At 35.2% G+C, this 115,343-nt stretch carries 65 protein-coding genes (1 of these 65 only partly in view); 13 read left to right on the top strand and 52 right to left on the bottom strand.

Annotation, left to right across the window (positions count from 1 at the left end):
* Window positions 1-147: 147 nt before the first annotated feature.
* Window positions 148-981, top strand: coding sequence for a universal stress protein (locus ACFO3N_RS16395; RefSeq protein ID WP_095930397.1), 834 nt, complete (start codon window positions 148-150; stop codon window positions 979-981).
* Between the two features lie 62 nt (window positions 982-1,043).
* Window positions 1,044-2,816 (top strand): MutS-related protein, encoded by a 1,773-nt coding sequence (locus ACFO3N_RS16390; RefSeq protein ID WP_379799452.1) that lies wholly within the window; start codon window positions 1,044-1,046, stop codon window positions 2,814-2,816.
* An 81-nt stretch (window positions 2,817-2,897) separates the two neighbouring features.
* Here ACFO3N_RS16390 and ACFO3N_RS16385 read toward each other — a convergent pair whose 3' ends face one another.
* Window positions 2,898-4,502 carry a Na+/H+ antiporter gene (locus ACFO3N_RS16385; protein ID WP_379799450.1) on the bottom strand — a complete coding sequence of 535 codons (1,605 nt, stop codon included), beginning with the start codon at window positions 4,500-4,502 and terminating at the stop codon, window positions 2,898-2,900.
* A 174-nt stretch (window positions 4,503-4,676) separates the two neighbouring features.
* Here ACFO3N_RS16385 and ribB point away from each other — a divergent pair, with 174 nt between their 5' ends.
* On the top strand, window positions 4,677-5,339 hold the full coding sequence (gene ribB / locus ACFO3N_RS16380) for a 3,4-dihydroxy-2-butanone-4-phosphate synthase (protein ID WP_379799448.1): 663 nt from the start codon (window positions 4,677-4,679) through the stop codon (window positions 5,337-5,339).
* Window positions 5,340-5,912, top strand: a complete 573-nt coding sequence (locus tag ACFO3N_RS16375; RefSeq protein ID WP_379799446.1) for a Crp/Fnr family transcriptional regulator — start codon at window positions 5,340-5,342, stop codon at window positions 5,910-5,912.
* 181 nt (window positions 5,913-6,093) lie between these two features.
* On the opposite strand, the gene ACFO3N_RS16370 is transcribed toward ACFO3N_RS16375, so the two are convergent.
* Both ACFO3N_RS16370 and ACFO3N_RS16365 read right to left on the bottom strand, forming a co-directional pair.
* Window positions 6,094-7,791, bottom strand: coding sequence for a ribonucleoside-diphosphate reductase subunit alpha (locus ACFO3N_RS16370; RefSeq protein ID WP_379799444.1), 1,698 nt, complete (start codon window positions 7,789-7,791; stop codon window positions 6,094-6,096).
* Between the two features lie 18 nt (window positions 7,792-7,809).
* A complete protein-coding gene (locus ACFO3N_RS16365) occupies window positions 7,810-8,784 on the bottom strand; it encodes a ribonucleotide-diphosphate reductase subunit beta (protein WP_379799442.1) in 975 nt (324 codons plus the stop codon).
* Window positions 8,785-9,575: 791 nt separating this feature from the next.
* Between ACFO3N_RS16365 and ACFO3N_RS16360 the strand changes: the two genes are divergently transcribed.
* The 6 genes from ACFO3N_RS16360 to ACFO3N_RS16335 all read left to right on the top strand — a co-directional run bounded on the left by ACFO3N_RS16360 (window position 9,576) and on the right by ACFO3N_RS16335 (window position 19,564).
* Window positions 9,576-11,066, top strand: a complete 1,491-nt coding sequence (locus ACFO3N_RS16360) for an ankyrin repeat domain-containing protein (protein ID WP_379799440.1) — start codon at window positions 9,576-9,578, stop codon at window positions 11,064-11,066.
* Between the two features lie 112 nt (window positions 11,067-11,178).
* On the top strand, window positions 11,179-11,661 hold the full coding sequence (locus ACFO3N_RS16355; RefSeq protein ID WP_379799438.1) for a DUF2271 domain-containing protein: 483 nt from the start codon (window positions 11,179-11,181) through the stop codon (window positions 11,659-11,661).
* Between the two features lie 131 nt (window positions 11,662-11,792).
* A complete protein-coding gene (locus ACFO3N_RS16350; protein ID WP_379799436.1) occupies window positions 11,793-13,976 on the top strand; it encodes a PepSY domain-containing protein in 2,184 nt (727 codons plus the stop codon).
* A 303-nt stretch (window positions 13,977-14,279) separates the two neighbouring features.
* The gene (locus ACFO3N_RS16345) at window positions 14,280-15,272 is read left to right on the top strand and encodes an FAD:protein FMN transferase (protein ID WP_379799434.1); all 993 of its coding nucleotides are present in this window, start codon (window positions 14,280-14,282) and stop codon (window positions 15,270-15,272) included.
* Window positions 15,273-15,798: 526 nt separating this feature from the next.
* Window positions 15,799-18,195: a TonB-dependent receptor gene (locus tag ACFO3N_RS16340; RefSeq protein ID WP_379799432.1), complete on the top strand. Its 2,397-nt coding sequence runs from the start codon at window positions 15,799-15,801 to the stop codon at window positions 18,193-18,195.
* Between the two features lie 37 nt (window positions 18,196-18,232).
* Complete coding sequence (locus ACFO3N_RS16335) at window positions 18,233-19,564, top strand: hypothetical protein (RefSeq protein ID WP_379799430.1); 1,332 nt, start codon at window positions 18,233-18,235, stop codon at window positions 19,562-19,564.
* Between the two features lie 296 nt (window positions 19,565-19,860).
* Here ACFO3N_RS16335 and ACFO3N_RS16330 read toward each other — a convergent pair whose 3' ends face one another.
* Window positions 19,861-20,736, bottom strand: coding sequence for an NmrA family NAD(P)-binding protein (locus ACFO3N_RS16330; protein WP_379799428.1), 876 nt, complete (start codon window positions 20,734-20,736; stop codon window positions 19,861-19,863).
* 81 nt (window positions 20,737-20,817) lie between these two features.
* On the opposite strand from ACFO3N_RS16330, the gene ACFO3N_RS16325 reads away from it, so the two are divergent.
* Entirely contained in the window at window positions 20,818-21,183 is a 366-nt protein-coding gene (locus ACFO3N_RS16325; RefSeq protein ID WP_095930384.1) for a winged helix-turn-helix transcriptional regulator, read from the top strand.
* Window positions 21,184-21,435: 252 nt separating this feature from the next.
* Here ACFO3N_RS16325 and ACFO3N_RS16320 read toward each other — a convergent pair whose 3' ends face one another.
* From ACFO3N_RS16320 to ACFO3N_RS16250, 15 genes are all read right to left on the bottom strand, one after another.
* Window positions 21,436-22,386, bottom strand: a complete 951-nt coding sequence (locus ACFO3N_RS16320) for a M20/M25/M40 family metallo-hydrolase (RefSeq protein WP_379799426.1) — start codon at window positions 22,384-22,386, stop codon at window positions 21,436-21,438.
* A 287-nt stretch (window positions 22,387-22,673) separates the two neighbouring features.
* Window positions 22,674-23,720, bottom strand: a complete 1,047-nt coding sequence (locus tag ACFO3N_RS16315) for a sialidase family protein (protein WP_379799424.1) — start codon at window positions 23,718-23,720, stop codon at window positions 22,674-22,676.
* A 143-nt stretch (window positions 23,721-23,863) separates the two neighbouring features.
* Window positions 23,864-25,450: a SusD/RagB family nutrient-binding outer membrane lipoprotein gene (locus tag ACFO3N_RS16310; protein ID WP_379799422.1), complete on the bottom strand. Its 1,587-nt coding sequence runs from the start codon at window positions 25,448-25,450 to the stop codon at window positions 23,864-23,866.
* Between the two features lie 16 nt (window positions 25,451-25,466).
* The gene (locus tag ACFO3N_RS16305; protein ID WP_379799419.1) at window positions 25,467-28,553 is read right to left on the bottom strand and encodes a SusC/RagA family TonB-linked outer membrane protein; all 3,087 of its coding nucleotides are present in this window, start codon (window positions 28,551-28,553) and stop codon (window positions 25,467-25,469) included.
* 262 nt (window positions 28,554-28,815) lie between these two features.
* Entirely contained in the window at window positions 28,816-31,476 is a 2,661-nt protein-coding gene (locus ACFO3N_RS16300; RefSeq protein ID WP_379799416.1) for a glycoside hydrolase family 3 protein, read from the bottom strand.
* Window positions 31,477-31,488: 12 nt separating this feature from the next.
* Window positions 31,489-33,732, bottom strand: a complete 2,244-nt coding sequence (locus tag ACFO3N_RS16295; protein WP_379799413.1) for a GH92 family glycosyl hydrolase — start codon at window positions 33,730-33,732, stop codon at window positions 31,489-31,491.
* Window positions 33,733-33,743: 11 nt separating this feature from the next.
* A complete protein-coding gene (locus tag ACFO3N_RS16290) occupies window positions 33,744-35,228 on the bottom strand; it encodes an alpha-L-fucosidase (RefSeq protein ID WP_379799410.1) in 1,485 nt (494 codons plus the stop codon).
* A 55-nt stretch (window positions 35,229-35,283) separates the two neighbouring features.
* Window positions 35,284-37,137 (bottom strand): glycoside hydrolase family 35 protein, encoded by a 1,854-nt coding sequence (locus ACFO3N_RS16285; RefSeq protein ID WP_379799408.1) that lies wholly within the window; start codon window positions 37,135-37,137, stop codon window positions 35,284-35,286.
* Window positions 37,138-37,266: 129 nt separating this feature from the next.
* Window positions 37,267-39,579 carry a beta-N-acetylhexosaminidase gene (locus ACFO3N_RS16280; RefSeq protein ID WP_379799406.1) on the bottom strand — a complete coding sequence of 771 codons (2,313 nt, stop codon included), beginning with the start codon at window positions 39,577-39,579 and terminating at the stop codon, window positions 37,267-37,269.
* Between the two features lie 372 nt (window positions 39,580-39,951).
* Entirely contained in the window at window positions 39,952-40,977 is a 1,026-nt protein-coding gene (locus ACFO3N_RS16275; RefSeq protein WP_379799404.1) for an isoaspartyl peptidase/L-asparaginase family protein, read from the bottom strand.
* A 91-nt stretch (window positions 40,978-41,068) separates the two neighbouring features.
* Window positions 41,069-42,187 carry a putative glycoside hydrolase gene (locus tag ACFO3N_RS16270; RefSeq protein WP_379799401.1) on the bottom strand — a complete coding sequence of 373 codons (1,119 nt, stop codon included), beginning with the start codon at window positions 42,185-42,187 and terminating at the stop codon, window positions 41,069-41,071.
* Window positions 42,162-43,235 carry a carbohydrate-binding family 9-like protein gene (locus tag ACFO3N_RS16265; protein WP_379799399.1) on the bottom strand — a complete coding sequence of 358 codons (1,074 nt, stop codon included), beginning with the start codon at window positions 43,233-43,235 and terminating at the stop codon, window positions 42,162-42,164. The genes ACFO3N_RS16270 and ACFO3N_RS16265 overlap by 26 nt, the downstream gene beginning before the upstream one ends.
* Before the next feature lie 7 nt (window positions 43,236-43,242).
* The gene (locus ACFO3N_RS16260) at window positions 43,243-44,208 is read right to left on the bottom strand and encodes a glycoside hydrolase family 130 protein (RefSeq protein WP_379799397.1); all 966 of its coding nucleotides are present in this window, start codon (window positions 44,206-44,208) and stop codon (window positions 43,243-43,245) included.
* 501 nt (window positions 44,209-44,709) lie between these two features.
* On the bottom strand, window positions 44,710-46,587 hold the full coding sequence (locus tag ACFO3N_RS16255) for a sodium:solute symporter family protein (RefSeq protein WP_379799395.1): 1,878 nt from the start codon (window positions 46,585-46,587) through the stop codon (window positions 44,710-44,712).
* Window positions 46,588-46,609: 22 nt separating this feature from the next.
* On the bottom strand, window positions 46,610-48,847 hold the full coding sequence (locus tag ACFO3N_RS16250; protein WP_379799393.1) for a GH92 family glycosyl hydrolase: 2,238 nt from the start codon (window positions 48,845-48,847) through the stop codon (window positions 46,610-46,612).
* Between the two features lie 130 nt (window positions 48,848-48,977).
* Here ACFO3N_RS16250 and ACFO3N_RS16245 point away from each other — a divergent pair, with 130 nt between their 5' ends.
* The gene (locus ACFO3N_RS16245; RefSeq protein ID WP_379799391.1) at window positions 48,978-50,036 is read left to right on the top strand and encodes a sensor histidine kinase; all 1,059 of its coding nucleotides are present in this window, start codon (window positions 48,978-48,980) and stop codon (window positions 50,034-50,036) included.
* Between the two features lie 71 nt (window positions 50,037-50,107).
* On the top strand, window positions 50,108-50,821 hold the full coding sequence (locus tag ACFO3N_RS16240) for a LytR/AlgR family response regulator transcription factor (protein ID WP_379799389.1): 714 nt from the start codon (window positions 50,108-50,110) through the stop codon (window positions 50,819-50,821).
* 301 nt (window positions 50,822-51,122) lie between these two features.
* Here ACFO3N_RS16240 and nagB read toward each other — a convergent pair whose 3' ends face one another.
* From nagB to ACFO3N_RS16075, 33 genes are all read right to left on the bottom strand, one after another.
* Window positions 51,123-53,036 carry a glucosamine-6-phosphate deaminase gene (gene nagB / locus ACFO3N_RS16235; RefSeq protein ID WP_379799387.1) on the bottom strand — a complete coding sequence of 638 codons (1,914 nt, stop codon included), beginning with the start codon at window positions 53,034-53,036 and terminating at the stop codon, window positions 51,123-51,125.
* Window positions 53,037-53,412: 376 nt separating this feature from the next.
* The gene (locus ACFO3N_RS16230) at window positions 53,413-55,506 is read right to left on the bottom strand and encodes an alpha-L-fucosidase (protein WP_379799385.1); all 2,094 of its coding nucleotides are present in this window, start codon (window positions 55,504-55,506) and stop codon (window positions 53,413-53,415) included.
* Window positions 55,507-55,644: 138 nt separating this feature from the next.
* Window positions 55,645-56,292, bottom strand: a complete 648-nt coding sequence (locus ACFO3N_RS16225) for a Pr6Pr family membrane protein (RefSeq protein WP_379799383.1) — start codon at window positions 56,290-56,292, stop codon at window positions 55,645-55,647.
* A 48-nt stretch (window positions 56,293-56,340) separates the two neighbouring features.
* On the bottom strand, window positions 56,341-56,898 hold the full coding sequence (locus ACFO3N_RS16220; protein WP_379799381.1) for a YdeI/OmpD-associated family protein: 558 nt from the start codon (window positions 56,896-56,898) through the stop codon (window positions 56,341-56,343).
* 74 nt (window positions 56,899-56,972) lie between these two features.
* A complete protein-coding gene (locus ACFO3N_RS16215) occupies window positions 56,973-58,184 on the bottom strand; it encodes a DUF4272 domain-containing protein (RefSeq protein WP_379799379.1) in 1,212 nt (403 codons plus the stop codon).
* Between the two features lie 315 nt (window positions 58,185-58,499).
* A complete protein-coding gene (locus ACFO3N_RS16210; protein WP_379799377.1) occupies window positions 58,500-60,920 on the bottom strand; it encodes a glycoside hydrolase family 2 TIM barrel-domain containing protein in 2,421 nt (806 codons plus the stop codon).
* A 246-nt stretch (window positions 60,921-61,166) separates the two neighbouring features.
* The gene (locus ACFO3N_RS16205; RefSeq protein WP_379799375.1) at window positions 61,167-64,694 is read right to left on the bottom strand and encodes a malectin domain-containing carbohydrate-binding protein; all 3,528 of its coding nucleotides are present in this window, start codon (window positions 64,692-64,694) and stop codon (window positions 61,167-61,169) included.
* A 382-nt stretch (window positions 64,695-65,076) separates the two neighbouring features.
* Window positions 65,077-67,806, bottom strand: a complete 2,730-nt coding sequence (locus ACFO3N_RS16200; RefSeq protein WP_379799373.1) for an alpha-d-galacturonidase — start codon at window positions 67,804-67,806, stop codon at window positions 65,077-65,079.
* Between the two features lie 151 nt (window positions 67,807-67,957).
* Entirely contained in the window at window positions 67,958-68,839 is an 882-nt protein-coding gene (locus tag ACFO3N_RS16195; protein WP_379799371.1) for a sugar phosphate isomerase/epimerase family protein, read from the bottom strand.
* 160 nt (window positions 68,840-68,999) lie between these two features.
* Window positions 69,000-70,145, bottom strand: coding sequence for a sialidase family protein (locus tag ACFO3N_RS16190; protein WP_379799369.1), 1,146 nt, complete (start codon window positions 70,143-70,145; stop codon window positions 69,000-69,002).
* 143 nt (window positions 70,146-70,288) lie between these two features.
* Window positions 70,289-73,039, bottom strand: coding sequence for a glycoside hydrolase family 78 protein (locus tag ACFO3N_RS16185; RefSeq protein WP_379799367.1), 2,751 nt, complete (start codon window positions 73,037-73,039; stop codon window positions 70,289-70,291).
* Between the two features lie 186 nt (window positions 73,040-73,225).
* Window positions 73,226-74,314 carry a HEAT repeat domain-containing protein gene (locus ACFO3N_RS16180; RefSeq protein ID WP_379799365.1) on the bottom strand — a complete coding sequence of 363 codons (1,089 nt, stop codon included), beginning with the start codon at window positions 74,312-74,314 and terminating at the stop codon, window positions 73,226-73,228.
* 69 nt (window positions 74,315-74,383) lie between these two features.
* Entirely contained in the window at window positions 74,384-75,952 is a 1,569-nt protein-coding gene (locus ACFO3N_RS16175; RefSeq protein ID WP_379799363.1) for an MGH1-like glycoside hydrolase domain-containing protein, read from the bottom strand.
* A gap of 154 nt (window positions 75,953-76,106) precedes the next feature.
* Window positions 76,107-78,569 carry a glycoside hydrolase family 95 protein gene (locus ACFO3N_RS16170; RefSeq protein WP_379799361.1) on the bottom strand — a complete coding sequence of 821 codons (2,463 nt, stop codon included), beginning with the start codon at window positions 78,567-78,569 and terminating at the stop codon, window positions 76,107-76,109.
* A 187-nt stretch (window positions 78,570-78,756) separates the two neighbouring features.
* Complete coding sequence (locus ACFO3N_RS16165; protein WP_379799359.1) at window positions 78,757-80,175, bottom strand: acetylxylan esterase; 1,419 nt, start codon at window positions 80,173-80,175, stop codon at window positions 78,757-78,759.
* Between the two features lie 147 nt (window positions 80,176-80,322).
* A complete protein-coding gene (locus ACFO3N_RS16160; RefSeq protein ID WP_379799357.1) occupies window positions 80,323-83,127 on the bottom strand; it encodes a glycoside hydrolase family 78 protein in 2,805 nt (934 codons plus the stop codon).
* A gap of 172 nt (window positions 83,128-83,299) precedes the next feature.
* Entirely contained in the window at window positions 83,300-85,162 is a 1,863-nt protein-coding gene (locus tag ACFO3N_RS16155) for a six-hairpin glycosidase (protein WP_379799355.1), read from the bottom strand.
* Window positions 85,163-85,375: 213 nt separating this feature from the next.
* Window positions 85,376-86,293 (bottom strand): glycoside hydrolase family 43 protein, encoded by a 918-nt coding sequence (locus ACFO3N_RS16150; protein ID WP_379799353.1) that lies wholly within the window; start codon window positions 86,291-86,293, stop codon window positions 85,376-85,378.
* Window positions 86,294-86,354: 61 nt separating this feature from the next.
* Complete coding sequence (locus tag ACFO3N_RS16145) at window positions 86,355-87,923, bottom strand: glycoside hydrolase family 28 protein (protein WP_379799351.1); 1,569 nt, start codon at window positions 87,921-87,923, stop codon at window positions 86,355-86,357.
* Between the two features lie 228 nt (window positions 87,924-88,151).
* Entirely contained in the window at window positions 88,152-89,555 is a 1,404-nt protein-coding gene (locus ACFO3N_RS16140; RefSeq protein WP_379799349.1) for a glycoside hydrolase family 140 protein, read from the bottom strand.
* Window positions 89,556-89,824: 269 nt separating this feature from the next.
* Complete coding sequence (locus ACFO3N_RS16135) at window positions 89,825-92,980, bottom strand: DUF6298 domain-containing protein (protein ID WP_379799347.1); 3,156 nt, start codon at window positions 92,978-92,980, stop codon at window positions 89,825-89,827.
* Window positions 92,981-93,160: 180 nt separating this feature from the next.
* Window positions 93,161-94,867 carry a polysaccharide lyase gene (locus tag ACFO3N_RS16130; protein ID WP_379799345.1) on the bottom strand — a complete coding sequence of 569 codons (1,707 nt, stop codon included), beginning with the start codon at window positions 94,865-94,867 and terminating at the stop codon, window positions 93,161-93,163.
* A gap of 55 nt (window positions 94,868-94,922) precedes the next feature.
* Window positions 94,923-95,612 carry a DUF3826 domain-containing protein gene (locus ACFO3N_RS16125; protein WP_379799343.1) on the bottom strand — a complete coding sequence of 230 codons (690 nt, stop codon included), beginning with the start codon at window positions 95,610-95,612 and terminating at the stop codon, window positions 94,923-94,925.
* A 285-nt stretch (window positions 95,613-95,897) separates the two neighbouring features.
* Window positions 95,898-97,610, bottom strand: coding sequence for a polysaccharide lyase (locus ACFO3N_RS16120; protein ID WP_379799341.1), 1,713 nt, complete (start codon window positions 97,608-97,610; stop codon window positions 95,898-95,900).
* A gap of 101 nt (window positions 97,611-97,711) precedes the next feature.
* The gene (locus ACFO3N_RS16115) at window positions 97,712-99,688 is read right to left on the bottom strand and encodes a RagB/SusD family nutrient uptake outer membrane protein (RefSeq protein WP_379799338.1); all 1,977 of its coding nucleotides are present in this window, start codon (window positions 99,686-99,688) and stop codon (window positions 97,712-97,714) included.
* An 18-nt stretch (window positions 99,689-99,706) separates the two neighbouring features.
* Window positions 99,707-103,099, bottom strand: coding sequence for a SusC/RagA family TonB-linked outer membrane protein (locus ACFO3N_RS16110; protein ID WP_379799335.1), 3,393 nt, complete (start codon window positions 103,097-103,099; stop codon window positions 99,707-99,709).
* A 667-nt stretch (window positions 103,100-103,766) separates the two neighbouring features.
* On the bottom strand, window positions 103,767-104,549 hold the full coding sequence (locus ACFO3N_RS16105) for a rhamnogalacturonan acetylesterase (protein WP_379799333.1): 783 nt from the start codon (window positions 104,547-104,549) through the stop codon (window positions 103,767-103,769).
* Between the two features lie 4 nt (window positions 104,550-104,553).
* On the bottom strand, window positions 104,554-105,540 hold the full coding sequence (locus ACFO3N_RS16100) for a pectinesterase family protein (protein WP_379799331.1): 987 nt from the start codon (window positions 105,538-105,540) through the stop codon (window positions 104,554-104,556).
* 221 nt (window positions 105,541-105,761) lie between these two features.
* Complete coding sequence (locus ACFO3N_RS16095; protein ID WP_379799329.1) at window positions 105,762-107,780, bottom strand: aceric acid hydrolase; 2,019 nt, start codon at window positions 107,778-107,780, stop codon at window positions 105,762-105,764.
* Window positions 107,781-108,013: 233 nt separating this feature from the next.
* Complete coding sequence (locus ACFO3N_RS16090; protein ID WP_379799327.1) at window positions 108,014-110,473, bottom strand: pectate lyase family protein; 2,460 nt, start codon at window positions 110,471-110,473, stop codon at window positions 108,014-108,016.
* A 15-nt stretch (window positions 110,474-110,488) separates the two neighbouring features.
* Entirely contained in the window at window positions 110,489-112,819 is a 2,331-nt protein-coding gene (locus tag ACFO3N_RS16085; RefSeq protein ID WP_379799325.1) for a DUF5703 domain-containing protein, read from the bottom strand.
* Window positions 112,820-113,087: 268 nt separating this feature from the next.
* Window positions 113,088-114,512: a sialate O-acetylesterase gene (locus tag ACFO3N_RS16080; protein ID WP_379799323.1), complete on the bottom strand. Its 1,425-nt coding sequence runs from the start codon at window positions 114,510-114,512 to the stop codon at window positions 113,088-113,090.
* Between the two features lie 278 nt (window positions 114,513-114,790).
* Window positions 114,791-115,343, bottom strand: partial view of a glycosyl hydrolase gene (locus ACFO3N_RS16075; RefSeq protein WP_379799321.1) — the end only. It continues 2,834 nt past the right edge of the window; the window shows 553 of its 3,387 coding nt (coding positions 2,835-3,387); its start codon lies off the right edge, out of view — the gene reads right to left on this strand; the stop codon is at window positions 114,791-114,793.

The following is a 115,343-nucleotide window of genomic DNA, read 5'->3' as shown; positions in this document are numbered from 1 at the left end:
TCGGTACAATCTTGTCCTCAATCCAACAAGAAATCTTCGCAATAATTCATATTAATAAATCATTAAGTGTTAAAATACTGATAAATGTCAGGTTAATTTCTATGCAGAATGAGTAAATTTGAGAGACAAACCTTAATCTTAAATACTATGAAAAAGATACTATTTCCAACCGATTTCTCTGACGCTGCTACCAATGCATTTGTTCATGCTTTAGAATTTGCTAAAGTTGTAAACGCCGAATTAATCTTACTTCATACATTCGAGATACCTGTTTACGACAGCCAATTCTTTCCAGAGAATTATGCTTCTATATACAGTTCAATCGAGCTAGCAAAATTTGAAATGTTTAAGGATGAAATTCCAAAACTACGAACTATTGCTGCAGAACGTAATCTAGAAGATATTGTAATCAAACACCGTTTAATGGATGGTGATCTAATTTACAATCTTAAAAATGCGGTCGAAGAAGACCAAGTTGATTTTGTGATTATGGGAACCAACAGTGCTTCTGACTGGACTAAATTTTTCACGGGTTCCAATACCGAATCTGTGATTTCTGGGGTCGAAGTTCCTGTTTTGTGTGTTCCTATCGATGCCAAATACAAAAAGGTAAAAACGATTGGTTTTACGACACGATATAGAGAAAAAGACAAAAAAGAACTTAAAAAAATCCTGAAAATCGCTAAAAAAACTGGCGCTAAAGTAAAGAGTCTATACGTTAAAACTTCTAATTCCGATGTTACAGAGGAAACCAGAAAAGAATGGGAAAGAGATTTTGCTGAAGAAAATGTGGAATTTTTAGTTTTACCAAGTGATGATGTCAAAGAAACCATTCTTGATTTTATTCTTTACAAAGACATTGATGTTCTAACGACAATAACACATAAACGCTCTTTCTTTGAAAGTATATTTGACTCCAGTTTTTCAAAAAAAATAGCCAAAGAAGTAACTATTCCGATTTTGGTAATGCACGAAGATTAATTTCAATCCTTGATGATTTTGTAACTTAAAAGCTATATTTGTATTTCAACCAAAATAATAGAATGAAAGCATATCCAGACAACGTTGCAAAATACTCAGAACTCTATAATAAAACCAACAAAAAATACAACAGCATAAGCCTTTTGAGGTTATTAAGTATTTTTCTTTTTTTGTTTTTTATGTTTTATTACATCAAAACAAACGAAATGCTTTATGTTATTCTAGCTGTTTTATCTTTTGCTGGTTTTATTTTTTTAATGAAAATACATTCTCGAGTATCTTTTCAAAGATTGCTTGCAGAAACACTTTTAAAGATTAATCAGAATGAAATTTCTTTTTTGAAAAGAGAAAAAACTTCTTTCGAAAATGGAGTTGAATTTATCGATTACCATCATCCGTATGCTTACGATTTGGATATTTTTGGAGAACATTCGTTATTCCAAAATCTAAACAGAACCGCTTCTTTTATCGGAAAAAAAACACTTGCTGAACTCTTACTTCATACACTTCCTGAAAATGAAATTTTAGAAAATCAAGAAGCTATAAACGAATTAAAAAGTAAAATCGATTGGAGACAGAAATTTCAGGCTTTGGCCATCATTAGTCAAGATTCTAAACAATCTTATGAAGCGATAAAACATTGGACTTCTTTTACAAATAACTCATTACCTAAAGTTTTAGTTGCATTATCATTTATTCTACCAGTAACATTTTTTGGATTCCTGACTGCGTATTTTATTACATCAAAAACCATTATACTTTCTTATTTGACTTATATTTTTATTGCCAACTTGATCGTTTTAGGAAGAGCAGTAAAGAGAATTCAATCGGAAATAGCAAAAGCAGATAATGTCGACAAAATTATAAAGCAATACAGTTTACTGATTGAAAAAATTGAACGCGAATCTTTCCAATCTAAAAAACTAATTCGTTTACAAGAACAGCTTAATTTTAAAAATGCCAAAGCAAGTCAGCATTTAAAACAGCTTTCGGAGTTGTTTTCGAGAATGGATACGATAAACAATTTTGTGACAGCAACTTTATTTAATGGAACATTTTTATTCAATCTCCATGTTTTAAGAGCACTTTTAAAATGGAAAGAAGATTATGCTTCTGAAATGAATCATTGGATTTCTATTATTGGCGAAATTGAAGCGTTAAACAGTCTCGCAAATTTGGCGTATAACAATGACGATTTTGTTTTCCCTGGAATCAATTCTGACTATAAAATCGAATTTAAAAATCTGAGTCATCCGCTGCTTAATCCAGCTACAAGAGTTGGAAATGACACCCAATTTTTCCCGCAATCTTTTGTGATTCTAACTGGATCTAACATGTCTGGAAAAAGTACGTTTTTAAGAAGCTTGGGAATTAATATGGTACTTGGCGGAATTGGCTCTGTTGTCTGTGCATCAGAAGCTAAAGTACATCCACTTCCAGTATTAGTTTCAATGCGATTATCCGATTCTTTATCCGATTCTGAATCTTATTTTTTTGCTGAAATTAAACGTTTAAAACAGATCATGGATGCCCTTGAAAATCAGCCTGCTTTTGTTTTATTAGATGAGATTTTAAGAGGTACAAATTCCGACGATAAAAGAAACGGAACAATTGAAGTTGTAAAGAAAATAATTTCTAAAAAAGCTATCGGAGCCATCGCCACACACGACATCGAAGTTTGTTTGACTACGAATGAATATCCTGAAATTTTAACCAATCAATGTTTCGAAGTTGAGATTCAAAACAACGATCTTCACTTCGATTACAAACTCCGAAACGGAATCTGTAGAAACAAAAGTGCTACATTTTTAATGCAGAAAATGGGGGTTATTTAATGGTGAATTGTAAATGGTGAATTATTAATTATTCTCTGTGTGTAAAGAAGACATTCACAATTCACAATTCACAATTCACAATTAATTTTCCTCGTACATTTCCATCCACAAACGCGTTTCTTCCAAATCGAGTTCTTTTTCTATTTTCCGGAAGATTTCTTCGTTTACAGAACCAAATTTATGCATCGATTCTAATTTTGCACGCTCGACATTCAGCAGATCGATTTGGATTTTAGTAAAATCATTAAAGATTTCGCCTCCAAGCAATTTCCCGTTTCCAAAGAAATTGGCAGGAAGTTCGGTCTTTTGTAGACGGTTGAATTTTACTTCGTATTTACTTTTAATATTATGAAGCAATTCATCATTCAGCAACGAGAAATTATCTTCAATATGGGCGATAGTTTCTGAAACAATTACATTTCGAATATTATATTCTTCTGCCAATATCGAGTATCTCTCAATTTTCAGTTTTTTGATTAGCCACGGAAGCGTAAGACCTTGTATGACCAAAGTCGAAAGTATAACACAGAAAACCAAATAGATAATTAAATTTCGAAGCGGAAATTCTTCTGTTTTATTCAGCATTAGAGGAAGCGCCAAAGCTGCTGCCATAGACACCACACCTCGCATTCCAGACCAGCCAAAAATGATCATATTTCGGTAATCAAATTGCTCTTTCTCCCGAATCTTTTTACTAATCATTCTTGGAATCATCGTTGCTGGAATAACCCATAAGAAGCGAACTAAAATCACCACTATACTTATAACTGCACCCCAGATAAGTAAAGAATTTCCAGAATAATTACTGATTCCTTCAATAATCTGTCGTAATTGAAGTCCGATTAAAATAAAAATCAAACCGTTTAGAATATTATTGAGTACATCCCAAATCGTATTCGTCATAATTCGGCTTTCATGAGAAAAAATCGTTCCCGATCTCGCCGCCAGAAAAAGACCTGTCGTTACCACAGCCAAAACTCCTGAACCTTCAAAATGCTCCGCAAGAAGATAAGAAGCAAATGGAGTCAATAACGTTAGTGTTACCTCGATAATATCATCGCAAACAAATCTTTTATGGATATAGAACATGATGTAACCAACAGCTAAACCTATTGCTATGCCCAAAACCGACATTAAGACAAAATTTAATCCTGCCTGCCATAAAACGAAATTCCCTGCTGTGATTGCCGTAAGCGCATATTTGTAAGCCACAAGACCACTAGCATCGTTCACCAGACTTTCTCCTTCTAGAATAGCAATTAATCTCGGATTAAGCCCTAAACCTTTTGTAATGGCTGTTGCAGAAACCGCATCGGGAGGCGAAACAATTGCCCCAAGCAAAAAAGCTAACGGCCAAGACATATCATCAATAAGCCAATGTGCAAAAACAGCCACTAATCCTGTCGTAAAAAAGACCAAACCCACAGCGGCAAAAGTTATCGGACGTATGGATTGCTTAAAGTCAGACCAGCTTGTATGCCAAGCAGCGTGATACAAAAGAGGCGGCAAAAATATAATAAATACTATTTCTGGACTTAGGGCAATAACTGGAAGTCCCGGAACAATACTAATAATAACACCACATAAAACCAAAACAATCGGAATTGGGAAATTATATCTTTTACTAACAAGACTAAGAAATGCAACGCCAAAAAGCAGCATTATAATTACGGTAATATTCTCCATTTGAGGTGGTATTTATTAAATTTTGGGTTGTAAAATTTGATGCTAAATTAAGATTTTATGACAACTAAATTAAATTAGCATTAAAAAAATAGAACATCCATTTATTGACTTACATCAAAGTTTTTGGTTTTAAGGTGCTTTAGATTTGTTTCTTATTACTTCTAAAAAAAAATTATGATAAGTACAGAATTAAGTCCGTTAGTGCAATTTGGAATTTCGAGCAGAGAACGTGTTGAAAATGCTTTAGAAGAGCTTAAAAGCGGAAAAGGCGTTTTGGTAACCGACAATGAAAACCGTGAAAACGAGGGCGATCTTATCTTTTCTGCACATCATATGAACGTTCAGGATATGGCATTAATGATTCGCGAATGCAGCGGTATTGTCTGTCTTTGTCTTACTAACGAAAAAGCAAACGAATTGGAACTCCCCTACATGGTAAAAGAAAATACCAGCAGTTTTCAAACTCCATTCACCATAACTATTGAAGCCAAAAACGGAGTGACAACTGGAGTTTCTGCAAAAGATCGAATTACCACTATAAAAACAGCGATTGCAACAAATGCAAAACCAGAAGATTTAGCAAGACCTGGACATATTTTCCCGCTTAGAGCAAACGATAATGGCGTTCTAGGAAGAAACGGCCACACCGAAGGAAGTGTCGATTTAATGAAACTAGCAGGTTTACAGCCTGAAGCCGTTCTCTGCGAATTGATGAACAAAGATGGAAGCATGGCTAAACTAGACAAAATCATTAGCTTTGCGCAAGAACACGATTTAGTGGTTTTATCTATTGAAGATATTATTTACTACCGTAAATTCGTTAGAGATTACAATTAAATGATATACGAACAGCTTAGCAATTCCATTCGAAAAAGCATTGACGTTTCTGATGAAGATCTAGAGACCATTCTCTCTTATTTTAAACTTATAAAAAAAGGAAAAAATGAAATCTTGTTAGCTCAAGGTCAAATTAGTCACGAAACTTTTTTTGTTGCAAAAGGCTGTTTAAGAATCTTTTTTATAAATGAAGAAGGAAAAGACGTTACGCGATATATTGCTTTTGAAAATCAGTTTGCTACCGCTTTGGTAAGTTTTATTACCAAAATGCCCGCGACTGAAAACATTCAGGTTATTGAAAAATCTGAACTATTAAGTATTTCACACGAGGATTTTAATCATTTAATGAAAATTATTCCAGAATGGAGAACATTTTACAGCAATTATTTGGAGAAAGCGTATGTAAATAATGCCAATCGTTTAATGTCATTTACCACTATGGATGCCTTGGAAAGATATCATCAGCTATTGAAAATAAATCCCGCAATTGTAAAAAGACTGCCGAACAAAATTGTAGCTTCTTATATTAATATTTCTCAGGAAACTTTGAGTAGATTAAAGTCTAAGACTTAAGTTTAGTTTGATTGCGGAGTTACTTGCGGAGATGTGCTTCGCCAATTCGCTATTGCTCGGGTCTCCTCCGTCGACATGACAAACATTACGCAAACACTTTTTCTTAAAAATCTGCGTGAAACCTTTCGACACATTTAAATTAAAAAAGCCGAATCTTAATTTAGATCCGGCTTTATGATTTTTATGATTCACAACTGCTGCAAGAAACAAGGCTTGTTACCAGTTCTTTAGAAACACTTTGGCTTCTTTGGTAGTACAAACTTTTAACTCCTTGCTGCCAAGCTTCGATCATCAAACGATTTACATCTTTAATGGCTAATTCTGCTGGAATATTAAGATTTAAACTCTGTCCTTGATCAACAAATTTCTGGCGAATTCCAGCTTGCTGTACAATTTCTAACTGGCTGATTTCTTTAAATGTTTTGAAAACATCTTTTTCCTGCTGAGTCAATTGTTCCATATGCTGAACACTTCCTCCGTTTAGCATAATTCCTCTCCAAACTTCTTCATTATCCAGACCTTTTTCTTCAAGCAGTTTTTTAAGGTATTTGTTTTTACGCATAAAATTACCTTTGCTTAATCCAGCTTTATAATAATTGCTGCTAAAAGGCTCAATTCCTGGCGAAGTCTGGCCTAAAATTGCAGAAGATGAAGTTGTTGGTGCAATTGCCATTGTGGTGGTATTACGTCTTCCGTAACCTTTTAACAATTCTGGCTCACCATAAATTCTAGCCAATTCCTGACTTGCTTTATCGGCTTTATCGCTAATATGTTTAAAAATCTCTGTTGTTTTCATTTTAGCTTCCATTCCTTCAAACGGAATCATGTTTTTCTGTAAATAAGAATGCCATCCTAAAACTCCTAAACCTAATGCACGGTGTCTTTTAGCAAATTTATTCGCAGCAGAAAGGTAATAGTTTCCTTCTGTTTTTTCGATGAATTCCTGTAAAACAGCATCTAAGAAAAAGATCGCTAATTTAACCGCTTCAGTATCTTTCCATTCTTCATACAACTCTAAATTCATAGAAGAAAGACAGCAAATAAATGATTCATCATGAGTTGACGGAAGCATAATCTCACTGCACAAATTACTGGCATTGATTCTTAAATTCTGATCTTTATAAACTTGTGGTTTATTTTTGTTTACGTTGTCACTAAAGAAAATGTACGGCAAACCTTTTTGCTGACGGCTTTCTAATACTTTCGCCCAAATTTGTCTTTTTTCTGCATCACCATCAATCATTTCCTGCATCCAGTAATCTGGCACACAAATCCCTGTAAACAAGTTCTGAATTGGGTTTCCGATACTTTTAATTTTTAAAAACTCCTCGATATCTGGATGATCTACATCTAAGTAAGCTGCAAATGCACCACGACGAACTCCGCCTTGCGAAATAGTATCCATAGCGGTATCAAAAAGCTTCATGAAACTTACTGCTCCACTACTCTTTCCGTTATCAGTTACAGCGCTTCCGCGTTCACGCAATTCACCAAAATAACCAGAAGTTCCTCCACCAATTTTAGTCTGCATAATTACCTCTCCAAGCTTATGTGTAATTCCTTCAATTTTATCTGGAACATGCACATTGAAACAAGAAATTGGCAAACCTCTTTCTGTTCCCATATTTGCCCAAACTGGCGAACTGATACTCATCCAGCCTCTTTCGATCATTTCCATGAAAGATTCTTTCAATTCTGGTTTGTAAAGCCTTTTAGCTGCGGCAGTACAAATTCTATCGATTGCTCCTTCTACAGTTTCTCCTTTTAAAAGATAACCGCGATTTAAAATCTGTTCACTTTCAGAATTTTTCCACCACATTTTACTATCGTTTTGTGGCTCAAAATTGTTATTTGCTGGGTTTGTTTCTATCGTATTCATATGTATTATGGGCTTGTATTAGAAAAGATCGTTTGCTGTGATACTCTTGTCGTGTTTTGTATATTCTACTGGACGTTTCGCAAAGAAATCATCTAAACTGTTTGCAAAAACTTCTTCTTCAAACCAAGTCATTTTTGAATATTCTTCTGGAGAAACATTAAAGATAGTTTCGATATTGATTTGTTTCAAACTTTCATCAATTCTAAATTTCATGAAGTTTACCAAATCTTCTTTGTTGATTGTTTCTATCGCTCCATTTTCAAAAATCCAATCTAAAATATCTGCTTCAACAGAAATTGATTCTTTAACTGTTTCTCTAATTAATTCTAGAGTCTCTGCATCGAAATACTCTGGGAACTCTTCACGAATTTTATTAATGATATAAATTCCGCCATTAGCATGAATTTGCTCATCGATAGAGGTCCAAGCAATAATATTGCTCACATTTTTCATGTATCCTTTGAATCTCGTGAATGACAATAAAATGGCAAATTGGCTGAAAAGAGAAACGTTTTCAATCAAAATACTAAACAAAATTAGTGATACCATGTATTTTCTATTGTCCTGAGACTTCGTGTCTTTCAGTACATTCGAAAGATAATCTACACGTCTGCGAATAACAGGAACATCCAATAGCTTTTCAAATTCATCATTGTATCCTAAAACTTCCAACAAACGAGAATAGGCTTCAGAATGTCTAAATTCACATTCTGCAAAAGTAGTTCCCAATCCGTTAAATTCTGGTTTTGGAAAATGCTCGTATATATTACCCCAAAAACTTTTTACAGCTACCTCAATTTGTGCAATAGCCAATAAACTATTTTTAATTGCTGTTTTTTCTGCCAAATCCAAATGTGCATGAAAGTCTTGCGTGTCGGCAGTAAAATCTACTTCAGTGTGTACCCAATAAGCTTTATTAATAGCTTCGGTAAATTGCAGAACCTCAGGATATTCAAAAGGTTTATAATTGATTCTTTTATCAAAAATTGACATATATATATTGAGTTTTAAGTGACTATTTTGAAATAGAAATACGAGCGCTTATTTTGGGGAGGATTAGCGTGATTTCTATATTTACAAATTTAGCCCACAGTTATTGTTTTGTCCAATTTTAGATGTTAAAAATCTGCTCAATTATCAACAGTTTTAAAACTTCAAAAAAGCAGGATGAAGCAAATTTTATCAACACGAAAATATTGCTCTGTAATCTACAATGAGCTAGCAGTTTCCCTAAAAATAATGCTGAGTTATTAACATGGAAAAAAGTGCTTTTTAATGTCAAAAATCAAAACAGTTATCAACATCCCATTTAAAAAAAGAGAAATTTCAAATCGAATTTTAAATTTAAAAAACCTTATTTATTAATAATAATTCTAAATAATAAAAACACTACAAAAAGTCATAATATACTTTATTCCAAATACTTACAACAAACCTAATATTAAAATTGCAAAATATCCTAGTAAAATCAACATCTCAGAAATGAATTAATAGCGCAAATACTAGCTTTCGAACTTATTACCTCTATAAAGTTGAAAAACCATCTCGAAAACATTTTTTCTTCATATAAAAAGAGAACGAATTAAAACAAAATTAAAATTTACTTAAGGGATTCTTAATTTTTAGAAAAATAGCATCAAATTCCCCTTTTACAGCAAATTATTCTTGGTTTAAGAATATTAATTTTTACATTTGCTTTTATTTTTATTTATTCTAAATAGAATAAATAATTCCCAAAAATAAATTTAATCTTGTACAATTCAATAACCATAAATTATCGAAATATGAAAAAGAATCTTTTCGTTTCTTTTGCATTTGCTGTTACTTTCTTTGTAAGTGCTCAGCAAAAAAACGCGTTGCTAGATGCTGCTTTCTGGAAAACTTCACCGACTGTTGAAACGGTTCAGGCAGAAATCGCTAAAGGAAATAATCCAGCTGAAGCTAATGCAAACGCATTTGATGTTACAACATTGGCCATTAATAATGATGCTCCTTTTGCAACTATCAAATTTTTGGTGGAGCAGCCTGGAAATTCAATCACAAAATTAACGCACGATAATCGTATCTACCTGCACTGGGCAGCCTATAGAGGAAATACCGAATTGGTTCAATACTTAATTGGAAAAGGTTCTGATGTAAATTTTGAAGACAGCCACGGAACTGCTCCTGCTGATTTTGCCGCTTCAAACGGTCAGTCAGATGCTGCGATGTACGACGCTTTCTTTAAAGCTGGACTTAATCCGACAAAAAAATATGCGAATGGAGCAAACCTTTTGCTTTTAGCCATTGCTTCTGATAAAGATCTAAAAGCTGCTGAATACTTTTCTACAAAAGGAATGTCTTTAAAAGATGTAGACAATGACGGAAACACTGCTTTTACATATGCTGCAAGATCTGGTAATATTGCTCTTTTGAAAAAACTTTTAGAAAAAGGCATTAAACCAACTAGCAATGCACTTTTATTTGCTGCGCAAGGAAGCCGTAGAGAAACTAATACTCTTGAAACTTATAAATATTTGGTTGAAGAAGTAAAAATTAAAGCGACTTCTCAAAATAAAGCGGGACAAAATGTATTGCACTTTTTGGCTGGAAAACCAAATCAGAAAGAAATCATTCAATATTTCTTAGGAAAAGGTGTTGATGCAAACATCGCCGATAAAGAAGGAAATACACCCATTATGGTAGCAGCTGGAGCAAGAGAAACTGCTGTTTTAGAATTGTTTCTTCCGAAAGCTAAAAACATAAACGTACAAAATTTAAAAGGAGAATCAGCTTTGACTTTTGCTGTTAGAAACGGAACTCCAGATGCTGTAAATTTACTTTTGACTAAAGGTGCAGATGTAAACGTAAAAGACAAAGACGGAAATAATTTAGGTGTCTATTTAGTACAATCGTATCGACCTGCAGGAAGAGAAAAAGCTACCACAGATCCTTTTGATGCTAAAGCCAAATTACTACAAGACAAAGGATTAAACCTTGCGACTCCTCAAAAAGATGGAAACACTTTATATCATATAGCGATTACTAAAAATGATGTTTCTCTTCTTAAAAAAATCACTGATTTAAAAGTAGACATTAATGCTAAAAATAAAGATGGTTTAACGGCTTTACATAGAGCGGCAATGACTTCTAAAGATGATTCTATTCTAAAATATTTAGTTTCTGCTGGAGCTAAAAAAGACATTAGCACAGAGTTTGACGAAACGGCTTATGCTTTAGCAAAAGAAAATGATCTGCTTACCAAAAATAATATCTCAGTTGAGTTTTTAAAATAGCTTTTAAAAAGTTAGAAGTTATGAGTTAAAAATCTAAGTCTACAATTCATAACTCAAAACGAATAACTAATAACTCATAACTTAAAACTCATAATTCATAACTTATTTTTTCATGAAATCAATATTAAAAATTGCTCTTACCAGCGCTTTTATCTTTTTAGTTTCTTTCCAATCTCATGCGCAATCAAGCAAATACAAAATCATGTTGCAAATGAACAATTATATGGGAGAAGGTGCTTATATCGTTGTTTCTCTTGTTAATTCGGCAGGCGAGTACGAAAAGACACTTTATGTAATGGGCGATGATAAAAAATGGTACAAATCATTAAAAGAATGGAATAAATTCCATACTCAGAAAAATGACGATATCAGTGCTAAAACTGGAGCTTCTGTAACTGGCGGAGACCGTAGTGTCACAACAATCGAAATCGAAAATTCTAAAATCAATAAAGGCTATAAACTTCGTTTTGAGTCGGCTGTTGAAGACCAGAAATACTATGTAAGCGATCTTGAAGTTCCGCTTACAACTGAAGGTCTAGCTGAAAAAACAGACGGTAAAGGTTACATCAAATATGTAAGGTTAAACAAAATATAATCTTTAGCACATTATTTTTTAACCTTATAATGAGTACAAATTTTATTTTTGTGCTTAGAATTAAAATCTGAGCTTTGTCATCGTTTTGAACTTTGACAAAGCTTTAAACGTTTTTATAATAGAATAACTCAATGACTCTTTCTTTTTGGCGTTACGCGCACTTGGCTTTAGCCTTATTTTCTTCTATTTTTTTGCTTTTGGCTTCGGTAACAGGAATCATTCTGGCAGTCGATGCAGTTCAGGAAAAAACACTTCCGTACAAAGCAGAAGATTTTAATAAAATAACTTTGGGCGAAACGCTGTCAATTTTAAAGAAAGTGTATCCAGAAATTACAGAATTGAGTGTAGATTACAATCAGTTTGTAACACTTCAGGCAATTGATGCAGATGGAAACGATGTTAAAGCCTACATTGATCCAAAGACTGGAAAAACACTTGGAACTCCTGCAAAGAAAACCGAATTCATCAATTGGATTACGAGTTTACACCGTTCGCTATTTCTTCATGAAGCAGGACGATTTTTTGTGGGCGTAATTTCTTTTTGTTTATTTCTAATATCAATTTCAGGTTTCGTACTAGTTTTAAAAAGACAGCGCGGCATCCGAAATTTCTTTTCTAAAATAATCAAAGAATACTTTGCACAATATTACCATGTGCTTTTAGGAAGATTGGCTTTAATTCCGATTTTGATCATTTCACTTACCGGAACTTATTTATCGCTAGAAAGATTCAACTTTTTTATGGGCGAAGAAAAAACAAAACCCGTAAAAACAGAACTTTCAGACAAAGCCAAAACCACTTCAATTTTCAATACCACTTTATTATCTGATGTAAAGAAAATTGAATTTCCTTTTACTGATGATCCTGAAGAATATTATATTATTGAATTGAAAGACCGAGAGATTGAAGTCAATCAGGTTACAGGAGCTGTAATTTCTGAAAAGCTTTCGCCAATGCGAACTCAATTTGCGGCATTAAGTTTAGATCTTCATACGGGAAGAATTAACGGAATCTGGGCTATAATTTTAGCAATAGCGTGCATCAATATTTTGTTCTTTATTTATTCTGGTTTTGCCATTACTTTAAAAAGAAGATCTAGCCGAATTAAGAATAAATTTAAAGCTAGCGAAAGTACTTTTATCCTTTTGGTTGGTTCAGAGAATGGAAGTTCGTTCCGATTTGCCAATTCAATTCAGAAACAATTAATCAATCATGGACAAAAAGTTTTTGTTAGCGAATTAAATAAATTCTCGACTTATCCAAAGGCGGAACACATTATTGTTTTTACTTCAACTCATGGTTTGGGAGATGCTCCTTCTAATGCAACTCAATTCAAAACTATATTAGAAAGACAAAATCAAGACCAGAATATTCATTTCTCTGTGGTTGGTTTTGGTTCTAAATCATATCCTGATTTTTGCCAATTTGCCATTGAAATTGACCAGCTTTTAGAAAAGCAAAAATGGGCAGATCGCTACTTAGATTTGCAGACGGTAAATGATAAATCGGCTGTTGAGTTTGTAGAATGGGTGAAATTATGGAGTGAAAAAACGGGAATTCCGTTGGCTACCACTCCATCATTATACAACCATGTTCCAAAAGGTCTGCAAAAATTAATGGTTTTGGATAAAACACCAATTTCTGAAACGGAACATACTTTTATTCTGACTTTAAGAGCAAATGCAAGAGCTAAATTTAGTTCAGGAGATTTATTGGCAATTTATCCGGCCAACGATTCTAGAGAGCGCCTCTACTCTATCGGAAATCATTCTGGAAATATTCAGCTTGTTGTAAAACTGCATCCAAACGGATTGGGTTCTGGCTTTTTGAATGCTCTGGAGCCAGGAAATGTAATAAAAGCTCAGATTGTAAAAAATCCTGCTTTTCATCTTCCAAAGAAAGCGCAAAAGGTGGCTTTTATTTCTAACGGAACAGGAATTGCTCCTTTTTTAGGAATGATCGAACAGAACAAAGCAAAACAGGAACTTCATTTGTATAGCGGATTTAGGATGGAAACGCCAACTTTAATGGCTTATAAAAAGTTTGCTAACATAATGATGCAAAAAGAGCATCTGGATAATTTTCATGTGGCGCTATCTCGTGAAGCCGAGCATATTTATGTCATGGATTTGATTAAAAGAGATTCATCGTTCTTTACGAATTTATTCAAAAAAGGCGGTGTCGTTATGATCTGCGGTTCGCTTGCCATGCAGAAAGATGTTGAGGCTATTTTAAGTGAATTGTGTATAGCAAAAGGATTAAAAACACTGGAAGAATACAAAGCCAACAAACAATTTTTAACGGATTGTTATTAGAAGTAATTTTAGATTTTAGATTGTTGATTTCTAAGTTGAATTCTTAATTCTTAATTCTTAATTCTTAATTCTTAATTCTTAATTCTTAATTCTTAATTCTTAATTCTTAATTTTAAAACAAATCCCAGAGGGATGATATATTTATAGATTTAATTTTATCCGCATACAGCTAAAGCCCCAGAGGGGACGACATACATAATCTAGAGATATCGCTCCGCTGGAGCTTTATTGATAGGTAACAAATCTGTTTCTATAAATATTTTGCTCCTCTGGAGCTTTTTAGAATTCTTTAAATACATTTTCATGAATAAATTAATGTCATATAAAATTTCATTGTTTTTTGTAATTGTTTGCTGTTTATCTTCATATTCACAAGTATTACGTAAGAGAACGACTCTTCTTATGGGTGGCCGTTTTGACATTTCTATTGTGGATAAAGATTCGCTTTCGGCAGAAAAAAATATAGATGAAGTTATTGCAGAGATTACGCGAATTGAAAATTTAATCTCCGATTGGAAACCTACTTCTCAAGTTTCTGAAGTCAATCAGAATGCTGGAATAAAACCTATAAAAGTAGATCGCGAAGTTTTCGAATTAGCGCAAAGAGCGATTAAATTTTCTGAAATTACCAATGGCGGATTTGACGTTAGTTTTGCTGCTTTAGATCGGATTTGGAAATTTGATGGTTCGATGACCGAAATGCCTTCGGCGGAAGCCATAAAAAAATCGGTTGAAAAAGTAGGCTACAAAAACATCATTTTAGACAGCGTAGCATCGACTATTTTCTTGAAATTGAAAGGAATGAAAATTGGTTTTGGCGCTTTAGGCGAAGGTTATGCAACCGATAAATGCCGAGCTATAATGATTGCAAAAGGTGTCCAAGCCGGAATTATAAACGGTTCTGGAGACATGAGCACTTGGGGAAAACAGCCTAGTGGAAAAGATTGGAAAATCGGAATTACAAATCCGTTTATGCCTGAAAAAATTTTGGCCGCAATTCCGCTTAAAGAAGGTGCTGTAACTACTTCTGGCAGTTATGAAAAGTTTGTTGTTTTTAACGGGAAACGTTATTCTCATATTATAAATCCTGCAACGGGTTATCCTGCAACGGGTTTATGCAGCGTAACCGTTTTTGGTCCGAACGCAGAAACCGCAAACGGATTAAGCACTTCTATGATGGTTTTAGGCCAAAAAGAAGGCTTGCTTTTACTTCAAAAATTCCCTGATTACAGTTGTGTAATGATTACTGATAAAGGAAAAGTTGTTAAGTCTAAAAACTTCTCTTATAAATTGTAAATGGTGAAACGTCAAATGTGAGATGTGAAATGATAATTCGACTGTCTTCCTGAGCGAAGTCGAAGGATATACGCAAAGTATAGTATTGATAATTGAAATGAAATAATCTCGCAAAGTCGCGAAGTCACAAAGTTTTTCATGAATTTACTTGTCTTTCTGAGCGAAGTCGAAGAATATACGCAAAGTATAGTATTGATAATTGGGGTGAAATAATCTCGCAAAGTCGCCAAGACGCAAAGTTTTATTTCCTGTTCTTTTAAGTTTTTTTAATTCAAACTTTGCAACTTCGCGACTTTGCGAGATTAAAACATTCACTTTTCGCATATCCTTCGACTTCGCTCAGGAGGACAAAACACGAATTCCCTATTCACATCTCACATCTCACATCTCATAACTCATAACTCAAAAACAACATTAAAATAACATTAGAATCCTCTACTCAATTCTAATAATCTTCTAATTGCTTTATTTAGATTAAATTTAAATTATCACATAAGTTTGCAGCACTTTTATTTGCAGACTCAATATGAGAACAATTTTACTTCTATTTTTATTTACCATTTCAGCTTGGTCACAAACCGGAAAAATTACTGGAAAAATCTATTTTGCTAATAACGAAACTGCTTTTGGCGCTTCGGTTCAAATTGCAGGAACGAAAAAGTTTGTTGTAGTTGATAATGACGGTCAGTTCGAAATAAAAGGTTTGGCTTACGGAAGCTACAACTTGGAAATTTCTTCTATGGAAGCCAAACCAAAAACAATAAATATCTCTGTTAATCGTCCGTTACACCAGATCAATATTGCATTAGAAAAAATAACAGATCCGAAAGCGCTTAAAGAAGTAAAAATTGAAAAAAAGACCTTCAAAAAAGACATTATAGAAAAAGGCTTTGCGGTTAACGTGATCGAAACCCAAGAAGCGGCTAAAAGAAACTTGCAAACCAACGATTTATTAGATCGTTCGGGCGGTGTTAGAATCAGACAAAATGGAGGTTTAGGTTCTGCTGTAACTTATAATATCAATGGAATGTCTGGAAATGCCATCAGAATTTTTATTGACGGAGTTCCCATTCAGACTTATGGAGCCTCTTTTAGTTTAAATAGCATTCCGCCTGCTTTGATCGAAAGAATTGAGGTTTTTAAAGGAGTGGTTCCTGCTTATTTAGCCGATGATTCACTTGGAGGTGCCATTAATGTCGTTTTGAAAAAAGGCGCTAAAAACAGTTTGAATGCTTCTGTTTCTTACGGTTCTTTTAATACCGTTCAATCTAATGTTAATGCTTCTTTTAGAAATAAAAACGGATTCACAGTAAAGGCAAATGCTTTTCAAAATTACTCTGACAATGATTATGAAGTTTGGGGAAAATGGGTTTACAATATAGCTCCAAACGGACGTTACGAATACATTCGCGCCAAGCGATTTGAAAGCATGTATCGATCTTTTGGAGGAAGATTAGAAGCTGGTTTTACCAATGTAGATTGGGCAGACAATCTTCTTATCAGTTACAATGGTTCGCAAGATTACAATCAGATTCAGCACGGGCAATATATGACTAAACCTTATAAAGGACGTTTTAGCGAATCTGCTGCGAATGTTTTTAGTGTGACTTACAACAAAAAGGACTTTTTAATTAAGAACCTTGATTTCTCTCTTATTTCTGTTTACAGCCATAGAAATGACGTAATCAACGATACTGTAAAATGGAATTACAATTGGAATGGCGAAAAAGCGCTTGGTCTTTACGGTCAGCCTATTTTAACGAATACTGGAGCACAACAGGGCGCACCAACTATCAATCATATGAAATCGAATATTTTTAATACTCGAGCGGGTTTAAGTTATTCGATTACCGAAAATCATAAAGTGCTTGTCAATGTTATGACTTACATTCTTGACAGAAATGATCTTGATGAAATGCAACCAGAAATCACTCGCAATTTCATCGTTACTAGAGATTTAGCCAAAACGGTTTCTTCATTTGCTTACGAAATGACAGCATTTGAATCTCGACTGAGAGCGAATCTTTTTTTCAAAAATTATAACTTGAAAAATGAACAGAGAGATCCGCAAGTTGTGACTGAAAATGGCCAAAGTGTGGTAAGAGAAGTTGTTACTTCTAAAAGAACAAATTATAATGGTTACGGAATTGCCGGTTCTTACTCTATTCTACCAAAAGTAATGGCTATGGCTTCTGCTGAAAAAGCAATTAGACTTCCTTCAGAAAATGAAATATTTGGTAATCCTGGAGAAAATATCATTAGCAATTCTGGATTAAAACCAGAACAGAGCAATAACTTCAATGCAGGTTTGCGCTTTGGTCCGTACGAAATGAATAATCACAAACTTACGGTTTCAGGAAATGCTTTTTGGAGAAATACGGAAGATAAAATTGTTCGCCAAATTAGTGATCGTGTAAATGAGGCTATTCAAGCTTCTCCTTTTGTGAATTTAGGAAAAGCGCAATCTGTTGGTTTTGAAACTTCTTTCCAATATTCTTATCACAATCGCTTTTTTGCAGGGATGAATCTTTCCAAATTCAATGCGCTGTTTAAAGATAAATACGATAAAAACGGAAACATTCTACCGAATTATAACAAACAGCTTCCGAACGAACCTTTCTTTAATCTAAATGCGAATCTTCAGTACAACTTTAGAAATGTAATTCAAAGCAAATCAGAGCTTAATCTGTATTACTACTGTGGTTATGTAGCACCGTTTTATACTTCGTGGTTAGAAACTGATAGAACTACAGCACAATTTCCTCAAGATTTAGGTTTAAGCTATGTTTTTCCGAACAAACAATTTACAGTAAGTTTTGATGCCCGAAATGTTTTTGATGAACAGGTTTATGACAATTTTGCGGCCCAAAAACCAGGAAGAGCCTTTTATCTAAAACTCAACTATACCTTAAATAAATTTTAATCATTCAATAAATAACTAATTTTTAAATGCTATAAAAATGAAAAAACACACATTTAAATTATTTACATCTAGCCTACTTCTTGGTGCACTTGCATTGACTACGGCTTGCAGCAGCGACGATAATAAAAATTCAGAGCCTGTTAACCCAGTGACAGACGGTCGTTGGATTACAGTAGCAGGAGCAGTTATGCAGACAAATCCAGGTGATGGAAATGGCGGTACAAAAGTTTTCGCTATCAGCAAAGAAAACGCTATTGACCCTAACTTTTCTGTAAACGTTTACGATAATGGTTCTCCTGTACAATCTAGTAGAACAGCTCGTTTGCAATCTTCTGTAGACGGAAGCACTCTTTTCAATATCACTTATACAGGTGCTAATGGAGGTGAATTCATGACGTACAAAGTAAACGGTGGAAGCAATTTTGCAGAATCTCAGGCAAAAGTTAATATTTCGCAATATGCTGGTACTTCTCCAAGATGGGTAAAACTTTTTGATGGTGATAAAACCGGTGTTGCTGTAAATGTTGCTGCTCCAATTGTCAATACAAACGAAGACAAAACATATAAAAATACAAGAGGAAAAGCTACTGTATTGTCTTTAGATATGCAGAATACTTTAATTTCTGCTTACAAACAATACGATATTCCACTAACTGCTGAAGAAGAAGCACAAGGACACCATATTTACCGTTTAGATGCTCCAACATTAAACAAAGCAGGAAACAAGTTAATTATTGGAACATGGATGCGTAAAACAGATATAACTAACCCAAAAGAAAACGAAAGTTCATTTACACGTTTAGGCTCTAAATCTGTTGTGGTTGATTATCCTTCTTTAGAAAATCCTGTGGTAATTACTTCAAAAGTTGGATTTGGAGACACTAGCGGTTATAGAAGTTTCAACAGCTTTGTGGCTACTGACGGAAACATTTACCAAGCTACGCAAAGAGATACACAAAAAGGTTCTTATATTTTAAAAATCAATCAAAACAATCAATATGACGATAATTATGTATTTAGCTTAGATACCGCTTTAGGAGTAAAAGGAAGTTATATTGATGCTTGGAGATATGTTGGAAACGGAATTGCTTATGCGGTTTATACTTTTGATGGCACTAATCAAGGTTATGTAGCGAGATTAGATTTGAATGCAAGAACTGCACAAAAAGTAGAAGGAATTGACTACGACGCTGACTTAGATTTTGGACAATATCAAGGTTTTGTTGTGGATGGAAATAGTTTCTATATCGCAGTAACACCAGTTGGAAAAGATGGTAACATTTATGTAATTGATATTCCTTCAGGAAAAGTTACTAAAGGTGCTAAATTGATCAACAAACCAGGAAACCACTACATTGGGGTATTCTAAAAATATACGACTGTGAAAACAGTTTGTGGAAAATTCATCACTTGAGTTTTTTTTTAATCGAACATTCCGCTTCTATTTATAGTAAGCGGAATGTTTTTTTAAAATAGATTGTGAGCAGTTGGATTATATCATATTTAAACACATAGAAACATAGATTTTTATTGCTTCTGTATAAGATTATAAAAAAAGCAAGCTTTAACACATAGCTATGTGCTTTTAAATTAAGTAAAACGCCTTTTTAAAGCTTGCAGAACTATGTTTCTATGTGTTTAAAAGTTTTAATCAACAATTTATAATTAGAATTTTGAAGCAAATTCTTTAGCAAATTCTTCTAATTTGATTTTACCTGTCGCATTTCCATCATTGTTTAGGAAATCTGCTGCAATGGTTTCGTTTCGTAATCCCGTTCCCATTTCGGTGTATAAACCTGCCATTTCTTCTGGAACACCAGCTTGTGTCATTCCGCCAAAATATTGCTCGTCTGTAAATTCTATCCAAGGAAGTTCCGGTTTATCAATTGCAGATCCAAAAGCTTTTACAATTTCAGAAGGCGTTTTTACATCACTAATAATATAACGAATGTTTTTACCTTCTTGAGTTTTCTGCAATTCTTCTGCCGCAGCCGCTGCAATATCCTCTGGATGCACTAACGGAATACAGTTTGATGCTGGAAAATTGGCTCCCATTATCCCCGCTCCTTTTATCATCGGGATATCATTAAAGAAATTAAGGTAAAAATATCCTGCTCTTAAAAACGTGATAGAAGTGTCTAATTTCTCGTAAATCTTCTCAATATTATATAAACCTGCTATTGGTCCGTTTCCTGTTGGCAAATCAGCTCCAATGCTGCTTAGCATCACTACTCTTTTAATTTTGGTTTCTTGAATTGCTTTCGCGAAAGCAGCACCAGCATCTGTAGTGTTTTTAATGATATTAGCTCCACCCATATTTGGAGGTGTCATGGCAAAAAGAGCATCTGCACCAGTAAAAGTTTTAGAAAGAAAATCAGCATCGCTAACCGATCCGATTGCGGCTTTTGCTCCTAAATTTTCGATGGCGTCTTTACGATCTGCAGTACTGCTAATAACCGTTACATCATGCCCTGATTTTACCAATTGAGCCGTTAAAGGCTTTCCTATGTTTCCTAATGAACCTGAGATTATAATTTTCATCTTAAAATGTTTTTTTATTTAACAAGACAAAGGTATCTTTGTACTTACTTTTACACAAGTACTTACCCTAAAGTATGTATCATGACAGCAATTAAAGAATCGTCTACTATTCAGGAAAACAAGCAGTATGCCTTAGAAAAATGTCCTGTAACTTTTGTTATGGAGAAAATTGGAGGCTACTGGAAACCTATTATTTTATATCATTTATCAACCGGAGATAAACGTTACAGCGAATTGAAAAGAGCTATCCCAGCTGTAACAGAAAAAATGCTTATTCAGCATTTAAAACAACTAGAAGCTGACGGATTGGTTATTCGCGAAGCAAAACCTGTTGTACCGCCATTTGTAACTTATAAATTAAGCAGTGCAGGAACTGGCCTGCTCCCTGTAATTGATGCTATGGCTTCATGGGCTTTTAAAATGAAAGACGGCGTCTATAATATGTAATAGACACCGTCTTTTCGAAAAAACAAAAACTAATTAACTTAACTTATTTTGTGAAATTGAACAGGCATTAATTTCACTAGTCGGATTAATTTATTCCATAAGTAAAATCTAATTTAATCTGCGAAAATCTTTTAAATCTGCGTGAAATACTTCTTGCGCATAGATTTTTTTCACGCAGATTTAAAAGATTAAAGCAGATTTAAACAGATCAAATCTAATCAGTTGACGAAATAATTAATTTCGTTCAACGATTTAATTCTGTTTTATAAAAACTAAAGTTTCTTCATAATTCGCAATTTGTACAAGGGCATTATAAATATATTGAGCAACCAGTGCGCCTCCTTCTGAATTAATCAGTTCAATGTCGTCTTCAGGTGTGTGATATTGCGGATGTCCGCCTGTATGAAAACCAACTGCTGAAATGGATTCTTTGTAGAAAGAAACATGATCTGAACCACCAACGTCGCCTGCATGTATAACAGGATTTAATCCGCTATTTTCTTGCAGTTTTTTCATTAATTCTACTCCGTTCGGAAAAGTTCCTGCTCCTCCCATATAAAGCTCTTTTTTATCGTTCAATCTTCCGACCATATCCATATTGAGCATCACTTTTACAGCTTCTTTTGAAACGGGAAGATGATTGACAAAATATTTTGAACCCAATAATCCTTCTTCTTCTCCGCTAAACGAAATAAAAATAATGCTTCGTTTAGGTTTTACTTTTTGTTTTGAAATTTCTTCTAAAATGCACAGCAAAGCCGAAACGCCAGAGGCATTATCATCTGCTCCGTTATGAATGGCAAAAGCTTCTTTCTTTTTACTTCCGGAACCTTGTCCGCCCCAACCCCAATGGTCGTAATGGGCACCGATTACAATGTATTCGTTTTTCAAATTAGGATCTGAACCTTCAATGTAACCCACAACATTTTGCGTAGCCACACTATCCGATTTCATTTTATTGATTCCTTCTTTGACAAATACTTTGAAAGGTTGATAATAAGAATTACCAAATTCTTTTAAACCATACTTTTTAAAATACTTTTGAATGTAAGCGGCTGCTTTATTATTTCCTTTTGTTCCAGGGAAACGTCCTTCTAATTGATCCGATGACAGGTATTTATCATGTTTGTAAAAGATATTAGACATTTGTGCATCCACAAAAGTGTAGCAAAAGAAAAGAATTGCAATAAAGAGTTTTTTCATAATTGTTATTCTATAGATGTAACACGGATGAAACGGATTTGCTTTGCAAAGACGCGGATTTTAACTGATTTAAAATATTTTTTTTAAACACATAGAAACATAGCTTTTCTAAATCTAAAAAAGGCGTTTCACTCACATTAAAACACATAGCTATGTGTTAAAGCTTGCTTTTTCTATTTCTCTTCTCGAAGAGGAATAAAATTCTATGTTTCTATGTGTTAAAATTAAATATCTGTTTTTATCCGCGTCTTCGCAACGCGAATCCGTTTTATCAGCGTACTATTATCTTATAAATCGAAAGAAGTATGTTTAATATATTTTCGATCATAAGTATACAATACGTGTATTTTTTTGTCTGTGGTTTGAATTATGGCTGGATAGCTAAATTCTCCTTTTTCCTGTTTTTCGAGATCGAATAATTTAGTCCACTTTAAACCGTCTTTAGAATATTCTACGTCTAAAATATTTCTTCCGTTAAACCAGTCTTTTCCAATTGGAAGCGGATTATTTACTAATAAAAACGTGTTTTTATCTACTGTTAAAGCATCAATACCAGAATTGGAATTGATGACATTTATAGTATTGGTTCTAATCCAACTTTTTCCGTTGTCTCCCGACCAGCTCGAAACTACTTTATTGTGTTTACTACGAGACAGCATTTGAATATCACTCTTACTATGAATTAAAAATGTTGGCTGAATGATATCAAAGTTCTGATTGTTTTCTACGGCTATTTTTTTCCAAGAATCTGTTGCTTCTGTATATTCTTCAACATGCACGCGCCATTCGTCAGTGCCTACACTTTCTGTACTGCTTCCGCACAAAATTATGCCTGGAGTAGTTTCGATTGGTTTATTTCGAATTGGACCTAAAATTCCGTCCGGAAGATATTTTGGTTCTCCCCAGGTTGTTCCGTTATCTTTCGAAACAATCATAGCGCCAAACCATTCTCTCGGATTTTTTCCAACTTTATAAAACAAATACAAATTCTCGCTTTTGCTTTTAAACAAAACCGGATTCCAGCAAGGAAGTGTATCTCCATTTTTAATTAAGGGCTGAATCAGTTCTTTTGGTGCAGACCATTTTTTGTCTTTATAAGCCGAAATATAAATTCCGACATCTTTTGCTCCTTCATATTTTCCACCAAACCAAGCGGCTAAAATCTCATTGGGCTTGTATTCGACCAAAGTTGAGGCATGGCTGTTTGTGGTAACAGGCGGATCTGCAATATAACTGCTTTCAATATTTACTGCCTTCAGTTGTGCTTTTATTCCATTAGAAAAAAGAAATAAAGCCAATAGAACTGCTACAGCATATTTTTTCTTTAAAATCATTTTATTTTAATATAGATTATAATTGTATGTAACGAATTAAAGCTGGGGCAAAAATTCAGTGGTTTTTATATAAAACAAAAGGAGAGTTACCTCTCCTTCTGCTCAAGTAACAAATCTTTTGATCTTTTACTTTACCAAATTAATTATTTTGTGTCCCACCAAAGTCTTGTTCCACCAGAATCTGGACCTCCTAATTTAGAAACTCCGTCATCTACAGCCGCTTTGTTTGATGAGTACTCATTTGTAGTGTAAATAATTCTTTTCATTAAAGATTTACCAACTCCAGCATCTGGGTTATCAGTATTTAAAACTGGATAGATTACTTTAGCATCGCTTCTACGTAAATCTGCCCAAGCTTCCCAAGATTCTGGGAAAATTGCTAAGTACTTCTGAACTGCAATTTGAGTTCTTTGATCAGCAGTAGATGCAGACCAAGCCACAGGCAATTTAACTGGAATATCTTGTAAATCTAAAGTTGGATATACTGTCAAAATGTTTGGTAATGTTGGCAATGTTGTTCCTGCTATATAAGCATTAACGTCAGCTGCTTCTGTAACTCCCCATTGCGCAAGCGATAATCTAATACCTGTTTCATACAAAGTTTTAGCATCTGCTCCCATGTTCCATCCATTTAAAGCTCCTTCTGCTCTACTTAAGTAGTTTTCAGAAGCCATGAAGATTTCAATGTTTTTAGTTTCGCTAAGTGTGTTATTAGAACCATTTCCTAAAACATTATTGTTAAATTTAGAGAATTCAGTAGTTCCGAATTGATCTTCTAAACCTCCAACTGGATTTCCTCTATACACTCCTGAAGCAATTGGGGCAAACCATTTAGCTAAACGTGGATCGTTGTACCCTACTAAGATACTTTCCATAGAAGAGGTCATTACATAACCCCAGCTATTTACAATCATGTTTAAATTGTTTGGAGTAATGTTACTTGCTTTAAAGAAAGCGCTTTGATCATTGGTTTGCATAACTCCAGCAGCTACTGCAGCTTCAGCTTGAGTTTTTGCATTTGCAGGTTCTTTATCCGAAATTCTTAAGGCCAAACGTAATCTCATACTGTTTCCGAAGATTCTCCATTTGTCAACATTTCCTGAATAAACTCTATCATTTGGGGCAAGAGAGGCAACCGAAGTTACAGAAGTTGAAGCTAATGTTGCATTTGCTTCATCTAATAGTTTAAAGAAATCTGCATAAATAAATTCTACGCTGTCGTAAGGAACTTTATCTTTTCCGTTACCAGCTTCAGTATAAGGAATTGGTCCGTAAGCATCAACCATTTGGTTGTACATGAAAACTTTCCAGATTTTTAAAATTGCTGTAGCTTCTGCGTTTCCTTCAGATGCTTTAATCGCATTTGATAAAGCTGGAGCCGCAACGGTGTAAAATCTTGTCCATCCTCTACCTTCGTATCCATTAACGAAAGCATTTCTTTCCGTTCCGTATCCACAGTTTAAATAGTGAATAAAAGTTGAAGATAAAATACCTGTAGCAATACCCCAAGTACCTTGATCATCTACTCCTGGAGATGAGTAAGAACCATTGTGTATACCTGCGTATAAAGCCGAAGCAAATGCAGGACCAGCTAATGTAGCATCTAACTGATCTTCAGTTAATGAATTAGGATCTTTGTTTATTTCATCAAAATCGCCAGTGCAGCTTGATAAAATCGAAACTGCCATTAAAGCAACTCCTAATGTTTTTATTTTAAAACTATATTTCATGATGTCTCTTTTTTAATTAAAATCCAAATTTAACATTCACTCCATAATCTCTCGTTGATGGAATGTTGAAAGATTCTATACCTTGCAAGTTACCTGTACCTGCTCCTGCTTCTGGATCAAAGTACTTAGCTTTGTTTAAGAAGAAGAACAAGTTTCTACCTACTAATGAGAAATCAATGCTTGTAAATCCTGAGTTACCTAATAAACGTTTTGGCATTGAATAACCAAAAACAAGCTCTCTTAATCTGATGTTTGTAGCATCATAAACGAATGGCTCTGCAATTGGAGTTCTTTGACCGATTGCTGTCCAGTACTGTTCAGCATTGATGCTTGTTGTATTTGGAGTGTAAGTTCCGTTTCCGTTATCTATAACACCATCAACAACGATTCCACCATTTCTTCCTGCCAAAGTAATATCACTTACCCCTAAACCAGCTTGTCTAGCTTGAGTGTATGAAATAACTTCACCACCGATTCTAAAGTCAACTAAGAAGCTTAAAGAGAAATCTTTGTATTTGAAGTTATTTTTGAAACCTGCAGTCCAATCTGGGTTAAAGTTACCAGCACGAACATCAAAACCATTTGTTGCCAATGGAATACCAGCGCTGTTTACTAAAATTTCTCCAGCTTCATTTCTTTGGAAACCTTTGATGTATAAATCACCATATTCTCCACCTTTAACTACTTTACTTCTAACTAAACGTCCTTCACCGATTACTAACTCGTCACGTCCTTCAAAGATAGATTTTACTTTTGACTTATAAGAAGCGTAGTTTGCTGTAATATCCCAAGAGAAGTTTTGTGTTTGAATTGGCGTTGCACTAAGCGTGAACTCAAAACCTTTATTTTCAATATCTCCACCGTTTACGATTGCTCTAGAATATCCAGAAGGCTCAGGAGTGTTGATGTAGAAAATTTGGTTATTAGTTAACGTTTTAAAGTATGTGAAATCTAAACCTAAACGGTTGTTGAAAAATCTAACATCAGCACCAAACTCATTAGAAGAAGAAATCTCCGGTTTCAAGTTTGGATTTGCTTTTGTGTTTTGTCCGTATAACATACCACCATTACCACCAATGTAAGAGAATCTTTGTTGTGTTTGATAAGGATCTGTATCGTTACCCACTTGCGCATAAGAAGCTCTTAATTTTGCAAAACTAATTACTTCTGGTAATGTAAACATATCAGAAAGAACAGCAGAAAGTCCGAAAGATGGGTAGAAATAATCTTCTGGTAAAGTAGAAGACCAGTCATTTCTAGCTGTTAAATCTAAGAATAAGTAGTTTCTGAAACCAATTTGACCAAATCCGTAAACAGAGTTAATTCTTTTCTCTGAAGCTGTAGAAGTAGATTGAACTGTTTGCACGTTTGATAACGCGAAGAAGTTTCTTTTACTTAATACACCACCTGAATTTAAAGCTGAACTGTTTTGTTGCAATGAACTCGCACCAGCATTAAGACCGATAGAGAAATCTCCGAATTTTTCATTGTAAGAAAGTAAAGCATCAATGTTTAATTCGCTTACTGTTTCATAAGATTCACTGTATGAACCCATGTTGCTGTTGAAAGCTGCAGTTGCATATCTGTTTCTTACGTTTTTGTTTGTCATTTGGTCTAAACCAGCTCTACCTTGTAAACTTAAAGTTTTTGTAAACTCATATTTAAGAGAAGCTAAACCAATAAATCTATTTCTTTTATCTGTACGAGCATCATCTCTTAAAGCAGACCAGAATGGGTTTCCACCTGGAGCTCCAGTTTCGTCAAGGAAATAGTTTACTTGTCTTTGCCCTGCAGCATCGATGTATTCGAAATCTTTGTAATCGTTGTAAGCGATACTACGAGGTAATAAATAAGCAGATGTTCCAATAGACTCTTCACCAGTTCTCAATAAGTTATCGATATCTTGAACGATGTAGTTTGTTTTAGCATCTAAAGTTAATCTGTCTGTAATTTTACTAGTCAATCTTAAGTTAAGATTGTGTCTGTCCAATTGGTTTCCTCCAACAATACCTTCAGCACGTGTGTTAGTATAAGAGAAATATCCTTGCGCTTTTTCGTTACCAGCTGTAACAGTCAAAGTGTTTGCTAAGTTATATCCTGTTTTGTAGAAATCAATAACGTTGTTTTTCTGTGGAGAATAGCTTTGTGTAGCTGGTCCTGCATAATTTGGATTACGAACCAACTGCCACGCAGACACCTGACGTCCGTCTAAAGGTGCACCCCAGCTTGAGCTTGAGTTAGAAACATAATTTCCATTTGTACCTTGTCCGTACTCGTTTTGTAAGTTCATCAAGTTATAAGCAGAAGAAGCCATAAAGTTAGATGATAACGAAACTGAAGTTTTTCCAGATTTACCAGATTTAGTTGTAATTACGATTACACCATTTGATGCTCTAGATCCGTAAAGAGCTGCTGCAGATGGCCCTTTCAAAACAGTCATCGAAGCAATATCTTCTGGGTTAATGTTAGAAATACCATCAGGTTGTGTAGTTCCTCCTGTATCAATATCAGGATTTGTATTCGTTGTTCCGTTAGAAATTGGCACACCATCTACTACATAAAGAGGCTGGTTGTTTCCGTTAAGAGATCTGTTACCTCTTAAAGTAATTCTAGAAGAAGAACCAACACCATTTGAAGTGGTAGAGAAGTTAAGACCCGCAACTTTACCAGAAAGTGAGTTGGCAACGTTTAATGATCTAGCTTCAGAAAGTTCGTCTACAGAAACGTTTTGTGCAGAATACGTAATTGCTTTTTTCTCTCTTTTAATACCAAGAGCTGTAACGACTACCTCTCCTAATTGCTGCGTATCTGGACCTAAAGATACGTTAATTGTAGTTTGTGATCCAACAGCAACTTCTTTTGTAGAAGATCCTACATAAGTAAAAACTAAAACTGCTGATTGATTTGGAACGCTAATGCTGTATTTACCATCAAAATCTGATGAAGCACTCGTTTTAGTTCCTTTAACAATAATATTTGCTCCAGGAATTGGAATTCCGCTTTGAGCATCTGTTATCGTTCCTTTTACTGTTGTCTGCGCTTGTAGGCCTTGGAACCCAAAAAGGCATATGACAAACAGTAATTTTAGTACGCTTTTAATCATATTAGTTGTTTTTTTAGAGTTAATAACATGTTAAATTTAAGAATACATTCTGTTAACAATATATAATTTCGACAAATGACATTTTTTCGCAGGTGTTGGTGAATGTTTGGTTCAAAATTGAAAGAAAACGTTTTCATTTGTAATCCTACTCTGCCTTATAAAAAAGGCCAAAATCTATTAATCTAATAGATTTTGACCTTTTTTAGTTGTATTCATTTTTTTAACTAAAAATCGTTTAAAATTATTCGGTATTTAACACTTTTTAGTTCGAAACCTTGAATTTGGTTTTTAGAAGATCCAATGAGTTTCCGCCAACCATCACTTCGAAGTCTCCAGGCTCTACAACATACTTCATTTCCCTATTATAAAGGCCTAGCTCGTCCTTAGTAAGTGTAAAATCAACAGTTCTAGTTTCTCCCTTCTTAATATTTAATCGTTTAAAACCTCTTAAAGTTTTCTCTGGTGTCGTTACAGAACTATATACATCATTTATATACAACTGAACCACTTCGTCTCCATCTCTGTCTCCAACGTTTTTAACATCAACAGAAACTTTTATTTCTCCATTTGGTTTAATTTCAGAAGTATTTAGCTTTAAATTAAAATATTCAAACTTCGTATAACTTAATCCGTAACCAAACGAATATAAAGGATGCTCGCTTTCTGCTACATATTTATGTATTGCAGATGGTTTTTGGTTATAATATATAGGTAACTGCCCTACTGATTTCGGAACTGTGATTGGCAACCTTCCTCCAGGATTGTAATCTCCAAATAAAACATCGGCTACAGCTCTTCCTCCTAACTCACCTGGAAACCATCCTTCCAAAACTGCTGGAATATTTTCAGCAATCCAGTTTGTAGAAAGCGGGCGGCCGTTTAATAACACACAAACCACTGGAGTTCCTGTTTTTTGGATCTCTTCAATCAATTGCTGTTGGATTCCAAATAAGTCTAAAGAAGCAACGTCTCTGTTTTCTTCAACCAATTCGTTAGATTCTCCTAAAACTACAATCGCAACATCTGCTTTCTTAGCGGCTTCAATTGCCGGCTGTAAGTTTACTTTTTCTAAATTCCAACGGAAATGAGCTCTGGCACCCCAGCCTCCTTCCCACATTTCAATGCGGACTTTATATTTTTTACCTTTTTCGATATTTTTTGGAACTGTAACCATGCTTGTCGCACCTTTTGTCCAGTTGTCGATTACCAATTGGTCATCAATGTACATTCTGATTCCGTCATCAGAACTTAAACCTAACCAACCGTCCAATGCTTGATCCGATTTTAAAAATCCTGTCCATCTGATAGAAAAATCATCTACATTCACACCATCACCAGGTGCCCAAGGCCAGTCAAATTCTAATTGGCTATCAATACGAGTTAAAGCTGGTGTTCCTTCCAGATTTCTGTTATTGAAATATTCTCCTTTTAATCCGTTTTGAGATTCGTCTGGAGTAAATAAATATTTAGATGGAATAATTTGTCCTTTTACAATTAACGGAACTCCTTCTTCATAAACAACATTAGCCGTTTTTCCCATTACTTGCTGAACACCTTCAAAAACAGTTACTCCAACACTATTTTTAGGAGCATAACCTCCCATTCTTGAAGCATTTGCGTTTGGTCCGATAACCGCAATATTTTTTAACGATTTACTTAAAGGTAAAATGTTGTTATCATTTTTCAATAAAACCATCGATTTCTGAGCCGCTTCTAAAGCAACTTTCTGATTTTCTGGAGTATGAAAACGCTCTTTAATTAGATTTTTTTCTGTGTACGGATTTTCAAATAATCCTAACAAGAATTTCAAACGCAAAACTCCTCCCGCTGCACGATCGATATTTTCGGTTGTTAATTTCTTTTCATTTACCAATTCAATAATGGTGTTTTGCCAAAATTCATTGCTAAAATCATAAAACTGCATATCAACACCAGAAGAAACGGCTTCTCTAATAGCATCTTTTGGAGAATCAGCCACTTTATGAGTAGTTTGAATGTATTTAATAGCTCCTAAATCTGAAACTACAATTCCTTTAAAACCCCATTCTTTTCTTAAAACATCTGTCAATAACCAGTGATTGGCAGCACAAGGAATTCCGTCCAATTCAGAATATGCACACATAGTTCCTAAAGCACCGCCTTTTGTAAATGCTTTTTGGAAAGATGGCAAATGATCTTCTCTTGCTGAACGCTCTCCCACCAAAATTGGCGAAGAATTTCCTCCCGCTTGCGGAATACCGTGAACGGCAAAGTGTTTAGGTTCTGCAATAATTGAACGATCCGATTTTAAATCGTCTCCTTGCAATCCTTTTATGAAAGCCAAACCAATTTCGCTGTTCAAAAAAGCATCTTCACCAAAAGTTTCAGCAACACGTCCCCAACGTGGTTCGCGCCCTAAATCTAAGTTTGGTCCAAAACCAAAATGAACTCCATGCGCTCTGGCTTCCATACCAATTACTTTACCCACTTTGTCCATCACAGCAACATCCCAAGTTGCTCCAAGTCCGATGTTCATCGGGAAAGCGGTACTTCCTTCGTCTAAATAACCGTGAAGCATTTCACACATAATCAGCGCTGGAATTCCCCAACGATTTCCTTTGATTACATTGGTTTGAAGATCGTTGATCATTTTCGCTGAACGCGGATACAAATCATGAATTGCTCCAATTCCTAATTTCCCGATTTTTTCTGCCGATTTAGCTTTAGCAAAATCTTCTTTATCTTTAAAAAAATCTCCTCTATACATATCCATCTGACGCACTTTTTCTTCAAGTGTCATACGGCTTAGCAAATCTTGTACCCTTTCTTCTACTGGTAATTTGGCATCCTGATACGGATACTTTTTCTGGGCATTGGTTTGGTTAAAAAAACCAACAGCCATTACAAAAATAATGGCCGTTTTCCTCATTCTTAATTGTAACATAGTTGTGTGTGTTTAGTTTTGAATCACTTTAAGCTTTGTTCCATTCACAAAATCATCATGTGAAATAAAGAAGCTGTTACGTGTTTTTCCATTTAGCTCAATCGAATTGATTTTCCCGCCATTATTTTCTTGCCTTTCAATTACGATGCTTTCTTTTTTATAATAGCTTGGATCTAATTTGATCGTCACTCTATGAAACATTGGCGTTGTAATGGTGTAAATTGGGTCTCCTGGAGAAATTGGGTAAATTCCCATCATCGAATACACCAACCAAGCCGACATTGTGCCTGTATCGTCATTTCCTGGTAATCCTTTTGGTTCATTTTTGAAATATTCGCGAACCAATTTCTTTACCATTTCCTGAGTTTTATATTCTTCGCCTTTCACATAATTGAATAAATACGGATTGGCAATATCTGGTTCGTTTGCCATATCAAATTGCTTGATATCAAAGATTTTCTGCAATTGCGCCGAAAAAGCTTGATCACCACCCATTAATTTCTTTAATCCAATAATGTCATGCGGAACCATAAAAGCGTACTGCCAAGCATTTCCTTCGATAAAACCAACATTTTCTTCAAAATTAGCTCCAGAAGCAGGATCAAATGGTTCGTACCATTTTCCCTCAGCCGTTCTTGGACGAAGCAGATTTAAGTTTTTATCAAATAATTTTCTGTAGGATAATGAACGTTCTTTAAAACGTTTTACATTGTCTTTGTCACCGAACTCGTTGGCCATAAGCGAAATAGAATAATCTGAAATATTGTATTCCTGAGTTGTAGAAACTGGGCCTTTATTGTCAGTTGTTAAATATCCTTTTTTGATATAATCTTTCAATCCAGGACGAAGCGGATTATTTTCAATATTATCTGCCCCTTTCAACATCGCATAATAGGCTTTATTAACGTCATAATCACGAACTCCTCTCATATAAGTATCTGTAATTACAATACTTGCAGGGTCTCCAACCATGGTAAAAGTTTCAGTCGAATTCAGTTCCCATTTGGGTAACCAGCCGTTTTCATCAAACATAGTCAACATACTTTTTACCATATCAGATTGCTGTTTTGGATAAACCAAAGACATCAATGGATGTACATTTCGGTACGTATCCCATAAAGAAAATACGGTATAACGGGTGTCATCGGTTTTAGCAATTTTACTTCTTTTGATTACGGGATATTGTCCGTTAATATCATTTAAAATATTGGGATGAATTAAAGTGTGATACAAAGCTGTGTAGAAAATCGTATTGTCATCTTTGGTACCGCCTTCAACCAAAATTTTAGACAATTCTTCGTTCCATTCGTTGTAGGTTTCTTTGTAAATCGCATCAAAAGATCTGTTACCAACTTCTTTAGCTAAGTTTTCACGGGCATTTTCGATACTTACGTACGAAATTCCAATCTTCACTTCAACCGTTTCTTGTTTGTCGAATTTATACGTAAAATAACTTCCAATACTATCACCTACTACGGTTTTAATGGTGTTTTCCATTATTCTCGCTTTTCCGTTGTAACCCATCCATTGTGCTTCAACGCCGTTGTATTTTGCAGGTTTTTTCCAAACTCCAAATTTATGGGCAGGTTTAGAAAATTGAGCCACAAAATAAACTGGATAAGCATCTTCTGGACTATTGTAACAAAATGAACCAACAGAACGCATTCCTTCAATTTCTGTCGAAGAAACGACTTTTACCATCGCGCCTTCTTCATTGGTTAATCCTAAACCAAGATTTAATAAAATATTAGATTGCCCTTTCGGGAAAGTGAATCTGCTTACTCCCACTCGTTTTGAAGCTGTAAATTCGCCTTTTACTTTGTATTTGTCGATGTTTACGCTGTAATAAGCTGCTTTGGCAACTTCATTAGAATATGTTGAACCGTATTTTAAATGATCGATTTCTACATTTCCAGTTGTTGGCATCAATAAAATAACACCCAAATCAGGACAGCCAACTCCGCTTAAATTTACTTGACTAAATCCTGTCAAAAAGGTATTTTCATTCACATACGGATTCGAAAGCCATTGACTGTCTTTTTCCATCGGTGTATTTTTTACTCCAGCCACATTAAACGGACTGATACTTGCCATTCCGCGTGGTGCAATTGGTCCTGGAAAAGCCGCTCCATAATTGGAAGTTCCAATAAACGGATTGACAAAATCGGCAGGTCCCTGCGCAAAAATCGTAATGCTAAAAAACAGCATGTATAAAATACATGCTGTTTCAAATTTATTTTTAATATTTAAAACCATAGGCTTCGTTCTTATCTGTTGATCGCTTCAATTTTTAAAGTCCAAGCTTCTTTTGCAGGAAGATTGTTTCTTAAACTTTCCGGAATAATTACTTTAAATCCGTTTCCTTCTTTGGTCCATTTTAAAGAAGTTTTAGAACCTAACATTGTAATCTTAGTTCCTTTTTTAGGACTGATAGATTTTACAGTAACTGCAGCAGGAATTTTATCTTCTCCGTCTTTAGCTAAATAAAATGCGAACACATTACCCACTTTATTTTGTGTAAAACAAATGTTTTCTTCTTTATAAGGCTCGATCGGTTTTGTATTGTAAATCGCTGTGCTGTTTACTTTCATCCAATCTCCGTAAGCTTGCAATAAATCGTAAGCCCCTTTATCCCATTCTCCTTCTGGACTTGGAGCAATGTTCAATAATAAGTTTCCGCCTTTAGCTACAATATCAATCAACATGTGAATACCTTGTCTTCCAGTCATGTATTCAGCACCTGGAGAATAAGACCATCCACCGCCTGCAGGAATACAAGATTCCCAAGGATAAGGCAACGTTTTAGCAGGAACACGTCCTTCTGGAGTTAAGTAGTTTTGGTTTTTACCGTGAACCGCTCTATCAACCACAATTAAACCTGGTTGTTTTTGACGTGCTTTTACAACCAATTCATCCATTTTTGGATCTTGATCCACCACTCTGTGTTTGATGAAACCGTTTTTAGATTCGTTTTCAGTAAATTTCTCGTCGTAGTTTTCTTTGATGTTTACTTGGTCTCTTTTTCTAACCCATCCTCCATCTAACCATAAGACATCTACTTTACCGTAGTTGGTTAAGATTTCTAAGATTTGGTTGTGAGTGAAATCAACATATTTTTGCCATTTTTCAGGGTATAAAGACGGATCATAGTTTACGTTTCTGTCGAATGGAGGAAAATATGGATCCCAGTAGTTTTCGTTATGCCAGTCTGGTTTAGAGAAATAAGCTCCAGTTGAAATACCTTCACCTCTAAAAGAGTTGAAAATTTCTTTTAAAACATCAGCTTTAGGATTAGTATGAAAAGGAACATCTTTACTCGTAATCTTGTAATCAGAATATTTAGTATCATACATATTGAATCCGTCATGGTGTTTTGTAGTGAAAACCATGTATTTCATTCCAGCATATTTAGCAGCTTTTGCCCATTTTGCAGGATCAAATTTTACAGGGTTAAACGTTTTTCTTAAACCTTCGTAATCTTTAATATAATCATTATAATTAGACGGATTGCTTCCTTTTTTACGTTCACACCATCCGTAATCTTCAGGGCAGATAGACCAAGATTCTACAATTCCCCATTGGCTGTAAGTTCCCCAGTGCATTAGCAAACCAAATTTTTTGCCTTGCCATTCGTCTAAGTTTTTCAAAACCAACGGATCAGTTTCTGGTACGTATCTTTCATCTTCATAAATCGCCTGAGCGAATATCTGAGCTGAAAATAAAAGGGCGATTATGAATATTCCTTTTTTCATCTTTAATCTAATTTATAATTTATTATTCTTTGTTTTTCTGGTTTAATAGGTAATCTTAATTTAATTTATCAAGTATCGGTTGATCTGTAAAAGTTAATTCTTTTTGGGTGTTTTCATTAAGCTGCTCCAATACCACAAACTTATTTTCGCCCGCTTTCAACCAGCATCCTGGTACATAAAGCGTTTGCTGTGGTCCCACTTTCCAGTAGCGACCAAGATTGTGGCCGTTAACAAATACAATTCCTTTTCCCCAAGCAGACATATCAAGAAAAGTATCGGCTGGTTTATTGATGTTCACAATAGATTCATATAAAACTGGACGTCCTGGCTTTATCATTTCATTTTTAATAGCTGGCACTTCACTCATTGGCATTTTATACATTTCCCATCCACCACTAATTTCATATTCATTAATGAATACTGGAGAAATAATTCCTTTCGTATTATGTACTATTTCAGCTCCGTAATTAATACGTCCCATATTTTCAACTAGAATTTCTAAAATACCGTTAAAAGGAATAGAAATTGTCAACTCGTAATTTTTAAAAACTCTATTCAATTCACCCACCTTAACTCCATTTACATAAACTGTAGCAAAGTCTCTCAATCCCTCAATCTTTAATTTACCAGAAGAAATTGGCTGCGTAAATCTTTTACGATATAAAACATATCCGTTTCCTTGACCTAACTTTTCAAATGTTAAGGGCTGGTCATTTACAACTGCTTTTTCTTTTTTGATCCAACTCAAAACATCCATACTTGATTTGACAGGCTGATTAGGATATTTTGCAACTGGTATTTTCTCTGGAATCGGAGCTAATTTTGTTTTAGAATACTTTTGCATTACTTCACGAATAGCCATGAATTTTGGTGTTGCCCAACCTGCTTCGCTAATAGGAGCATCATAATCATAACTTGTAATATCCGGCTGAATGTCACTTTCTTCATTATAATTTGCTCCAGAGGTAAATCCAAAATTAGTACCACCGTGCACCATATAATAATTAAAAGAAACACCTGCATCAAGGTATTTTTTAGTTTGACTTGCAATCTCTTCAGATCCAATTTTAATAAATGGTTCTGCCCAATGATCCAGCCATCCAGAATAAAACTCTGCTACCATGTAAGGACCTTGTCCTTTATGGTATTTATCGACCTGTTTCTTTAAATTTTCTATATTAGATTCTCCATTTGCAGTTGGCAGCACGCCTTCAACAGCACCGCCTTCAAACAGCCAAGTACCGTCAGAAGTAAAAAAAGGCTCTGGAAACCCAGTTTCTTTAAGCATATTGTAAATGGCAGTTTTGTAAGCTTTATGATCCTCAGCACTAATATCGGTTCTTTGAGAAACATAAGAACCAAATTCATTTTCAGCCTGAACCATAATAATTGGCCCTCCTTGGTTAGCAAAAAGTCCTTTTACCTCTGCATACAAATGTTCTAGATACGTTTTGCAAGCGTCTAAAAATGCTTTGTTATTGGTACGAATTACTAAATCTGGATTATTTTGCAGCCACCAAGGATATCCTCCAAATTCCCATTCACCGCAGGCATACGGACCTGGTCTAAGAATCACATACAATCCTTCACTTTTAGCCAGACGTACAAATTCTGCTAAATTTTTATTTCCTGTTTTAAAATCCCATACACCTGGCTCAATTTCGTGATAATTCCAAAACACATAGGTAGCCACGGTATTCAATCCCATAGCTTTAATCATTTGCAGCCTATGTTTCCAATACTCTTTAGGAATACGCTCGTAGTGCATTTCTCCCGAATGTATTTTTATAATTTTCCCATCTTGTTTAAATTCTCCATTAGATATAGAAAATCCTTTGCTTTGTGCCCTAGTAAAAAACGGCATCAAACAAATCAATAATACTCCGAGCTTAAATAATATCTTATTCATTCTTTTTCAGATTATACATTTATAAACTTAACAAGCATTTCACGTTAAGCTATGTGTGAGAAACTAATTTCTTGCTAAACTCTTTTACCAAGTTTCAAAAAAACTATGTTTCTATGTGTTTAAAAATATTTAATTCACCAAAATCTCATCCACAAACAACCAAGAGCTTTCTCCTTTCGGACTTTTCTTTAAGTTGCCTCCAATTACTTTTACATAACGTGCATTTTGTTTTTGGAAATTAATTTTGAAATCTTTCAATTCTGGAACTGGATTTACCGCATACGGACGCATTATTTTACCCACTTGCGTGTATTTAATTCCGTCTGTAGAAATCAATACTTTCACTTGAATTGGGAAATTAACTCCAGCACCTTGACTTTCTAAAGCTCCAACTGATACTTGCTCAATACTTTCTACTTTCTCCAAATCGATTACCAATTCCATATCATTAACCAGCCAAGCCTGCCATTGTCCGTCATGGAAATTTTTGCTTCCGCGAATGGCATTTACCATTGTATTAGCATCTCCTTTATAACTCTGGTTGAAAGGCGTTAAGTATTTCACTTTTTTCGCAAATCCTTTATGGAAAACAATCGTATCCGTAAATGTTTTTCCAACTGGTTTTTCGTCTTGAAATAAAGAAGCTTTTAAAACTGTTGTTTCTTTAATTTCAATTGGAGTTGTATATTTTATAGCATGATGATCAATGCTTTGGTTTCCTAAAACATAGCGGATATCTGGATTTGGAAATTCATTTTTCAATTCCACTTTCACTTGTTTATTGGCCAAATCTGCTGTTGAAGAAGCGGTTACCAAATACGCGCTTTTCGCATAATTTAATCCTTGATAATCGTAACGTTTAAACATTGAAAACAATCTCGACGTAAAATCGTTCCAATTACGTTTTTCTTTCGGACTCCATAAGGTTTCAGACAAAGCCGCTAATCTTGGAAAAATCATATATTCAGAATCTTTTGGTCCCGCAATATGCTCCGCCCATAAATTAGCTTGTCCGCCTAAAACGTGTGCTGCTTCCTGTGGCGTCATAGTTGAAACTACAGGATCAAATTTGTACACTTCACTTAACGGATTATAAGCATCAAAAGCTAAAGGTTCTTCGTTTTGAGGCCCTTGGTAAAAGTTGAAATAGCAAGGCGTTTCTGGTGTCATAATTACGTCATGACCTTGATCTGCTGCTTCAATTCCGCCTTTCATTCCTCTCCAGCTCATTACTGTTGCATCTGGAGCTAAACCGCCTTCTAAAATTTCATCCCAACCGATAACTCTTTTACCTTTTGAATTAATATATTTTTCCATACGTTTTACAAAGTAGCTTTGTAATTCGTCAACACTTTTCAAACGCTCATCTTTGATTCTTTTCTGGCAGTGTGGACATTTTGCCCAATTGGTTTTAGTTGCTTCGTCTCCACCAATATGAATGTATTTTGAAGGGAAAATGGTAATTACTTCATCAATTACATTTTGCAAAAATTCGAACGTAGTTTCTTTTCCAGCACAATAAATATCTGTCAGAGGCCAAACTCCGCCTGACGGAACGCCAATTCTCTGGTTGAAACAAGCCAATTCTGGATAAGCTGCAATGGCGCTGCTTACGTGAGCAGGCATTTCGATTTCTGGAATTACTTCAATTCCTTTTGTCGCTGCATATTTTACGATTTCTTTTAATTCCTCTTGCGTAAAAAATCCGCCGTAAGTTCCTTTTTCATCAGGATTTGTCGTTAATCTGGCATTCCAAGAAACATTTTCCTGATCTACTCTCCAAGCACCAACCTCTGTTAGTTTTGGATATTTTTTAATTTCAATTCTCCAACCCTGATCATCAACTAAGTGCATGTGCAGAACATTCATTTTATGTGCTGCCAAACGATCGATTGTGGCTAAAACATAATTTTTATCGAAGAAATGACGTGATAAATCCAGCATTAAACCTCTCCATTTAAAACGAGGCTCATCATTAATGGTCAAGCTTGGAATCTGCCATTTTGCAGAGCTAATCGCAAATTTACTTTCGATGGCTTCAGGAAGCAACTGTCTAACACTTTCTAAAGCATATAAGAATCCATTATTTCCTTTAGCAGAAATCACAATATTAGTTGGATTTACATCCAAAACGTAAGCTTCGTTTTTTAAGTTTGAATCTGTTTTCAATAAAACATAATTACTTGCAGGAGCTTTTGTTGTAACTTCTGGTTTCCATCCTGCCGCAGTCTCAAATTTAGAAGCCAAAGCATTTGCAGCATCTTTTTGGAAATCACCGTTTACTACAAACTTTGTATCTTTTGTAAATTCAAAAACACCAGTTTTAATAAGAGTCTGACTCGGTTTTGGAATGATATTAATATCACTTTCCGTGTAAACTTTCTGCGCATGAGCCGAGAAAACTAAAGTGATTAGGGTTAATAGGAATAGTAATTTTTTCATTCTTTGTTTTTTGGGTTCTCTAAGAGTTACTTCTAAAGGTACTTTTAGAGATTTAGTTTTTTAATTTTTGTTTGTCATTTCGACGAAGGAGAAATCTTCGTTAGTAGCTCCTCAACGCAACTCGCCAATCTTTGTAGAGTTTCTTGCGGAGATTTCTCCTTCGTCGAAATGACAAATATTGGGTATATTCTGTGTCGAATCGCGAGTGTGATTCCTCGTTCCTCGGAATGACAAACTGTTGCGTAAAACTTTGTCAAAGTTTGAAACTTTGACAAAGTTCTCAATTCGTTATGTTATTTATTAAGAGTGAAACGCCTCTAAACACAATACAATTCTATGTTTCTATGTGTTTAAAAACATTTACGCCCAGTTTTATTTATCCCAAGACATTTTAAATTTCGCGTCTTCCATTCTGTGACCTTTTACATCATCAGAAACGGCGTAATTAAATCCTGATCTTAAGCTGTAACCTGCGTATTCACCGTTTTTATTCAAAGCAATAAAACCAACTTGTAGGTATTCCATGTCTTTGTGGTTTTTATGTTTGTTATAAATACGTTCTGTAATTTCTTTACAAGCATCATAAGGCGATTTACCCTGACGCATTAATTCGACAACCATGGCGCTTCCGGCAGTTCTAATAACCGCTTCACCCAAACCAGTTGCCGCTGCTGCTCCCACTTCGTTGTCCAAGAAAAGACCCGCGCCGATTATGGGGGAGTCACCGACGCGTCCGTGCATCTTCCAAGCAGCACCACTTGTGGTACATCCGCCAGAAAGATTGCCATCTTGGTCTAACATTAGCATGCTTATGGTATCGTGATTTTCTATATTAATAACTGGCTTGTATTTGGAATCTTCCAGCCATTTTTTCCAGTCTTTTTCAGATTCTGGAGTTAATAAATTTTCTTCTTTAAAACCTTCAGACAAGGCAAATTGCAATGCTCCTTGCCCTGCTAACATTACATGTGGCGTGTTTTGTAATACCTTTTTCGCAACAGAAATGGGGTGTTTAATTCCTTGAAGGAAACAAACAGATCCACAATTGCTATTATGATCCATGATACACGCATCAAGAGTCACTTTCCCTTCGCGATCCGGATATCCTCCGTAACCCACACTGCGAACAGTTGGATCGGCTTCAGTTATTTTCATTCCAGCTTCGATGGCGTCTAAAGCTGATTTTCCTTCTTTTAAATTCTTCCAAGATTCTTTATTTGCAGGCAAACCATGATTCCATGTCGAGATGATAATTGGTTTCTGCTGCTTTTTTTCTTTTGGTTCTGCAGCTGTTTCTTCATTTTCGTGATTTGCAGCAAATCCGCTTACACCCAAAACAGAACTAATGGCTAAGGTGCCTAAAGTTGTTTTCTTAATAAAATCTCTTCTATTTGACATGTCTTTTTGGTTTTAATTCAACTCTAAGAAACTACGTGTTCTTGATGTTGCTAAATTAATCAGTAATAATTTTTAATCCCAGAAAAATCGACTACAACGACGCTTTTACCGACTTAATTGTTTTTAAATTACTTTCTGATAAAGCATTTCCGTCAAAAAATGAAACTCCTGTTGCACCATTTTTCTTAGCTTCTAAAATCGCTTCTTTCAATTCTGCATCCGATTTTAAACCTGGAATATAAATTCCTGTATTTACTTTCGTTTGTTTTCCTTCTAAATCGGCTACACCTTGTTTGGTTGCGTAACCTACCCAGTCAATTTCTTCATCATAAAAACTATGATAAATCATTGGATACACTTCATCAATATTCCATTTATCCCAACGCTGGCGTACCATATGATCTGCCATTTCTGGATAAGGAAATACGGCTGCCGTTAATTTTTTATTGTTTTTATGAGCAATTTTATACGCATCGTCAACCACCGCTTTTACTGCATTTAATCTGAAGTTTTTCCACTCCATATCAATGGAAGTATTGTGGCTCTTTTTTGGGTTTTTATGATGTTCTTTTTCGAATTTGCTTACGCAAGCATCACAATAACAGAAATCAAACTGAGGCAATTCTACATCCTGAACCAAATTATATTTTGGCAATAAACTGATTGGCAAGAAAATATCCGGAAAACGGATGTAGTCTAAATGTACACTTTCGATTCCTTCAACTTTTGCTAAACCTTCAACCAATCCTAAAACGTGGTTTCTAGATTCTTCTTTAGTTGGGCAAAGCCATTGGTAATAGTCTACATACGGACGATTATCAAAGCAAGATTTTCCCTCTTTGCTTACTTGATACCAATCTGGATGCTGTAAAGCAATCGAATCATTTGGGCGATTCATTGCCATAATCCAAGCGTGAACTTTTAGTCCTTCTTTTTTTGCAAGCGGAACTAATCTTGCTAATAGTTTCGGATCGGTTTGCGTGTTAATTAAAACTTCATCGATTCCGCCGTCTTTGTATTTTTTGAATTCTTTAGAATAATCTGCATCCGATTTTTTCGCGTCAGCAGTGGTCCAAACACCAAAAGTGAATTTACCGTTTTCCTGATCTTTGGTTTCTTTTTGTCCGCAAGAGAATAAACTCAGCGAAAGCGCTAATACTAAAACTTTTGATAGTTTTTGCAACCTACTCGTTCGTAATAATTTTACCATCTTCTTTAATTATTAAGGTTTTGTTTGAAAAAGGACTTTTTACCAAGATATTAAATCCTGATGAATGATTTTCTAAAATTGGCTTTAAAGTCTTTCCGTTAACCACTATATTTTTTTTACTGATACTTTGCAGTGATTTTGCCCAAGATTTATTCTTTTCGAAATATCTTTTTTGAGCGCGGTACAACGTATACAGTTCCCATTTTACTTTTTCTTCCTGTGGAATTGTAAAAGTATCCTGTCCTCCTATTTCTTTTGAAGAGAAGTATACATAAGCCCATTTTTCGGGCTCATGCATATTTATCACTCCCATAGGCGACCAAACCCAATTGTATTCTGGGAGAAACTTTCCTTCTGAATCTTTTTTGCGTTCATATTTTCCGTCGATAACTGAATGCTGCCAATTCACTCTAGAGAAATTGACTTTCCAAAATTTATCTTTCGGAACAATATCGTCGAAATAAGATGTCTTATAAACTGACCACGGAATAGCAATTTCTAATGTCCAGCCTTTATCAATATCTGAAGCATTATTTAAAGTTCCATCAATCTTTACAGCCGATTTTAAACCTGTAATATTCCAATCGTTTAAAACCGTATTTTTTTCTCTATAAGGTTTATTAATAAATAGATCCCAAGCGGTGTTTAACGCATTTATTTCTAATTCATAATAATTATGAGTATCATTATCTGGATCAATAAAAACCTCAAAATCATTGTTATAAAAAATAATTGTATCGCGTTGTCTTAGATTTGCCCAAACGTGAGGCTCTTCCATTTTTGCCAGGATATAGTAGTAATTATCGTCCCAAAGCATTTTGACTTGAGTATTGTATTTTGGTTTTTCAACGCCTTCTATGTCGACAAAAGGTGTTGTCCAAGTTGCTTTTTCCCAGTCTTTATCTGCCCCGTCTCCGTCAATAACAATTTCTTTTGAAGTCTTATACGCAATATAACTTTTTGGTGTAACCTCTTTTTCAGATTGCGAATAACCCATCAATCCAACAAAAAAAACGGCAAGGGACAATAATTTACTTCTACTATGCATCTTTATATTATAAACTATTATCTTTTGTAAACTGAATTACTTCACTTAATTTTCCGAAAGCGATCGCTACGTGTGTATCTGCAGCACCATAATAAACTGCTAATTTGTCTTCTTCTACATCGTGTAAAGCAGCGCAAGGGAAAACTACGTTTGGAACATCTCCAACCATTTCATAAGTCTCTGCTGGGCCTAATAAATAAGGTTGTGTTCTGTATTTTACTTGATCTGGCGAATCAACATCTAAAAGCGCTGAACCCATTGCATAACGGAAACCGTTGCAAGTATTAATAACTCCATGATAAATCATTAACCATCCTTCATCAGTTAAAATCGGAATTGGTCCTGCACCTACTTTAGTACATTGCCAAGCACTTTTTTCGAACGGACTTGGTTTCATAACCAATCTATGTTCTCCCCAATATTTCATATCTGGGCTGTAACTGATCCAGATATCTCCAAAAGGTGTGTGTCCGTTATCACTTGGACGGCTTAACATTGCGTATTTTCCGTTGATTTTTTGTGGGAATAAAACTCCGTTTCTGTTGAATGGTAAAAAGGCATTTTCACATTGGAAAAATTCTTTAAAATCGAAAGTATAACCAATACCAATTGTTGGTCCGTTGTAACCGTTACACCAAGTAATCCAGTAACGATCTTCGATCCAAACCACACGCGGATCGTATTTATAAGCCGATTCGATCATTTCTGTATTTCCAGATTTCATCTCAATTGGTTCATGGTTAATGTCCCAATTGATACCATCTTTACTGAAACCAGCAAAAATATTCATCTGAACTGCTTTGTTATCACATCTGAAAACCCCAGCATATCCGTCTCCAAAAGGTACAACTGCACTATTGAATATACTGTTTGATGAAGGAATCGAATATCTGTCGATAATTGGATTCTCAGAATATCTCCACATTACATCTTTACTGTTTTCGGGTCTGTCTTGCCAAGGAATAGTACTCATTTTTTGTTTTTTTTATGTATTAGTTTTTTGTTTTTTTATTCTTTTTTAAACACATAGAGACATAGTTTTTTGGAACGTTCAAAGGCATTTCACTTTGAATAAATCACATAGCTCTATTTTGTCATCCTGAGGAACGAAGGATCACACTAGAAGCTCCGCAATCTATGTCGCCAATCTTTGTCGAGTTACGTGTGTGATCCTTCGTTCCTCAGGATGACAAACTGCACTGTAAAACTTTGTCAAATTTTTGAGCTTTTACAAAGTTGCTGTACATAGTAACACCGCCAATCTTACTTTCCCGTAGTTGAAACTACGGGCTATGTTTAAAATCTATGTGTTAGAAACTAGTTTCTTTCTCTTATCTTTTTCAACATCAAAAAAAATCTATGTTCCTATGTGTTTAAAATTTATCGAATCAAAATAATCTCCTCTAAAATCCTGATTCTATACTCTTTATTCTATACTCTTTATTCTTTTCTCTTTATTCTATTCTCTAAAAATCTACTCTTCAATCTTCCTAACTCGATCCAGCCAAGTAAACTTCAACACTGTAGTCGTAACCAAGAAAACCACCAATGCCACAGCCGCTTTTGGATAATCTCTAATGATGAAATAGATTGGAAGCAGAATCATACTTGACTGCCATACAATTCCAATTACACAATTCATCATATCTAGATAGAAATCATTATTTTTTTGGAAAGATTGATCTTCCGCTTTTAATTGTTTGTAAACTGGTCCCCAGAATCCCCAAGGTCTCACATTGCTGTAGAAAGATTTTAAAACTTCAATATCAGTTGGTTTACTTAAATAAGTTCCCAAAAGACAACCTAAAATTGACATTCCGAAAATTAATGGGAATAAGTAAATAGATGGAACTTGCGAAAGATCATGCAAGAATGTTCCAGCTGTTAAATTTCCTTTGTTTTGATCTAAAACAAACTGAAGAGAAGCAGCAATTAATCCGCCGACCATTCCCCAGAAATAACCCCATCCGTTAAAACGCCACCAAATCCATTTTAAGAAGTTCGCTGCAACGTAACCTCCGTAAAGAGCACTTGTAATCCAAAGTGTTAATGAGTTGATCGAATCTGCGAAGAATCCCATGAAAACTCCAAGACCAACAACTAAGAAAGAAGAAATCTGACTTACTTTAATATAGTGCTGATTTGAAGCAACTGGTTTAAAGTATTTTTTATAAATATCATTTACAATATATGCTGGTCCTGCATTTACAAAAGCCGAGAATCCAGACATGAAAGCGGCTAATAAACCTGCAAGAAGAATTCCTTTAATTCCAACTGGAATATAAAGATTCACCACTTTTGGCATTAATAATTCTAAATCTGCGCCCGTTAAATTTACGTTTGCGTTTAATTCTGGCGCTAAATTCACTAAAGCAATAACTACAATTCCTGTAATCAATAAATATCTAGGAATGAATAAAATTAAGTTGGTAAAACCACTCATGTAAGCTGCTTCTTTTACCGATTTTGTAGAAAGAACACGTTGTAAATCGTAACTTGGAGTTGGTCCTGCAACACTTGCAAAGAAACCTTTGAAAAGTGTCATCCCGATAAATGCTCCGAACATTTTATAACCTTCCGTATCAATTAATCGGTTGAAAGTTTCGAATTTATCGCTCCATTGCGTTTCAAATTCCCATCCGAAGAAAACATTTTTCCATTCTGGCGTAATTACCGAATTGATCTGAATATCTGTATAATTAATGAATGCATAACCGGCGATTAAAACTCCCGCAACAATCATAATAATATATTGTACAACCTCTGTCGCTACAACAGAAAACATTCCGCCTTTAACCGTATAAATGGTTGTTAAGAAAATGATTAACAATGCATAAGCTTGTTCTGAGGTTAAGAAAACTCCGCCATTCATGTGAACTGTTAAATCCCAAGGAAGAATAATAGTTACAAATTTTCCGATTCCAACGAAGAAATACGCGATGAAACCAATTGTAGAAATGATCGCAAAAATAGCCACAATAATATGTGATGCTTTTCCTGCTTTGTCGCTTCCAAAACGAGTTAAAATCCATTCGGAACCTGTCATTACTTTTGATCTTCTAATCCAGACCGCAAGGAACATCATCACAAAAATCTGATTCCAAATTGGCCAAAGCCACATAAACATGAAACTTTTTACACCATATAGAAATAAAACTCCAATCATCCAGGAAGTTCCCGAAACATCAAACATTCCTGAGCCATTGCTCAATCCTAAAAAATACCATTTGATTGATTTCCCACCAAGAAAATAATCATCAAGTCCTTTTGATGCTTTTCTTGAAATCCAGATTCCGATACCGACCGAGAGTACGATATAGATTAAAATGATTGATACGTCTATTATGTTCATTAAATTATTTATTTTGAATTAGTTAGTTCAGACCCCAGTTTTTGTTTGGCTGCGCTCCCATTACAAAATGAAGTACACCGCCTTTTAGCATTTCTTGGTGAGAAATTGCAGTTTTATTAAATGCTTTTCCGTTTAAAGTAACCGATTGGATATAGAAGTTTTTGTTTGAAACATTTTCTGCTTCAATTACAAAAGTTTTTCCATCTGGAAGATTTAAAGTTGATTTTTCGAAAATCGGACTTCCAATTTCGTATTCGCCAGAAGCTGGATTCATTGGGTATAATCCCATTGAGCTGAATACATACCAAGCCGACATTTGTCCGCAGTCTTCGTTTCCGCTTAGACCGTTTGCTGACGTATTGTATTGAGTATCTAAAATGTGGCGTACCCAATATTGCGTTCTCCAAGGCTGACCTGCATGATTAAACATGTAAGCAATATGGTGACTTGGCTCATTACCATGTGCATATTGTCCGATCAAACCAGAAATATCTGCAGAAACATTATTTCCTGTAATCTCAGAACTCTCTGTAAATAATTGTTCTAAACGTTTTGTGAAAATATCGTTTCCTCCGTGAAGCTTAATAAAATCATCTACATTATGAGGTACAAACCAGCTGTGTTGCCAAGCATTTCCTTCGGTATAATCGGTATGCTCTCTGTGATTGGAGTGTTTTGGATCAAAAGGCTCGTTCCAAGATTTTCCATCTTCCGATTTTCCTCTCATGAAACCAGATTTGGCATCAAACAAATATTCGTAAGCTTTTGAACGTTTAGAGAAAAATTCATAATCAGCTGTTTTTCCTAAAGCTTTCGCCATTTGAGCCACACACCAATCGTCGTAAGCATATTCTAAAGTAATGGTAACCGATTCGTCTAATAAATTATAAGGAATGTAACCGTATTTTTTGTAGAAATTCAAACCGCGTTCGTCCTGCATCATTGTTGCTTTCATGGCTTCAAAAGCTTTTTCAGCATCAAAACCTTTAATGCCTTTCATATAAGCATCTACAATAACTGGAATCGAATGATATCCTGTCATCGTATTAGTTTCATTAGCGTATAATGTCCAAACTGGAAGTATCTTTTTGGTTTCATAATACGCTAACATCGAATTAACTAAATCGGAAACTTTTGTTGGTTCTAACAGGGTCAGCAATGGGTTTTCTGCTCTAAATGTATCCCAAAGCGATAATGTAGAGTAAGCGGTATAATCTTTAGCAGTAATAATTTTATCGTCTTCTCTTCTAAATTGCCCGTTTTTATCGCTATATGTTACCGGTGCAACTTGAGCATGATATAAAGCGGTATAGAAAATAGTCTTTAAAGAATCAACTGGAGTTTCAACTGTAATTTTGCTTAAAGCTTTGTTCCAATCTAAAGATGCTTCTGTTTTTACTTTTTCAAATTCTTGATCTTTATCTAAATTGTCTTTCGCATTAGCGATACTTACAGAAGAAAGCGCCACTTTAACGCCTAATTCTTTAGAGTTTTTGCCATCGAAGAATAATTGCAGAGCTGTATTTTCACCTTCAGCATTCTTACCTGAAACTACTTTTTTATCAGCAGTAATAATAGATTCTGTAATGGGTTTAGAAAACTTGGCAACAAAAAACACTTTCTGATTTTTTGCCCAACCCGTACTGTAACGGTAACCGCTAATGGTATTTTGGTCTTCAACTGTAATGGCAGTTTTTACCGCTTTGTCCCAGTTAATGGCAAAACCTAAATCGACAACAACAGATTGCGTATCGTTATTATTATAGGTATACTTATGGTATGCGGTTCTTAGTGTAGAAGTTAATTCTACATTGATTTTAGGATCTTCAAGAAAAACTTGGTAATAACCCGGTATTGCTTTTTCGTTAACATGATTATATTTTGATTTATACGGTAAGAAATCGCGTGAAGCGGCTTTGGCGGTTAAGTCTAACTTTTTGTTTGTCGGCATAAATAAAATATCTGCCAAATCACCGATTCCTGTCCCGCTTAAATGTAAATGACTAAATCCAGAAACTATTGAGTCAGAATAATGATAGCCCGAGCACCAGTCCCAGCTAGAAACCCCATTATCTGGACTCACTTGCAGCATCCCAAACGGAACTGTTGCACCCGGATATGTATGTCCGTGCCCACCTGTACCTATAAAAGGATCTACATAATTTGTTGCAAAACTTTGTTTATGTTGATTTTTATCTACATTTATTTTGCAACTTGCAGTTAAAATTACCGTCAGAGAAAGCAGAGTAATTTTCCTCATATCAAAACAATATTAATTTAACTTTAAATTTAGATAAATTCAACTTTTACCAAAATATTTTTAGACGGACGACATTTAAACAGCTCTAAACATCAAAAAATAGTAACAAACGACATTCTATTCTACGATTATGATTTTCAACTCAAAAAAACCTTATAGTTTACCTATACGTTATCATGTTTACTTTTGGCTAACGTATTTTGTATTCAATACATTCCGCTGGGGAAGCTATTTTAATGATTATGTTTATTCATTAAAAACCACCTTACTCGGATTTCCAATTCACATGGCATTGTGTTATCTAAATATTTTGGTTTTAATGCCTCACTTTATTTACCGCAAAAAGTACGTCCTATATATTATAAGTGTATTGTCAGCGATTTTTATCATGGTTGTTTTAAAATTTAATCTGACTTATCTACTGATTACACACGACGTTTGGCCTGAAGGTCCGCAGACCATCAGTACACTTACACTCAATTACACGATAGATATGATGATGGGTGAATTGTATGTAATGACTTTTGTTACTGCCATTAAAATCACTTTAGATTTCTTAAAAGAACAAAGACGTGTGACAGATTTAGAAAAATCGCAGCTAGAAACCGAATTGTTGTTTTTGAAGTCACAGATTTCTCCACATTTTTTCTTTAATACCTTAAATAACATTTATTCACTCTCTGTAGAAAAATCGAACAAAACACCAAAAATCGTTTTAAAGCTTTCCGAATTGATGCGCTACATGCTTTATGAAACAAAAGGCAAAAAGCAGACTCTAGAAAATGAGATTATGTGCATTCAGAATTATCTGGATTTGGAAAGAATTCGAAACGGAGAACGACTAGAAGTAGATATGTCTATTTCTGGAGATATTCACGATAAAGAAATTTCTCCAGTCCTTCTGTTGACTTTCGTTGAAAATGCTTTTAAGCACGGCGTGAACAAAAACACTGGAAATGTTTTAATTGACATTAGATTTAAAGTAAAAGGAGATTTTTTATACTTCACCATTTCAAACCCAATGCCCGAATTTACCGTACATAAAGATAATTTTAACAAGTCAAGTGGTATAGGTATTGAAAACGTAAAAAAAAGACTCGAATTAGGATATAATAAAAGTGACTATAAGCTTTCATTTAAAAATAAAAAGAATATTTTTGTCGTTAAACTAGTTATAAAAGTCACATAGCCCCTCGATTTTAACTATTACTAAAATTATACTTACAAGAAACCACACACTGGCCAAAAATAACAGTACAAATGAAAATAAAGTGTTTAATTATCGATGATGAGCCATTGGCAATAAACGTTATTAAAAATTATATTGAACAGATTGAAGATCTAGAATTAGTAAATACTTTTAGCAATTCTATCGAAGGATTAAATTTCTTAAAAAACAATACTATAGATGTAATTTTTCTAGACATTAACATGCCTGTTTTGGACGGTATTAATTTTATTAAAAGTTTAGAAAATCCTCCTCTACTTATTATTACAAGTGCTTACGATCAGTTTGCGATTGAAACTTACGAGCTTGATGTTTTAGATTATCTAGTAAAACCAATTGAGTTTCCTAGATTAATGAAAGCGGTAAACAAAATCAACAAACGTCTTAATAATGCAACCAAGCTTCCGCAGGAAAATAGCAAAGAGAATCCTTTCATTTTCGTGAAAATCGACAAGAAAAAAATGAAGAAGATTTTCTTGAACGAAATTCTGGTTATCGAAAGCTTAAAGGACTACTTGAAAATTAGTACAACTTCTGGAAAGTTTATCATTCACAGTACTTTATCTGATTTTACAAGTTTATTGCCTGAGAGAGATTTTATCAGAATCCACAGATCTTATACGATTGCAATTGACAAAATTGACGCCGTTGAAGGAAACAGCATTGAAATTGAAGGACTTCGATACGTTATAGGAAGATCTTATATTGATGAAGTAAAACAGAAAATCCTTAATTCTTCTATATAAAGGTTTAACCGCAAAGCACGCTAAGGTTTACGCAAAGTTCGCAAAGTTTTTCCTCAAAGCTTTGCGAACTTTTTTTTCTCATTTTTCAGACAACGTAAAAATAAAATCTTAGCGAACTTTGCGTATTCTTTGCGCACTTTGCGGTAAAAAAAACTTTGCGGTAAAAAAAATCTCGTCGGTAAAAGACAAAAAACGCATAGAAAACGAAAATGCGGCCAACCACGACCGCATTTTCTCTCAATTATAGGTAACTAACCAAAATAAACCATGAAATAGTCTATTATTTTTATGCTGCAAAAAACTAAAAGTGATATCTTTTAAACGCTTCAATAGCCGAATAATCTGCTAAACCTAAGCTGTGATATTTTTCTGCAGTCAATCTATTTCTATCTTCAACTCGAACCCAAAACTCCCTGCTATCATCACCTTGAAACATAACGCCGTCTTTTTGAGACTGGTGATAAAAAATGGCATGTCGTTTCTTTAAAACCTGGTCAGGACTCATTGGTACTGCCATGTCAATTTGGTACGATTCCCATTCATGCCATGCGCCTCGATACAACCAAACCCAGCAATCATCCATAAAGCTTTTGTTTTTTAGTCTTTTCAAAGCTTCGAACAAACTGTCTAAACATACTTTATGAGTTCCGTGCGGATCTGCTAAATCTCCAGCGGCATAAATTTGATGCGGTTTTATTCTTTCAATAATGTCACACATAATGTCAACATCTGCATCTGAAAGATTATTCTTTTTAACCGTTCCTGTTTCGTAAAACGGAAGATCCAAAAAGTTTACATTAGAATCTGGCAAACCAATGTAGCGAGTTGCTCCAAAAGATTCGCTTCTTCTAATTAATCCTTTTAATTTTCTAACTTCTAACGAATCAATTTCATTTCCAGTTCTGTTCTGAAGAAAATCGATTATTTTATCAGACATTCTAGAATCTGGATGTAATGCTTTCGAAATTTCTGCAAACTTTAAAGCTTCAACATCTGAAACCGCAATATTTCCAGACGTCTGATAGGCTACATGAACCTCGTGCCCCTGCTCTACCAAACGGTCGAATGTTCCTCCCATTGAAATCACATCATCATCTGGATGCGGGCTGAAAATGATAATTCTTTTCTTTTCCGGCGTGGAACGCTCCGGTCTGTACGTATCATCAGCATTGGGTTTTCCGCCCGGCCATCCCGTGATGGTTTGCTGCATTTTATTGAACATTTTAATATTCAAATCGTATGCAGTTCCTTCTTCCGTCAAAAGACTCGACATTCCGTTGTCGTTATAATCTTTGTCCGTCAGTTTAAGGAAAGGTTTCTTCGTCAACTCACTTAACCAAGCCACCGCTTTTAATTTTAATCCATCTGTCCAAACACAAGACTTAACCAGCCAAGGCGTTTTAACTCTTGTTAGTTCAGACGAAGCTTCTGTATCTAGAACAAATGTTGTGTTGTTATGCTCTTGCAAATACGTAGCTGGAACTTGCGAAGAAACTTCTCCTTCGATTGTCTTTTTTATAATTCCTGCTTTACTGATTCCCCAGCCAAGCAAAACGATTCTTTTTGCATTTCTAACGGTTCCAATTCCCATTGTTATGGCTTTTCTCGGAACATTGTCAATTCCTAAAAAAGAAGAAGCCGCATCAACTCTCGTGATATGATCCAAAGTAATACTTCTGGTTCCCGAATTCACATGAGAACCTGGCTCATTAAACCCAATGTGTCCTGTTCTACCGATTCCTAAAAGCTGAAAATCTAATCCGCCGTACGATTTAATTTTCATCTCATAATCGATGCAATATTGCTGTAACTCCTCGGCACTCACCTGCCCGTCTGGAATATTTATATTTTTAGGAAGAATATTTACATGATGAAATAAATGTTCGTGCATAAAATGATAATAACTCTGAATATCATTCTTATCCATCGGATAATATTCATCTAAGTTAAAAGTCACAACATTTTCAAAACTTAAACCTTCCTCTTTGTGCATTCTAACCAATTCTTCATAAACCTTAATTGGCGAAGAACCTGTAGCCAAACCTAAAACACAAGGTTCGTTTAGCTCGTTTTTTCTCTGAATTAAATTGGCAATTTCTTGCGCGACAAGTAAAGAAGCTTCTTGCGACGATTCGAAAATAACATTGTGAATTTTCTCAAAACGAGTTTCTTCAAATTTCCCTGCTTCTCTAAAACCTATATCTTCTTTAATCATTTGCCTTGTCATTAAATTTCTAAAATAAAAGTAGAATTAAATTATCCGCTCGTACTAAAAATTCGACTAATAACGGCTAAGCTTCGGCAAAAGACAAAATTAGGCAACCTCAAAAAAGCAATTCTTTTTTTACAGGCTTCGGAGAAGCCAAATATTTATAGCAAAAGGATAACCATTTATATTATAAAGCTCCAGAGGAGCGACATATTTTTCTACATTCTCAATATATGTCGCTCCTCCGGAGCTCTTTTTTATTTGTCTTATTTCTATTCTATAAATATGTCACCCCGCTGGGGTTTTAGAGACACAATAATTTTTACAAAAAATCCTTCTATGAAATGCTTTTTTCAAAGCTCTTGCTTCAAAAAAAAAGCATTTATTCAATTACCCCAATTTCAGCAATTGAAACGGTTTGCCCTTTTCCTACAGCAGCTGTGGCAACAAATCTTAAAAATCTTGTTTTTACCGCAGTAAAACTCTTAAGTTGCTCAATTGGGTTATGTTTAATGTTCGAGAACTCTCCCTCCGATTGTTTTGTCCAAGTAATATTGTCTTCGCTCGTATAGAATTCGTAATTCGAAATCAAATTCAAATTATTTCCAACTTGCTGTGGCGTGTATGTAAAGCCTTTTATTTCTCTTGCTTCACCCATATCGATAATGATTGCTTGAGGCAGTTTGTTTTGATCATTTCCAAATCCCCAATCGGTATTGGCATCTCCGTCAATAATTCTTTCAACCGATTTATCATCTCCGCTTGAAATAGAAATCACGCTCCATTTTTCTTTAGAAACACCATATTTAGCCGTTTTTACCGCGCTGTTGATTTTCTCTTTTGTATTTCTCGAAATGGCTTTAATTTCTACTGCTTTATTGTATATGAATGGCGCTTTGTATAAAGTACTTTTTTCTGAAGGATTTTTTCCGTCAAGCGAATAATAAACTGCATTGCCGCTTTCCGATTTAATCGTAACTAAACCATTTTTATCACGAAGAATTTGCGGCTCTTTTACAAAAGTCGGAGCATTATACGCTTGGATTGTACTGATTACAAATCCTGCTTTAGCATCCAAAATATTAACTCTAATTGCAGAAGCTGTTACACGATCTAAACGAAGAATTCTTTTGTAGCCAATTGTAGTTTCGTTGGAAATCGTTTTCCATTGTCCGTCCACTTTTGCTTCAACAGAAAATTCTTTTACACGTTGCCCAAGCTTAATATATTCTTGAAGTAAAATTCTATTGATTGCGGTTGGCTTTTTAAACGTAAATTCGATTGTAGCTTGTTTTACTTTATCGTCGGTTGCCCAATAGGTATTTTTATTTCCATCAATTACATTCTGAGGTCCAAAATTAGAATCGTTTCCACGAATGTTTGAAGCTTGAACCTGATTTCCCGCTAATAGTTCTTTTTTGAAATCGGCTTTAATTGTAGCAACCAATTCTTTTAATCTCGCTTCGTCATTTTCATGAACCAAACCGCGTCTGTCAACTGGAAGATTTAATAATAAAGTAGCATTTCGTCCAATCGATTCGTAATAAATATCGACCATTTCGTCAAGCGAACGAACCTTATCGTCTTCCACAGAATGATAAAACCATCCCGGTCTGATCGAAACATCGGCTTCGCCAGGAACCCATTTTTCGCCGTCTTCATGTCCAGACATGAATTCGCTATAATGCACTTTTCCAGCCAACTCATCTTTTTGGCGTAATAACGACCAATTGGTTTTTCCTGCACGCCCTTCTTCGTTTCCAATCCATCTTGCTTCAGATGGACCAACTCCCCAAACCAATGTCTTCGGGGCGATGCTGTAAATTAACTTATAGGTTTCATCCCAATTATAATAAGTAAGCGTATTAATTTTTCTGGTTTCGTTGGCACCGCCGTAATAGCCGTCACCACCGTTTGCACCGTCAAACCACATTTCAAAAACATCTCCATAATTTGTCAATAATTCCTTTAACTGATTTCTGAAATACGTTATATATTCAGGTTTGCCGTATTGTGGATGGTTTCTATCCCAAGGCGAAAGGTATAATCCGAGTTTTAAATCGTATTCTTTACAAGCTTCGGCCAATTCTTTAACCAAATCTCCTTTTCCATTTTCCCAAGGCGAATTCTTAACTGAACGTTCTGTATAAGCTGAAGGCCAAAGGCAAAAACCATCGTGATGTTTAGCAACCAGAATAATGCCTTTCATTCCCGCTTCTTTTACCACGCGCGCCCATTGACGAACGTCTAATTGCGACGGATTAAAAAGCTCTGGCGATTCGTCTCCGTAACCCCATTCTTTATTGGTAAAAGTGTTTAATGAAAAATGCACAAAAGCATAAAATTCCATTTCCTGCCAATCGATTTGTTTCTGTGTCGGAAGCGGTCCAAAAGGCTTTGGTGCATTGGCGAATTCCTGACTTGAAGCATTAGAAATTACACCAAAAAGACATAAGGAAAGGAATATTTTTTTCATTGCTGATCTGCTTTAAAATGGTCTATAAAGCATAAATGTACTATAAATTGAAATTTATCGAATAGAATTTCGACCAACAACATTTTTTTAAGCGTTTTGGTCAAAAGTACATTTTTAGTAAATACATCTTATTGAGAATTAGGTCAAACTTTTTGTCTTGATTCTGAAAATAGAAATCAGAATAATAGATAAAATCACAAAGGACAGTAAAACAAAAAATCCGTTTATAATGGCTATTTCAAAACCTAATTTAGTTGCATCTATAAACGGATACGGATAAAATTCGGTTGCAAGTCCATGAAACAAAGTGTAAATGATATAGATAATTGGATAAATCAGCCAAGACGAAATAACTTTAAAAGAGATCTTTTCTGGACTTACAAAAAACAGCCAGAAAAAGAAAAATAGAACAGGCACAACGGTATGGAAAATTTCGCTTACAATAAGATGATGTCCTTCTAAATGGAGAGTTGGACGAAGAAGCAAATTAAAAACAATTCCGACAATCAATATATAAACTGTAATTGCCGTAATAGTAGTGCACTTTCTAAAGAAAGCATTTGCTGCAGTTCTTCCGCCAAATAATAACAAAGCACTGCAAAGAAAAACGATCGTATTTGTTGTAATCGTAAAGAAACTAAAAAAGCGGACTGCCGCGCTGAAAAAAGTAAATTCAGGATTTTTTAACAGCAAGTAAAACTGTACAGGCAAGGCGTATAATTCTAAGGCAAAAATAATACCCAGCAAAATCTCCCCTTTTATTTTTGTGGTATTTTCTCTTTCCATATTTCGCTAAAAGTCAGATTACTAAAATAAGGATTTTATTCGAAATATTTACAGCACTCTTTTCTGTTTCTCACTCTCAGCAATCGTTTTTTCAAGCCTTGACAGTTGTGTTTTTTCCTGCTTAGCACTCATGATCCAATGAATCATTACTTTTTTATAAGAAGGCGCTTGCTTCTCAAAATATTCCCAAGCGATTTTATTGCTTTTAAACTGTTTTTCATACAATTCTAAAAGTGGAACAGGTTCTTTTTCATGCGAATAAATCTTAGACTTATTTTCGGTTCTAAAACTAAATGCTTTCAAACCAGCATCGGTCATTAAACCCGCTTTAGTCAAATCTTCCATCTTTTGAATATTAATTGCGCTCCAAATACTGGAAGGTTTTCTCGGAGTAAAACGTATCGTATAACTTTCCGTATCAATAGATTTTCGAACACCATCAATCCAGCCAAAACAAAGCGCTTGATCTACAGATTCTGACCAGCTCATAGAAGGCTTTTTAATCGTAACTTTATAAAAACCAACCAAAAGTTCTTTTTCGTTTTGGTGGTTTTTCTCGAGCCATTTTCTAAATTCTAACTGATCTGCAAAGAAAGTTGGTTTCATTTATTCTTTAATTTTCTATAAATATAAAATATTCCAAACAAAAAATCCGCTTCTAAGTTGAAGCGGATTTTTTATTAAGTATCACAAGTTACATTATCCCAATCTTGATCCATGTAATGAATTAGCCAATTGAGCGCATATTGTCTTTCGTACACAATTCCTGGATTAATATTTTCTATTTGTCTTCCATTAATCCTTTCATCTACACAAGCCCAATTGTATCTGTAATACAAATCTGTAGCATCTAAAATTTCTTTTTTAGAACGAACCTCATGAACTGCATTTATAAATTCAAAAGGATCTTTATCTCTTGCGACAGGATAATTTTCTGCGCTGATATTTCCGAGATCACAAAATTCATTTGGAAAATCAAGTGTATCGACTTTTTTCAAAGCCCACATTAAAGTCCAAATTCCTTCACATTTCCAAGTTTCATACATTTTTCTATCATCTGTTGGATTAGCAAGAAACTCTTTTTCGCCTTCTGTAACAGATTCCCAAAGTTTATAATTCTGTAAATAATCAACAGCTTCTTCAGACGAAATGCTGTTAAAGGCTACTAAATTTGTTACAGCTAAAATACTTGCTCTTTTTGCTATTTCTTTTGCTGATCGGATTGTAGTTTCTCTTTCCGATTCAACACAAGGCAAATGTTTATTGATTTTTATATTTTCTCTTTCAAGAATTTCTTCGTTTTTGGCTTTTCTTTCTATTTGATCTTCGTCTAATTCTGTCTGATCATTGTCAAAATATTCCGAATTGATATTAACTTTTAATTCTTCAATTTCACATCTTCCTTCTGTATCAATAATTAGATTTAAATCTTTATCTAAAAAATGCTGCGTTTCAGATTTACTGATAATAGTTTTGGGTTGAACAAATAAAACAGCATCAAATTCCTTTGCAAGATCGGCTATAATGATACCTAATTCTTTCAATTCCCCCTTGTCTTCTCGAATCGAAAATTCAGAATTTAGTGTTTGTATTTTATGAAGAAACAACCCTTTTACCTTTTCATTTTCAGTCGGTAACGAATCTACAAAACCATACAAACCTTTCAAATTGGCAGTTAATTCAGAATCGTCTATTTGCGGAATTTGATAAGAAGGAATAGCTCTTTCGCGGTAAAAGAGAGTTATTTTTTTTGATGGACTTAAGATTCCACCTTTCACTTCAAATTCGAGGTTTTCACCATTACTAGAAAAAACACCTTTAGGCACATGAGAAAGGAATATTTGTTTGATTTTTTCCAGTCCTAAATGATGCGAATAAATTGTACAAATCATTTTTCGGCTTTTATATTATTGAAGCAAATATAAGTTTAATTCTACAAGATCAATAAATATTCTGAATGAGCTAGAAACAAAAAATCCGCTTCTAAATTGAAGCGGATTTTGATTGTTTGTATTATTTCGCTCCTCTGGAGCTTTACTCTTATGTGGGATTCATTTTTCTATAAATATTTTTCTATAAATATTTCGCTCTTCCAGAGCTAGAAAGATTTTCTAAATTGTAATTTAAAAGCTCCAGCGGAGCTTAATATTTATAGAAGAAAAATAATAGATTAGAGAATCAAAGCCCCAGCGGGGCGACATATAAAATTAATTAACATTTATCTGAATCGCTGAAACCGGAATTCCATTTCCTGCCATCGCTTTCAGCTGAATATTTTCTTTCTTTCCATTCGACTGAATAATCGCAATACATTTTCCATTAAACAACTTACAAGAATTGGATTTAAAAGAATCTAAATTAGCCTGATAACCATTGTCAACACCAACTAATTTTCCTCCGCCAGAAACTTCAAAGTTGATCAAATCCATGGCGTTTGGGACTAAATTCCCATCTTTATCAGTCATAGAAACGGTTACGTAAACCAAATCGTAAGTATCATTTTTTATTGAGGTTTTATCAGCTTGCAAATCCAATTTAGAAGCTTCTCCTGCTGTATGGATTTCCTTTTCTAAAACTACTTTTCCGTTCTTTCTTGAAACAGCTTTTAATGTTCCTGGTTCAAATTTTACACGCCAAGAAATATGCAAATCATCATTTTGTTTTGCTTTTTTCCCTAGAGATTTTCCGTTTAAGAACAATTCCACTTCATCGGCATTATTGTAATACGCCCAAACTTCTACTTCTTGATCTTTTTTCCAGTTCCAATGCGGTAAAATATGCAGGACCGTTTTGTTCGACCATTCGCTTTGATACATATAGTACACATCTTTTGGTACTCCTGCTAAATCAACGATTCCAAAATATGAACTTCTTGCAGGAAACGGATACGGATCTGGTTCTCCTATATAATCAAAACCTGTCCAGATAAAAGTTCCCGCCATAAAATCCTGTTTTTTAATCGTTTTCCAGTTCTCTTCGTGCGTTGCTCCCCAATATGATTTTACCTGATCGTAAGCCGAAACCGTCCAATCGGCATTTCCGTCAAACGGAGCGCCATGTTTGGTTGGCCATGCTTTAATTCCGTCAGGAAAATCATAATGACCGCGTGTTTCTAAAGCCGAGACACTTTCTGAAGCCAATATTTTTTGTCCTTTAAATTTCGTTGGAAAATCTTTATAATCTTCATGTTTGTAATTAAATCCTAAAAGATCCAAAACTCCCGATTGGTAAATGAAATTTTTCTCAATTACATTTTCGGTCAAAGCCGAAGTTACAGGGCGAGTTGTGTCTAATGCTTTTACGATTTTAGCTAATTCTCTCGTAATCGCAATTCCAGTCGAATCAAACTGTTCTCTAATTTCGTTACCAATACTCCACATCATAACCGATGGATTATTACGATCTCTTTTGATAAAATCTTCCAAATCCTGTTTGTGCCAAGCATCCCAATCTTTATGGTAATCGTTGGTTACTTTTTTCTTTTTCCAAACGTCAAAAGCTTCGTCCTGAACGATAAATCCCATTTCGTCGCATAATTGCATCATTTCCAACGAATGCGGGTTATGTGACATTCTGATCGCGTTTGCTCCCATTTGTTTCATTAAAGTCAATTTTCTTCTAACCGCATGAATATTTTCTACCGCACCTAAAGCGCCATTATCGTGATGCAGACAAACTCCATAAATTTTTGTTGGAACTCCATTTAATGAAAATCCTTTCTCCGAATCAAAATTAAAAAAACGAAATCCGAGCGGCGTTTCATAATTATCAATCAATTTCGATTTCTCATACACTTTTGTAATCACTTTATACAAATACGGATTCTCTGTACTCCACAATTTTGGCTGTTTAACTTCTAAATCATGAACCTTTTTTTCTGATGTTTTAGCATCAATTTTTTCTGTTGAAGTAAAATTTACTACTTCTTTATTTTCTGCATTTACAATCGAAGTAACCAGTTTAAACTCTTTTGAAGAAGCATTATCATTATCAATCGTAACTTCTAAATGTATTTTTGATTTTGTTGCCGAAACTTCTGGGGTCGTAACATAAGTTCCCCATTTTCCAACATGAAGTTTTTCACTTGCAACCAAACGCACATTTCTATAAATCCCAGAACCCGTGTACCATCTAGAATTCGGTTGTGCATCGTTATCGACTTTTACAGCGATTACATTCTCTTTACCAAAATTCAAATATTGCGTTAAATCATAACCAAAAGAAATATAACCATTCGGACGAATTCCTAAAGATTTTCCGTTTATGAAAACTTCACTGTTTTTAAAAACACCATCAAATTCAATCGAAACTGTTTTGTTTTTCCAATTTGCAGGAATAGTAAATGCTTTGCGATACCAGCCTTTTCCTGCTGGTAAAAAACCTTGTGCTTGTTTGGTTTTGGCATCTTTATCAAAAGTTCCTTCAATACTCCAATCGTGTGGCAATTGAAGTCTTCTCCAATCTGATGCATTGAAATTGGCATTTATTGCTTCGGGATAATCTCCTAATTTGAAGTTCCACTCTTTATTGAAATCTTCCACAATTCTTGCTTGTTTTTGTGCAAAAATGGATACTGAAAACAATAAGGCAATTGTAATTTTCTGAAATATGTTTTTATGTTTTATCATAAATATGTTTTTAATACTAATATTTTTTAGACATCGTTTTGTCAGGCTGAGCGAAGTCGAAGCCCACACAAACTAAGTCGGCAATCTTTGTCGAGTTTCGAGTGTGATCCTTCGTTCCTCAGGATGACAAACTGGACGTGGTATTAATTGTCTTCACTTTGCGTGGGCTTCGACTTCGCTCAGCCTGACAAACCAAATAAACCTTTGCAACTTTGTTCCTCTGAACCTTTGTACCTCAAAAAAAACCTATTGAAACTCAAAATTATCCAACATTAATCCCTTCAAATCATCACCTTCCAATGTAATTTTATACGTTCCAGCATTAATATAACCACCAGAAGTCGTATTTAAAATCTTCCATTTTTCTGGCGATGGGAAAAATTCAATCGTATCATTTCGCATTAAAATTCCGTACGCATCTTCCATTTTAAATTTCACTTTTAAAGGCGATTCATTTTTATTCATAAAACGGAAACGCATTAAATAAATTCCGGCAACTCCGGGTTTAACTTCAAACTCGATGCTGTTATTTGTTTTTTTTGTGAACTCGATATAATCAGCTTTTTTGAAATTTCCTTTTTCGATTCCAGTTCCTGTTGTTTTTGCTTTTTCGGCTTCAATAATTACGACAGGTCTTGAATCGTCTTTTTCGCCCATATCGTAAGTTGGAACAATGGCAATTGTATTTATAATTTCAGCATTATCAAAAATAACTTTCTCATCTTTCTTCACTTTTTTAGTGAAAACTACAAATTCATTTTGACTGCTATTTTTAGCTTTTTCTTCTAATTTTTTATAATCTGAAAACCCTTTTAATGTTTTTAAATTATCGACAACTAAAACATAAACAGTCGATTCTTCTTTAGCAGTAAACGACCCTTTATTTTTAGAATGAGATGAAAACTGTAAATAATCTGCTCCAAAAATTTCCGAAGGTAATTCGGTAAAAACAACATCAGAATCTGAATATTGTTTTGAATTAATATCCAGCCATGAAGCTATTCTGTTGATTTTATCATAAGAATCTAAAACTAGATTTTGAATGTTTTTTGGCGATTCTGATGCTGGTCTTGCATGAATGTTTTTTGTCGCAATTGCAATTGCCGAGATAATCGCCTGCGAAGCTTTTACATTCGGGAACGAAATCACAATTTTTCCGTTTTTACTTTTTACTTTGAATGTTTTCTTCAGCGCGTTGTCGTGTCCTGCTTCTGCCCAAATATCGAAATCTTTTAAAACTACATTATCGTTGATGGCAACATCAAACAAACGCCATCCTTTGCAGTCTAAACCTCCGCCAGTTCCGTACCAAGGTTCTGTGAAATATAATTCGACTAAATATTCTCCGTTTGCTGCAGGAAATTCGTAACGCAATTTATCAACTCCGTATCTAAAGCTCTGGAATAATTCTGAATCTTTTGTTCCGTTTATCGGGTCGAAAATTGTTCTTTGACTGGCAAAAAAATCTGGGAGTTTTTCAAAATTATCGGTCCATGATAATGAACCCCAAGTATTTTGACCGTTTTTATGCGTATCGGTAAACCAAGTATTTCCAGCAGAATCTGTCAATTCAGAACCTCCGCAATTTACTCTGTAAATATAATTGTAACCGCTTTTTGCTTTTGTAATATCTGATTTATCCGTTGTTAAAGCATCAAAATTTGGTGCTTTTGGCAGATTATTTAAAACAATGTAATCTTTAGCTACAGCTTTTCCGTTTACATAACCAACGGCATATAAAACATTATACTGAATATTGACATTATTAAACTGAAAATGCTTTCCGATTCCTGGATTTTTTAGTTTCCCTAAAGAAGATTTATTCACATCGTTGAACAGTTCTACTTCATCGCAATTCGAATAAATATCGATTCCGCTTTTAATTCCCGGCTTTTCCCAACGACTTGGCCAAGTATGCGAAACGATATAAACCATCGGATTAGTTTTGTTCGAAACATAATTCGCTCTGTACATATAAAATGCATCTAGAGGTTCTCCCCAAATCGTAAAAAGTCCTTTGTAATTTACTGGACCAACTTTGTCGATATCTCTAAAACCTTCTCCATTCTGAACTCTTCCCGGATTTTCGTGAGAAGCAAAAAGCCAGTTGAATTGTCCCGCAATTTTATCTTTTACCGATTCGGCTTCTCTAACTTTAATTTCCATTAATTGAGAAAAACGGTTTTCGCTCAAAATTCCTTTTTGGTCGAATTCGCCTTCGGTATGTAAATCAGCCGAACGCCATGCGCCGTATTCGCCGTTTAATAGCTGAGTCGTCATTTCTAAATGATATTTTAACGGATCTCCGCCATAAGTTCCCGACCAGTTTTGAACGACATTCCAATCTGTTCCTTCTCCTCCATTACAAGTCGTTACAATACGTTGTGAAGCCGATAAAGGATCCATTTCGCGGATAATTTGCGTACATTCTTCGGCAAATTCTTTTGGAATGGTACTTTCATTCTGCAATCCCCACATGACAACTGATGGACTGTTTCTGCGTTCTTTAATCCATTCTCGTAAAAGAGTTTTGAAGTTTTCTTTAAACTCAGGTGTATCGTACCAAATATGTGCCGAAAATTGACTCCAAAACAATATTCCGTTTTCGTCTAATTCTTTTTGATACAATAAATTATGAGGCTGATGCGCTTCTCTAAAAGCATTAAATCCGCCTGCTTTGATTTGCTCGATTCGAGAATGAATCATTTCATCTGAAAACGAATGGCTTTTTCCAATTAAATGTTCGTATTCACAAACGCCATTGATAAAAACAGGTTCATCATTAATGAAAAAACGATTGTCTTTTCCATCACGGCTAACCGGCCAGCTTACCCAGCGAATTCCGTAAGGCGTTGTTAACTGATCGATTATTTTTCCGTTTTCGTAAACTGAAGTTACCAATTTATACAAATACGGATTGGATGGCGACCATAATTTCGGATTCTGAATCTCAGGAAGCGTCTGTGCTATTTCTTTTGTTTCTCCCGAATTGATTTTGTTGTCGCTTTTTATAATAGCAACTTTCTTTCCCGAAGCATCCAAAAGAATATTTTCAATCGTTAAATTTCGCTGTAAAGTACTGTAATTCTTGATTTCTGTAGTTGTATGAAGAATCGCTTTTTGTTTGGAAACCGATTTATCATTCCAAATATGAACACCAAACGGCTGAATTCTAATATCGTTTGTAATTACCAAAGAAACTGGTCTGAAAATTCCCATTGGCTGAGAACCTTCTGAAAATCCCCATTCTCCAGAACAGCCACCGCAAACCCAAGGAAGATCGGCAATAAAAGAGGGATGCGCTGCTTTTACTAAAATAATATTTTCTTTGTCAAAAGAAACCGCTTTGGTAATGTCTAAAGTGAAAGTGGTTCTTCCGCCTTTGTGTTCCCCTATTTTTTTGCCATTTACCCAAACTGTGGCATAAGAACTTACACCTTCAAAATAGAGAAAATGTTGTTTTGAACTCTCTTTTTTATCAAGTTTTAGCGATTTTTTGTACCATGCAGTACCATGTAAATTTCCATGTTTTGTTCTTCTGAAACCATAATACTGATCCCAATTGTGAGGCACACTAACCTTTTGCCAATTGGAATCAGTTTTTGGATTTTCTACAAAATCTTCTTCTTTCAGCGGAAGATTATCCAGTATTATGGTTTCCCAAGACGAATTCAGTGAAATTTCTTTACGAAACTTCCCTGAATCTTTGCTCTGACTCCAAACAGAGCAAAAGCTTGAGAAAAAACAAAAAATAAAAAAAACTATTCTATTCATATTTTTAAAACCATATAAGTGCTTATAAGGTTGTTTAAGTTATTCTATCTTACCTCGCTTTTTTGTCATTTCGACGGAGGAGAAATCACACTAGAGACTCCTCATAGTTATTCCCAATCTTTGTCGAATCCCGCGTGTGATTTCTCGTTCCTCGAAATGACAAACTGTACGGAGCTTATTGCGGAGATCCCTCGTTCCTCGGGATGACAAGATTGTGTTTATACTTTGCGTATAAACCTGACGGGTTTTGAAAACCCGTCAGGTTTAACTTTACGTTTATTTGCGTGAGGGATGGCAGTGGAGCTCTTTTTTGAGGCAATTTTTCTTTGCCTCAAAAAAAGCGGGAACGTACAGCCCGACCCGGAGGGGCACGCCCAAAAAATTAATAAAACAACCAGTCTATAGCTGCCTTTTCTCCTGCATCAATATATCCAACATCACGTGGTGTTACGGTTTGATCTGCGTCGATAAAACCTAAAATCAATACTTTCCCTTTTCCTAAATCTAATTTATTCTCTCCTGGCTGAAAAGTATAGGTATGAATGTTTACACGTGGCAAATCTTTCAAATTTATCGCGCTTGCTAGAATCACTTCAGCTTGACCGTGCGCATTTCCTGCAGCATCGGTTTCTAAACTTGGCGGTAATAAAAATCTCTTTTGATCTGAATTGAAATACCCGACAACTAATTTAACCGCTTTTGTGTTTCTAAACTTCAAATGTGTTCCTTTTTCGTTTTGATCGTTTTCTACGAACGAGAATCCTTTAAGGTTTTGAAGTTCAGGAGCAATTTTAGTTAACTCAGAAATATCTGTTCCGTAGACTTTTGTCCCTTTTTTAACTAAATAAGTTCCCAGTTTTTCGTCAATGAAAGTTACCTCTGCTGGTTTCCAAGGTTTTCCTTCTTTGGTTTCAATTTTACCATCTTTTGAGGCTTTTAGTTTCTCTAAATTTCTTTTAAAATTAGCCAATTCACGTTCGTAATGCGGTAATAATTCTGCCCACGTTTTGTTGTTTCCGTCGTCTCCTCCAATCGGAATTCTACGCTGAGCCGTCTGCATACTGTTGGCATAATAATATGTATCTTTTGTCAGTTTTACCAATAATTCATAATGCTCAATGCTTTTTTCTAAATGAGGCATCGCTTTGTCTAAATCGGCAATATCGTTTGAATAACTGTATCTTAAAACCAATAACGCTGCTTTTACTTTTTCTGAGAAGAAATCGGCGAACGCTTTATACGCATGAATATCATTTTTAAGACGTTCAAACTCTTCTTTCTCTTTGGTTACGCTAGCTTCAGCTTTGTCGATTGCTTCAACCGCTAATCTTCCATGTTCTGTAATTTCAGCAATAATCTGAGTTGGAAGCTCACCAGAATGTGGTTCTTTATTCCATTCTTTTTTAGCATATTCTAAAAGCAATTCTCCCGGAGGCCCACAAGATTCGTGGAAACCAGGATAAACTCTCCATTTTGACGGATTCACCAACTGACTTTCAAACATTCCTAACAATAAAGTTTGGCGGTTTCCTTCTGTGATTCCGAAACGTCTTAAAGTTTTTGGAGCTATTTCTCCTGTTTCATCGTAGGCTTTTTGGATGTTATTTGCGGCTTCTTGAGTCGTTCCGAATTTCGCAGCTAAATCATTATCCCAGAATTTAACTTCTTCATTACGATCTCTTTTACTGTCCCAAGCATATCTTGCCCAAGCTTTGTACCAAATCCAGTCGCGATCCATTTCTAATAAACGTTCGCCTGATTTAGTTTTATCTGCTGAATACGGCCAATCCCAATACGATGCCTGCGGATATAAATGCAGTGCATTTGCTCCGTGAACGCTGTGCATCGCTTTTACAGTTTTCTGAATAAAATCTGGTGAACCATATCTAAAAGGTTCTAAGTTTGCCAAAATATGAACATTCTCTATATGAATTGATTTAAGAGCACTCAATTGTTTATGCGTTTCTCCCCAAGGCCCTCCCGGCGTATAAGTCGTTAAGGATTCTCCTGTGTATTTACTTTCTGTGTAAAGGTTTTTATATAACGGAAGCGATTTTTCCATAACCAAAGGTCCGTCTGTATCGTGAGAACGCAAAATAATTGGTGGTTCTTCTGTTTTTCCTAATGCTTGTAAACCATCGCGAACACCCGGAATAATCGTTTTGGTAAACCATTCTACATCATCATCAACGGTATTGATAGCTTCTCCCAAACAAACCATTAATCCAACGTTAGGATATTTTTCTATAAAAGCGGCAATAGATTTTCTGGTGTAATCAGACAATAACGGTGTTATCGGTCTTGAACGATCCTGAGTTTTAATGTTGTAATGCTCTGCAAAAGGCTTAGAAACAATAATATTGTAGAACATCTGAATTACCCAGATTCCACGTTTGTTGGCTTCAACCGTTAAGAATTTATAGATTTCTTCGTTCTTTTTAAAATCTTCGTCACTGACTTCAACCGCAAATGGATATTCTTTCAACTTTACCAAAGAAGCAAACGGATGTCCGTTCCATAAATACAGCGAGTTCATGCGGTTTTCTACCAGCATATCCAAATACTTCACCCATAAAGCTTTATCATAAAACCACGGGAAAGTTTCTGGCGTGTACGGATATTCGTAAACATCACGTCCTGGAAGATAAACTGGTTTCTGCATTCCGATACAAGCTCCACGCAAAACCATTTCTGGACTGTCTTCAATATTCAAATCTGAAGGAAGTTTTCCTGAAGCTTTAATTTTATCTGTTAATTCTAAAGCTCCGTATAAAGTACCAGAAGCATCTGTTCCTTCAATATAAATTACATTATTTTGTGTGCGAATCTGGAAGCCTTCTTTCTTGGTTAATTTGCTATCATCGATTTTAGCGCTTTTAGCATTTTTCTTCCAGAAATCAGTTCCTTTTTCTCCAATTACAATTACTTTATCTTTTGATTTTTTGAATTTATCAGAAGAAGTTACACTGAACCCTTTCGCTGAAAGTGTTTCAGATAATTTCTCTGCTCCAAATTTTGCTCTTGGGGAACTCGGATCACTAACAATAGTGATACTCTGCGCTGTCGCGAAAGAGACATAAAAACATAAAAAAAGTAATTGTAAATATTTCATAGTATGCTGTTTTTGGGTATTCATTCTAAAAATAATCTGCTAAATCTGCCCGATCTGCGAGAAAAATATCTCTCGCAGATTAGCAGACTCGGCAGATTTATAGTGAAAAATTGTGTTGTTTAACGATTACATATTGATCACTGTTTATTGTTTAATTCTGAAAAATCTTCTTCAAATAAGCTACGTTTGCTCCATAATTGGCTTTTACATTATGCACTTGTGTTACGTCACGAGAACGCTCTACAATTAGCCATCCGCTCCATTTCATTTCGTCCAATGTTGCTTTTATTTTTGGCATGTCGATCGCTTTGTCATTCTCTAACCAAAACTGATCGGTATTGGAAGCGTGAATCTGCGCTACATATTTCTTTCCTAAAATTTTTAATTCTGATGAAATATCTCTTTTATTATCTAAAGCATTAGCAAAATTGAAAGAGCTTTTTATATATTTTGAACCTACTTCTTCTAAAAGTTTTTTCTCTTCTGTGGCACTCAAAGAAGTTTCAATTGCAATTACTCCTCCAATTTTACCTACTTCTTTTCCTGCCCATTGCAGTCTTTTAATTACTTCTGGACGTAATTCTGGATTTTTAACTAAATCGGTTTGAGTTCCTAATGGAAGATACGCCACTTTTACTTTCATATCTTTCATCGCTTTGATACAATCCGCAATCATTGGCGTGATCTCTCTTGTAGCGAAAGACTGTGCATAAAACCCCGACATCGCAATCGAACTGATTCCAACTCCGGTTTCTTTCGATTTATCTAAAAATTTTTGTCTTTCTACAGGATCGCCTAGTTTACTGTCGAAAGTTGGTCTATTTCCTAAGCCTCCCATATCTAGTTCGATTCCGTCCGCTTTTATTTCAGCTGCTAAACCAAAAGCGCCTAATTTTTGTCTTTTTAAAATCATCCAGTCGCAAACTGCCACTTTATATTTTTGCTTTTTGGAAGACTGAGCCGTTGCACAACTGTTGAATGTCGTTGACATAACAACAAGCATTGCAATAATTAAATTTTTATTTAGCTTCATGTTAATTGTTTTTACCATTAAGGTATTTAGTAAATTAAGCTTCACTACTTTATATTATTATCATTAGAAGATGAAGAAAATTAAGCTTAATTCTCTTTTTAAAAGCATAAATTAAGCACAGCAACTTAACTTTCTTAATCTCTTAATGGTTCAATTAATTTTACTCTTCTTCAGCTTTTACTGCAGTTACCACTTTTCCTTCTTCTCCTGGCCAAACTCCATTTTTGATTGGAAGCGCCACTAATTTACTTGGATCCACTTTTACGTATTTCAGTTTTTCTCTTCTCCAAGTATAAACGATATGAACCATTCCGTCTGAACCTTGAATCATCGATGGATAAGAATATTGGCTGATTTTTGAATCTTCTAAAACCAAAGCAGCGTTCCAATGAATTCCGTCTTTAGAAACTGAAACATTCAAAGGTGTTCTTGGTCCTTTTGCTTCTTTTCCTGGAGGAAGAACGTGATTGTAAACTAACAAATGTCTTCCATCTTTTAAAGTTACAGCATCGGTTCCTGAGTTGTTATTCGGAAGTCCGATTAACTCTACATCTGACCAAGTTTTTCCGTTATCTTTTGAAAATGTGCTAAAGATTGCTCTGTTTCGAGTTCTTCCAATGGCTTGAATACTTCCGTCTTTATGAAATAAAATACTTGGCTGAATCGCATTGATTTTTTGTTTTCCTCTTGGAAGCGTATCGCCCATTACCCAAGTTTTCCCGAAATCTGGAGTAGATTCCATACGAAGTCTCCAACCGTCGCCTTCGATACTTGACGGACATAATAATGTTCCGTTGCTTAATAAAACTGGTTTATTTTTGATTGGCCCTAAGAAACCATCAGGCATCTTTTGTGCTTCAGACCAAGTTTTTCCGCCATCAGATGAAGTTCTGATTACGCCCCACCATTCTGATGGTTTTGGTCCTATTTTGTAGAATAACATTAAATCGCCACCCGGAATTTGATATAAAACTGGGTTCCAAGTTGGTAATCTCGGCCCTTCTTTCATCACACCATCAGCCACTTTTACTCCTTCGTTCCAAGTATCACTTCCTTTTGGTTTGATGGCTACGTAAATACAAACATCAGGATTTCTTTCATGTGTTCCTCCAAACCATGAGGCAACTAAATCACCATTTGTAGCTTCGACGATTGTAATCGCATGGCAAGACGGATAAGGTGCTTTATCGTAAACAAATTGATCTACTAAAATTCCTTCTTTCCAAGTCTTTTTCTCTAAAGCCGATTTACAACTTCCTAAAAGGAAAAGTCCAAACAAGACAAATGCTAATTTTGTTATTTTCATTCTTAATTAAATTATGAATTATTTTTTTTGACTATAAATACATACCCAACATTTTTTTAGGTAAAAATATTTAATAAGTGTAAAAATAACACCAAAAAATTAACAATGTATCCTGTACTGTCCCGAATTATTAAAAATGCAGATTATTTAACGTTTATCGCAAAATTTCCTGACGAAAGTGTGACAATTATTTGATTTTTTTCTACAGAATAAGCGCAAGAAGTCTTATCCAGCTTCTGTTTATTGATTGAAACAGCTGAAATATCGCTTGCAGGAAGATACACAATTGCAGAAGTATTTGCGGGAACTGTAATATTCCAAACCAAAGCCTTTTTATCTTTTTTCCAATCGCTTTTAATCGTTCCGTAAATCGATTCGTATGAAGCATTTACATAAGTCAATCCTGCATTGAAATCGGGTTTCATGATAATTTGTTTGAAGCCTGGAGTTTCAGGATTACTTTTGATTCCTGCCATATTTTCGTAATACCAAATCAGTAAATCGCCTAAAAGCATGACGTGGTTTTGCGAATTCATTGCAGGATCTGCTGTGTTTCCGTTCCAAAGTTCCCAAATGGTTGTGGCACCGTTTTCGACCATATAACCCCAACTTGGATAGGTTTTGTTTGACGCTAATTTGAAAGCTAAATCTCCACGACCAAAATTGGTTAATGTTCTCATCAAAAACTGAGTTCCAATAACTCCTGTGCTGACATGACCGTTTTTAGTCACTTCAACTTCATGAACTAAATTCTCAAAAACTTTTTGCTGTAATTCTTCTGGAACCATTCCGAATGTCAAAGGCAGTAAATTAGCTGTTACGGTATTATTGGCGTAATTGTTTTTTGCTGTATTAAAATATTTGGCATTGAATGCTTTTTTGATTCTTGAAGCTAATTCGTCATAATGTTTAATATCATCTTTTGCGTTGGCAATTACAGCAAACTTTTTCATGATATTTAGAAGCTGATAATAAAACGCACTAGAAATCAATTCGCCATCCGTTAAACGCGCAGGATCTTTCGATCGAATTAATTCCAAGGACTCTGGCGGAACACACCAATCGCCGTATTTATCTTTGGTCATGATATCATCAACCAGATAATTTTCTTCCATGTAATCCATCCATTTTTTCATCGACGGATATTGTTTTTCTACTACTTTTTTGTCTCCAAACTGTTGATACAGCATATCAGCAACTGTAATGTAAGTTCCCGGCCAGGTTACATTATCGCCATAATAACGCCAGAAAGCTGGTGCAACATCAGGAAGTCCGCCATCAATAGTTTGTGAGTATTTAATATCATCCAACCATTTTGCATACAATGTCTGATTGTCGAATAAGAAACTTTCGCCGTAAGCTCCTGTTGTTCTATCTCCCAACCAAGGCTGACGCTCATTTCGTTGCGGACAATCAATTGGCATTCCTTTATAATTCCCGCTGATTCCCCACCACGCATTTTTAAAAATCTGATTCATTATTGGGTTTGAAGAATCAAAAGTTCCTGTTGTCGCAATATCATCGTAAACGACTTTTCCGACGAAATTTTCTAAAGTTGGTTTGGTTTTAAAACCTGAAATCTCCACAAATCTAAATCCGTGAAAAATAAAACGAGGTTCCCAAACTTCTTCGCCTTCGCCTTTTAACGTATAAATATCAGTTGTTTTGGCATCACGTAAATTGGCTATGTATAACGAACCATCTGGCTGAAGTGATTCAGCAAATTTCATGGTTATTTTATCGCCCGCATTTCCTTTTATTTTCAATTGTAACCAGCCCACCATATTTTGGCCCATATCCAGAATATAAGTTCCTTTTGGTGTCTGTTTGATTGAAATCGGTTTTACTTCACGTTTCACCTTCATATTCGCCGACATCTGTCCTTCGTAGAATCCACCTGGTTCCTGAACATATTCTGCGGAAAGCCATTTTTTATCATTAAAATTGATGATATTCCAGCCTTTCATTTCTTTACGGGCATCGTATTCTTCACCGTCATATTCATTGTTAGATAAAATTGGTCCGTCAGTCGTAATCTTCCAAGTATCGTCGGTACGAATAACATCTTTACTTCCATCAGTATATTCTACAAACAATTGCAGAGCCATTTTCGGGTAACCAAAAGTCTTGATTTTATAAGGTTTATAATCCTGACGCATCGTAAAAAAACGTCCGTTTCCTAAAATCGTTCCCAATGCATTTTTTCCTTCTTGCAATTGTGAAGTAACATCAAAAACATTGTATTTTACATTCTTCGTATAATCCGTAGGAACGGGAGCTAAAACCTGATCACCAATTTTATTTCCGTTAATGTATAACTCATACAAGCCCATTCCCATGATATAAACCTTGGCGCTTTTGACTTTCTTTTTCAGATCAATTTCTTTTCTTAAATATCTCGCTGATAATCTCGAATACTGTGAAATACTATCTCCTGGAGACGTTTTTTCATACCCAATCCAACGTGTCGATTTCCAGTCGGCATAAGTTAAAATACCGATACTGAAATGTGCTGTTTCTGTAGATTTTACTTCGCCTTTATTAGTAAAAACAATTACTTTCCAATAAACATCTTGTCTGTCTTTTAGCTTTTTTCCGTTATAAATTACATTTACAGATTCGTCGCTTTGTACTTTTCCGCTGTCCCATAAATCTGCGTTTCCTGCATTTAGTTTATCTAAAGAGGAAGAAGCTAAAATTTGATAATGAGTTTGTTTTACATCATTTACGTTCGCTTTTATCTTCCAGCTCAATCTTGGCTGTAAAACGTCAATTCCTTCTGGATTTGTTAGCATTTCACATTTTAAATCACTTACAACGATTTTGTTTTGGGCTTTCGCCGAAATTGTGAAAAGTGAAATGATTAAGGTAAGATGTAAAAAAAACTTTTTCATGGTATTTTTTAAATAATGTCAAGTCCCAGAGGGACAATATATTTATAGATTTTATAATAGTTAGTTCGATAAGCCCCAGCGGGGTGACATAATTTTCTATAGGTATCGCTCCGCTGGAGCTTTTTATCAATTGGATCTTTATTTTGCTATAAATATTAAGCTTCTCCGAAGCTCAAAATTAGATTGTTAAGGATTTATAAATCGTCTTAATTTATCCAATGTGCTTAAACTCTCAAAAGCTATTTTATTTCGTTCTAATAATTTACTTGTTTCCCAACGTATTTTCCACTCTGGATCTTTCAGCTTTTGTCTCAGCTTCGATACTATAGATGGATTAGCCTTTAAAACCTGTTCATCAATCCAATCAGGAAGAAATTCCAAAGCATTTAAACGAGTTTCAAATTCTTTATGATCCAAACCTTTTAGCAATGTTTCTCTAACCCTTTCCGCACCATAAGAATCTATTGTCTCGACTATAATTTCATTAATAACAGAAGAAAGTTCCTTAACTTTATTTTGCTCTAATCCTATTTGGTAAACCCTTCTGAATTCATCCGAAAGAAAATCTGCCCATTTATCAAGATCTTCATCCTCACTCAATGCATAATAGACAAACCTAACTTTATCAGGCTGTGCATAAATATTGTTTTCACAGAAACGCTTTACTGACTCTAGATCTTTTACCGCCAATTTCTGAATGTCTTTAATGGCTTCTTCAGATTCCTCATATTCAAGATCGTAATATTCATCTAGAGTGATGATCTGGTCAAAATCATGTATAGGTTGGTAAACAATTTTATTTTCGCTCATAGTGCTTGGTGTAAACTTTGGAGTATACTTTTTTAGAAGTTGCTTGATTTCATTTTCAGATACATCGTAATCATCTATTTTTATTTCGATCGTTTTCTGTTTATAAACAAAAGTGAGGTAAAACTCCTTGTATGACAAATTGTACTTTGCCGTGTGTTCTGTTTTGACAATAACTCTTGGAAATACAATATCTTTCCATTCATAAAAAACCTCATTAAGTTCTAATCCTTCTTGTGAGAATATTATTTTTTTATGAAAATTAAAAAGAGTCATTACCGCTTTTTTTCCATAAACGATGATAAACAAAACAGCGACAATTGGTAATATTAAATTGCTAAATTTAAATGTAAATTTTTCAACATTTATAAGTGATAAAAAGTAAATCCCTAAAACCACAAATACCATATTCCATACAATATGAAATACACCACCTTTGATTGAATAATTTAATACTGTTTTCTCCAAATTTTATTCTTAACTAAATCAATTTTATCTGCTAAGCCTAACAAGCTTTAAAAACTGTTGGGTTTAAAATTATTCAGAAACTAACTTCTCCAATTTCTCAGAAAATGCTATTTCTTTTCCGTTTTTAAAGATCCTAAAACCTTTTCCTTTTTTATATTTTTCTCCAGTTTTGTCCCAAAGAATGGTAATGATATTTCCGTGATACAAAACATTATCCAAACAAAACCAATCCCATTTTTCTTGTGGAATCAACGGATTTACTTCAATCTTTTCATCTGCTCTCGGACGTAAACCAACCAAACCTGTAATCACTAAATCGTTGAAAGTCGAATGGTTGTAATAACGGCTTCTTTCTCTGTCGCCCATTAACCAATAACCCGTTGTTTCATCCAAATACTCGCCAAGATATGGTTTTCCTCTGTAATACTGTGACTGTACGTACAATTCCATTTGTTTGAAATAATCAGGTTTGGCTACAAAATTCTGATTATAATTATTCAAAACATTTGCTAAAGCCGTTAAGGTCTGCGAACTTGCAAAAGGCCAAATGGCACCGTCCCACTCACAAGTTCCAGTTCCGTGCGTTCTAAAACGTGGACTTCTTCTTTCTGCAGTAGTCAAGCCGAATGGAGCTGAAAATCCTTTTTCATCCTTAATTTGCTCCCAAGCTTTTTCAAAACCTTTTCCTTTTTCAGGAAGATTAAAATACCACGGAATAAATCCGATTGCTTCTCTAACTTGCGCTAATGTATCTTTTTCTGTTAAAGTTTCAAAAAACTCGCTTTTCTTATTCCATAATTTCGTTTCTACTAATTGTTGTATAATGTCAGCTTTTGCCTTGAATTTTACTTCAACTTCCTTATCGCCTTTCAATTCAGCCATTTTAGAAATCGCTACAGCATTTCCATACATATAACTGTTAATCGTAGGTCTTGCATTTTGTACTTTACGTCCGCCGCTTAAGGATTCTTCCATACCATCTTTTACATCATGTTGCCAAAACAAACCGTCTTTACGTTGGCGGTCTTTTTCCCAAACCGCATAATCTGTAACCATGTCTGGATACAAATCCAATAAGAATTTTTCATCTTTATTTACCAAATAACGATTGTATAAAGCATCGGCTGTCCAACTGCTGAATTTATACAATTTGTTCATCGGTTTTCCATCATTTCCTCGATACCAAAGTTTCACATCCTGCTCAATGTATTTAGGATCATGAACCCATCTAAATTCGTTAATATGATGTCCCAAAGCACAACTAATCATATTGTATTTATCGGCATACGAACGGTCTACCAAAAACTCTGTAATCGCAAACCCTTGTGGTGTATTTTTTATATGTTTACGCACACTCCACCAACGGAAATAATATATTTCCTCAAAATTTTGCTGCGGACATTCAAACAACGGAATATTCTTTTCCATCCAAGCCCAAGCACTGTCATTCGGAATCGCAAACTTCAAGTTTTCATCTTCCATCGTGTTGAAATAATCCACATAATGTTTGAAGTTTTTTTCTTTTAAAATTACTGATTTTCCTTTTTGAGAATGATCTGCACCAGATTTGCAACTGGTATTGACACATCCAATTACGACTGAAAGCGCTATTATTTTATGTTTGAAATGTTGTAACATATTCTGTTTTTATTTTATTCTTTTTGTACTGTTTTGTCATTTCGACCGAAGGGAGAAATCACACGCGGGATTCGACAAAGATTGGTGACATTCTTTACGGAGTTTCTAGTGCGGTTTCTCGTTCCTCGAAATGACAAACTAGACTTATAATATATTAATTCCCCGAAAAAGTATAAGTCTGCCCTGCTTTCATATTCACATCGTAAATATTGTACGTTGGCAATTGTACTTTAGGCAATTTTGCTTCTTTAGAAATAATTGGTTTCTTCACTTCCACATCATAAAACAACGGATTCGAATTTTTTCCTTTTGCTTTTTTAAGAGAAGAACCTTTTAGTGTATTCTCAACTTTCAATCTACAGTTTCCTCCAATTTTCGAATAGATTTTCAACTCCGAAACTTTATTGTTTTTCCAAGTCATATCAATAACAAATCCGCCTCTGGAAACCAATCCTTTTATACTTCCGTCTTTCCAAACAGTTGGCAAAGCAGGCAATAAATGAATTACATCTTCCTGACTCTGCATCAGCATTTCGGCAAAACCGGCTGTGCATCCAAAGTTTCCATCAATTTGAAATGGCTGATGCGCATCTAACATATTCGGATACGTTCCTCCTCCTTTTCTTTGATCCGCTGTTACCAAATGCAATTGATCCTGAATTAATTTATAAGCATGATTTCCGTCTAATAATCTCGCCCATAGATTCACTTTCCATCCCATCGACCAGCCTGTAGATTCGTCTGTTCTGTAAATTAAAGATTGTTTAGCGGCTTCAAATAATTCAGGCGTTTTAATTGCCGAAATCTGATTACTCGGATACAATCCGTACAAATGCGAAACATGTCGGTGATTGTCTTTTGGATTATCCCAATCGTCTTGCCATTCCTGCAACTGACTGTGTTTTCCCACTTTCATTGGAGGCATTTTTGCTAAAGCATCGCTCACTTTTTTGGCATAAGCAGCATCTGGTGCAACCAAAGCCGAAGCTTCCATAACATGTGTAAACAAATCAAAAACCAGCTGATTGTCCATTGTCGTTCCTGATGCAATCGTAGATTTTCCTGTTCCTCCTGCATGTGTGTTTTCAGGTGAACTTGACGGAACAACCACTAAATATTTTGTATTAGGATCAATAACCATAAAATCCAAAAAGAAATCAGCAGCGCCTTTCATGATTGGATAAATTTCTGCCAAATACTTTTTATCTCCCGTATATAAATATCTTTCCCATAAATCCTGACAAACCCAAGCACCGCCCGTTGGCCACATTCCCGAAGCTGCTGAATCTACCGGAGCTGTAACACGCCAAATATCGGTGTTGTGATGTAAAACCCAACCACTAGCGTTGTACATGGTTCTAGCTGTTTCTGCACCAGTTACAGCCAACTCTTTTGCCATTTGTACAAAAGGTTCATGCATTTCCTGTAAATTGGTTACTTGTGCCGGCCAATAATTCATTTCGGCATTGATGTTGGTCGTGTATTTACTGTCCCACGGCGGAGTGACCATATCGTTCCAAATTCCTTGTAAATTGGCTGGCTGTCCTCCCGGTTGTGAACTTGAAATTAAAAGATAACGTCCAAACTGGAAATACAAACTCGCCAATTGCGGGTCAAATTGTTTAGAGAAATCCCTGATTCTTTCGTTTGTGGGTTTCTTAACCAAATCATTAGAACCTAAATTTAAAGATACTCTGTTGAAGAATTTTTGGTAATAATCAACATGCGCTTTCTTTATTGTTTCAAAATCTTTTATTTCCGCTTTTGCTAAATAGTCTTTGCTTTTTGCAATCTCATCACCTGAAATATCCTGATAGTTTTTGAAGTTGGTTGCAATCGAAATGTATAAAGTTACTTCATCAGCTTTATTAATACTTAAAACACCATTGCTTGCGTCGATTTCCCCGCCTTTATTTTTAGCTGTAAGTCTTCCTTGAAACTTCACTTTTCCTTTTACGCCTTCAAAGTTAGTTCCAACTCCCGAAAGTATAATCTGGTTTCCTTCTGTCGAAGCGACTGTTTTATCGATCGGACTGTTCATAAAAACATTACAAGTAATCTGTCCCGGCTGACTTGCCGAAAGTTTCACTACAATTACCTGATCTGAAAATGCGGTTAGAATTTCTCTCGTAAATTCAACACCATTTACTTTGTATTTTACTTTCGCTGTCGCATTGCTGATATCTAAATCACGGTAATAATCGGTATATTTTTGATGTCCTACAAATGAAATATAAACGCTTCCGAAAGTCTGATACGGCATTCCATCATTCGTTTGCGACATGATATCCTTCGTTGCTAAATCCTGAGCTTCATCAAACTTTCCGTCAAAAATTAACTGACGAACAATTGGAAGTGCTTTTATAGATTTGGAATGTGCATTACTGTTTGGAGAACCTGCCCAAATGGTTTCTTCGTTCAATTGCAAACGTTCTACTGCTGGATCACCAAAAACCATGGCACCCAAACGTCCGTTACCCAAAGGCAAGGCTTCGTTCCAGATTGCAGCTGGTTTATCGTACCAAAGTTTTAGGTCAGTGTTGCTTTGCGCTGTTGTGCTTTGTAAAACAAACAGCGAAACTCCTAGAAAAGCAATTATTTTATTTTTAAACTTCATATTTTATACTTTTTGGGCAAAACCCGAATTGTTCTTTTAACCACAAATGTTCTTAAATTACGATAGCGCGTGAGGGATAGAAGCTGGCTACCGAAGTAGCGCGGATAGCCCGACCCAATTTGGGAAAGGGGGCGAAATGAGCGGTTACAAAATTGCCCACTTTTTCAAATTGGGTCACGCCCAAATATTACTTCTTAACCTCGTAAACTTTCAGATTTTTTTCTCCGAACATTTCATATAATTTGTTGATGTCTTTCAGTGCGTTTTTTGGCAGATTTTCAGCTTTGTTTCCAAAAACATATAATTTCTCATAAGGTTCAATCACACAAGTCGATTCGTCGATTTCGCCTTTGTCGTTCTTCACTTTATTCAAATCTAGATCTAAATATTTCGCCATAAACGGATACAAAGCCATGCGTTTCGAGATTCCGAAATCGTGACCTTCTTTTGCAAAATGAGCATTTTCGACTAAATCTTTCTTTCCATACAATTCATACGTTCTTTGGATAAAAGGAAATTCCAATTCTGGAACCGCCAATGTCCAGTCTTTTCCATCAGAAACAATCAATTGCGGTTTTGGTGCCATCATAGCTGAGATTTCGGCGTTGTTTGTTCCGTTTCCGCATAAATGTATTCCGCGTCCGCTTTCGCATGGACAACCGCCTGAGAAATGAGAAGAAACCATTACAACTGGCGCTGAAACTTTTACTCGATCGTCAATTGCAGCTAAAAACATCGTATGCGACCCCCCACCAGAACCGCCTGTAACGCCAACTCTCGACATGTCGGCATTTTTTACCGTTCCTAAATAATCCAAGAAACGAATTCCAGTTAAAACCTGAACGGTAGATGCAATGCTGTTTCTATGCGTTTCTTCTGGAAATTGCAGTAACGATTCTCCCCAAGCAAATAAATCATAACCTACTACAATTGCGCCCATTTTGGCCATCATGGCGCAACGATACTGTTCGTCTTTTCTATATCTACCGTCCCCAAAATGTCCGTCAGGTGTTAAGATAACAGCTGCTTTTTTATTTAGCGGATACGGTTTGTAAATCGATCCTGTTGCATAAACACCAGGCAGAATTTCTAAAGCAATATTTTCGACACTGTAGTCTTTGTAAATTCTTTTTGGAGTTAAAAGTGGTTTAGATTTTGGCATTGGGGGAGCCTTTTCTAATCCAAATGAGGTTATCATACAAGCTTTTAACTCCGTTTTGCGTTTCTCCCATTCTTCTTTGGTCGAATAAAGGCTTTCTAAGTAAAACAAACGTTCTTTTCCTTTATCTACCGAAACTTTATGGTTTTCATACTTGCGTATGATGTAGGTTCCATCGGGTTGTTTGAAATACATCAATTCAAACGGTGCCAAAATATTGGTCAGCGAAAGAGGCAGATTTCCAGGTTCAATTCTCCAGTCGGCATAATCCAATTCTTTTCCTTTTAATAAGCCTCTATCATCGTTGATTGTTACTTTAAAAAGAGTTTCAATCTTTTTCAATGTTTCCGATACTGGCTTTCTAAAATTAGTATCAGAAGTGCTCTGCGCATTGGCAAATGTCAAAGCAAAAATGGAAACTAAGAAGATGTATTTTAATTTTTTCATTTTGATATTGTTATTTGATACGCTGATGAAACGGATTCGCTATCGCGAAAACGCTGATGAAACGGATTTTTTATTTATTTTAAAAAAAAAGAAAAATCCGTTTTTATCCGCGTCTTTACGAAGTAAATCCGTATCATCCGCGTTCCATTATATTGTGCATTCTATTGTATAAATTCCTGATCCTAATTCTAAAACAGGCTTTTGAACTTTTTCATCAAAACCTACCCTAACCTTTTTATTGTCAATTTTTATCTCTGAATTTTTAGCAACTGGTAATTTTACTGTCGCAGTTGTATTCACCGGAATCTGAACTGTCAAAACAAATTTGCCGTCTTTCTTTTGCCAAGAAGAAGCAATTTTTCCGTAAACCGATTGATAATCCGCTTTCGCGAAAGTCATATCACCTACTACTTCTGGCTGAATAAAAAAATGTTTGAAACCCGGTTTTTCAGGATCAGACATGATTCCGGCTAAACTTTGGTAAAACCATTCTTCAATCTGCCCTAACATAAAATGATTCCACGAATTTCCTTTTCTCGGATCCCATTGTTCCGTTAAAGTGGTCAAGCCAAATTTAATCTGAAAACCATAACCCGGCGCATCGTAATGATTGTGCATTCTGTACATGGTTTCGTTTTCGCCATTTCTTGCCAAAGTCTGGAATAAGTAACGATTTCCAACATCTCCCGTTGTCAAACGATCGCCTTTTTCTTTGATATCGGCTAGTAAATTCTGCATTACAGCTTCTTTATACTGAGGCTCCACAATATCCATAAAAATCGGAACAGCATTGCTAAACTGACTTTTTGTTCCGTACTGTTTGATTTCTTCGTTGAAAAACTCCTTATTGAAAGCCGTTTTGATCTCAGAAGCCAAAGCATTGTATTTCTCGAAATCTTCCGTTTTGCCTAATAATTTTGATGCTTTTGCTACTAAATAAGCTCCATAATAATAGTGCGAAGTCGCAGAAAGCGCAATCGGACTATTTTTAGAATATCCTGCAGGATGCGCTCCGTAATCGTACCAATCGCCTAATCCGTGCGAAACGATATGGTTTGTTGCTTTCGTTCCTAAATAGTCCACATAATTCTTCATTACAGGAAAATATTTCTCTAATAATGAAGCGTCGCCGTAATATTCATAATACATCCAAGGAAGAATTACGCCTGTAACTCCCCATTCTGGAGAATCAGTAAAATCACCTCCAAAAATTACATATTCTGGAACTATTGTCGGAATTAAACCGTTATCTCGTTGTGAATCAGAAATATTCTGCATCGTTGCTGGAAGGAAAGTTTGAAGATTATAATTGAACATCAATCCCGGACCATTCAACTGAATTTCTTCCAGCCAGCCTAACTTTTCACGTTGCGGACAATCGGTAAAAACACTTTGGAAATTACTTTTTATGGAGTTGTTTATCAGTTCGTGCGTTTTATTAAAAATTTCATTTGAACATGAAAAACTTCCTGCTTCTCCAGCCGAATTGTAAATGAAATTCGATTTCAACTCTACTAAAGTTGGAAGTTCCTTATTCTTATCTTCTTTATAATTAATGTTTTCAATTTGAACATATTGATAACCGTAGAAACTGAATTTTGGTGTCCATTCTTCTGTTCCGTCTCCTTTTAAAGTGTAATCGTAATAGTATGGTTTTCCAGATCTTCCCTGCGCGATTGTTCTTTCTTCATTTAAACCTTCAGCCACCCAAACACGAATCGTTTGTCCTCTTTTTCCTTTTACTTTGATAGTTGGAAATCCCGAAAGATTCTGCCCCATATCAAAAACATAGAAATTCGGTTTTAACTCTTTTACAGTTTTAACTTCGTATTGTTTCTGAATGGTAACTGGAGGTGCGGTCTGCGGTCTTAAAACTCCTTTTGGCGCTTCTTGAATCACTACTTTTTTCCAATCTCTATCTTTAAAACCTTTTCGATTCCAACCTTTTTGTTCTAGATTGGCATTGTAATCTTCTCCTCCAAAAATACTGTTATAGGTAATAGGACTTTTGCTGTATTTCCAAGTTCTATCTGATTTTATAATTTCTTCTGAACCGTCATTATATTTGATTTTCATTTTGAAAAACAAAGTCGGAGGACCAAAACTCACAAAGAATTTGGTATATCTCTCAGCCAATGTATTGTACATCCCATTTCCTAACAAAACACCAATTACGTTATCTCCTTTTTGAAATTCTTTTGCGCTCAATTCGTAAACATTGTAATTAACCGTTTTGTCGTAATCGGTCCACAAAGGTGCAAATTGACTGTTACCCACTTTTTTACCATTGATAGTCAATTCGTAATGTCCTAAACCTGAAATGTAAACAACTGCTTCTTTGACTGCTTTTTCTATTTCGAAAGGTTTACGCAACATTATACTTCTTCGTGCCAACGAATCGGAAGTGTTGATAAACGAGTTCTTTTTTTCTCTGTTGAAAGTGGCTGTGTGGTAGTTTCTTCCTTCCGGCAAATGACTATCAGCTTTGGTAATAGCACCAATCCAAGTCGGATTTAAATCTGATTCTAATGAAGCAGTTCTGAACGAAGCAGTTTTGCTCCATTTTGAAACTTTCCCTGACTGATTCCAAACTTTCACTTTCCAGAAATATTTGGTTTCGCTTTTTAATGGTTTTCCGCTATAAACTATATGCAGGTTTTTATCTGTATTTACTCTTCCCGTATTCCAAATATCTCCATCATCATTGTTTAATTTTTCTTCTGATGAAGCTACTAAAATTAAATAAGCAACTTGTGATGCATCGGATTCTTTTGAAATCAATTGCCAGCTCAATTTCAGCTGATTCTCGACAACTGCTAATGGATTTTCAGCCATTTCTGTTGTTAAACGTACAGGCAGAATTTGTCCATTTGAAATGAAAAAGAAAAAAACAAAAATGAAGGTTAATATGGATTTTGAAATATTCACTTTATAAATTTTTAATTGAACCATTAAGATATTTTTTTCAAACCATTAAGAGATTAAGAAAATTAAGCTTTGACTACTTTATAATCTTAAAAATAAGTTTCATTAAGCACTCCACTTAATTCTCTTAATATCTTTATGGTAATGACTAAACTAAAACATTCAGCTTAATTTATTTAATTTCTTAATGGTAAAATAATTATAACTTTTTAGTAATCAAAGATTCGATATTAAATACTGCTTCTGGGATTAATTTTCCGGTTTGAGGCAGGTCGTCGTAATCATCTGTGTCTGGCTCGGTGTCCGGATTTGGCGTGTGTCTTTGCTCTCCTGTGCGAAACATAATTCGCTCGAAACCGTCTGTTGGCGCATAAAATATCTTTGTTGATTCTTTTTCGTCGTTTACTTTTACCGTATACGAACGATTTTTAGCATCCAAATTTACAACTACTTTATATGTTTTATTCGCTTCGTATTTGGCGATTGTATTAAAACGTGCTCCTGTTTTTACTTTCAATTGTCCATCGCTGTCAAAAACCAATCTTACTGAAGGTAATCCTTGTTTGTTTTGGAATTCAATCTGCAATAAACCATGATTATTCTGTTCTGGTTTTACTGTGAAAACAGCTTCCATTTTTGATGCAAAAGGAATTACTCTTTCGGCACGTGAATAATCAAAATAATCCTGATCTCTTAACGTCAGCCATTTCTTACCATCGGCTTTCTTTTCGATTTTTGTTGATGCCCAAGAAAGATCATACGTATTCCACAATTTTAATTCTTCTCCATCTGGAAGTGCATTGAAAACATCATTTGCTTGTTCTTTAACCTCTGAAGTTACAGGAACAGGAATCGAAGCAACCCAAATATCTTCTTTATTTACACTATAACCAACCCAAATTTTTCCGTCTGGCGGAGTTCCATTTTTCTCTGTAATTCCACGAACATATTGAGGACCTGCTGACTTATAATTTCCACCGTAACGCATCGGACTTACTTCTCCATGAACCAACAATAAATCTTTATAATTTAAACCATCGTCACTTGTCGAAATTGCCAAAGGCCAACGATATTCTGATGGATTATAAAGTGTCGCGTAACGATTGTCTGATGTTTTTTGTCCCCAGATTTTGGCGTTGCTGTTTACAAATCCTGGCGCACGTAATGGCATATAATCCCAAGATTTTCCGCCGTCTTTACTGATAGAAGTTAAAGCATGTTTCCATAAACCCACTACATTTCCGTTTGGCAGATGGTAATAACTAAATGCTTTGTAAGTTTTCTGCAACGGAATCAATTCATCGTCACGATCGGCTTCTTCCACCCATTGCTGTAAAACTAATGGTTCTGATAAAATTTCTTCGCAGGCTTTTTTCAAACCTTTGTCTTTTGATGCGGTATAAAATGGGAATTTCGATTTCGATTTGTCCCTAATTTTGTTGTATCTAATGAAATAAATTTCGCCGAAACTTCCGTCTTTCTTGATTTCACGGATTACACGTCCAATTCCTTTTCCGTCATTTGGATCGTCTTTTTCATCCATTGCGATTCCGTAATACGCTAAGGCAAAAAGTCTTTTGTCTTTTGACGTATAAAATCCCATTCTCTGGTGCATAATCGCATCGAGGTTTTTGGCAACGCCTTCAACGCCTTCTTTTTTCCATCCGTCTGGAATTCTATAGATTGGAAAAATCACTTCTGGTTTTGTCCACGTTACACCGTCTTTAGAAGTCATTAATAAAGTCTGACTTGGCGGAATATGTTCTCCCGAAGGATCGCTTAAATAATGCAGATAAAAGGTATTATTCCAATACGCCATCATCGGCTGGTGATTGTACGTCCATCCAAAACCATCTGCTTTTTCAGGATGTTCGCGGCTTGCACGCATAATTTGCGTAGCGTGAACTCCAATCGCTGGACTTAACTGTCCGTGATGATAATCGATGTTTGAAAGTGTTTTGCCAACATAACGCACTGTGTCGTTTTGTGCATTTACAGCCGTACAAGCCAAAAGAATTGTGGCTGTGATGATGTTGGTTTTTATGTTTTGGAAAGTAATCATTTTATATTTTTTTGTTTCACGCAGATTTTGCAGATTTTAGCTGATATAATCAGATTATTTTATTTGCTTTATTTAAAATTAAAAATCTGCTTAATCTGCTTAAATCATTTTAAATCTGCGTGAAATATTTCTAAACATTTCTTTTATCTGCTCGATCTGCAAAATCTGCGGGAAAAATTTCTACTCTCGCTGATTTGGCAGATTTAACAGATTTTATTTTTTGTCAATTAATCCTTTTAAAACGTCAGCAGAGATTGTTGTAATCGTTCCGTGTTTGTGTCCTTCGGGAAGGCTTATTTTGGAGGATACATCTTCAAAATGAACAAAATCTGTTGTGCTTAACGCTTTATAATTTTTTGAACCGTAATTATCATAATATAGCAACCAGTTTTTACCGACTTTCACTACTGTCGGACCTTCTGATAAATATTCGGTTAAAGGCTCTGAACTCTTTTCAAACGGACCTAAAGGCGATTTCCCGAAAGCTACTTTTATGTTTCGCATTGGTCTTGTATTGTCTTTCAAAACCAAAACATAATCTTTTTTTCCTTTTTTGACAATCACACAATCAATTACACTAAAACCTGGATCGTAATATAATTTTGTATCTGAAAAAGTTTTGAAATCTTTAGTCGTTACATAATACATTCTGTGGTTATTTTTCTCTTCTTCTACTCCTTTTGGATATCTAAACGGAATTGTTGATGCCCAAATAATAATGTATTCCTTTTTTACATCATCATAAAAAATCTCTGGTGCCCAAACATTTACTACTTCTGGTTCGTTTTTCATGACTGGAATATATTGCTGTTCTGACCAATGAATTAAGTCTTTTGAACTTGCGTATCCAAAACCGTTTCCGCCCTTCCAGTCAGTTGTCCAAACCATGTGATAGGTTCCGCCTGCTCCTTTTGTGATGGACGGATCACGCATAATTTTACTGGCTCCGATTTCTGGTTTTAAAAACGATCCTTCTAATCCTTTCCAATTATAACCGTCTTCGCTGTACGCCAAATATAAACCTTCTGTTGCGGGTTCTCTAAACGACGTAAAAAGATATAAATCTTTCTTTTTCTGCGAATAACTAATCGCGAAAAGTGAAAGGGTTACTATGATGAATATTTTTTTCATGTTGTGTTGTGTTTAAACTTTGTCAAAGTTTGAAACTTTGACAAAGTTGGCTCACCAGTTTTTATTCTGTTATTGCTTTTTTATCTAAAGAAGCTCCTTTTTTTATTTTCGTTGTAACGTTGTTTAAAACATTGTTTTTCAAGAAAATGTTTTTAGTGTCTTTTCCATCCGCTTCGATAAAAATATCGGTTGGATTGAATGGAAAATTATTATTAATCAACGCATTAGAAACATTATCTAATTTAATAACTGGGACGCCTTTTATTGGTGTTGAAGATCCAACATTATCTAAAATGATGTTTTTTGAATCTGATATTTTGAAAGAAGAACCTACTGTTGCATTTACTTTTACATCATGAAATTCAACATCTGTGGCTGTACTTACTGTAAAACCTTCTTTTCCGTCCATATTAATGTTAGAGAAAGTAATGTTTTGAATTGGCATTTCGGTAATTCCCAAAATCTGTCCAGCTTTGTTTACGTTTGAAGCTGTAATATTGCTCATGTGGATATTTCTGAAAATCGGCGTTTTCTCCGTTACAGGTTCAACTGTAGTTCCTTTATCGTAGAAAAGGCTCAATACGATAGCTTCTTCTTTGATGTTTTTCATGACGATATTATCGACGCGAATATCTTCTACAACACCGCCTCTTCCGCGAGCCGATTTGATACGGATTCCGCGATCTGTTCCGTCAAAAACACAGTTGGATATTGTAATTTTTTTGATTCCGCCTGACATTTCACTTCCAATTACTACTCCGCCGTGACCGCTTAACATGGTACAGTTTGTAATGGTTACATTTTCTGTTGCTTTTCCATATTTACGTCCGTCGCCGTCTCTACCAGATTTGATCGTGATACAATCGTCGCCAACGCTGATATGGCAGTTTGAAATGTGAACATTAGTAGAAGAAGAAGGATTGATTCCGTCTGTATTTGGCGAATGCGGATTAAAAATCGAAATTCCCGTAACGGTTACATTATCACAGAATTCTGGATTAATCGTCCAGAAAGGTGAATTTTGAAAGGTTACGCCTTCGATTAAAATGTTTTTGCAGTTGTAAGCCTGAAAGAAAGATGGTCTAAAAAACTTTTTATCAACCGTTCTTTTGTAATATGGTTCTGTGTAAAGGCCTTTATTTTGCTCTTCCCACATAGTTTGATATTTAGTTGGAGGAAGTGGTTCTTTGGCAGTTTCGATTCGGTACACTTCATTCCACCATGCTTTTCCTTGTCCGTCGATTACTCCTCTTCCTGTGATTGTGATATTTTCAACGTCTTTTGCATAAAATAAAGGTTGGAAACTCTTCATTACAATTCCTTCGTAACGCATTTCTACATACGGAAGAAAATCATCAAAGTTCTCTGAAAACTTTAAAAGTGCTCCAGAATCTAAATGAATCGTAATGTTGCTTCTTAATGTTAAGGCTCCAGTTAAATATTCTCCTGCAGGAAAAAAGATAGTTCCTCCGCCGTTTTTAGATGCTTTTTCGATAGCATTCTGAATGGCTTGCGTGCATTTTATTCCTTTGTTGTTTCCGCCTTCGTTAAGGATGTTTAACCAGCCGTCGTTTGCGAAAGTGGTATTTAATCCAGTTATAAAGCAGAGTATTATTAGTATATTTTTCATAGTTATGTTTTTGGTTTCACGCAGATCTTGCAGATTTTGGCAGATCAACGCAGATTTATATTTTTAAAAATCTGCTGAATCTGCTTAAATCATTTTAAATCTGCGTGAAATATTTTATTCTCATTTTGTGTCACCCTGAGCGAAGTCGAAGGGCGCATGCAATATCAAACAATATGTTCAATAGTTGCGGTCCTTAGACTTCGCTCAGGAAGACATACTAGACTTTTTTTACTTTGACTTCAAAATTAAAACCCAGTCATTACCATCTTCTTTTTTTCCTTCTGGCTGAAAATTTTGAGTTCCTTTGTTATCAAATATTCCGATTTTAGTTTTCTTTCCATTTCTTGGATTGTACCAAGTCGCTTCGAATTTATCGCCAGCAATTTTTCCTAGTTTTACTTCTATTATTCTTCCGTTGTAAGTGTATAATAAAGCGTATTTTTCGCCTCTTATGGCTGGAATATAATCGTATTTCTCGCCTTGGTTAACTACTAAAGAAACATCTGGAACTCCTTCTAAAAATGGCACTTCTTCCATTAATTTCTTAATATAAACCATTTGTTTTGCTCCAGGCGCATTGATGGCTGACGTCCATAATTCTTTGTTTCCGTAAGCTGGTTTATCGCCTTTTCTGAACATTTGCATTACGGCATTGTGTCCGTATGTGTAACCTGCACCGCCTGATAAAACCGACCAATATCCGTAACGACGTACATCACTTGCTGTCCATTTTGGCTGTAAAGTGTCGTGTAAACCGTGTGGAATTCCTTCGTACGATGGTTCTCCGTCAAGTGTAGGTTTCGCTGGTTTTAATTCGAAATCTCTTAGAACGAATTTGTAATTGTCTTCTTTGAAATTCGTTTTCACTGAATCCTGATCGTATCTTCTGTGTCCAGATTGGAACATATTGAAATCCAGCCATTTTTCGTTGTGGAAGTTCTCTGAAGAATCAGTTCTTCCAAAAGGATGAAAAGTCACTAACTGATTTGGATTGTTGGTTTTTAAAGTATTTCCGATGGCATTCCAGATATCTTGAAATTCATTTCCGTGTGTATCTCCACCATTTAACCAAATGATGTTGGTTCTGTTTTTATATCGATTAGCCAAGAAATGAGCGTATTCTGTCGCCTGTTCTTTGCTTACTTTATTTCCTTTTGAAACGTTGGTTCCCCAAACTGGAACCATGGCTAAATAAATTCCATTTTTTTGGGCCACGTCTAAAGTGTAATCTACGTGATCCCAATAATCGTATTGCTTTGCATCTTTGAAATCATTTCCTGCCGTAATTAAGGGTTTTGAAACGTCTTCGTTGATTAAAGCTGCATCGCCATAAACGTTAACCGCATTTATATTATGCAAAACCATTACTTGAACGACATTAAATCCTTTGTCTTTTCTGTCTTTAAAATATTTCTCTACTCCCGCTCTATCCAGTTTTCCGAATGCCAACCAACCTGTGTCACCTAACCAGAAAAATGGTTTTTCATTTTCGGTAACAAAATAATGCTGATTTTTAGATACTTTGATTTCAGGCAGAGATGCTTTTGTTTTGGCAGATTGCGAAAATCCGCTTTGTGCTGTAAACATAAAGCTTATACAAAGAGCGTATAAAGATTTAATTTTCAGATTCATTTTGGTTTGTTTTTGAATTTATGTTTCTTGGTTTGTTAGCCATGAATTCACGAATTATTTTCTATAATCTTTGTGTTTTATTTCACGCAGATTTTACTGATTTTAGCTGATTTGCGCAGATTTAAATTTTAAAAAATCTGCTTAATCTGCTTTGATCTTTTTTAAATCTGCGTGAATTTTTTTCTCTCGCAGATTTCACAGATTAAGCAGATTTAATTTTTAAAATTAAATTCGTGCAAATTCGTGCAATTCGTGGCAACTTCTTCTTTTTATTTTTTCACTACAAAAAGCACTTTTTCTTTTATTTCGACTTGAGGGATTGTGACTTGTTTTCCTCCGCTTATGTTGGCTTTTCTTGTTATATTTCCTGTTGAAGCATTGATTGCAAATACTTCAAATGTTCCTTTTTCATTTAATAAATCGATTATTATATCTTGGTCATTTTTCAAATAGAAAAGATAACTTTTTCCTTTATTTTCTAACTTCCAAAGATTGTCTGAAAACGTATTTCCTTCAACTAATTTCATTTCGCTTAAAGCGGCATAAAACTGAGGCAGTTCAATTTTCGGAATGTTTGGCAATGAAGCTCCAGCCATCAAAGCCGGCCATCCAAATCTTGAAGAACCATCTGTTGAATATAAAATGACTTTTTCAGGATATTGTTCTCGGTATTCACGAACGGCGCGATATACTTGATTATCTGTTTCTTTTCCGGTTTTTAGTTTTCTGGCGTGCTGTCTCGGTGCTAAATTTACGCCACCTTGCGGAGCGTATGCTGAACCATCTTCTTTGTAATACCAATAACGAATGTCGATTACATCAACGGTTTTATTTCTTTTAGCATCATTTAAAATAGCATCTTGAACATCTTTTGTAGCACTTAAACCAATTAAACCTTTTTTGCCTGTTTCGTCTTTCCATTTTTGAGCTTGGTCTAACCAAAATTCCATAAAATGTAGCGGACCTGTATATTCGGCGCTCGTTAACTGAATTACGTTGCTGTTTTCCTGAAAGTTCTCAAATGATTTTCTGATGAAACCTTCGTGTAATTTTCTTCTTTGTGCATTTGTAATATCATAAAACTGCTCTGCCATGAAAATACGTTTGTCTCCCGCATAAGGTGGTGGCTCAGGAAATCCTGTGCTGTTAATATTATTTGCTGAACGCCAAGGCGAACTTGCCCAATGCGCTCCGGCTTCTAAAATGTTATGCTGAAAATATTGCTGATTGATTAACAATTGTCCGTTTGGTTCTGCCAGCGTTGCAAACTGCGACAAACGGCTCCAATACCAATCGTTGAATTTTGTTAAATCGTATTTACTTAAATGATCCCAAGCGAAATCTTTTCCGCTTCTCGCGAAAGGCTGTTCGTAAAACGGAGGCCAAACATCGTCATCAATTCGGCGAACACGTTCGTGATCATCCATTCTTCTGTCATACCACAAACCATAATTGTGTTCTAAAGCAACGATATTGTTTTTAGTTAAATAATCTACTGTTTCCTGTACTTTATCGGTCAATCCATTTCCAGTTCTTCCAGGTACAAAACGAGTAATGTGTGGTGTTGATTTGTTTACAAAATCATCGGTTAAATCGCCTCTCCACCAAGCTACGTTGGTTTGTTTTCCTGCAATTACTTTTCCTTCAAAAGTTAACCAACCGTTTTCTATTGTAACTTTAGAAGTTGATTTTTCAGTTTTATTTGAAGCAACTTTTAAATCGTTTGCATTTTTTAAGCCTTTATTATTTGTATTTATCGGATTTGCTTTTGAAGCTTCTGCAATCAATTCTTGTAAACTTTTTGCCGTTGTAGCAGCGTTTTTAGTCAATTCTGCAGCAACTTCTACACTCGGACTTGAAGAAGTTTCTGAACCTAAATCATAGATAAAAGGCTGAATTGGAAGTTTTCCTAATCTGGCTTCTAGTTGTGTGTAGAATAAACTTCTTGGACTGATATGTTCGTTTACGTTTTTCCAATGTGCGTTTCCTCCAAATTGTCCCCAAACTCCAAAAGCCCAGTTTTGTGCTGTTGGCGGACTATAACATTCTACTTTTGATGCCGATGATTCCCAGATTACAGAATTCGCAGCTGTCCATCCTGCTCCTCTTCCGCCTTGTTCTCTGTTATTATAACTTAGTGCTTTTCCGTCGATATTGGCAATATCAAATAATACTCCTGTTGCCCAGCTTCCGATTGCTCCGCTGTTTTCGAATGGTAAATGTGATTCGCATTGTACGAACACATTTGGACCAGTTGTTCCGAATCCGCCTACAGCGAAATCATGATATCCAAATTCGGAGTAACAACGCTGAAATAAAGTCTGCTGACCTTCGGTATAAAAAGTATGCCTTCTGAATGAAGCGATTTCTGAAATTGGTTCTGTGGCAATACAATCTTCAACTGTAATTTGCTGACTTGTTTTTAAAATCGTAACAGCTCCGCCTGCAAAGTGTTTGAAATTAACTTGTTTTACCCAAGCATTTCTGGTGTTTTCAATGCTGATAGCCTGCCATCTATGTTCTTCGTCTTTTAAATTTGAAGGATTGTAGGTTGATTTTATTAATATGTTTTCAATTCCGTTATTTTCAATTCTTCCCTGCCAAGAATAAACAGTTACTTTTGAAGTTCCGAAAACATCATCTAAAGACATTGTGATTGGAGCATTTACCGTTACTTCGTTTCCGTTGATTTTGATTACAACACGATTCCAAGTTGTCGTCCAATCTCCTTTTTTCCAGCCAATCCAAGAAGTTTCTCCGCCGAAATCCTGCATGTTTACTTCTTTAATGAAATTATCCGTTAGAGGTTTGCTGATTTCGATTTCGTCGCCAACTTTTAATTTTGATGTATTTTTTAATTGGATTTTCTGCGTTCCAAGTGGCGTGTAAGCGTTTACGAATTCAAATGAATCTTTGTACACTTTATCATTTTCACCCAAAATTCTAATTAAAGCTTCTCTTTCTAATCCGGTTCCTAAAAGTACAGTTCCGTTTTCGGTATTACCGCTTCCTCTTAAAACAACTCCCGATTTTCTAATGTATAATGTTCCGCTGATTTTGAAAGTTCCTTTGTCTAACAAAACGGCTCCACGAAAACCTAATTTATCTGGTTTTAACGCACTTACATAATCAATTGCCTTTTGGATTTTCTGCGTTGCATCTTCTTCTTGCTGCGAAACAAAAATTTTGTTATCCAAATTTGGAATGGCAACTTCGGAGTTTCGATATCCTGCAAAAGAAAAATCTGGGATTTGATTTCCTTGACTATCTGTAGTGAAAGAAAGTTTTCCTTCTTTGGTTTTGATGATATCTGGGAAATTGTTTTGGGCTTTTCCAATATTTGTTGCTAAAAACAAAACGGAGCAAAACAAAAATAGATTCTTATTTTGAAGAGAAATTATATTTTTTAGCTGATTGAAGTTCACTTTAAAATATTTTTTGTTGTGATTTATCCTAACAGGTTTTAAAAACCTGTTAGGTATTATTTTTTAGATCTTACATCTTCGAAATTAAGTGTAATCTAAATTTCTTAAAAATACCTAACAGGTTTTGGAAACCTGTTAGGATACGTGAAATTATATTCTATAGGCAATAAATTTAGGACTTTATTGTAACAATCCTTTCAACTTAGCTAATGTATCCGTATTATTTTCAATTTTCGTCCAGTCTGTTTTGCTGTTTGGATCTATACCGTTAAAATATTTTTCGATGTTGGTGTATCCGTCTCCGTTTGCATCTTTATTAGCATCTGAAGCATCGTTTGGATTTAAACCGTATTTTTTCTCCCAAGCATCTGGAATTCCATCATTATCCGAATCTTTATAGGCTTTTCCTTTGTAAGTTGGATATCCGCCAACTTGGTCTGGATGCGTTATAATTCCTTTTTTATATGAGTCAGCTGGTAATCTTCTTTTGATATATTCTTTTCCGATTGAATTTTCTAAACCGTCTTTTACTTCGATTTTTCCTGTGCGGACCTGTTTGATGATTCTTTCGTCAACGGCATCTCTTTTTGGTAAAGTTGCTCCAACATTCGTCAAAACAAAATCATAAGCTTCTTCTGCCGACATGATATTAAATTTTGGCATTGAGAATGGTTTTGGCTGTTTTATTGCTGCTAAAAATGCTGCCGTTTCTGCTTCTGGAAGGTTTTCCAATTGCACACCACCATTCCAATTGTCAGCTGTCACCTCAGGAGAACCAACAATAAAGTTTCCTGAAACATATGCCCTTCCGTATTGTTTTGGCTCAATATATCCAGATTCAGGTTTTACAATTCTATGCGAAATAGGCTCGTTTACAGGAGTTATTGGCCCTGGTTTAAAATAATTGTTGATGATATTTAACATTGAACGATAATCACCTCCGTCAAGTGTACGATTCCACCAATTGAATACTACGTTATTCACAAAATTAAAGTCGCCATACATTCCGATAGAAGCATTTCTAGAAATGTTATCCGCCCATAAATTGCGCATAAAAGTACTATTTAATCCGCCGATTGTACTTCCAAAAGCATGGTTATAGGTATCTAAACCTTCTGATGAAATAGTGTTTTGAATGGTGATATTACAAGCAGGTAATTTTTCCAGTTTAGATTTTGCATTAGCTGCAAATTGATGTCTGTATAACGAAATATTTTCATCTAATCCCCAGCTTACTGAGCAGTGATCTACAATAATATTTCCCATTGGATTTCCGCCCAAAGCATCGTCTCTTCTTGTTACCTCAGTTGCACCACGTCTAAAACGCATGTGTCTAATGATAACGTCATGTGTGTCGATTTCTAAAGTTTCTCCGGCAATACAAATTCCGTCACCCGGAGCAGTTTGCCCCGCAATGGTTACGTAAGGCGCACGCATGCTAATTCTTTTTTTCAATTGAATAATCCCCGAAACATTGAAAACAATAGTTCTTGCTCCAACTGCTTCGCAGGCTTCACGAAAAGTTCCTTTTCCGCTGTCTTCTAAACTCGTAATTACAAATATTTTTCCGCCACGACCTCCCTGTGTATATGCGCCACCACCTTCAGCACCTGGAAAAGCAGGAATATCCGCCAAAACAAAATCTTTTGGATAAGATGCCCAAGGTAAATACGGTTTTCCTTGTTTTGCCTCTTCTTTGATGATGTGAAGATTGGCATTCCAAATTTCGCTCAGCCTTTTTTCTTCATCAGCCAAAATAGCATCTGCTTTTTCCTGAACAGGTTTTGGAATTACAGGATATTGCGCATATGCCGATGACACAAGAGAACAAAATGACAACGCCATAAATGTTCTTTTTAAAGTATGGTTTGGGAAAATATTTTGCATTGAATTGTGTGTGGTTGTAGTTAAAAGTTGTAATAGAAAGTTTTAAAGGAGAAAATTATTCTTTTGCAGTAGAATCTTTTACTTTATTCTTCTCTCTTTGCTCAACACGTTCGTGCCAATCTTTACTTTCTTTATTAAGATCGTAACCTTGTTTTGATAAATAGTTATTGATTCTTCCTTTATATTTACCAAACCAGCCGTGCTTTTCTTTAGATGAACCTGCGTCCATTGCATGTTCTCTAGCTTCAACTAAAGCTTTATAGATGTAGTCTTTTTGTTCTGCTGTTAAATTTGGAAGCATGTCATTGTAACCTGCAACTGTTATTGGAAGCACGCCATAAGTCATTCCGTCTTTAACCTCAGTAATTTTATCTTCTGATAATTCTTTACTTAATTTTTTGATGTAAGATTTATGCAGTTTTGCAATTGATTCGTCTGCTTTTGTTTTCAGTTTATCAATCTTTTCGTTTTGCTTTTCTTTAGCTAAAGAAGTATCTTCTTTTACTTTTTTTATTTCAGCATCTCTTCCGTCCTGAATTTCAGTTAAATCTCTGAATTGCTGTGCGATAATATTTGAAACTGCTTTCTCTTTTGCTTCGTTTTTCAAATCTAATTTGGTAACGATTTTTGCAGCTCTTTCGTTGGTAACCTTTACATATTCAGGATCTAAATGCTGTTGTGCATTTAAACTTGAAAATGCAAAAACCAGCGATAATAAACCAGCGTTTAATTTATTTAGTGCCATTGTCTTTATTTTTTTAGTTATTTTTTTAACTCAATCATAAGGCCAACGGCCTTTAAGCAAAACCATAGGATAAAATCCTATGAATTACAAACAAATCATATAGCAAAGCCCTGAAAGGGCGCAAGCCTTTGTCTATATTTCATTAATTGCTTTCGCCCTTTCAGGGCTTTTTTCTTTCATTACTTTATACATAGGACGTTGTCCTATATTAGTGCTTTGAGCCTTTCAGGCTCTTTTTAAAAACATTCCTGCTTCTTAAAACAGGAATGTTTTCAAAAATTGTTCCTATTTTAAATCTAATAAAGGTCTAACTAATGTTTCTTTATTATTAGTCAAATCTTTCCAGTCTACTTTTATCGCAGGATTTACACCGTTGATGTAATCTTCGATATTGGTATATCCATCTCCATTTAAATCTCCTTGCGCATCAGATGGATCATTCGGATTTAAACCGTATTTTTTCTCCCATGCATCTGGCATTCCGTCTTTGTCAGTATCTACATAAGGTTTTCCTTTGTATTCTGGATATCCTCCAACTTGAGAAATATCAGTGATGATTCCTTTTTTATACGAATCCATCGGTAAACGTCTGTGTTCGAATTGGTAGAAAGTCTTTTTCTCTAATCCTTTTGCATATTCTGGAACTCCAGTTTTTACAGTTCTTACGATTCTTTCGTCTACTTTATCTCTTATTGGTAAAGTTGCTCCCACATTTTTAAGAACAAATTCATATGCTTCGTCTGCTTTCATGAATGGACGGAACCATGGCATTGGAAAAGGTTTAGCTGCTTTCATTTTAGCAAAATATTCTTTTGCTTCATCGTAAGTCATTAATTCGCCTTTTTTATTTTCAAGCTGAATACCGCCGTCCCAATTATCTTTAGTCACTTTTTCGTTTCCGTCAATAATATTTCCGTTTACGTAAGCTCTTCCGAAAACCACATATGGCAATTTACTTCTTCCCGATTCTGGTTTTAAAATTCTATAGCTGATTGGCTGAGTTAAATCGGTTACAGGTCCTGGTTTGTAGAAGTTGTTGATGATGTTGTAATTAGCAGTATAATCTCCACCATCTGTAGATCTATTGTACCAGTTGAAAACTACGTTATTTACAAAATTGAAAATTCCATTCCAACCGATAGAAGGGTTTCTTCCTGCATTGTTAGCCCACATATTTCTCATGAAAGAGCAATTTTCTCCACCTAAAGTACTTCCGAAAGCGTGATTGTAAGTATCCAAAGCTTCTCCGAATAAACTGTTTTGGATCGTAATATTTACCGTTCCCACTTTAATATCTGGGTAACCTGGTCCAGGATTGTACATGTGTCTGTAGATTGACATATTTTCGTCTAATCCCCAAGTTGCAGAAACGTGGTCGATCATGATGTTTCCAACAGGATTTCCTCCAATAGCATCATCACGACGTCCTACAAAAGTTTCTCCACGACGGAAACGTACGTGTCTGATAATTACATCATGCGTATCAATCCAAGTTGATTCTCCTGCAATACAAATTCCATCTCCAGGAGCTGTCTGTCCTGCAATTGTAATGTAAGGCGCACGTATAATCAACGGACTTTTTAATCTGATAATTCCAGCAACATTAAATACCACTATTCTCGCTCCTCCTTGCTCGCAGGCTTCACGTAAAGTACCTGGTCCACGGTCTTCTAGACTTGTTACCGTATAAACTTTTCCGCCACGACCTCCAAATGTGTACATTCCACCACCTTCAGCACCTGGAAAAGCAGGGATTTCTGCCTGAGGTAAATCGGTCGGTCTTGCTGCCCACGGGATATAAGGTTTTCCTTGTTTTGCTTCTTCTTCAATAACAACTAAAGCTTTTGTCCAAGCTTCATCAGAAAGTCTTTGAGCTTCTTCTTTAATTGCTTTTTCTTGAGCCTGAACTTCTGGACTTATCTTCGGATATTGTGCAAAACATTTTGCACTTCCTAAAAAAAGCAGAGATGATGCGATAAATAATGCGGAATTTTTCATGTTAATTTGTAGTTGTGGTAATTCTTTTTAAACAAATCACCTGTATCTTTTGACGAATACAGGTGAAAAGCTTTGTAATATATCTGTTTTTTAATAAAAATCTATTCTTGATAATTGAAAGTGCCTAGTCCACCAAAGTTATCATTCCATCCAATGGTTTGTAATAGCCACGGATTTGCAGTTAAAGCCGTTGTATTTAAACCATTAATATAATAGTTAGGATTGAATTTGATATTAACTGGCGCTCCATTAAAGTTATCCATAGGCGTAACTAATGCTGTACGGATAAAGTTTGTATTATAAAATGTTGCCAATGTTGCTAATTGAGCTTGGAAATTTGCCGCATCTGGATCTGCTACTACATTTGCACGAGCACTAGCCAAAGGATCTGTAGTTGCTGAAGATGTTGAAACTCTATATTGTAAAAAGTTACCAGTACGTTTTGTTCCGTTAATTGGTGTTAAACCCAATTTACTTACAGTACCTCCTGTAACTCCAGGTAATACTTCATTATCATATAACATCCATCTTTGAACATCCCAAAAACGTTTTCCTTCGTAAGCCAATTCTACTCTACGCTCATATAAAACAGCTTCAATTGCTTGATACTTATCTGAAAGTGTTCCAATTCCGTAATTGTTTGCTGAAGGAATACCAACACGATTTCTAATTCTTCCTAAATAAGCTATAGTGTTACTAGTTTGACCTAAAGCAGCATAACATTCTGCAATGTTTAATAATAATTCAGCATAGCGGTATTCAAAAATATCTGTACCAGAATACTGGAAGTTTGTTTCTTTACTAGCCGCAGTATTCGTCATTTTTCTTACGAATGCTGGACTTGATATTGCAGTATTTCCATCTGAAAACCCTGCTTTATTTGAACCATCTAACCAACGGTAAGCCCAAAGAACACTATTTGGAGTTTCTTTGCTTCCCCATTTTGAACCAGAGAAGGCAAAAGTTCTGTAAAATCTAGGATCTCTATTTACGAAGAAAGTAAAATCATTGTAACCGTTTGCTGCAGTTGGTCTACTACCATTTGCCATCGGGAATAAATCAATCATTTCTTTTGGAGCAGCAACTCCTCCACCTGTTCCACCTAAACTCAATAAACGGATTCCTTTTTCCCAAGAGTTATTAATTGCTTGAGAAGTAACACCAAATCCGCAAAGTTGTACTGTGATTGCTTCTGAACAGAAAGCGTTATCAATCAAGAACATTTGTTCCCATTGTTTTGCAGTGCTTCCATATAATCCGTAACCATCGGCAGTCAATTGAGCTTCTGCTTCCAATCCTGCTTTCAAAGCCGCTTCCCAACGTTCGTTTGAACCGTCCCAATTTTTATTAAATAAAGGGCTTGCAAATGTTAAAAGTACTCTAGATTTCTGAGCCATCGCAGCTCCTTTAGTAAAACGTCCGTAAGCTGCAGCTCCCCAGTTACTAGGTAATAAACTTGCTGCCATGTCTAAATCGCTAACGATTTGCGCTACAACTTCAGAAACTTTTGCTCTAGGCAATTGTATTGAAGCATCAGTAGCCGATGCATCTTGAACAGTTGTTACAATAGGAACTCCTCCATAAACACGCATTAGATCAAAGTACTGCATAGCACGCATATAATACATCTGTCCTTTTGCTTGGTCACGAAATGTTTTATCCAAATTAGAACCTTTTACATCAATGTCTTCTAAAAAGGCATTACACTCTCTAATTCTGTTGTATGGATGGTTATTGATACTAGTTGCCAATTTAGCTCCATAATAACCACTTGCATCAGCAGAGTTTATAAGTGTTTTGTTTGGATTGATAAAATCTTGTGTTCCACCTAACTCTTCTGTCAATCTTGAATTTGCATCTGTATAAGAACCAATAATTGTAGCAGTTGGCGACTTATAAGCATTATAGAAATCATAATATTGATTGTCTACATAGGCTTGTGCACGCTCTTGGGTTTGGTAGAATGTATCATCGTAAAAGCCATAACCTTTCTTATCCTTTAGAAAATCATCACTACAAGAAGCAGCACCTACAGCAAGCAATAGTGATAGTGTTATATATTTAAATGGTGTTTTCATAGTTTCTTTTAATTTTGATTAGAATGATACGTTAAAATTAAGCGACCAAGTTCTAAGTGTAGGATAATTTACAGAAGAATTATCATACATATTTCTATAATGATCTGGATAAGGATTGTATAAATCCCAAAGATTATTACCTGTTACTCCCAATGTTATAGCAGCAATTTTTGTATCTGCAAAAACTTTCTTAGGGATGTCATAGTTAAGACTTAAGTTTCTAACAAAACAACGGAAAGTGTTTAGCTGCCAGAAATCTGATGGGCTAGACATATAGGTCCATTGTGCTACATTTGGATATTTACCATTTGGATTATCCTCAGCATCATACATATCTCTCCAGAAACTCTCGCGAGACCACATATTGTTTGCAGATGATGTACCTTGATTTACTAAGTCTACAAAATTAGCTCCTCCCCAAGAAGTTGAAATTTGAGTTCTCAAAGAGAATCCATCATATTTAAATCCTAAATTGGTTGTAAAACCATAAGTTCTACTGCTGTTAGCCAATTTCACATAATCATTCTCTTTCATGATTTGTCCGTCTGCTGGTGCTAATGTTCCATCTGGATTAAGTTGTCCAGCAACATCTTGATAAGCTAAAGATCCTTTTCTCATTCCAGAAACAGAGTTGATATCAAAATATCTTGGCACTCCTCCAACTGCTGTAGCACGTTCTGTTAAATATGCCCAGTAATTTGCAATATCTTCATCTGTACGTAAAATACCATCTCCTGTAGAAGTTCCTTTCCAAACTGCAAATCCCCATACTGGATTAAATGATGAATATCCTACACGTGTCGTATTACTTGACGGAACAAGATTTCCTTGATCTGGATATTTTTTGATTTCATTATTATTGTAGCTAAAGTTGATTCCAACATTGTAACTCATGTTACTTTTTATCTTATCACTCCAGTTAATAGCAAATTCATGTCCCCATGCGTCAATTTGACCATAGTTTTGTTCAGCATAAGCTCCTCCTACAGAAATTGGCACACCTACAGCACTGCTCATATCTGTTAACATATCTGTATTTTTATCGTAATAAAAATCATAAGTAAAGTTTAATCTGTTTTTCAACAAATTAATATCAACTCCAACGTTGTTTTTTATAGTAGTGTCCCATGTTACATTTCTATTTGGATTTACTCTAGGAGTCAAACCATTTCCATTAAATCCACCACCACTCGTTGCTGTACCAGGTCCAAACTGAAAACCTTTGTCTACGATAAGATCATAATATTGCTCCCATCTCCAAGGCTGAATATTATCTTTTCCTGTTTTACCAATAGAGTAACGAATTTTAAAGAAGTCAACCCAAGGCAATCCTTTTTCAAACCAATTTTCTTTAGACATTACCCAACCCACTTGAACAGATGGGAAAGTTCCCCAATAATTCTCTGGTGCAAATTTTGTTGAAGCATCACTACGTAAAATAAACTGGAATAAATATTTTTGTTTAAAGCTATAATTTAAACGTCCAAAATAAGACAATGTTCCTCCTTCAACTTTTGTAGCCTGGCTATTAGAAAGGCTTAATGTACCAGCTGTACGATAATCTCCTAAATAATCTTTACCTGTTTGCTCATAAGCCAAACGTGTAAATGTATTGTATACTTCAGAAGCTTCACCACCTACCATGGCTCCAATTTGATGATCTCCAAAAGTTCTGTCATAGTTGATCATGAAATCTCCTTGAGTACTTTTACCGTCTGTATTGTTATAATACACTCTGGAGTTTCTTACATTCGTCTCTAAAATATAACTACCTGTTGGATTTGTTGTTGCATTATAAAAACTAGGATTAGCAGCACTTGCTAAGTGTTTGTCTTGAAGTTGATAATCTCTAATTCTAACTAGATCATAAGGCAATTGAATTTGCTCTGTGTAAGCAGAACTTTGATTTCTAGAATACGTAACTTTGAAAGATAATCCTTTAACTGCAGCCAATTTATAATTTAAGGAAGCATTTACATTGAATGTATTATCATCAGTAACTTGATGTGAACCATTATTTAAATTGGCAAAATAGTTCCACCCTGCAATATTATTATTTGCATTCGCGCTTCCAAAGTTTTTGTTTGAGTTAGGAAATGGAGAAACATAATAATTTTTACCATCTACATTTGTTTGCCAAGGCACATGTTGCGGCATGTGTAACAAGAATCCGTAATCTGCTTGTTCTCCACCTGCAGCAGAAGCATAACTACCATCACTAATATTTGATGATGCTTTAGTGAATGATTTATCAACCGTTCCAACGTTTCCAGAAACAGAAGCAGAAAAATCTAAATTCTTAGCAATTTTCGCATTGATACCTGTACGGAAGTTCCATTTATCATACTTTTGATTTCCTAAATTTGCATCTTGTGTCAAATAAGTTGCACCAGCAAAATAGGTAATATCTTCGGTACCTCCACTCACATTAAAAGAGTGTTTTTGCTGAATAGCTGGTTTCCAAGCTTCTTTTAACCAGTTATAATTTAAGCCTTTCATTTGCTCCAATTCTGCATCCGAATAGATAGTAGCTGGATCAATAACAGCAGGCGCTGCTACTCTAGATTTAAAAAATCTGTTGCTAAAAACTCCAAATTCGTAAGCATCCAATACTTTACTGTGGCTCACTGCATCATTTATTGCAAATTGGCTATTGTATGAAAACTTTGCTTTACCAGCTTTACCACGTTTTGTTTTTACAACAATTGCTCCTTGTGAAGCACGCGAACCGTAAATTGCAGCAGAACCATCTTTTAATACCGTAATACTTTCAATCTCAGAAGGATCTAATCTGTTGAATTGCTCTAATGTAGGCTTACCATTACTTGGATCAACCTGAATCATATCATCAATAATGATTAAAGGTGTACTAAAACCTCCATCTTTAGATAAACTAAAAGTTTGACGGATTTGAACAGATCCTGCATCCCCAGGACGACCAGTACCACTAGTAACAGTAACACCAGGAACTAATCCTTTTAATGCGTCAGATAAATTGGTTACAGGTAAATCCATTAAGTCATCTGCCTTAATAGTAGCAATCGCTCCTGTAAGTTCTTTTTTCTTCTGACTACCGTAACCAACTACAACAATATTTTCTAATTGATTAAAATCGTCTTCCATTTTTGCATTAACAATAGAACGATTATTAAGAGGAATTTCTATTTTCTTCATTCCGATAAAAGAAAATACTAATGTCCCTCCGCTTTTAACTTTAATTTGATACTTTCCATTGTAATCTGTTGTCACTGAATTTTTGGTAGATTTTTCAGTTACGTTAACTCCAGGTAATAGTCCACCTAAATTGTCTGTAACGGTTCCCGTTACTGTAACTTGATTTTGAGCATAACTCAATACACTCATCAGTGCAAACAAAAGAAAACTACATCTTTTTATAAGTGCTTGTTTCATAAATGTTTTTTTTGGTTAGGTTATTAATTGTTAGTTAGTCATGTTTAATGCGCCTCTTCTCTTAACAAAATTTTTCTTAATGGGATCTTAAATTAATTTTATTAAATGTTTAAAACACATTTATTTTAATATTCCAAAAATATGACGATGACACATTAGAACCGTCCTGCTCTATCCTGTTTTAATCATGTTATTTCAAAAAAAAACACTCAAAAAAAACAATATTAATAAAAAACGAATGGAAAAAATAGACGAACCCAAATATTTAAGACAAATGTTTGCTTATAACAAAATTTAAAAACTCATTTTGACTAAAAAACAATAAGATTGTTATCAAAAATAAACATATAGTATATATTCTGCAAAACTAATTACTATCACTGCTGATAGATAATAGCTTAGAAAATACTAATTTTTACGAAAACGATAGAGATAAATACTATAAGTATATTTTTTTAGATTAAAAAGCTTACAAAAACAAATAAAGGATAGCTACAGGATACTCAAAAAAAATCCTTAATTTATTTTACTAAAAAAAAATATTTTTAAAAGTAAATTCTGACCAACAAATTGCAAATAGCTTTTTTTTTGATTTTTGTGATGAATGGAAAGCACAAAAAAGCCCGCTAAATCCAATCATTAGCGGGCTTACCTTATTTTTATAAACCTATAATTTCTTCATTGCATTAAAAACCAATCGAGCAACTTCAATTCCGCCCTGAGTTTGGAAATGTGTATTGTCCTTTTGTCCCTCAGGAAAAGCAGGAAACTTACCCGCTTCAAAATTCATAAAGTAATTTGTAGTGACATATTCTTGGCCTTTTGAAGAGAAGAAATTCATCGAAAGTTCATTCAGATCAATGTATTTTACATTCAATTCCTTTGCAACCTCAATAACCGCTTGCGGATATTCGCCATGAACATTACTTAATTTCCCATCTTTCCAAGGGTAATTTCTAGCAACTGGAGTAAGCACAATTGGTGTTGCGCCTTTTTCTTTGGTCTGATTAATAAAAAGTCGAAGAAACTCTTTGTAACCTTCAATATTTACATAACGTTCTGTTTTCTCTACAGAAGCATCATTATGACCAAACTGCATCATGACAACATCTCCTTTTTGAAGTGATTGGTAAACCGAAGCCCAGCGCCCTTCCTGAAAAAAAGTCCTCGTGCTTCTACCCCCTTTTGCACGGTCATCTACTTTTACTTCTTTGGCAGAACCTAAAACATTAGAAACCAATTTTAAACTGTCTTTTTGAAAAAAAGGCTGAAAAACCTGTCCCCAACCAACCTGCGGAAACTTTTTAGTTTGATAATTTTCTTCTAACGAATAATCGGCAACTGTAGAATCTCCTATTAAATAAATGGTCGTTACCTTCGACTTAAAACTAAAAGCGCTCAGTATTAAAACTGAACATAATGTTATTGCATAAAATCTAAATTTCTTCATGAGTTTATTTTTTTGGATTCCATCCGTTAAAAACTAAATCTATATTATATTTCTGTACATCCTCTTTTTTTAACTGATGCGACCAAGAAACACGCTGAAACAACTCTTTGGCACTCGAACCTTTACTTCCAAATTCTGCATAATAAGCAGTTTTATCTTTATCAGGAAATCGAGTATCAATCCAAGCATTCCAACCTTCTGGAATAATGTGCGAACCTAAATCAGTATTAATGAAAACAGTCTGTGCATAAGGTCTCCAAGGTCTTCCCAGAAATACTTTATCTACCGATTTGTCTTTTGCGGTAAGCTTACAATCAACAAAAACAAAACCGTAAGCTTGCCCCTGCGGAGTTGAAGCCGCTGTAATATAGGAATTGACTAAACTTTCGATAGTACATTTATAAAAATAAGCCGTAGCAGCACCGAAGATAAAATCGGTTGTACCATTAATAAAACAGTTTTCAAAATAAGTTCGGGTATTTCCTTCCGACAAATAAAGTGTATCCTGATTGGCTAAAAGATTACAATTTTTAACAATAATTCTATCTCCCTTAATATGAAGTGCCACTGCTTGCCCTACTCTTCCTGCTGTGTTCTCGACAGTAAGATTTTCAAGCGTACAATCATTTCCTTTGATCATGAAAGAATACGAAGTTCCTGTTCCAAATTCTTTTTTACCCGACGGATCTGGTTCTCGAAGTGGTTTCCCTGAATAATCATCAAATGAAATAATGGTTTTATTTCTATCTAGACCTTTTAAAGTAATAAAGGGTTTTGAAACTGGAATTTCCAATTTCTCAACATACTTTCCAGGCTTTATAGTAATTACAACTCTTTTTTCTGAATTGTCTTTGACATTATTCAACGCTTCCTGAATGGTTTTAAAATCTCCAGAACCGTCTTGTGCAACGGTTAATGCTAATTTATTATCGATCGTTTGGGCTGATAGGGAAATTGTTGTTATTAAAAATAGAGTTAGGATGTATTTCATATGTTTTTCTATTTATTTATTCATTTTGTTTTGTCATCTTGACGAAGGAAAGATCACACTAGAAACTCCGCAATCTAAATCGCCAATCTTTGTGGAGCTACGTGTGTGATTCTTCGTTCCTCAGAATGACAAACTGAACGATTAATATCTTTTACAAAAATTAAAAATCCGTTTAAATCCGCGTTTTGCCAAGGGCAATCCCTTTCATCCGCGTCCAAAAATTAATGCGACATCCAAACCGTCATTTCACCTTTTCCTTTATTTCCCCATGCAAAATACGGAATCAATTTTACTTGTACAGCATCTGCATTTTTAGAAGAAAGCGGTTTGTACAACGTTTTATTCCATGAATTATTCGAATTTATAACCGCTTCTGCATCAATGCTTATTAAATTTCGATTATTCAATATAAAATTGTTAGTCGTAAATTTCGATTTCAAATTCAAAGCCACATCATTTACACTTATTTTAGCAGGAAGCTGATCTGATTCTAAACAATACACCAGAGGTCCCCTTTTTACAGCAACCTGATTTTTAACTTCTTCAACCAACGGATTAGCTTCCATCAATTCAACCGGCATTGGAAGATTCAATTCGATTACATCTCCTCTTTTCCATTTTTGATTTAATTTCAAGTAAGTTCCAGAAACGATTTTTTCAGTAATCTTTGCATTATTTACCGAAACTTCCGCATTCTGACTCCAACCTGGAATTCTTAAAAAGAAAGTCTGTAAATCTTTTGGAGCTTTTATAATTTTCAACGTTATTTTTCCGTCCCATGGATAATTGGTTTGTTGTTCGATTTCGATTTCTTCTCCATTTAAAGATTTTGTCTTCAACCAATTACTTCCGTATAAATTTACATACAAACCTTCTTTCGAAATATTGTAAGCATAGTTTCCAACTTCGGCAATTGTTCTGGTTACGTTTGGAGCACAACAGTTTGATAAGGCAATATAACCTTCACGCTCATTTCCCCATCTTTGGTGAAATGGTAAATCGTTAGAAACATTCAGCGGATTATTATAAAGAAATTTTTCTCCTTCTAAATCCATCCCAGAAAGTACACTGTTGTACAATGCTAATTCAACGATATCGGCATATTTGGCATCTCCCGTAATTTGAAGCATTCTCCAATTCCACAACACATTTCCAATATTAGCACAGGTTTCGGTATGAGCCGTTGCATTTGGCAATTGAAAAGGTCTTCCGTATGCCTGATGAATTTTCTGAACTACAGTTGGATCATAAGAAGTTCCGTCTGGCGAAACACCATCATATAAAGATCCACAACCACCAGTAATATACATTTTACGATAGGTTACATCATCCCAAATAGATTCTAAATTATCTAGTAATTTCTTTTCTCCCGTTTCGGCATATAAATCGGCAACTCCAGCATAAAGATAATTCGCTCTTACGGCGTGACCCATTGCAGTTGTCTGCTCTCGAAACGGAACTCTGTCCTGATTATCATCGGTTCCGTCATTTGTAGTTCCGCGAATATCAATTAGATTATTGGCTAATTCCAGATATTTCGGATTTTTAGTTGTTCTGTACATTTCGACAATTCCCATATAATGAGACGGACAAATCGCATTTCGGGCTAATTCTGGTGAAGCTTTTTTATAGAAATCATACAAGAAATCGGCAACTCCTTTTGCGATATTGAGGAAATTTGTTTTTCCGGTAGCACGATAATGAATACAAGCCGCAGTCATTAAATGTCCCATATTGTATTTCTCAAAACCTAATTGTTTTTTCACTTCTTCTGGACCTAAAGTTCCCCAGCGTTCATCGATTAAAACGGGTGTATGAATGTAACCGTCTTTGCGCTGTACTTTCGCGAAAAGCGCAATAGCTTTATCCATTTCGGCATCTAGCTTTTTATCTTTTGTAACAGCATAAGTTGCAGCCATTCCCTCAAAAATCTTGTAGAAATCGCCATCATGAAACGAAGGCCCTTTAAAAGTTCCTTTGCTTAAACCTGCTGCGATTTCGAAGTTTTTATAAGCATGCGAAATTTCATCGTTATGATACAAATCCCACATATAAGGCAATGTGTTTTTGGTTTCTACATCAAATTGTTCTTTCCAGAAACCGTTTGTCCATTTTACATCTTGCAAACCTACGCTTTGCAGTTTAGAATAAGGACTTTCTGAATTTGCAACCAAACCTTTGTTCTGCGCAAAGATTACGGTTGAAAGAAATAAAGATGATATGATGATGTTCTTTTTCATTTTGACATTAATTTTATCTGCTCGATCTGCTAAATCTGCGAGAGCTTAATTTTTCACGCAGATTTAGCAGATTGCGCTGATTTATTTTTTTCTTTTAATCTATTATAATCTCCTAATCTGTTTTTTTTCACGCAGATTTTGCAGATTTTAGCAGATACTTATTGATTTTTATTCTTTAAAAAAATCTGCACAGATCTGCCTAAATCTGCAAAATCTGCGTGAAACCTTTTTTTTTATTTAATAAAGAAATTAATGGTTCTGCTCATTGAATCTCCGTCTGCATCTTTTACCGTTAGGACGAAAGAAGCAAATCCTTTTTCAACAGTTGTAAACTGAATTTCTTTTCCTTTTAAAACTACTTTTCCATTTTTAAGATCAGAGAAAGTATAAACTGGTTTCTTTTCATAACCTTTGAAATAATCTACAGCACTTAAAGTCTTTTTCTCCCCAGAATTCACAAAATAATGAGGCTGAGCCAACCAGTCTAAATAATTATCCAACTGTGTAAATCCATCTTTATCAGTATCTTGATTTGCATCTGAGAAATCTCCAGCAGGCGAATTTTCGTTTAACCCAAAAGCTTTTTCCCACCAGTTTGGTAAACCGTCATGATCTGTGTCCCAATCTGCAGGACGAGTTTCTGAAGCAAAATTTGGCCATCCGCCTGCATCTTGTTCATTGTCAATCATACCTCCTAAACCGCTTTTGCTGCCTTTGTAGGTGAAAGTTCCTTTTAGAGTTTCACCAATAATTCGGTTGTCGTGCTTATCAAAAAACGGCTGATTCGCTCCAACATCTGAAAGTACATTTTTATAAGCCGCTTTCGCTGATTGCGTTTCTACGTAAGAAGGAAAAAACGGTTTGTCAACAAAAGTTTCATACTCCACTTTCTCTTTATTTGTTGTAGTAAATTTTCTTCCTTTATCCTGAGACTTTTCGTCAAAATAACCCGGCATAACATTTCCGTCAAAATAATAACGCTGCATACCTTTTCCAACCCCTTCATGCTGTGCATTCAGCGCCACAAAAATTGCAGTTGAAGCACCTGGTTTATAGTAATTATTTACAAAATTAACTTCGTTTGCACCGCCGTCCGTTGCTCTTTTTCCCCAATTGTACACCACATTATTTGTAATATCCAATCTTCCAGTGTAGAATCCGTCACCACTTAAACCACCGCCAATACTCCAGTTACGTCCATAATTGTGAGCCAATAAGTTATGATGAAAACTTCCGATATCGCCGCCAATTGTCGCTGCATAACCGTGCATTTTTCCAGCTTCATATTTACCATGTCCCGCAACATTTAACGCTTCAGAAATTAAAGTTCTCTGTAATGTAATGTGATGCGCTCCTCGTGAACTAAACGATTCATCAATTGTCCAGCTTATAGAGCAGTGATCGATAATACTGTGATCTGCACCCGTTAATCCCATTCCGTCGAATGTTCTGCCTCCACCGATACGCACTTTTAAAAATCTCATGACACCATCATTTCCTGTCAAACCTATTGGAGCTCTGCTAATCGTAATTCCCTCACCAGGAGCAGTTTGTCCCGCAATAGTGATATAGGGCTGATTTGCCACTAATCTAGATTCCAGTTTTATATTTCCCGAAATAGTAAAAACAATCGTTCTTGGTCCGATTTCCTGATTGATCGCATCACGTAAACTTCCTGGTCCGTCATCATTTAGATTAGTCACTTCAATTACTTTTCCGCCGCGTCCTCCAACTGCATAACGTCCGTAACCTTCAGCTCCCGGAAATGCCAATTGTGCAGGTTTAAACGACCAAACATTACCTTGAGTAACTTCACCTTTAGCATCGACTTCATCTACTCTCCAATAATAAGTTGTACCGCTATATAAATCAGAAACTGAATACGATTTCTCATTCAGTTTCCCTTTAAATTCTTTTGAAGCTTCTGTTGCGTTTTCTACGGCATTTTTATCTTCTCCAAAATACAATTTATGAGACACCACATTTTTTACCGCATCCCATTTTAGAGTCAAAGTTTTACCTACTTCAACATGTTCGTCCCTATTTTTTGGTTCAGGAGTTCTGGCCTGATTCATCAAGTTTGGTGTATCAATTTCGAAACCATTAATCACAATTTGCTTAACAACATCTGGATTAGAAGTCGGATCAATTTCAAAGCGAACGACTACATCTTTGCCTTTCTCAGCATTAAAACTAATATACGCCATTGCTGCATCTACTTTTGCATTTGCTCTCTGACTCGCATTTACCGTTTCCTGAAGTTTTCCATTTACATAGATTTTTATCGGAGAAAAAGTTTTCCCTGTAATCACATCAAAGGCATTATGAAAAGTCAAAAGAGTATGCTTTCCTGCTTTTAATCCGCTAATTTTCAATTCTAAATTTTCAGCCGTAACCAGACCGTCACTCCCCAATTTGTTATAATGTGGAGCACTCATTCCCACTTTATACCATTTTGATGTAAAGTTTCCTTTTAATTTAAATGACACATTATTAAATGATTTTTCGGCTTCTTTTCCTTCATTAATTACCCACGAATCATAACTTGGGTCATGAACTTCTTCTAGTCTTCTTTGAAAAAAGTCAAAGTCCACTTTTACGACTTGTTTATCAGTATTTGCAACTGATTGTGCTTGTCCATTTGTGGTCAAAAGCATGGACAAAACCGCAGCACTTATTAATTTCTTTATCATTATAGTTGGCAATAGTTAGTTTAATTTTGTTTTCTCTGCTTCAGATTTTCCTAACAGATTTATAATGTCTTTTTTTCTTTCTTCTGGAATTACTTTTAAAACCTTCAATTCTCCATTCATGAGTTCGGCTTCAATTGTTGTGTTTTGTTTGGCATGCAATTTAAAATGGACGTTCCATTCTTTTGGCCAAGCTGGGAAAAGATAAATTTTCCCGTTTGCTTCTTGTAAAAGCATTTCCTGCATACCAATCATTCCCGATCCGCCCCAATTATGATCTGGAACCCAGTCAAATCCTGGTCCCCAAAAAGCTGGAAAACGTCTTTCTGAATTCGCCATTTTTAGCGTATTATATTTTGCTGCTTGTTCGGTTAAACCCAAACGAGCCGAGAAAATATTATCCTGTTTCCATCCAATATGACTTCTGAATTTTAAAGCATCTGGATCGTATTTCCATGTATTTAAAGCCGTTTCCAAATCAGGTTTTCCAACACCATAAATTCCCCACGGATAAACAGGATACAATTGCGGAACTTCAGAATTATTAATTCTTTCCCATGTTTTGGCAGGAAGCAAAACTTTATGATTTTCTGTCTGTCCAAAATTTAAAGGCGGAATTCTCGTTTGAAATGCTTTTAAATATTCAACGTCTTCTTTTGACAATTGATTACTAGAAAGGTTTAAAAGATTTTCTGTAATTACCTGTAAAGCTGAAATCGTGCTATTCGAATTATTGGTCATTTTATAAGTTTCAGCAGCTGAACCTGGAAAAAGAACTAATTTTCCGTTTCCATCTAAAGCTTTTCTGCCTCGCTGTTTGGCTAAATATTGATAATGCTCATCGAAAAATCGAAGACAGCTAATGATAAATTGATTGTATTTTTGAATGTCTTCTCCAGCATATTCTTTCTGCTGTAACATCATTTGGCAAAACTCTAAAACGGTGTCCCATTCGTATTCGAGCCACGCATTATATTCCATTCCCGGATCGTAATCTGCGGGACGTTTCCATTCGTATTCAGCTGGATTTGGAAGTCCGAAGTTTTCTAATTGTTCTGTGAAAGATGCTCCGTTATGTTTCCAATACACTTTACTTCGCAATTCAGCATTTTTTTGAAGACTTTCGTAATAATCCAATTGTGATTTCATCATATCAAAATCACCGCTTTTTACCATCGGAAAATAAACCAATCTTTGGTTTTGTGCCGTCATCGTTCCTCCGCCCCAATTCCTGAAATCGGGTGTAAAATTCAGGTCTTTATTGGTATGAAAAGGATCAACGGTAAAAAGTCCACCGTTGAATTTGGTTGGATATTTTCCATACGCATTGCATCCCAGCATGTATCTGAACAACTGATAATTCTGTCCGATTTGATAAACTGAATCTTTCTCAATCGATTGATTTTTTTGAGTAAAAATAAAACTACGGTTCCAGAAATCATTCCACCATTTTTGAGTGTTTTTTTCTGCTTGTTTTGAAGTGTTTTTATTGGATGAAATAAAACTTTTTAATCCATTATCCCAAGTAGAAAAATCGGATTGACTGGTGTTTAAATAAATTTCTAAAGAATGATTTTTGGATGGTTTTACACTTGATAAACTAAAACCTTTAAAATCGGTTGACTGATATTTTCCTAAGTAAGTTCCATCTGGTTTTAGATTCTCTCCTTTCATAAATCCACCGAACGTCAGATTTGCGATCGGGTTCAGCATTTGAGCTTTAACCGATTCCATTTTCTGCTGTTTAACCGCTACATCAAAAACCGTATTTTCTCTGTTTCTATGATAGAATTTAACTCCGTTATTTTCAAACGAAATAGAATCTTTATACGTAATAAGTTCTCCCTGAGGTGCCCATTTATAGGAATTAGCATTGTTTTCTTTTCCTTTCGGATAACGGTTTTGATAACGCCAACTTTCATAAGAAGCTGTCATTTTCAACGGATTTTTACTTTCTAAATCAACATGAATAATTGGTTTAAAAACATCCACCCAAAGTTTAATCTTAGTATCATTTTGGCCAACTAAAACATATCCGTCTTTCAGTTTTAACTCCTGACGAAAACCTGTTGTCCCTTCAAACGGATTTGGTGTTAAAGTCACTTTTACCCGTCCTAATTTTAATAATGTATTATGCTCATCAAAAGTCCCGCTTCTAGAGAAATAGAAATACAAATCTCCTTTCTCTACCCAAACATTCATACCAATATCACCACCTCCTAAAGGCATAGATTCTGATGAATTATTGCTTTGTGTTGTCCAAACTTGATTGTAATTATCAAGCGAAGGGATTTGCGCTCTGATACAAAGCGTTGTGAAGAGAAGTAGTAATAGTATATTATTTTTCATTTTTTACGTTTTCCTGCAATCCCGAAGCTTCGGGACAAAACCTTGTAGGTATTTGTTTTTTAATTTTCTCTCGCAGATTTAGCTGATTAAGCAGATTTATTCTCATTTTTTGTCATTTCGACTGAAAGGAGAAATCACACGAGAAACTCCGCACAGAATGTCTTCAATCTTTGTCGATTTACGCGTGTGATCCCTCGTCCCTCGGGATGACAAACTAGACGTCAAACTCATAACTCATAACTCATAACTCATAATTAACAATTAACAATTACCACTCATCCGTTCTAAACGAAGAAACCGGCAAACCGCCTGCACTAAACAATTCCGCTTTCGCGAAATCTTTCCATAAATAGCGAACTGCAACTGGATTTTTTACTTTATCCGAAGTTAGAACAACTGATTTTCTTCTTACAACCGTTTTTGCGGGATAAAAAACTTTGTCTGCCCCTGCTATTTCAAAACCTAAAACCTCTTTGTCATAAGACGTAATACCGTTAGCAACATCATCAAAAGAAACCGTTACGGCACCATCTTTTATTTCCATCGATTTGTACTTCGGACTTTCGAATTCAAAACCTTCCATTCCATAAGTTCTTGCCAAAGCTTGAAAAGCTAAACGGTTTCCTCCTTTTTCCTTATCCATTGGGTGAATGTTATTTTCTTCCCCAACATCCATCAAAACAGCCATTGCTGAATTCGGAATTTCTTTTGAAGCCTTAAACTGCGCTTCTCTCAAATAAGCCGAATTGTATTTTTCTAAATAATCTTTTGGATGAAAAGAAGCATAATTAAAAGGTGCGATCTGAGCGAAATAGAAAGGAAAATCTCCCTGGTTCCACAATGTTCTCCAACTACTAACCATTTTCTTCATTAAAGCAGTATATTCTGAAGCTCTTTCGTAATTCGATTCTCCTTGATACCAAATACAACCCTTTATTCCGTAACCAATTACAGGCGAAAGCATTCCATTAAACAAAGTCGTAGGAACACGATTTGGATCTTTTGCTAATTCTTCTTTTGTAGTCGGAATTTTAGCGCTTGCAAAATCTTTAAGCATTGCTGCGTTCATCCACGCTTCCATGCTCGAACCTCCGTATGAAACATGAATCAATCCAACCGGAACATTTAAAACTTCCTGTAAAAGCGAACCAAAATACCAAGCCGTGGCACTAAAATTAGATGTTGATTTTGGAGAAGCTTCTTCCCATTTTCCTTCAAAATCTTGCAAAGGTTCTAAAACTGTTGCTCTTGGAATCGTAATTAAACGGATATTTTTATTGGTTGATCTTACGATGATTTCGTTTCCATTTTTAACTGGCTGACCTTGAAATCCTTTCAATGGCATTTCCATATTGGATTGTCCAGAGCAAAGCCAAACTTCGCCCAATAAAACATTTTTGATGGTTATCTTTTCGTTTCCTTCTGAAACTTCAATCGTATATGGGCCTCCAAAAGAAGAAGTCTGTAATTCTGTTTTCCATTTACCTGAAACATCTGCTTTTACTTTATAAGTTTTAGAATCCCACGAAGTTTTGATTACGATGTTGGCGTTCTTTTCTGCCCAGCCCCAAATGGGTGCATTTGATTTTTGCTGTAACATCATATTATCTGTAAACAATGCCGGAAGTTTAATTTTGGCATTGATTTGAAGACTCGCTAAAATCGTTAATAATGCAATAATTGATCTTTTCATTTTTTTGTTTTTTTTGCCACAGATTAAAGGATTAAAAAGGATTATTAATTTCTTGAAATTCTTTGATCTATTGATATTTTTCTTCTCAATTGCCTCCAGCTTTAGCTGGAGGTCATAAAGTATTTGCATTTCTAGGGCTTTAGCCAAATAATTAGTTTGGCTAAAGCCCAATTCTTATCTTCTTCTAACCCTTCAGCTAAAGCTGGAGGCAATTGATTTTACTCTTTCTTTATCACAGATTAAACAATCCTTTTAATCCTTTAATCTGTGGCTAACTTTTATTTTTCTTTTACAATACTAACCGGCCCAAATAATCCCGCTTTCAACAACGGTTCTGCTTCTAATCGAAATGGCGCTGTTGTCCACGTTAATCTTTCTTCTTTTGGTAATTTTTGATCACCAATTAATCTATTAGCCCAAGTATTTGTGATTTTGATTTCTATTGTATTTTTTCCTTTTTGCAAAGCTTTTGAAATATCAGTTTTGAAAGGGAAAGTCCAAAGCGTTCCACAATCTCTTCCGTTGATTTTAATCTCGGCAATATTGGCAATTTCTCCTAAATCCAACCAGATTTTATTAGTATCTTTTCCTTTCCAGATGAAATCTTTTTTATAAATCACAGTTCCTGAATAATACTTAATTTGATCATTTTCAGAAGTGCTCCAGTCAAAAAGTTTGTTTGTTTTTACGACTTCTTTCGGACCTTTAAATTTCGGATCAAATTGTAATTCCCAGTTTTCATCTAAAGTCTGCACTTTTTCAAATTCAGATGATTTTCCTTTTGCTAAAACTTCATTGGTTTCCTCTTTAAAAATCACAAAACCAGATTCG

Origin of the sequence: Flavobacterium chungangensis, from assembly GCF_042654045.1 — a bacterium.
Lineage (GTDB): Bacteria > Bacteroidota > Bacteroidia > Flavobacteriales > Flavobacteriaceae > Flavobacterium > Flavobacterium chungangensis.
Note: the sequence above shows the minus strand (reverse complement) of the source record. Positions and strands in the feature narration are given on the sequence as shown.

Coding starts and splice junctions, on each gene's coding strand:
- ACFO3N_RS16395 (WP_095930397.1), top strand. CDS start 148: ATGAAAAAGATACTATTTCCAACCGATTTCTCTGACGCTGCTACCAAT.
- ACFO3N_RS16335 (WP_379799430.1), top strand. CDS start 18,233: ATGAAAAAACACACATTTAAATTATTTACATCTAGCCTACTTCTTGGT.
- ACFO3N_RS16200 (WP_379799373.1), bottom strand. CDS start 67,806: ATGAAATATTTACAATTACTTTTTTTATGTTTTTATGTCTCTTTCGCG.
- ACFO3N_RS16375 (WP_379799446.1), top strand. CDS start 5,340: ATGATATACGAACAGCTTAGCAATTCCATTCGAAAAAGCATTGACGTT.
- ACFO3N_RS16390 (WP_379799452.1), top strand. CDS start 1,044: ATGAAAGCATATCCAGACAACGTTGCAAAATACTCAGAACTCTATAAT.
- ACFO3N_RS16175 (WP_379799363.1), bottom strand. CDS start 75,952: ATGTTACAACATTTCAAACATAAAATAATAGCGCTTTCAGTCGTAATT.
- ACFO3N_RS16270 (WP_379799401.1), bottom strand. CDS start 42,187: ATGGTAAAATTATTACGAACGAGTAGGTTGCAAAAACTATCAAAAGTT.
- ACFO3N_RS16385 (WP_379799450.1), bottom strand. CDS start 4,502: ATGGAGAATATTACCGTAATTATAATGCTGCTTTTTGGCGTTGCATTT.
- ACFO3N_RS16115 (WP_379799338.1), bottom strand. CDS start 99,688: ATGAAAACACCATTTAAATATATAACACTATCACTATTGCTTGCTGTA.
- ACFO3N_RS16365 (WP_379799442.1), bottom strand. CDS start 8,784: ATGTCAATTTTTGATAAAAGAATCAATTATAAACCTTTTGAATATCCT.
- ACFO3N_RS16100 (WP_379799331.1), bottom strand. CDS start 105,540: ATGAAATACATCCTAACTCTATTTTTAATAACAACAATTTCCCTATCA.
- ACFO3N_RS16310 (WP_379799422.1), bottom strand. CDS start 25,450: ATGAAATATAGTTTTAAAATAAAAACATTAGGAGTTGCTTTAATGGCA.
- ACFO3N_RS16325 (WP_095930384.1), top strand. CDS start 20,818: ATGACAGCAATTAAAGAATCGTCTACTATTCAGGAAAACAAGCAGTAT.
- ACFO3N_RS16190 (WP_379799369.1), bottom strand. CDS start 70,145: ATGAAAATAACAAAATTAGCATTTGTCTTGTTTGGACTTTTCCTTTTA.
- ACFO3N_RS16360 (WP_379799440.1), top strand. CDS start 9,576: ATGAAAAAGAATCTTTTCGTTTCTTTTGCATTTGCTGTTACTTTCTTT.
- ACFO3N_RS16230 (WP_379799385.1), bottom strand. CDS start 55,506: ATGAAAAAAATATTCCTTTCCTTATGTCTTTTTGGTGTAATTTCTAAT.
- ACFO3N_RS16155 (WP_379799355.1), bottom strand. CDS start 85,162: ATGATTACTTTCCAAAACATAAAAACCAACATCATCACAGCCACAATT.
- ACFO3N_RS16085 (WP_379799325.1), bottom strand. CDS start 112,819: ATGAAAAATAATATACTATTACTACTTCTCTTCACAACGCTTTGTATC.
- ACFO3N_RS16170 (WP_379799361.1), bottom strand. CDS start 78,569: ATGAAGTTTAAAAATAAAATAATTGCTTTTCTAGGAGTTTCGCTGTTT.
- ACFO3N_RS16080 (WP_379799323.1), bottom strand. CDS start 114,512: ATGAAAAGATCAATTATTGCATTATTAACGATTTTAGCGAGTCTTCAA.
- ACFO3N_RS16165 (WP_379799359.1), bottom strand. CDS start 80,175: ATGAAAAAATTAAAATACATCTTCTTAGTTTCCATTTTTGCTTTGACA.
- ribB (WP_379799448.1), top strand. CDS start 4,677: ATGATAAGTACAGAATTAAGTCCGTTAGTGCAATTTGGAATTTCGAGC.
- ACFO3N_RS16105 (WP_379799333.1), bottom strand. CDS start 104,549: ATGAAGAAATTTAGATTTTATGCAATAACATTATGTTCAGTTTTAATA.
- ACFO3N_RS16245 (WP_379799391.1), top strand. CDS start 48,978: ATGATTTTCAACTCAAAAAAACCTTATAGTTTACCTATACGTTATCAT.
- ACFO3N_RS16305 (WP_379799419.1), bottom strand. CDS start 28,553: ATGATTAAAAGCGTACTAAAATTACTGTTTGTCATATGCCTTTTTGGG.
- ACFO3N_RS16345 (WP_379799434.1), top strand. CDS start 14,280: ATGAATAAATTAATGTCATATAAAATTTCATTGTTTTTTGTAATTGTT.
- ACFO3N_RS16340 (WP_379799432.1), top strand. CDS start 15,799: ATGAGAACAATTTTACTTCTATTTTTATTTACCATTTCAGCTTGGTCA.
- ACFO3N_RS16240 (WP_379799389.1), top strand. CDS start 50,108: ATGAAAATAAAGTGTTTAATTATCGATGATGAGCCATTGGCAATAAAC.
- ACFO3N_RS16220 (WP_379799381.1), bottom strand. CDS start 56,898: ATGAAACCAACTTTCTTTGCAGATCAGTTAGAATTTAGAAAATGGCTC.
- ACFO3N_RS16250 (WP_379799393.1), bottom strand. CDS start 48,847: ATGAGGAAAATTACTCTGCTTTCTCTGACGGTAATTTTAACTGCAAGT.
- ACFO3N_RS16355 (WP_379799438.1), top strand. CDS start 11,179: ATGAAATCAATATTAAAAATTGCTCTTACCAGCGCTTTTATCTTTTTA.
- ACFO3N_RS16215 (WP_379799379.1), bottom strand. CDS start 58,184: ATGATTTGTACAATTTATTCGCATCATTTAGGACTGGAAAAAATCAAA.
- ACFO3N_RS16140 (WP_379799349.1), bottom strand. CDS start 89,555: ATGAATCTGAAAATTAAATCTTTATACGCTCTTTGTATAAGCTTTATG.
- ACFO3N_RS16110 (WP_379799335.1), bottom strand. CDS start 103,099: ATGAAACAAGCACTTATAAAAAGATGTAGTTTTCTTTTGTTTGCACTG.
- ACFO3N_RS16330 (WP_379799428.1), bottom strand. CDS start 20,736: ATGAAAATTATAATCTCAGGTTCATTAGGAAACATAGGAAAGCCTTTA.
- ACFO3N_RS16350 (WP_379799436.1), top strand. CDS start 11,793: ATGACTCTTTCTTTTTGGCGTTACGCGCACTTGGCTTTAGCCTTATTT.
- ACFO3N_RS16210 (WP_379799377.1), bottom strand. CDS start 60,920: ATGATAAAACATAAAAACATATTTCAGAAAATTACAATTGCCTTATTG.
- ACFO3N_RS16290 (WP_379799410.1), bottom strand. CDS start 35,228: ATGAAAAAAGGAATATTCATAATCGCCCTTTTATTTTCAGCTCAGATA.
- ACFO3N_RS16320 (WP_379799426.1), bottom strand. CDS start 22,386: ATGAAAAAACTCTTTATTGCAATTCTTTTCTTTTGCTACACTTTTGTG.
- ACFO3N_RS16285 (WP_379799408.1), bottom strand. CDS start 37,137: ATGAATAAGATATTATTTAAGCTCGGAGTATTATTGATTTGTTTGATG.
- ACFO3N_RS16125 (WP_379799343.1), bottom strand. CDS start 95,612: ATGGCACTAAATAAATTAAACGCTGGTTTATTATCGCTGGTTTTTGCA.
- ACFO3N_RS16275 (WP_379799404.1), bottom strand. CDS start 40,977: ATGTCAAATAGAAGAGATTTTATTAAGAAAACAACTTTAGGCACCTTA.
- ACFO3N_RS16145 (WP_379799351.1), bottom strand. CDS start 87,923: ATGAAAAATATACTAATAATACTCTGCTTTATAACTGGATTAAATACC.
- ACFO3N_RS16090 (WP_379799327.1), bottom strand. CDS start 110,473: ATGATAAAGAAATTAATAAGTGCTGCGGTTTTGTCCATGCTTTTGACC.
- ACFO3N_RS16300 (WP_379799416.1), bottom strand. CDS start 31,476: ATGTTACAATTAAGAATGAGGAAAACGGCCATTATTTTTGTAATGGCT.
- ACFO3N_RS16280 (WP_379799406.1), bottom strand. CDS start 39,579: ATGAAAAAATTACTATTCCTATTAACCCTAATCACTTTAGTTTTCTCG.
- ACFO3N_RS16130 (WP_379799345.1), bottom strand. CDS start 94,867: ATGCAAAATATTTTCCCAAACCATACTTTAAAAAGAACATTTATGGCG.
- ACFO3N_RS16260 (WP_379799397.1), bottom strand. CDS start 44,208: ATGAGTACTATTCCTTGGCAAGACAGACCCGAAAACAGTAAAGATGTA.
- ACFO3N_RS16095 (WP_379799329.1), bottom strand. CDS start 107,780: ATGAAAAAGAACATCATCATATCATCTTTATTTCTTTCAACCGTAATC.
- nagB (WP_379799387.1), bottom strand. CDS start 53,036: ATGATTAAAGAAGATATAGGTTTTAGAGAAGCAGGGAAATTTGAAGAA.
- ACFO3N_RS16150 (WP_379799353.1), bottom strand. CDS start 86,293: ATGAAAAAAATATTCATCATAGTAACCCTTTCACTTTTCGCGATTAGT.
- ACFO3N_RS16120 (WP_379799341.1), bottom strand. CDS start 97,610: ATGAAAAATTCCGCATTATTTATCGCATCATCTCTGCTTTTTTTAGGA.
- ACFO3N_RS16160 (WP_379799357.1), bottom strand. CDS start 83,127: ATGGTTCAATTAAAAATTTATAAAGTGAATATTTCAAAATCCATATTA.
- ACFO3N_RS16195 (WP_379799371.1), bottom strand. CDS start 68,839: ATGAAGCTAAATAAAAATTTAATTATTGCAATGCTTGTTGTTATGTCA.
- ACFO3N_RS16185 (WP_379799367.1), bottom strand. CDS start 73,039: ATGAAAAAGTTTTTTTTACATCTTACCTTAATCATTTCACTTTTCACA.
- ACFO3N_RS16370 (WP_379799444.1), bottom strand. CDS start 7,791: ATGAATACGATAGAAACAAACCCAGCAAATAACAATTTTGAGCCACAA.
- ACFO3N_RS16255 (WP_379799395.1), bottom strand. CDS start 46,587: ATGAACATAATAGACGTATCAATCATTTTAATCTATATCGTACTCTCG.
- ACFO3N_RS16225 (WP_379799383.1), bottom strand. CDS start 56,292: ATGGAAAGAGAAAATACCACAAAAATAAAAGGGGAGATTTTGCTGGGT.
- ACFO3N_RS16295 (WP_379799413.1), bottom strand. CDS start 33,732: ATGGTTTTAAATATTAAAAATAAATTTGAAACAGCATGTATTTTATAC.
- ACFO3N_RS16205 (WP_379799375.1), bottom strand. CDS start 64,694: ATGAATAGAATAGTTTTTTTTATTTTTTGTTTTTTCTCAAGCTTTTGC.
- ACFO3N_RS16265 (WP_379799399.1), bottom strand. CDS start 43,235: ATGCATAGTAGAAGTAAATTATTGTCCCTTGCCGTTTTTTTTGTTGGA.
- ACFO3N_RS16315 (WP_379799424.1), bottom strand. CDS start 23,720: ATGATTTTAAAGAAAAAATATGCTGTAGCAGTTCTATTGGCTTTATTT.